102 protein-coding genes and 3 pseudogenes (1 of these 105 running past the window's edge) are annotated in these 115,343 nt (G+C 63.8%); 52 read left to right on the plus strand and 53 right to left on the minus strand.

What is annotated here, in order from left to right; translation table 11 throughout:
- A partial coding sequence (locus tag ACFWAY_RS17555; protein ID WP_378511419.1) for a TetR family transcriptional regulator occupies positions 1-224 on the minus strand: 224 nt, incomplete at its 3' end.
- Between the two features lie 247 nt (positions 225-471).
- Between ACFWAY_RS17555 and ACFWAY_RS17560 the strand changes: the two genes are divergently transcribed.
- Positions 472-1,296 (plus strand): MBL fold metallo-hydrolase, encoded by an 825-nt coding sequence (locus ACFWAY_RS17560; protein ID WP_378511420.1) that lies wholly within the window; start codon positions 472-474, stop codon positions 1,294-1,296.
- A 75-nt stretch (positions 1,297-1,371) separates the two neighbouring features.
- Positions 1,372-2,469 (plus strand): GAF domain-containing protein, encoded by a 1,098-nt coding sequence (locus ACFWAY_RS17565; protein WP_378511421.1) that lies wholly within the window; start codon positions 1,372-1,374, stop codon positions 2,467-2,469.
- Positions 2,470-2,643: 174 nt separating this feature from the next.
- On the opposite strand, the gene ACFWAY_RS17570 is transcribed toward ACFWAY_RS17565, so the two are convergent.
- Both ACFWAY_RS17570 and ACFWAY_RS17575 read right to left on the minus strand, forming a co-directional pair.
- Complete coding sequence (locus ACFWAY_RS17570) at positions 2,644-3,048, minus strand: hypothetical protein (protein ID WP_378511422.1); 405 nt, start codon at positions 3,046-3,048, stop codon at positions 2,644-2,646.
- Between the two features lie 2,045 nt (positions 3,049-5,093).
- Complete coding sequence (locus tag ACFWAY_RS17575) at positions 5,094-5,546, minus strand: helix-turn-helix domain-containing protein (protein ID WP_378511423.1); 453 nt, start codon at positions 5,544-5,546, stop codon at positions 5,094-5,096.
- A 1,167-nt stretch (positions 5,547-6,713) separates the two neighbouring features.
- Between ACFWAY_RS17575 and ACFWAY_RS17580 the strand changes: the two genes are divergently transcribed.
- From ACFWAY_RS17580 to ACFWAY_RS17680, 21 genes are all read left to right on the plus strand, one after another.
- Complete coding sequence (locus tag ACFWAY_RS17580; RefSeq protein WP_378511424.1) at positions 6,714-8,378, plus strand: cutinase family protein; 1,665 nt, start codon at positions 6,714-6,716, stop codon at positions 8,376-8,378.
- Positions 8,371-9,564: an insoluble domain protein gene (locus tag ACFWAY_RS17585; protein WP_378511425.1), complete on the plus strand. Its 1,194-nt coding sequence runs from the start codon at positions 8,371-8,373 to the stop codon at positions 9,562-9,564. The genes ACFWAY_RS17580 and ACFWAY_RS17585 overlap by 8 nt, the downstream gene beginning before the upstream one ends.
- A 55-nt stretch (positions 9,565-9,619) precedes the next feature.
- Positions 9,620-10,732, plus strand: coding sequence for a hypothetical protein (locus ACFWAY_RS17590; protein WP_378511426.1), 1,113 nt, complete (start codon positions 9,620-9,622; stop codon positions 10,730-10,732).
- Positions 10,729-11,508 (plus strand): hypothetical protein, encoded by a 780-nt coding sequence (locus ACFWAY_RS17595; protein WP_378511427.1) that lies wholly within the window; start codon positions 10,729-10,731, stop codon positions 11,506-11,508. Before ACFWAY_RS17590 ends, ACFWAY_RS17595 begins: the two co-directional genes overlap by 4 nt.
- A complete protein-coding gene (locus ACFWAY_RS17600) occupies positions 11,505-12,056 on the plus strand; it encodes a hypothetical protein (RefSeq protein WP_378511428.1) in 552 nt (183 codons plus the stop codon). The genes ACFWAY_RS17595 and ACFWAY_RS17600 overlap by 4 nt, the downstream gene beginning before the upstream one ends.
- A gap of 23 nt (positions 12,057-12,079) precedes the next feature.
- Positions 12,080-12,364 (plus strand): hypothetical protein, encoded by a 285-nt coding sequence (locus tag ACFWAY_RS17605; RefSeq protein ID WP_016885090.1) that lies wholly within the window; start codon positions 12,080-12,082, stop codon positions 12,362-12,364.
- Between the two features lie 8 nt (positions 12,365-12,372).
- Positions 12,373-12,642 (plus strand): hypothetical protein, encoded by a 270-nt coding sequence (locus ACFWAY_RS17610; RefSeq protein WP_378511429.1) that lies wholly within the window; start codon positions 12,373-12,375, stop codon positions 12,640-12,642.
- 14 nt (positions 12,643-12,656) lie between these two features.
- Entirely contained in the window at positions 12,657-12,800 is a 144-nt protein-coding gene (locus tag ACFWAY_RS17615; RefSeq protein WP_378511430.1) for a hypothetical protein, read from the plus strand.
- Positions 12,801-12,808: 8 nt separating this feature from the next.
- Positions 12,809-13,180, plus strand: coding sequence for a hypothetical protein (locus tag ACFWAY_RS17620; RefSeq protein WP_378511520.1), 372 nt, complete (start codon positions 12,809-12,811; stop codon positions 13,178-13,180).
- Positions 13,180-13,797: a hypothetical protein gene (locus ACFWAY_RS17625; protein ID WP_378511431.1), complete on the plus strand. Its 618-nt coding sequence runs from the start codon at positions 13,180-13,182 to the stop codon at positions 13,795-13,797. The genes ACFWAY_RS17620 and ACFWAY_RS17625 overlap by 1 nt, the downstream gene beginning before the upstream one ends.
- Positions 13,794-14,675 (plus strand): hypothetical protein, encoded by an 882-nt coding sequence (locus tag ACFWAY_RS17630; protein WP_378511432.1) that lies wholly within the window; start codon positions 13,794-13,796, stop codon positions 14,673-14,675. The genes ACFWAY_RS17625 and ACFWAY_RS17630 overlap by 4 nt, the downstream gene beginning before the upstream one ends.
- Positions 14,676-14,716: 41 nt before the next feature.
- Positions 14,717-16,165, plus strand: a complete 1,449-nt coding sequence (locus ACFWAY_RS17635; RefSeq protein WP_378511521.1) for a hypothetical protein — start codon at positions 14,717-14,719, stop codon at positions 16,163-16,165.
- Positions 16,162-17,658 carry an SCO6880 family protein gene (locus ACFWAY_RS17640; RefSeq protein ID WP_378511433.1) on the plus strand — a complete coding sequence of 499 codons (1,497 nt, stop codon included), beginning with the start codon at positions 16,162-16,164 and terminating at the stop codon, positions 17,656-17,658. Before ACFWAY_RS17635 ends, ACFWAY_RS17640 begins: the two co-directional genes overlap by 4 nt.
- 10 nt (positions 17,659-17,668) lie before the next feature.
- Positions 17,669-19,528 (plus strand): ATP-binding protein, encoded by a 1,860-nt coding sequence (locus ACFWAY_RS17645; protein WP_378511434.1) that lies wholly within the window; start codon positions 17,669-17,671, stop codon positions 19,526-19,528.
- Complete coding sequence (locus ACFWAY_RS17650; protein ID WP_072951463.1) at positions 19,525-19,830, plus strand: hypothetical protein; 306 nt, start codon at positions 19,525-19,527, stop codon at positions 19,828-19,830. Before ACFWAY_RS17645 ends, ACFWAY_RS17650 begins: the two co-directional genes overlap by 4 nt.
- The gene (locus tag ACFWAY_RS17655) at positions 19,830-21,482 is read left to right on the plus strand and encodes a peptidoglycan DD-metalloendopeptidase family protein (protein WP_378511435.1); all 1,653 of its coding nucleotides are present in this window, start codon (positions 19,830-19,832) and stop codon (positions 21,480-21,482) included. Before ACFWAY_RS17650 ends, ACFWAY_RS17655 begins: the two co-directional genes overlap by 1 nt.
- 116 nt (positions 21,483-21,598) lie before the next feature.
- A complete protein-coding gene (locus tag ACFWAY_RS17660; RefSeq protein ID WP_378511436.1) occupies positions 21,599-21,892 on the plus strand; it encodes a hypothetical protein in 294 nt (97 codons plus the stop codon).
- On the plus strand, positions 21,889-22,440 hold the full coding sequence (locus ACFWAY_RS17665) for a hypothetical protein (RefSeq protein ID WP_378511437.1): 552 nt from the start codon (positions 21,889-21,891) through the stop codon (positions 22,438-22,440). Before ACFWAY_RS17660 ends, ACFWAY_RS17665 begins: the two co-directional genes overlap by 4 nt.
- A 79-nt stretch (positions 22,441-22,519) precedes the next feature.
- The gene (locus tag ACFWAY_RS17670) at positions 22,520-23,746 is read left to right on the plus strand and encodes a hypothetical protein (protein WP_378511438.1); all 1,227 of its coding nucleotides are present in this window, start codon (positions 22,520-22,522) and stop codon (positions 23,744-23,746) included.
- 61 nt (positions 23,747-23,807) lie between these two features.
- Positions 23,808-25,817, plus strand: coding sequence for a type IV secretory system conjugative DNA transfer family protein (locus tag ACFWAY_RS17675; RefSeq protein ID WP_378511439.1), 2,010 nt, complete (start codon positions 23,808-23,810; stop codon positions 25,815-25,817).
- Positions 25,817-26,413 carry a DUF4913 domain-containing protein gene (locus tag ACFWAY_RS17680; RefSeq protein ID WP_378511440.1) on the plus strand — a complete coding sequence of 199 codons (597 nt, stop codon included), beginning with the start codon at positions 25,817-25,819 and terminating at the stop codon, positions 26,411-26,413. The genes ACFWAY_RS17675 and ACFWAY_RS17680 overlap by 1 nt, the downstream gene beginning before the upstream one ends.
- A gap of 262 nt (positions 26,414-26,675) precedes the next feature.
- Here ACFWAY_RS17680 and ACFWAY_RS17685 read toward each other — a convergent pair whose 3' ends face one another.
- The 7 genes and pseudogenes from ACFWAY_RS17685 to mobF form a co-directional block, all read right to left on the minus strand.
- Positions 26,676-27,242: a DUF4352 domain-containing protein gene (locus ACFWAY_RS17685; RefSeq protein WP_378511522.1), complete on the minus strand. Its 567-nt coding sequence runs from the start codon at positions 27,240-27,242 to the stop codon at positions 26,676-26,678.
- 81 nt (positions 27,243-27,323) lie between these two features.
- A pseudogene (locus tag ACFWAY_RS17690) lies at positions 27,324-27,422 on the minus strand (DUF2510 domain-containing protein); the annotation flags it as partial.
- 80 nt (positions 27,423-27,502) lie between these two features.
- Positions 27,503-28,057 (minus strand): hypothetical protein, encoded by a 555-nt coding sequence (locus tag ACFWAY_RS17695; RefSeq protein ID WP_378511441.1) that lies wholly within the window; start codon positions 28,055-28,057, stop codon positions 27,503-27,505.
- Between the two features lie 101 nt (positions 28,058-28,158).
- Positions 28,159-31,290, minus strand: a complete 3,132-nt coding sequence (locus tag ACFWAY_RS17700) for a P-loop NTPase fold protein (protein ID WP_378511442.1) — start codon at positions 31,288-31,290, stop codon at positions 28,159-28,161.
- Positions 31,291-31,705: 415 nt separating this feature from the next.
- A complete protein-coding gene (locus ACFWAY_RS17705) occupies positions 31,706-33,058 on the minus strand; it encodes a hypothetical protein (RefSeq protein WP_378511443.1) in 1,353 nt (450 codons plus the stop codon).
- A 57-nt stretch (positions 33,059-33,115) separates the two neighbouring features.
- Positions 33,116-33,835 (minus strand): hypothetical protein, encoded by a 720-nt coding sequence (locus ACFWAY_RS17710; protein ID WP_378511444.1) that lies wholly within the window; start codon positions 33,833-33,835, stop codon positions 33,116-33,118.
- Between the two features lie 85 nt (positions 33,836-33,920).
- A complete protein-coding gene (mobF, locus tag ACFWAY_RS17715; RefSeq protein WP_378511445.1) occupies positions 33,921-37,448 on the minus strand; it encodes a MobF family relaxase in 3,528 nt (1,175 codons plus the stop codon).
- Between the two features lie 243 nt (positions 37,449-37,691).
- Between mobF and ACFWAY_RS17720 the strand changes: the two genes are divergently transcribed.
- Positions 37,692-38,324: a hypothetical protein gene (locus tag ACFWAY_RS17720; RefSeq protein WP_378511446.1), complete on the plus strand. Its 633-nt coding sequence runs from the start codon at positions 37,692-37,694 to the stop codon at positions 38,322-38,324.
- 433 nt (positions 38,325-38,757) lie between these two features.
- Complete coding sequence (locus ACFWAY_RS17725) at positions 38,758-39,168, plus strand: HNH endonuclease (RefSeq protein ID WP_378511447.1); 411 nt, start codon at positions 38,758-38,760, stop codon at positions 39,166-39,168.
- Between the two features lie 106 nt (positions 39,169-39,274).
- On the opposite strand, the gene ACFWAY_RS17730 is transcribed toward ACFWAY_RS17725, so the two are convergent.
- The 9 genes from ACFWAY_RS17730 to ACFWAY_RS17770 form a co-directional block, all read right to left on the minus strand.
- The gene (locus tag ACFWAY_RS17730; protein WP_378511448.1) at positions 39,275-39,910 is read right to left on the minus strand and encodes a hypothetical protein; all 636 of its coding nucleotides are present in this window, start codon (positions 39,908-39,910) and stop codon (positions 39,275-39,277) included.
- A gap of 365 nt (positions 39,911-40,275) precedes the next feature.
- Entirely contained in the window at positions 40,276-41,397 is a 1,122-nt protein-coding gene (locus ACFWAY_RS17735) for a pentapeptide repeat-containing protein (RefSeq protein ID WP_378511449.1), read from the minus strand.
- A gap of 90 nt (positions 41,398-41,487) precedes the next feature.
- Positions 41,488-42,453: a Fic/DOC family protein gene (locus ACFWAY_RS17740; protein WP_378511450.1), complete on the minus strand. Its 966-nt coding sequence runs from the start codon at positions 42,451-42,453 to the stop codon at positions 41,488-41,490.
- Positions 42,450-42,653, minus strand: coding sequence for a hypothetical protein (locus ACFWAY_RS17745; protein WP_378511451.1), 204 nt, complete (start codon positions 42,651-42,653; stop codon positions 42,450-42,452). The genes ACFWAY_RS17740 and ACFWAY_RS17745 overlap by 4 nt, the downstream gene beginning before the upstream one ends.
- Positions 42,650-51,703, minus strand: a complete 9,054-nt coding sequence (locus ACFWAY_RS17750) for a helicase-related protein (RefSeq protein WP_378511452.1) — start codon at positions 51,701-51,703, stop codon at positions 42,650-42,652. The genes ACFWAY_RS17745 and ACFWAY_RS17750 overlap by 4 nt, the downstream gene beginning before the upstream one ends.
- A 77-nt stretch (positions 51,704-51,780) precedes the next feature.
- A complete protein-coding gene (locus tag ACFWAY_RS17755; RefSeq protein WP_378511453.1) occupies positions 51,781-52,440 on the minus strand; it encodes a hypothetical protein in 660 nt (219 codons plus the stop codon).
- A 190-nt stretch (positions 52,441-52,630) separates the two neighbouring features.
- On the minus strand, positions 52,631-52,843 hold the full coding sequence (locus ACFWAY_RS17760; protein WP_378511523.1) for a hypothetical protein: 213 nt from the start codon (positions 52,841-52,843) through the stop codon (positions 52,631-52,633).
- Positions 52,844-52,901: 58 nt separating this feature from the next.
- Entirely contained in the window at positions 52,902-53,354 is a 453-nt protein-coding gene (locus tag ACFWAY_RS17765) for a hypothetical protein (protein ID WP_378511454.1), read from the minus strand.
- 26 nt (positions 53,355-53,380) lie between these two features.
- The gene (locus tag ACFWAY_RS17770; RefSeq protein WP_378511455.1) at positions 53,381-53,755 is read right to left on the minus strand and encodes a hypothetical protein; all 375 of its coding nucleotides are present in this window, start codon (positions 53,753-53,755) and stop codon (positions 53,381-53,383) included.
- A 597-nt stretch (positions 53,756-54,352) separates the two neighbouring features.
- Between ACFWAY_RS17770 and ACFWAY_RS17775 the strand changes: the two genes are divergently transcribed.
- Positions 54,353-54,493: a hypothetical protein gene (locus tag ACFWAY_RS17775; RefSeq protein ID WP_378511456.1), complete on the plus strand. Its 141-nt coding sequence runs from the start codon at positions 54,353-54,355 to the stop codon at positions 54,491-54,493.
- A 195-nt stretch (positions 54,494-54,688) separates the two neighbouring features.
- On the opposite strand, the gene ACFWAY_RS17780 is transcribed toward ACFWAY_RS17775, so the two are convergent.
- The 12 genes and pseudogenes from ACFWAY_RS17780 to ACFWAY_RS17835 all read right to left on the minus strand — a co-directional run bounded on the left by ACFWAY_RS17780 (position 54,689) and on the right by ACFWAY_RS17835 (position 63,320).
- Entirely contained in the window at positions 54,689-55,441 is a 753-nt protein-coding gene (locus ACFWAY_RS17780) for a DnaB-like helicase N-terminal domain-containing protein (protein ID WP_378511457.1), read from the minus strand.
- A gap of 177 nt (positions 55,442-55,618) precedes the next feature.
- Positions 55,619-56,089: a hypothetical protein gene (locus ACFWAY_RS17785; protein ID WP_378511458.1), complete on the minus strand. Its 471-nt coding sequence runs from the start codon at positions 56,087-56,089 to the stop codon at positions 55,619-55,621.
- A gap of 206 nt (positions 56,090-56,295) precedes the next feature.
- Positions 56,296-56,586: a MerR family transcriptional regulator gene (locus ACFWAY_RS17790; RefSeq protein ID WP_378511459.1), complete on the minus strand. Its 291-nt coding sequence runs from the start codon at positions 56,584-56,586 to the stop codon at positions 56,296-56,298.
- A 524-nt stretch (positions 56,587-57,110) separates the two neighbouring features.
- Positions 57,111-57,443 carry a hypothetical protein gene (locus ACFWAY_RS17795; RefSeq protein ID WP_378511460.1) on the minus strand — a complete coding sequence of 111 codons (333 nt, stop codon included), beginning with the start codon at positions 57,441-57,443 and terminating at the stop codon, positions 57,111-57,113.
- Positions 57,443-58,241: pseudogene (locus ACFWAY_RS17800) on the minus strand (hypothetical protein). Before ACFWAY_RS17800 ends, ACFWAY_RS17795 begins: the two are co-directional and overlap by 1 nt.
- A gap of 148 nt (positions 58,242-58,389) precedes the next feature.
- Positions 58,390-58,890, minus strand: coding sequence for an N-formylglutamate amidohydrolase (locus ACFWAY_RS17805; protein WP_378511461.1), 501 nt, complete (start codon positions 58,888-58,890; stop codon positions 58,390-58,392).
- Positions 58,891-59,016: 126 nt separating this feature from the next.
- Positions 59,017-59,190 (minus strand): hypothetical protein, encoded by a 174-nt coding sequence (locus ACFWAY_RS17810; RefSeq protein WP_378511462.1) that lies wholly within the window; start codon positions 59,188-59,190, stop codon positions 59,017-59,019.
- Positions 59,191-59,204: 14 nt separating this feature from the next.
- A complete protein-coding gene (locus ACFWAY_RS17815) occupies positions 59,205-59,747 on the minus strand; it encodes a DnaB-like helicase N-terminal domain-containing protein (RefSeq protein ID WP_378511463.1) in 543 nt (180 codons plus the stop codon).
- Positions 59,748-60,296: 549 nt separating this feature from the next.
- Positions 60,297-60,773: a hypothetical protein gene (locus tag ACFWAY_RS17820; protein WP_378511464.1), complete on the minus strand. Its 477-nt coding sequence runs from the start codon at positions 60,771-60,773 to the stop codon at positions 60,297-60,299.
- Positions 60,774-61,212: 439 nt separating this feature from the next.
- On the minus strand, positions 61,213-61,602 hold the full coding sequence (locus tag ACFWAY_RS17825) for a hypothetical protein (protein ID WP_378511465.1): 390 nt from the start codon (positions 61,600-61,602) through the stop codon (positions 61,213-61,215).
- Between the two features lie 297 nt (positions 61,603-61,899).
- A complete protein-coding gene (locus ACFWAY_RS17830) occupies positions 61,900-62,154 on the minus strand; it encodes a hypothetical protein (RefSeq protein WP_378511466.1) in 255 nt (84 codons plus the stop codon).
- A 206-nt stretch (positions 62,155-62,360) separates the two neighbouring features.
- On the minus strand, positions 62,361-63,320 hold the full coding sequence (locus ACFWAY_RS17835; protein WP_378511467.1) for a hypothetical protein: 960 nt from the start codon (positions 63,318-63,320) through the stop codon (positions 62,361-62,363).
- A gap of 1,627 nt (positions 63,321-64,947) precedes the next feature.
- On the opposite strand from ACFWAY_RS17835, the gene ACFWAY_RS17840 reads away from it, so the two are divergent.
- The 5 genes from ACFWAY_RS17840 (at position 64,948) to ACFWAY_RS17860 (ending at position 70,139) form a co-directional block, all read left to right on the plus strand.
- A complete protein-coding gene (locus tag ACFWAY_RS17840) occupies positions 64,948-65,952 on the plus strand; it encodes a hypothetical protein (protein ID WP_378511468.1) in 1,005 nt (334 codons plus the stop codon).
- Positions 65,952-67,118: a hypothetical protein gene (locus tag ACFWAY_RS17845; protein ID WP_378511469.1), complete on the plus strand. Its 1,167-nt coding sequence runs from the start codon at positions 65,952-65,954 to the stop codon at positions 67,116-67,118. Before ACFWAY_RS17840 ends, ACFWAY_RS17845 begins: the two co-directional genes overlap by 1 nt.
- Positions 67,119-67,405: 287 nt before the next feature.
- Entirely contained in the window at positions 67,406-67,654 is a 249-nt protein-coding gene (locus ACFWAY_RS17850) for a hypothetical protein (RefSeq protein ID WP_378511470.1), read from the plus strand.
- A 1,614-nt stretch (positions 67,655-69,268) separates the two neighbouring features.
- Positions 69,269-69,721 carry a hypothetical protein gene (locus tag ACFWAY_RS17855; protein ID WP_378511471.1) on the plus strand — a complete coding sequence of 151 codons (453 nt, stop codon included), beginning with the start codon at positions 69,269-69,271 and terminating at the stop codon, positions 69,719-69,721.
- Positions 69,693-70,139, plus strand: a complete 447-nt coding sequence (locus ACFWAY_RS17860; RefSeq protein ID WP_378511472.1) for a hypothetical protein — start codon at positions 69,693-69,695, stop codon at positions 70,137-70,139. The genes ACFWAY_RS17855 and ACFWAY_RS17860 overlap by 29 nt, the downstream gene beginning before the upstream one ends.
- Positions 70,140-70,194: 55 nt before the next feature.
- On the opposite strand, the gene ACFWAY_RS17865 is transcribed toward ACFWAY_RS17860, so the two are convergent.
- The 5 genes and pseudogenes from ACFWAY_RS17865 to ACFWAY_RS17885 all read right to left on the minus strand — a co-directional run bounded on the left by ACFWAY_RS17865 (position 70,195) and on the right by ACFWAY_RS17885 (position 75,258).
- Positions 70,195-70,686 carry a hypothetical protein gene (locus ACFWAY_RS17865; RefSeq protein WP_378511473.1) on the minus strand — a complete coding sequence of 164 codons (492 nt, stop codon included), beginning with the start codon at positions 70,684-70,686 and terminating at the stop codon, positions 70,195-70,197.
- A 123-nt stretch (positions 70,687-70,809) separates the two neighbouring features.
- Positions 70,810-72,654, minus strand: a complete 1,845-nt coding sequence (locus ACFWAY_RS17870; RefSeq protein WP_378511474.1) for a DUF262 domain-containing protein — start codon at positions 72,652-72,654, stop codon at positions 70,810-70,812.
- 700 nt (positions 72,655-73,354) lie between these two features.
- Positions 73,355-73,810 (minus strand): hypothetical protein, encoded by a 456-nt coding sequence (locus tag ACFWAY_RS17875; RefSeq protein ID WP_378511475.1) that lies wholly within the window; start codon positions 73,808-73,810, stop codon positions 73,355-73,357.
- A 391-nt stretch (positions 73,811-74,201) separates the two neighbouring features.
- Positions 74,202-74,838: pseudogene (locus ACFWAY_RS17880) on the minus strand (TetR/AcrR family transcriptional regulator).
- A 144-nt stretch (positions 74,839-74,982) separates the two neighbouring features.
- A complete protein-coding gene (locus ACFWAY_RS17885) occupies positions 74,983-75,258 on the minus strand; it encodes a hypothetical protein (protein ID WP_378511476.1) in 276 nt (91 codons plus the stop codon).
- A gap of 606 nt (positions 75,259-75,864) precedes the next feature.
- On the opposite strand from ACFWAY_RS17885, the gene ACFWAY_RS17890 reads away from it, so the two are divergent.
- The 3 genes from ACFWAY_RS17890 (at position 75,865) to ACFWAY_RS17900 (ending at position 77,704) form a co-directional block, all read left to right on the plus strand.
- A complete protein-coding gene (locus ACFWAY_RS17890) occupies positions 75,865-76,671 on the plus strand; it encodes a TetR family transcriptional regulator (protein ID WP_378511477.1) in 807 nt (268 codons plus the stop codon).
- 112 nt (positions 76,672-76,783) lie between these two features.
- The gene (locus tag ACFWAY_RS17895; RefSeq protein WP_378511478.1) at positions 76,784-77,173 is read left to right on the plus strand and encodes a hypothetical protein; all 390 of its coding nucleotides are present in this window, start codon (positions 76,784-76,786) and stop codon (positions 77,171-77,173) included.
- Between the two features lie 213 nt (positions 77,174-77,386).
- Positions 77,387-77,704: a hypothetical protein gene (locus ACFWAY_RS17900; RefSeq protein ID WP_378511479.1), complete on the plus strand. Its 318-nt coding sequence runs from the start codon at positions 77,387-77,389 to the stop codon at positions 77,702-77,704.
- Positions 77,705-77,793: 89 nt separating this feature from the next.
- Here the strand turns inward: ACFWAY_RS17900 and ACFWAY_RS17905 are convergent, their stop codons facing one another.
- The gene (locus tag ACFWAY_RS17905) at positions 77,794-78,069 is read right to left on the minus strand and encodes a hypothetical protein (RefSeq protein ID WP_378511480.1); all 276 of its coding nucleotides are present in this window, start codon (positions 78,067-78,069) and stop codon (positions 77,794-77,796) included.
- 207 nt (positions 78,070-78,276) lie between these two features.
- Here ACFWAY_RS17905 and ACFWAY_RS17910 point away from each other — a divergent pair, with 207 nt between their 5' ends.
- Entirely contained in the window at positions 78,277-78,432 is a 156-nt protein-coding gene (locus ACFWAY_RS17910) for a DUF6131 family protein (RefSeq protein WP_378511524.1), read from the plus strand.
- Between the two features lie 201 nt (positions 78,433-78,633).
- Here the strand turns inward: ACFWAY_RS17910 and ACFWAY_RS17915 are convergent, their stop codons facing one another.
- Positions 78,634-79,365: a TetR/AcrR family transcriptional regulator C-terminal domain-containing protein gene (locus ACFWAY_RS17915; protein WP_378511481.1), complete on the minus strand. Its 732-nt coding sequence runs from the start codon at positions 79,363-79,365 to the stop codon at positions 78,634-78,636.
- Between the two features lie 233 nt (positions 79,366-79,598).
- On the opposite strand from ACFWAY_RS17915, the gene ACFWAY_RS17920 reads away from it, so the two are divergent.
- The 7 genes from ACFWAY_RS17920 to ACFWAY_RS17950 all read left to right on the plus strand — a co-directional run bounded on the left by ACFWAY_RS17920 (position 79,599) and on the right by ACFWAY_RS17950 (position 83,566).
- Positions 79,599-79,928: a hypothetical protein gene (locus tag ACFWAY_RS17920; protein WP_378511482.1), complete on the plus strand. Its 330-nt coding sequence runs from the start codon at positions 79,599-79,601 to the stop codon at positions 79,926-79,928.
- Positions 79,929-80,120: 192 nt separating this feature from the next.
- Positions 80,121-80,351 carry a hypothetical protein gene (locus ACFWAY_RS17925; RefSeq protein WP_378511483.1) on the plus strand — a complete coding sequence of 77 codons (231 nt, stop codon included), beginning with the start codon at positions 80,121-80,123 and terminating at the stop codon, positions 80,349-80,351.
- Between the two features lie 14 nt (positions 80,352-80,365).
- Entirely contained in the window at positions 80,366-80,617 is a 252-nt protein-coding gene (locus tag ACFWAY_RS17930; RefSeq protein ID WP_378473426.1) for a hypothetical protein, read from the plus strand.
- The gene (locus ACFWAY_RS17935; protein WP_378511484.1) at positions 80,614-81,573 is read left to right on the plus strand and encodes a ferritin-like domain-containing protein; all 960 of its coding nucleotides are present in this window, start codon (positions 80,614-80,616) and stop codon (positions 81,571-81,573) included. Before ACFWAY_RS17930 ends, ACFWAY_RS17935 begins: the two co-directional genes overlap by 4 nt.
- A gap of 115 nt (positions 81,574-81,688) precedes the next feature.
- The gene (locus ACFWAY_RS17940; protein ID WP_378511485.1) at positions 81,689-82,246 is read left to right on the plus strand and encodes a CsbD family protein; all 558 of its coding nucleotides are present in this window, start codon (positions 81,689-81,691) and stop codon (positions 82,244-82,246) included.
- 30 nt (positions 82,247-82,276) lie between these two features.
- Entirely contained in the window at positions 82,277-82,960 is a 684-nt protein-coding gene (locus tag ACFWAY_RS17945; RefSeq protein ID WP_378511486.1) for an IF2 family translation initiation factor, read from the plus strand.
- Between the two features lie 291 nt (positions 82,961-83,251).
- Positions 83,252-83,566, plus strand: coding sequence for an ANTAR domain-containing protein (locus ACFWAY_RS17950; RefSeq protein WP_378511487.1), 315 nt, complete (start codon positions 83,252-83,254; stop codon positions 83,564-83,566).
- 1,046 nt (positions 83,567-84,612) lie between these two features.
- Here the strand turns inward: ACFWAY_RS17950 and ACFWAY_RS17955 are convergent.
- The 4 genes from ACFWAY_RS17955 to ACFWAY_RS17970 form a co-directional block, all read right to left on the minus strand.
- Positions 84,613-85,683: a hypothetical protein gene (locus ACFWAY_RS17955; RefSeq protein WP_378511488.1), complete on the minus strand. Its 1,071-nt coding sequence runs from the start codon at positions 85,681-85,683 to the stop codon at positions 84,613-84,615.
- Complete coding sequence (locus tag ACFWAY_RS17960; protein WP_378511489.1) at positions 85,628-86,797, minus strand: site-specific integrase; 1,170 nt, start codon at positions 86,795-86,797, stop codon at positions 85,628-85,630. Before ACFWAY_RS17960 ends, ACFWAY_RS17955 begins: the two co-directional genes overlap by 56 nt.
- A 686-nt stretch (positions 86,798-87,483) precedes the next feature.
- Complete coding sequence (locus tag ACFWAY_RS17965; protein ID WP_378511490.1) at positions 87,484-89,088, minus strand: SIR2 family protein; 1,605 nt, start codon at positions 89,086-89,088, stop codon at positions 87,484-87,486.
- A 212-nt stretch (positions 89,089-89,300) separates the two neighbouring features.
- Positions 89,301-90,182, minus strand: coding sequence for a hypothetical protein (locus ACFWAY_RS17970; RefSeq protein ID WP_378511491.1), 882 nt, complete (start codon positions 90,180-90,182; stop codon positions 89,301-89,303).
- A gap of 240 nt (positions 90,183-90,422) precedes the next feature.
- On the opposite strand from ACFWAY_RS17970, the gene ACFWAY_RS17975 reads away from it, so the two are divergent.
- Positions 90,423-91,358, plus strand: a complete 936-nt coding sequence (locus tag ACFWAY_RS17975) for a hypothetical protein (protein ID WP_378511492.1) — start codon at positions 90,423-90,425, stop codon at positions 91,356-91,358.
- Positions 91,359-91,710: 352 nt separating this feature from the next.
- On the opposite strand, the gene ACFWAY_RS17980 is transcribed toward ACFWAY_RS17975, so the two are convergent.
- Positions 91,711-92,808, minus strand: a complete 1,098-nt coding sequence (locus ACFWAY_RS17980; RefSeq protein WP_378511493.1) for a hypothetical protein — start codon at positions 92,806-92,808, stop codon at positions 91,711-91,713.
- 396 nt (positions 92,809-93,204) lie between these two features.
- Here ACFWAY_RS17980 and ACFWAY_RS17985 point away from each other — a divergent pair, with 396 nt between their 5' ends.
- From ACFWAY_RS17985 to ACFWAY_RS17995, 3 genes are all read left to right on the plus strand, one after another.
- Complete coding sequence (locus tag ACFWAY_RS17985; protein ID WP_378511494.1) at positions 93,205-93,663, plus strand: hypothetical protein; 459 nt, start codon at positions 93,205-93,207, stop codon at positions 93,661-93,663.
- Between the two features lie 194 nt (positions 93,664-93,857).
- Positions 93,858-94,364 (plus strand): hypothetical protein, encoded by a 507-nt coding sequence (locus tag ACFWAY_RS17990; RefSeq protein ID WP_378511495.1) that lies wholly within the window; start codon positions 93,858-93,860, stop codon positions 94,362-94,364.
- A 224-nt stretch (positions 94,365-94,588) separates the two neighbouring features.
- Positions 94,589-95,524, plus strand: a complete 936-nt coding sequence (locus ACFWAY_RS17995) for a hypothetical protein (RefSeq protein ID WP_378511496.1) — start codon at positions 94,589-94,591, stop codon at positions 95,522-95,524.
- 68 nt (positions 95,525-95,592) lie between these two features.
- On the opposite strand, the gene ACFWAY_RS18000 is transcribed toward ACFWAY_RS17995, so the two are convergent.
- Positions 95,593-96,156 (minus strand): hypothetical protein, encoded by a 564-nt coding sequence (locus ACFWAY_RS18000; RefSeq protein ID WP_378511497.1) that lies wholly within the window; start codon positions 96,154-96,156, stop codon positions 95,593-95,595.
- Between the two features lie 152 nt (positions 96,157-96,308).
- Here ACFWAY_RS18000 and ACFWAY_RS18005 point away from each other — a divergent pair, with 152 nt between their 5' ends.
- Positions 96,309-96,566, plus strand: coding sequence for a hypothetical protein (locus ACFWAY_RS18005; RefSeq protein WP_378454209.1), 258 nt, complete (start codon positions 96,309-96,311; stop codon positions 96,564-96,566).
- A gap of 173 nt (positions 96,567-96,739) precedes the next feature.
- Here the strand turns inward: ACFWAY_RS18005 and ACFWAY_RS18010 are convergent, their stop codons facing one another.
- Positions 96,740-97,015, minus strand: coding sequence for a LuxR C-terminal-related transcriptional regulator (locus tag ACFWAY_RS18010; RefSeq protein ID WP_378511498.1), 276 nt, complete (start codon positions 97,013-97,015; stop codon positions 96,740-96,742).
- Between the two features lie 264 nt (positions 97,016-97,279).
- On the opposite strand from ACFWAY_RS18010, the gene ACFWAY_RS18015 reads away from it, so the two are divergent.
- The 4 genes from ACFWAY_RS18015 (at position 97,280) to ACFWAY_RS18030 (ending at position 101,853) form a co-directional block, all read left to right on the plus strand.
- On the plus strand, positions 97,280-99,154 hold the full coding sequence (locus ACFWAY_RS18015) for an RNB domain-containing ribonuclease (protein WP_378511499.1): 1,875 nt from the start codon (positions 97,280-97,282) through the stop codon (positions 99,152-99,154).
- 198 nt (positions 99,155-99,352) lie between these two features.
- Positions 99,353-100,066 (plus strand): ParA family protein, encoded by a 714-nt coding sequence (locus tag ACFWAY_RS18020; protein ID WP_005566945.1) that lies wholly within the window; start codon positions 99,353-99,355, stop codon positions 100,064-100,066.
- Positions 100,066-100,929 (plus strand): ParB/RepB/Spo0J family partition protein, encoded by an 864-nt coding sequence (locus tag ACFWAY_RS18025; protein WP_378511500.1) that lies wholly within the window; start codon positions 100,066-100,068, stop codon positions 100,927-100,929. Before ACFWAY_RS18020 ends, ACFWAY_RS18025 begins: the two co-directional genes overlap by 1 nt.
- Positions 100,930-101,241: 312 nt before the next feature.
- The gene (locus ACFWAY_RS18030) at positions 101,242-101,853 is read left to right on the plus strand and encodes a recombinase family protein (RefSeq protein WP_378511501.1); all 612 of its coding nucleotides are present in this window, start codon (positions 101,242-101,244) and stop codon (positions 101,851-101,853) included.
- A 514-nt stretch (positions 101,854-102,367) separates the two neighbouring features.
- Here ACFWAY_RS18030 and ACFWAY_RS18035 read toward each other — a convergent pair.
- Positions 102,368-103,063: a hypothetical protein gene (locus ACFWAY_RS18035; protein WP_378511502.1), complete on the minus strand. Its 696-nt coding sequence runs from the start codon at positions 103,061-103,063 to the stop codon at positions 102,368-102,370.
- Positions 103,064-104,374: 1,311 nt separating this feature from the next.
- Positions 104,375-105,805, minus strand: a complete 1,431-nt coding sequence (locus ACFWAY_RS18040; RefSeq protein ID WP_378511503.1) for a PASTA domain-containing protein — start codon at positions 105,803-105,805, stop codon at positions 104,375-104,377.
- Between the two features lie 473 nt (positions 105,806-106,278).
- Here ACFWAY_RS18040 and ACFWAY_RS18045 point away from each other — a divergent pair, with 473 nt between their 5' ends.
- On the plus strand, positions 106,279-106,458 hold the full coding sequence (locus ACFWAY_RS18045) for a hypothetical protein (RefSeq protein WP_378511504.1): 180 nt from the start codon (positions 106,279-106,281) through the stop codon (positions 106,456-106,458).
- Between the two features lie 367 nt (positions 106,459-106,825).
- On the opposite strand, the gene ACFWAY_RS18050 is transcribed toward ACFWAY_RS18045, so the two are convergent.
- The 6 genes from ACFWAY_RS18050 to ACFWAY_RS18075 all read right to left on the minus strand — a co-directional run.
- Positions 106,826-107,548: a M48 family metallopeptidase gene (locus tag ACFWAY_RS18050; RefSeq protein ID WP_378511505.1), complete on the minus strand. Its 723-nt coding sequence runs from the start codon at positions 107,546-107,548 to the stop codon at positions 106,826-106,828.
- Positions 107,535-110,624, minus strand: a complete 3,090-nt coding sequence (locus ACFWAY_RS18055; RefSeq protein WP_378511506.1) for a type I restriction endonuclease subunit R — start codon at positions 110,622-110,624, stop codon at positions 107,535-107,537. Before ACFWAY_RS18055 ends, ACFWAY_RS18050 begins: the two co-directional genes overlap by 14 nt.
- Positions 110,621-111,346, minus strand: a complete 726-nt coding sequence (locus ACFWAY_RS18060) for a TIGR02391 family protein (RefSeq protein ID WP_378511507.1) — start codon at positions 111,344-111,346, stop codon at positions 110,621-110,623. The genes ACFWAY_RS18055 and ACFWAY_RS18060 overlap by 4 nt, the downstream gene beginning before the upstream one ends.
- Positions 111,343-112,506: a restriction endonuclease subunit S gene (locus ACFWAY_RS18065; RefSeq protein ID WP_378511508.1), complete on the minus strand. Its 1,164-nt coding sequence runs from the start codon at positions 112,504-112,506 to the stop codon at positions 111,343-111,345. The genes ACFWAY_RS18060 and ACFWAY_RS18065 overlap by 4 nt, the downstream gene beginning before the upstream one ends.
- Entirely contained in the window at positions 112,503-114,935 is a 2,433-nt protein-coding gene (locus ACFWAY_RS18070; RefSeq protein WP_378511509.1) for a type I restriction-modification system subunit M, read from the minus strand. Before ACFWAY_RS18070 ends, ACFWAY_RS18065 begins: the two co-directional genes overlap by 4 nt.
- Positions 114,936-115,010: 75 nt before the next feature.
- A protein-coding gene (locus tag ACFWAY_RS18075) for a recombinase family protein (RefSeq protein ID WP_378511510.1) crosses the window boundary here: on the minus strand, positions 115,011-115,343 show its 3' portion. 150 nt of this gene lie beyond the right edge of the window; 333 of the gene's 483 nt are visible here — the last part of the coding sequence; its start codon lies off the right edge, out of view — the gene reads right to left on this strand; it ends in the stop codon at positions 115,011-115,013.

Consider the following 115,343-nt stretch of genomic DNA (forward strand, 5'->3'; position numbering starts at 1 on the left):
GCCTCGACCGCAGCTATGGAGATCGCGTGTTGCTCGGCGATGATGGCCCGCGCAAGCTCTTCCTTGGAGCCGAAGTGAAAGTACAACGCACCCTTCGAAAGCCCAATGCTCTCGACGATCGCCTCCAAGCTGGTCCCGACGTAGCCGTTCTGCTCGAATGCCTCGGCCGCGCCCGAGATGATCTGAGCTTTGGTGGCTAAGCCCCTAGCCTGCTGCCGACTCACTAGCACCTCCGCCCACCCAGCGACAAAAACCAACCCGCGGAACGGTACCAGCGCGGTTTGCTAGAACAAGTTCCGGATTCAAACCCCAACGGCCGCCCGCTATCTATGCACCCATGGTCCCATGTACTATGGCTCCGCTTCCCTCGAATGGGGGACTCTTCCCGGGACCCACAACTCTTGTTCCGGTCGTAGCAGCTGCAGGGTGCGATCTCTGCGGTCACTCCTACTTCCGGGGCGGTGTCGAGCTTTGTCCATTAGCAGAGTCCATCATCTGAATTGCGGAACGTTCCTCACGCCATTTGTCGGCCCCCTGGTCTCACATGTTCTGCTCTGCGAGACATCCGACGGCCTGGTCCTCGTCGACAGCGGCCTCGGCCTTCGTGACATCGAGTCACCACGGCGACGGCTCGGCGCGCCCGCGATGATGTTGGGACCCGCGCTGCGCGCAGAGGAAACCGCCGTCAATCAAGTTGAGGGATTGGGATATAGCAGATCCGACGTCCGGCATATCGTCGTGACCCACCTGGACTACGACCATATCGGCGGCGCAACGGACTTCCCCGACGCCGTCGTGCATACCACGTGCACAGAACTACAAACGGCACGTGCTCAGCGCACGTTGTCCGAGCGATTCAGGTACCGGCAACCGCATCTCACGGCCCTCGCGAATGTGCAGACGTACGACGAGATGACTGAGCAACTGCTGGGTTTCGAGCTTGCCTATCCGATCGATGGTGTCGAGAACATGTGGCTGGTGCCTCTACCTGGTCATTCGGAAGGGCATTCCGGTGTTGCCTTGCAGGTCGACGGGCGTGGATGGTTGTTCCATGCCGGGGATGCGTTCTTTCATCACACCACCATTCACCAGTCGGCGCCCTGGAGCTTGCGACGCGGGGCCGTGCGAGTAGTGGAAACGATCCTTGCGGACGACGTCGCCGCGGTACGCGAAAATCATTCGCGCTTAAGGGAACTGGCACACGAAACCGACTTCATGTCGGTTTTCTGTTCGCATGATGCCGCGATGTTCGAGGAGATGAGGTCTGCCGCAGAGTCAATGCGCCGACGTTGCTAGGGTTCTAGCCCATGCAAGGGGGTAGAGCATTTGACTGACACGGTGGAACCGCGTGTAGCACAGCGGCCGGCGAGCATGAAGAGCGCCAAGCTGGCGAATTGGCTGATTGTCGAGACGCTCGGGCGTTGGTCCGATGAGGAGCCGACGCTGGTCGCGGAGGATGGAGCACCGAAGGAGTTCACCAGTCTCCGCAATCGAAAGTGGAGCATCGCCAGGAGCCCCGGCGAGGGCGCACAGATCAGCAAGTTGGCGAAACTGCTCGTCGAGGCGGTGGCGGTCACCGGCGAAGAGCAGATGGAGCTGATCACTATCGCCAGCAAAGCGCAGGGCGACATTCGGGCTCGGATGGCCGGCCATCCGATCTTGTCCGCGCGCGGCGAGGTCTTCGGTGTGGAGCTGTGGGTCGGCGACGCACGCCAACCTGTACCTACTCGACGCTCTGTGGGGGCGTTCGAATGGGATTACCGGACCCAGGTCACCGAACATGGTCCAGGTGCCGAAGAGAGCATCCTCGGTGCCGACGCGGCCGCCGTCGAGCGCGGTGTGCAGGATGTATGGAAGTTCTTTGGTGGTTTCGAGCGGCTGAACGAATACGAAGACTACGTAAAGGATTTCGCGATCGGAGCGAAGCCAGCTGGTGCGCCCTTTGCATCGAAGGTGACGGTCCGGGGGTCGCAGCCGCGTTTGACCTATATGACAACACGCACGCGGGAATCTGCGGAGGGGAAGAAGATCAGCGGGGTCGTTCACGACATCACCTCGGCCGAGAATCGCCCGCAGCAGGATTTCAGCCTTGACGCGTTGCGGACTGCTGCGCGACTGATTGCGGAATCCTCACCTGATCCTGTCGGTGTCTGCCAGCTCACCCTGGCGACGGGGATCTTCCTGGAGTGGTATCACAATCCGCCCGGATCGCTGTCCAGGTGGGCGACTGAGGTTCCAGAGATCCACGAGAAGAGCATCCCGGAACTTGAGCAGGCTCGAAACGACCTGCGCAAGGGAGAGGTCACCCGCGTCGACCTGGCGCTTTTTCTCCGGTTTGCCGGCGACGAGGGGTGGACTCCTGCCGACCTGACCATCATCGCTGCGGAAGAAGCAGATCCGGCCAGGGGAGTGGAGGCCCGTCAGGGCATCGTTCAGGCACGACCGGGTACGGGTCCTCTCTGCTGGTAGGGCTTGCCGCCTGACATCCGGCACCCGGTATGGGGTGCGAACCGATGGCGCGTCGTACTACGTGCACTGCACGTTCAACGCGACGGCTGGCAGGTTCGCACCCCACTATGGTTCTTCAGCAACTGCCATCGGCGACAGCCTGACGAACCTGGAGGAGAACGGATGAGTACGAGTTCAACTGAGAGCGAAGCACTTCGCGAGGGCCCGGACCGGGTAATGAGTGTCGGCCCCGGCACCGTCCAGATACCAGTACTGGCGCTTACCGAACTGCTCGAGGCCACCACCGAGTTGAACGATGCTGCTGGTCCACGACCTAGCGACGCGCTCGAGGCCGCGTTGCTGCGGGTGGGTGCAGCTACCTCCAGTGTCGTCTTGCCACACATAATCGACACTGTCGAACGCAATGCCGGCCCGGGCCGCGAGCTTCCGAAGTTCCTCGAGTACATGCTGGCGGAGCACCTGGACCAGCCTGCGGACCGACCGGGCGCGCATCCCCGGGATCTTGACGACCGGCTCTACCTTCGGTGGCTTGCGCATCGACCGATCGATGTCGACGCCGCCACCCTTGAGAAGTTCCACCGTCGATGGGCTGCGCGGGACAACGGCCGCCCCTAACCTCGCCCAGTCCTGATCGCCCGGTCATCCCCTCCGATCCTTCCGGCGTCGAGCGACCAGCTCGGCTCGGGCGACCCAGTCTTGCTGAGCTTCACTTCGGCGCCGATCCTTCCGACGCTGGTCGATGATGGCGGTGTGTTCGGCGATCACAGCGCGAGCAGCACAACGTCCGGGGGAGTCGGGGCCAGCGGCATCCGCGTAACGAGCGCGCTCGGCAGCAAACTCGACCGCCTGCCGTTCTCGTTCGGCTTTCTCCTGGTCGAACGCGATTTCTGCGAGGATGTGCGGGGGGAAGGCAAGATCTTGTTCCCGCAGGAGCCAGCGGACGAATGCAATCGGGGAATTCGGGGTCGGGGTCACTCGATGGGCCGCCGCCCAGGAATCGATCGTGTCGTTGAGGTCGTCCGCTGTCCAACCATGAGCGGCTGATTCGGCCAGAGCCGGTCCCCACCCGCGTGAGGTATGTCCACGCGCCCATGCCGCCGTTCGTGGACTGCTGAGCCACCTGGCGGCCAGCAACACGCCCTTCCGGTTGGCGGCCGCCTTCTCGAGTTGACCCCTCGTCTCAGGGCGCCGCGGAGCGGCTCGTTTTTGCACAGATTGGTTTGTATTAGAAACCTCTCTACGAGAGGAAAGATCTAAAGAGTGACCCCTACGGGGGTGGGGTGCCATTTGTAGGGATCCGCCCATTGAGATGCGCGTTCTATCCACAGGCCTGCGCGGATGCAGCGCCCACACAGACGCCCAGCCGCGCGACTTGTCTCCGACTCGATACGACCCCATCCGTTCGGAACCTCTGCCGTCGCCACGGTCCCGCCATCGGCGGAGTCGGCCGCGAAGGACTTCGGTGGCCACGCCGAGCATCTTGAGGGCGAGCTTCGCGCGCTGCACGGTGCTCTTGCAGTACCCGGTCCGTTCCATCAGGGTGTCGTTTTTGAGCCGGGAGTTCTGGCCGGTGTCGTGGTCTGCGGCCGCGGCCATCTCGGCGGCCACCTTGATCAGCGTTTTGAGAGAGACCCCGCCTCCGCCTCGAACCCGGCAGAGGGCTGGGCGAATGATGAGGTAGAGGTGCTTGTAGGCCTCACGAACCGAGATTTCAACCCAGTGTTGGGCGCCGATCCAGTGAGCGATGCCGCCGTACGCGCCGTCGCCGAGGTCGAGCGTCACCCTGCAGAATCGCCGGCACGCCTCTTCGCGGCCGCCGATCGCGTTGACGAACGCTGGGGTCAACGATTGGCACTGATGTCCGCAGATATGCCCCGGGATGGCGCGCGGTGTCCGGGCTGTGCCGTATCGCGGGCGGGCAGGACTGCTGCCGCGGTATCGGGTGGTCGCGTACTCGTGAGTCGAGACACGCGCATGGATTGTTGAACCGGCATCAGGGTACGCAGTGCTACCCTGGGCTCTGTCACGCAAGACAGTCCCTTCGGGGAATAGCAGTACCGCTGAGAGGGAGTTGCTAGCTCACTCTCGCCAACCTCGAGGACCCCTGTTCCGCGCCCACGGAGCGGGGGTTTTTCGTATCTCGGGTCTGGCTGCGTAACTGCTAAACGAATATGGCGGCAATCAGTAGGAGTCGCCCAACCCCAAACCGTTGCTTATTTTGTCGTTCAGGCCGTCAACGGCAGCACCTCCTGGCCAAGTTCGCGAACGAGATCGGGCCGGCCAACGTAGAGACTGAGAACATCAGCTATGAGCTGACTCTCCGTGAGACCGAGTTCCGCCCTCTTCTGATCGAGGAGATGCTTCACCGCTACAGGCACTCGCCCGGAGACCCCAATACGAGGGCCTTTGTACGGCTGAGCCATTTGATGCGCCCCTCTCTCTTCGACCGGCTCTCGTTGCCGGTTGACCATCGCGGGTGATTCTGCCGCAGATTCAGGCCCCCGGACCGCCGACACGCCGAAGCTGCGGCAGTTTGGGAGTCAGGCACCAACGCTGGGGGTACTCCAATGCCCAACAACCGCGACGTCGCGGTCAACAAACGCGAACATCAATTGCGGACAAGTCTACAGATTGTCCACGCGTGTCGTGCGGTCCGCGATAGTGCGCTCCCAAGCGGCGGCGACATCCTCCAGCTTGACCGCGTAGAGCTCCGCAAAGGCGGTTGCCAGTACCGGATCGTAAGGTTTGCGCCCGCGCTCGATCTCGGACAGAGACGTCGGCGAGATCGAGAGTTCCTTCGCTGCGGCACGGCCGTTGAACCCGGCATGGAACCGCAGGTCGGCCAGCCGGAGTTTGCCGGACGGTATCGGAGTGAGGTCGGCTGGAGAGATACCGAGGGCTTCCGCCATCTTCTTGAGCGCGGCCGGAGTCGGTGCAGCTTTCCCACGCCGCCAAGTGGATACGGCCTGGTGGCTCATCCCGATCTTGTCTGCGAGGTCTTCGGCGGTGATCTTCTTACGTGCGAGCGCACGGTCGAGCGCGGCACCACTGAAGCCGCGTACGCCGATGCGCGGCATCGAGTCTCCCTGCTGCAGATCTGGACTTTGCTCACTCATTGTTGCGCCCTCCTGGTCAATCGTCGAACAAGACTCCGCACATCAATTGCGTACATTAATGGCGTCGACTAGTATTGACAGTAGTAGAAATCGAATGGGCAGCTTCGGGGAGGAGGTGGCCGGCATGACACTCCCGCATCCGTTGCGCAAACAATGTGCGCGCACCTATACTTTCCCGGCCACCCCTTATGGGGTCTTCCTTGAGCCCGGCTCCGGCCACTTAGGTTCGAGACGTAGCGCGGTGTTGTGCGTTCACGCACGCACCGTTTCCCAGTCATATCCAAGATGGGTTGAATCGTTGCGCTCGACGTGGTCTGCGGTATCTGTCACGGGGTCATCCCGTGACTTCCGCATGCGCTCAGCATGTTTCGGCATCATCGAGAACGCGAACCTCGGGCTGCGTTTCGCCTCGCCCATTACGGCGACTCGCGCAGCCGTCGGATTCGTCCCCGGTCAACGCCCATACGACCGGAACTCTGACCATGTGCGCCATCGAGCGCCCCGGCTTCCGGAATCGCGTGCCGGCCCCGTAGACGAGAAAGCCCCAGGTGCGGAGATGATTGGCGTCCTCGCCCGCACCTGGGGTTCTACTCCCCACAGCGTTTCAGCACGTAAACGTCCGCGCCGCAGGATCTCGGATCCTCGCGGGCCATTTCTGTACCCAGTTGGAGGCTCCGATGTCTATGGGTGCCCAGATCCACCCGCGTACTAATCCTACTTCCGCCCTGTTTGCGTTACAGGCGAGTTCCAGCGAGTCCGTTCCTCACGTTCTGATCTCGATGAACGAGGGTGGACGACCGCTCTGCGTCGTCGCGCATTGCGCTGGCCGGGCCCCTGGTTACACCTGCTACAGCATCGACCTTCCTGGGTTTTCGACCTGCCCTGCGGGCCACTCGCTGGTGCCGTACTCGTCGCCCTGGGTCGGCATTCAGCCAGTCGTCTAAATTCCCGGACGCATCCCAGTTTGATTCTCACGTAAGGGTTTTCGGCATGTTCCTCGTTCTTCTCATCACATTGCTTGCCGCTCTCGGTGGGGGCTTCCTTGGCTGGCCTGCCTGACCGTTCGTCCCGGCCGATGGAGGGGCCACCAGCCCCGTCCCGGCTCCCAACGAGATTGAAGGGTTCCGAATGGAGATGGTTCAGAGTTCAGGACTAGCGGGTGCGCGCCGCAGGCTCGTCGCCTCGGCGGTCGTCGGTGTTGTCGCGGTAGCGGTGAGCGTCGGTGCGAATACGGTTCCCGCACACGCATCAACGAACTGGGTCGATCAGTTGGTGCAGGACTGCCCCGCGTTGTTCGTGCTCGGAGGGCAGGGCACAGGCGAGTCTTCACCGGATGCGCCGGTGAAGGCCGACACGGGCATGCTCTCGAACATCATGTCGCCGCTGCTCGACCACGCGCGACAGCTCGGTGTGGACGTCGACCGCGCTTACGTGCCGTATCCCGCGGCGTTCGGTGGTGCGGTTCCCGGCGGTAAGGAGTCCTACGCCGTGTCGGTCACCGCGGCAAAGGATAATCTCCAGACCGCCGCGGAGAAGGTCCTGGATTCGTGCCCGTCGACGAAGCTCGCGATTGCGGCGTACAGCCAGTTCGCCCACGCTGCCTCGGAGTGGCTCACTGAGGTGGGTGCCGGCAAGGTCAGCGGCGTTCCGGCATCGTCCATCGCATCGGCCGCGCTGTTCGGGTCCCCGACCCGCGCGGAGGGCGCCGGCATCTTCCCCGGCACCTCCCAGACCACACCGTCCCCTGCCCCCGGGACCTCGGGTTCTGCGGTGAAGGCCCTTCCCGCCGTGACGGTCACGACGGGGACCGGGGCGGGGATCGGTCCGGTTGCCGACACCGCCACCAGCTTCGGCTCACTGACCGGTCGGGTGTCGATGTGGTGCCAGACCGGTGACCTGGCCTGCGATGCTCCGCCGAAGGCTCCGATTGCACGGGCTGTGGCGAACGTTGCTGGTCAGGCTGAGGTCGGCGGCGACCCGTTCGTCGCGGTGCAGACGATCGGACTTGCTCTCGCGTCGACGGCGTTCAACGTCGGGGTCGACGTGATCAACGAAGACATTCAGGTCCCGAAGAACTCACTCGAGAACCTCTCGATCACGCCGAAGAAGACCTTGTCGCAGCGTTTGGCTGAGGGTTCGGATCCTCGGGCGACCCCGCCGACCGGCCAAGAGGCGCTGTCAGCGCTGATGAAGGTGGGCCTCGTGGCGGTGAACTCGGTCGTCACGGTCGCGAAGAAGGTGATCACGCCGGAGACGATCGCCGCTGTCGCGGCTGTGGGTCTGGCCAATCCCGTTGCCGCTTTCGGCATCATCGCCGCGAAGACGGTCAACGCGGTGATCAATCTGGTTCCGCCGGCAACAACGCAGCGTTTGGTCAAGCAGACGTTCGACCTGGTCAAGGGCGAGGTCAAGGCGAACAAGGACCTCTTCGACCTGGCGGCGCTGACGAAGTACTCGAACATTCAGGCAGCCCACGGCTCGTACGGCTCGTCGGCGGCGACTGCCACCGGGCTGGCCCCGACCGCGTACGTGGCGAAGATGTTCGCCGCGGTGGCCTCCGACCTCTCGACCAGCAACAAAACGTCCTCGTCGTCAAGCTCTTCCACGAGCACGACCCGGCCGAGTGCCACGTCGTTGGCGCCCGCAACGTCTCGGCCCGCCAGCTCCTCGTCTGCGACTTCGCCGGCTACGCCGACGTCCTCTACTTCCGTCGCCACGTCGGCGGATTCGACGTTCTCACAGAACGGCCTGACCACTGATTCATCCATCGAAGGGAACAGCACATATGGGTAAGCACCGTAAGCAGGCCAGGATTGTGAGGGCTGCTGGCACAACGGCAGTCACGGCCGCGGTCATTGTCACTGTGTGCGGCGGTATCGCGCACGCGGAACCGTCGCAGGGCGGCGTGACGACGGCGCCGTCGACGCAGTCCGGCGTCACCACGCCCGCTCCGTCCACACAGGGCGGGGTCACCACCGCTCCCGCCCCCGAACCCGAGCCGGTGCAGACCTGGGTTCCGGTGCCGGTCGAGTACCAGCAGCCCGCAAAGCCCTTGGACAACTGGGACTACGACTCGAACGAGTACATCGCACCCACCTACGACCAGGGCAACTACGTGGCGCCGATCGACTACTCGCAGCTGCACTTGCCCACGCAGCTCGAAGAGTTCACCGCGCCGATCCAGGCACCGGAGGACAAGGTTCGTTGGGGTCGTTACCTCGGGGATCGCCCGAACTGGATGAGCAAGGACACCGCTGACCGCACAAATGGTCAGACGTCCGTCATTGAAGCCCAGGTCACCGACTTCTGGCGCTCCACCGGCCTCAAGACCGAGGAGGCCGAGCGCCTGGCGGCCGCGCAGGTCGCGGGCGGTGCAGCTGGAGCAGTGGGCGGTGCCCTCGCCGCCGGAGTGCCTGTCGCAGCCGTCGGCGCCGTGACCGGCGGACTTGTCGGCGGCACAATCGGCGGCACCAGCGCGGTCGTCCTGGCCGCCCCGGTTCTGACGCCGCTCGGTGTCATCCCCGCCGGTGTCGTCGGGACGGCGGCCGGTGCCGGTATCGGCGCAGGCGTCGGCGCACTCGCCGGAGTTCCCGCAGCTGCGGTCGGTGCGGCAATCGGCGGCGCAGCAGGCGTGGCGGCGGCTACGGCCTACGGCGCCGGTGAGGTCGGTGCGCCGACCGAGGTCGAGATTCCCGATATCGACCAGGCGGCGATCACGGCGCAGACCGAGACCACCCTCGATCAGTGGGAAGCCAACGCTCCGGTCGGCTCCGCGGCCGCCGACGCTGTCCGCGACGTGGTTGAGGCTGCCCCGATCGTCGACCAGCAGGCCCGCGACGCGGTGTCGTCGCTTCCCGGTGGCGAGCAGGCTGTCGCCGCGTTCGACCAGGCAGTGACCGATTTCCAGGCGAACACCGCAGTCCCCGGATTGCCGATGGGAATGATCACCGACGCGATCGGCGCGGGCATCCCGGCGTGAGCCCCTGGCGAGGGCAGGAAAGCATCCTGTCCTCGCCGATCAACTTGGAGGAAAAATGGCGACGGACAATCGCACGGATCAGCTGTTCCCGGACGTCCCAGAGCATTACGGGGACGCCATCATCGACTTGAGCGGTGACGTGGACTTCCCTGTGCCGCAGGAAAACTACGACACCGGCTATCCCGCCGCCGACGAGGCTCCATACGAGGACGTCGTGCTTCCGGTGGTGCAGATGGAACCGGAGATCCCGGACGCGCCTTCGTCCGTCGCCGAACACGACGACGATCCGACCACGGTCCTGCCTGTCTACGGCTGGAGCGAGGCCGACGAACACGACACGGCAGTCGAGAACCCGCAGACAGACGCCGCCGACCCGGGCGGCGAGCCTGCAATCGAGTTCCCCGAGGTGGACGCCGATCCGTATGCGGACGCACCGGATTGGGTCCGTGCTCATATCCCGCGCGGTCCACTCGTCGCCCAGGAGCAGGCACGGCGTGGATTGTCCGTCCGCCTCCCTCGTCGCCCCGCCCGAGCTTCCGTCGTGCCCGACGACGTGCCCGACGACGTGGTGGCGCCCGCACCGAAAGAGCCGAAGAAATCGAAGGTCAAGCCTGCCCGCGAGTCCGCCGCCGGCGGCAAGAAGAACCCTTGGGTCATCGTCGGCGCAGGTGCGGCGGCACTGGCGGTAGTCGCCGGCACCGTCGTGGTGCTCGGTTCCTCCGACAACAGCACGGACGTCGCGGTGCCCCCGCTGCCGTCTTCGGTCCAGGCCGCCGGCCCTTCCGTGGCGGCAGACGAGCCTGCCTGGTGCGAGAGCTCGACTGGGGGAGGGAAGATCGTCGGCCGCGGCCCTGGTGACCGCACCAACGGTCCCGGTCTGATCCAGGAATTCGACTACGCGTACTACGTCGAGCGCGACGGCGCGAAGGTCGCCTCGATGATGCTCACTCCGAACCCGGTCGGCACCATCCAGGCCTCGATCGATGCGGCCGCCGCTACCGGTGCCGCGCACTGCCTGACCATCGCGGCCACCCCCAACCCGAACGCCTTCGACGTCCAGTTGCTCCTGCGTACCGACTCCGGTTCCGAGAGCACCATCCCGCAGCGCATCACAGTCGCCGATTCCGGTGCAGGTCTGAAAATCGCCACCCTCGAGGAGATCCGATGAGCAACGTCGTCCCCATCCGCCGAACCCCGAAGGTCGCCGAACCGGAGAAGGTGTCCGCCATGGTCGTCGCCGGTTCCGGCGGGGCCTCCACCACCACCACGACCTTCGGCCTGGCCACGGCACTGCGGCTCGGTACCGGCAAGGACATCACCGCGATCGACTCGACCAGCGACGGAGGCAACCTGCTCTCCCGCACCCGGTTCCGTGCCGTCGATCCCGCCCGGTCCATCGACAGTCTCAGCGCCCGGATGGCAGAGACCACCTCGGGGACGGTCGTCGTCGGCAGCTCCCACCACGGCCACAGCGCCGATCCGATGATGGTCGATCTGCTGCTCAAGGGCCGGGCGAGTGCCCGCGTCCACGACGTCGGCACCGCCCTTCGATCGCCCCGCCTGGCCCCGCTGATCCAGTCCGGGGCCGCCCTGGTCGTCGTGGCCCCCGCGCGGTCCGAGCCGCTGAGCCGGATGCGAGAGGCAATGGTCTGGCTCAAGTCGACATTCGGCCCGGACACCCTGGGTGAGACGATCGTGGTGGTCTCCCATCAGATGCCCACCTCCCCGGTCGAACTGGCCCCGATCCGGGCGGCACTCGCACCGCAGATCGCCGGTTTCGTCGAGGTCCCGTTCGATCCCGTCTTGGCCCGCCCGGGAGTCATCGACCACCGCCGGTTGTCCACCGCCACGATCGACGCCTGGACCGACGCCCTCGATGTCCTCGGCACTCTCTCGGCCCAATCCGATACCCGCCGCGACGGCAAGACCGGGGAACTGGCATGACCACAGCAATCCACTCCGCACCGATTCCAGCGGACCGTCCGGGACCTGCTGTGTGGCTGTTGGGCGCTCACGGCGGCGCAGGGGTCTCCACCCTGGCGCACTACCTCAGTTTCACCGGGGACTGCGACGGGCAATGGCCGTGCGGCAATGACGTCGAGACCGAGTCCCCGTACGTGGTGATGGTCGCCCGCGAAACCGATTACGGGTTGAAGAGGGCGCACGCGCGGCTCATCCAGCACCGCGAGGAGAACCTCGCTTGTGAGCTTCTCGGGCTGATCACCGTCGCGAACTCGCCGACCCTCGACAAGAGCGTGCGCCAGTACCGCGACGTCGTGAAGACGGCAACGGCCGCACATTGGCGGATCGACTGGCACAGATTCCTCCCCGCAGCGTCCCTGCCAGCGCTTCCCCGGTGGCATCCGCTCGACGGTGTGCCCGAACAGACCAAGGGAGTCCGTGCAGCGGTTCCCAAGGACGTGATCGATGCCGGCGTCGGCATCGTCACAGCAATCCAGCGTTCACTGCCGCATCTGCGCTCCGGGCACTGAACTCACTCACCGAAAGGACAGCCATGATTCACACCATCCACGACACCGCGATCCTCGCGATCGACTTCAACGTCACACCCGAGTTGCCGCCGGGAGCCAATGGCCTTCTGCGTCTCGTGAACTGGCTCCTGTGGGGCATCCTCCTCGCCTGCGTCGCCGCTCTCGTCTTCTCGGGTGGCAAGTTCGCGTGGGAGAAGTGGAGCCAGGGCCAGACCGGCGGTGTGACGATGCTCGTCGGTTCACTCGTAGGCGCGATCGTCGCCGGTTCTGCGAACACGATCCTCAACGCAGTCACCGCCGGCGCCTGATGTTCGCCATGATTCCCACCGATGGCGGCACTCTCCCTGCGTCCGGCCCGATGCCATTGGAGCTGCAGATCTGGATGCTCTGGTTTGTCGCTGGCGCGTGCGCAGTAGCGATGGTCTATTCCGTGACCGTTCTGGCGGTGATACGGGTGCGAAACATCCTGGCAAAACAGGCCGTAGCGCTAGCAAGCGGCCCGGTCACACTCGCGATCGGAAGCACGACCGGGGTGGTGATCGCGACTAGCGCCGCCCTGATCCTGACGAACCTGGCCGGGCAATGAGAGGGGTACGCGCGATGACGAAGATCGACAAGCAGCACGTTGCTCGAATCGGTAGCGGCACCACCAGGTTCTTGTCCTATTCCGCAGCAGGAGGGCCGCTGGTCGCAACCTCGGGGGCGTTGTTCGTGCACGCGGTCGCCATCGGCTCGATCCTGTGAGTACAGCCGTGACGGGCACCGATCGCGGCATGTTGCTCGCGGCGGTGGAGTTGCCCGACTACATCACCCAAGACATCAATACCGCGCTGAGCTGGATCGCCGGCATCGCTGCGGTGGTGTGCATCGCGAAGATCATCTTCGTCGGCGGCCGGATGGCGTGGGACCACAAGCACACACCGGGCTTGGAATCACCCACCGCCGCAGAGTTCCTCGCGGCGGTGTTCGGTTGGATCCTCGCGAGCGGTGCGGCCGTCACGATGGCCGTCATTCTCATCGAGGCCGGCCGGATTCCCGAGAACTCTGCTCCGGCGCCGGACAAGCCGCCGAGCCTCGTCACCGACATCCAACAGAAGTTTCCCCCGCTCGAAGAGGAGAAGTAATGCGTGTACTTGCTTGTGCGACAGTCGCGGTCGCAGCGCTGGCGCTAGCGGGGTGCGGTGGCTCGTCCGAGGACAGCAGCGAGAGCCCCACGGTGTCGCTCACTGACGCCCCCGCCATCGCGAGCTGGTCGAGTATGAACGGCGTGATGGTGCCGCTCGGGAAGACCGACGGCCCCAAAAGCGCGGTCTGGGAGCCGCTGACCGGGTTCTCGCACACCCCACAGGGCGCAGCGCTCGCCGCGATCGGTCAATCCGTCCAGCTCTCCACAGCAGCAGATCAGTCCTGGTCGAAGGTGCTGTCCGTTGTCGCGGCGAGCGGAGAGGGACGGGATGCCTTCGCCGTCAACCGTTCCCTGATTTCCTCGACCGGCACGGTCGACCCCGCGGTCGTCCCGTCCATCGTCGGCTACGTGTTCGCGGACTACACCGACACCGCCGCCTCCGTCGACATCGTTCAACGCTTCCCGGACGAGTCCCTGGCCTCGACACGCACCGACGTGATCTGGGCGGACGCCGACTGGAAGCTCAACCTCTCCACCCCGGAAAACGCTGTGGCGGCGACCGCACTGACGGAACTTCCGCAGAACATGGTCGACCTGGAAGGAACGCGCAAGTGAGCGAGCAACCTACCGATACCCAGACCCAGACCCAGACCCCGACACCGGCCCCGCGCCCGGAACAGCCCGAATCGGGATCCGGACGCGACAACGCCACCCGCCTGCTGATGGGTGGATCGATCTTCGGTGTCATCGTCGTGGCCGCGATCATCACCAGCATCGTCATCTTCGTACGCGGCGGGGACGAGCCGCTGGTTCCCGCCGGTGACCAGGGATCAGGTGCGACCGCGGCGGCCCAGCCCGACCAATTCGAACCCGACCCGTTCTTCGACGAGCAGGGCCGCGTCGTCTACACCCCACTCAACGACAACGGAGTCCTGCTGGCGCAGTCCTCGCCGGCCACCGGGCGTTCCGCGACGACCGCGCCGTCCGGGATCATGCTCCAACGCGTCCACGGAAACATGTACCTGCCGTTCTCCACCTCTGACGGACCGACGGCGGTCAGTGACACCGGGGTCGCAACCGGCTTCGCCCGCACTGCCCAAGGTGCGGGCCTGGCGGCAGTCCACTACCTGAACTACCTCGCCACCGGCAACAACCGAATCCAGATGCTCCAGGATGCGGGCCTGGTCGCCGATTCGCAGGACCAGCTCGCCGAGCAGAAGGCCTTCAACGCCTCGAATCAGCCGGGAGCCGCTCCGGACAACTTCCCCGGTCGCGTCATGCAGATGATCAAGGTGAACTTCACCGAAGATCTGGCGCGAGTCCATATCGGCGCGACGACAAATCTCAAGGACGGCCGCACCCAGAACGCCGACATTTCGCTGGACCTGGTCTGGCGTGAGGGAACCGGTTGGGTCGTGCAGGTCCAAGGCGCCAACCCGTTCGGCGCGCGAGCGGTTGCCGACTTCTCCGACGGCTGGACGTCGTGGTGGTGACGGCGCAGACCGCGTGGAAGCGGTTCCTCCTGGTCTGCCTCATGGCATGCGCCGCACTGGTCGGCACCGCCTCGCCGTCACTCGCACAAGAAGATCCCGGGCCGTCCGCCGCCGACACTGCCGGGGACCTGGCGATGTGCGCCGCAGTTCCGCTCGGTGGCGGCGGCTTACAGATGGCGACCGACCTGCTCGGAGCCGTGACCGGCGTCGAAATGCCCAGCTGCGCCGATGGTGCGCAAACCGTCGCCGAAGCTCCCCAGACCTACGTCAAGAAGGTTGCGACCGGCGCGTTCGAGACGATGGGGCTGAGTTTCGGTGACGCAGGCGCCGCCGTATTGAAGTTTGCGCTCGGCTGGTGGATCACCATTCCCGGCCAGGACGAGAACTCCTTCATGGCCACGCTCGGCCAGGTCACCCAGTACACGTACTGGATTCAGGTCGCATTCCTGGTGGTCTCACTGATGTTCCTCGGAATCCGGCTGATGATGGCCCGATCCGGTGCCATCCGTGATGTCTCCACCGAAGGCGTTCAGCAACTCGCTCGGGCGACGGTGCTCGCGGGCTCGCTCGGGTTCATCGTCGTACTGGGCACCCGGCTCTCGGACAACATCTCCCGCTGGTTCATCGACGGCACTGTCGGCTCGGATCCGGACGCACTCGTGGACGCGATGATTCAGATCGGAATCTACGCCTCACCTGGTGGAACGTCCTTGCTGTATGTCATCGGGATCATCGGCATTCTCGGCGGCCTGGTGATGGCGTTCCTGCTGCTGATGAGGATGGGACTGCTCGTCGTCATCACCGCAGCGCTTCCGATTGCCGGCGCGGCCGGCGGCACGAAGATCGGCTCACAGGCCTACGAGAAGATGATCGCCTGGACACTCGCGTTCTTGCTGTTCAAGCCGGTCGGATCGTTCGTGATCGGCGTAGCGGCAATGCTTTTCATGCAGTCTGCGCCCTCCCGCGATGAGAACGGCGGCGCGATGACGGCATTGATCGGCGCACTCCTGTTGTGCTCGGCCGCCCTGGTCCTTCCGTCCCTGATGCGGTTGATCGTCCCGGCAGTCGGATCCCTCGGCGGCGGCGGCAGCGGTCTTGCCGCAGCCGCGGGCCTGGCCGCCGTCGGCGCCAAGGTCGGCGGCGCGATCGCGACCGGAGGCGCGTCGGCTGGAGCGTCCGGCGGGGCAGCCGCGGGAGGTATGACCTCGGCGAGTTCGACCATGACCAGCCCTTCCGGACCTTCCGGTGCGCCCCCCAGCTTCGGCACTTCCGGAATCGACGGCGGCACACCGGGCGGAAACGCCACGGGTGGCGTGGACGGCACACCGTCCAACCAGTCAGCGCCGTCCGGCGGGAACGCCGAAGGCGGGGTGGACGGCACACCCACCAACCACAACGGCGCACCGGGCGCGCCCGATGGTCCAGGCACATCCGGAGACGGCCCGACCGGAGCAATGCCACCCAGTCGCAACGGAGGTTTCGAGGGATGACGAGGACCGAGACGACGACCGAGTACCGGATGTACGGCAACTGGCGAAAGCCCAGGTCGACCGGCATGGCAGGGGCAACGTTCGGGACCACGATGCTCGGCATCGGCGCGGTCATCGCCCTGGTGTTTCTGAGCCTGGCGATCGGCTTCGTGCCCGCACTGGTTCTGGGGCTGTTCACGGCGCTTGCATTCGTGCCGTTGGTGATCGAGAAGGACGGACGTAGCGGATATGAGAGGGCACTTTTGATGATGCAGTGGCGGCGGGCGTTCAAGCGCGGAGAACACATCTACAGCTCGGGCACCTTCTCCCGCATCCCCGGCGGCCGGTACCGGCCCCCGGGTGTGCTGGCGGACACCGAGATCTACGAAGGCATTGACGGAAACAACCGGCCCTTCGGGATGATCCACATGCCGCAGGTGAACAACTACACGATCGTTCTCGACGCATACCCGCAGGGCAGTGAGAACTTCGACCAATCCGTACTCGATGCGGCGGTGGGCAATTGGTCGCAGATGTTGACCGCGATGGGCGAGACCTCGGACATTGTCGCCCTGGTCGCGGTGATCGAGTCATTGCCCAACACCGGGATCGAGCTGTACGAGACCGTGTCCCAGCGGGTGCGTCATGACGCACCGAAGTTGGCCCGCGACTCGATGTACCAGTTGGCGACCGGCCTGGTCACCGGCGGCGTCCGCTTGGGCGCCCGGATTTCGATCACGTTCCAGGCTCAGACCGCGGACCGCAAGAAGGACCCCTCGGAGCAGGCGGTGGAAATCGCCCGCCGGCTGCCGGGGATCACCGAAGCCGCGGCCCGCGCCGGGGTACCTGCCACCCCGATGAGCGCCGACGAAATCATGGGAACCGTACGCCGATCCGTCGACCCGGCGTCCCTGAGCAACATCGAACGGGCGCTGTTCTCCGGTGAAGGCACCGGCCTGGAGTGGGCAGACTGTGGCCCACGCACCCAGATCGAGGAGAAGGACCGCCTGATCCACGACGGAGCGATCTCGGTGACGTGGGAGATGCGAGAAGCTCCGAAGAGCGCGGTCCACGAGACCGTCCTCAAACGACTGCTCGACCCGAACCCGGCATTGCCGATCAAGCGCGTTGCGATCATCTACCGGCCGCACTCGGCCGCGGACGCAACGGACATCGTCAACCGTGACCACCGCGACGCGATGGCTGCGGTGACATCGGGGCGAGGGATCGCGTCGGCGAAGGCGAAGCTCGAAGTGGCGGCGACGGAACAGAGCCGCATGGAGGTCGCGCGCGGCCACGGCCTGACCCGTTTCGGGATCCTCATCACCGTCACCCAGCCGGTCGGCAGCGCAGACGTTCCCCGAGTGGACGCACTGGTGCGCGATTTGTCCATCCAGAGTCAGCTGCAGGTACGCCGGTCATTTTGCTGGCAGTCGGCTGCGTTCTGGTCATCGCTCGGCGTCGGCGTGATTCCACCCGAGCACACGACCATTCCCTCGTTCCTGAGCAACTAAGGCGGACACAGTGGCCAAGACCAAGACCCCCAAAGCGGTGAACATCAAGGTTCTCTCCGACGAGGACCTCGCACGCCTGGAAGCCCGTGAAGCAGCGGCGACCAGCCTCTTCCGCAAGAAGGTGCTGGCCAGACTGGTCAAACGTCAGTACGACCGGCGGGCGAACATCGCGGCGAACGAGCGGGCCCGCTCCGACTCGTCCGACCGTGACGTTCATGCCCTGGACGAGCGCGGCTTCTCCGGTGCCGGCGGTGGCCGGATGGGCGCGATCCTGCCCCCAGTCGAGTTTCGTGGCACCAATATTCAGGTGGCGGGAATCAACCCCTGGGTCGTGGGAGCGAATGCCCCTCTGCTGGGAACCCCGCTGGGCCACCACCTGGCACCGCCGCATGCACCGGTGTGCTTCGACCCGCTGTCGGCGAAGGAAGCGAAGGCGATCACCGCTCCTGCCTGCATGATCATCGCTCTCAACGGCTTCGGTAAGTCGACGTTGCTGCGCCGGATCGCTCTGGGCGACATCGCCGCTGGTGTGCGCGTGGTGTGGCCGGGCGACGTCAAGCCGGACGGGCGGAAACTGACCGAGGCCGTGGGTGGTCAGTGCACCGAGGTCGGGTACGGCGGGATCGGCCGGATCAACCCGCTCGATCCCGGTCTGATCGGGGTGGCGATCACCCTGCTCTCCGGTCGGATCGCCGAACTCGCCCACCGCATCGAATTCGAGAACGACCCGGCATTGCGGGACGAGCTGACGTTCGAGCGCCAGAAGTTGGAACTGCAACGTCAGCAGACTCAATACGCACTGCATGCGCGCCAGGAGAACATCACCGCCGCGCTGTGTGAGATCGTGCGCGGAAAGCGGCTCGAGGACTTCGAGCAGACGCTGCTCGCGTCGGCAATTCGCCTGCTCTACACCCCGGTAGCGCAGGGAGGTGCGGGGTTCACCTCCGAGAACCCCGCAATCCTCGACGATTTGATCGCACTGCTGACGTCGAACAGTCAGGAACTCAAGGACGACGCGGTAGCCGAGACCGACGAGGAGTATCGGGCCGCGATCCAGGGGTTGCGTCGAACGCTGCGTTCGATGGTGAAGGGCCGCTTCGGGGAGGTCTTCAACGGGCAGTCGACCGTCCGCCTCGATGTCGAGGCACCCTCGATGTGCCTGGACATGTCCAGCGTCCCGCAGGACGACAAGATGATGCGTGCCGCTGTCCTGATCGCAGGGTGGAACGAGGCGTTCGCGACGATCGAAGCCGCTCACGTACGAGCAGATGCCGGCTTGGGACCGAACCTCGCATTCAACGTGCTCATGGACGAGCTTTGGCAGGTCCTCGCGTTGCCGATGATGGCCGAGCGCATCGATGCACTGCTGCGTCTGCAGCGCGTTGTCGGTGTGGGGATCACGTTCGTGACCCACTCGATCGAGGAGCTGGAGAAGGCCGGCGCTCTGGGCCTGATCGAACGGTGCCGCGCCCGCATAATCGGCCCGGTTCCGTCGGCGGAGATCGAGCGCCTCGAGAAGGTCATCCACTTCTCGCAGATCGAGAAGCGCATGCTCACGAACTGGTCGGATGCCGCAGATCTGAATTCCCCGATCGACCAGAAGACGGCGCGGCGGCGCCAGGCGGCGGAGAAGGTCCGTCTCGCGGCCGAGAAGGCCGGAATCGTGGCGGTGGCGAAACAGGCTCCGGTCCCGAATCCTGTTGCCGCCGGTACGGGGCAGTTCCTGCTCAAGCTCGGTGAGGGGGATCGTCCCGGTGTGCCGTTCAAGGTGTGGGTGACCCCGGCCGAACGCGCGTCGGGTATCCACAACACCGACGAGCGTTTGAATGCTGCGGTCAAGGACCGGGAGCATACGGGGTTCGCCGCATGACGCCCGCGCGCCGCCGCTACCGCGTGGTCGATGACCAGACGAAGGCCGATGCGGTGGCCACCGCCATCAAGTGCATCGAGGCCGGCGACTCGTTCACCGCCTCCTGCGCCGCGGTGGCGGCGCAGCTCGACGTGTCCGAGACCGCGGTGCGCAGCTGGGTCAACGCCTCCGGTCAGCGTCCGCAGCCGTCGTGGACCGTGGTGAGTCGGCTGCGCGCCGATCTCGCGGCTGCCACGGAACTCAATCGCCGCCTGGTGAATCGGTACGCCCCAGCCGACTGCGGGATGGGCGCGGCCCAGTAATGGAATCGAAGAACAACTCACTGCTGATCGTGGTGCTGGCCGTGGTGCTCGGCATCCCGATGTCACTGATCGTTCTGCTGGCCATCCTGTTCCAGGACGAGGAAGAGCAGGCCTCGACGGACTGCCTCGGCGGTAGCGGCACATCCGTGATCGGTGGCGACATGATCGCCCCCGCCGGATCGTTCATCAAGCCGGTCGACCCGGCTCTGGTGACGTTCACCTCCGGATTCGGTGAACGCGATGGTGCCCAGCACAAGGGCATCGACCTGGCCGGCCCGATCGGGACCCCGATCTACGCGGCTGCCGACGGCACCGTCGCCGACGCAGGCGAAGCGAGCGGCTTCGGGCAGTGGGTTGTTCTCGACCACGTGATCAACGGGCAGCTGTTCTCCACCGTCTACGGGCACGTCGACACCTACCTCGTCGAAGCTGGCCAGCAGGTTCGCGCGGGCCAGCAGATCGCCACCATCGGCAACCGGGGTGAATCGACTGGCCCGCACCTGCATTTCGAGACGTGGCCGGGTGGCCGTACCGGTGGCGCGGCCGTTGATCCGAAGCCGCAGTATGACGCCGCACCGGCACCGGGCGAAAAGTCCGATGCACCAACACCGAGCCCCTCCGGACCGCCCATACCGGCCCCCTCGGCGCCCGGTGGCGCCGACCTGGCGCAGGCACTGCCGGCCTCGGCCGGGTCCGAACAGAACATGCAGGTCAACACCAAACGCCTGATCCGGGCCCTGCACCTGAGATTCGGGGACCGCCTCGACACCCTCGGTGGATGGCGCGCCGATGGCGGCGGCTTCAACGACCACCCGAGCGGTCAGGCCGTCGACGCGATGATCCCGGACTACAACTCCGGGACCGGTGTCGCGACCGGCGACGCGGTTTTGGACTACGTGATGGCGAACGCCGATTTCTTCCACGTCGATTACGCGATCTGGCGGCAGACGTACTACCCGGCCGGTGGCACGCCGAACAAGATGGAGGACCGGGGCAGCGACAACGAGAACCACTTCAACCACGTTCACATCACCGTCAAGGGCGGCGGATTCGACGAAGCCACCGTGCAGTGGGGCTCTCTGCCCGGCGGGAGCGGTCAGGCCACCAAGTCGGCCACCGACTGCACCATCTCCGGTGACGGCCTGGGCGATACCCTCGCCGCCGGTTCGGTGCCCACCGAGTTCGCACCGTGGATCGAACGAGCCGGGGCGCTGTGCCCACAGATCAAACCTTCCCTGCTGGCGGCACAGCTCGCTGCGGAGAACGGCTTCCAGTACGGAGCCAATGCACCGATCTCGAACACTGGTGCCGGTGGTCCCGCACAGTTCATGCCGGGGACGTGGGCGACCTACGGCAAGGACTACGACGGTGACGGCCGCGTCGACATCAACAGCATCGGTGACGCGGTCATGGCGCAGGGCACCTACATGTGCACCATCGCGAAGACGATCGACGGCTGGATCGCCGACGGATCGGTCAAGGCAACCAACGGCCGAACCGAGCTGTACCTCACCGGCTACAACGCCGGTGAAGGCGCAGTACAGAGCTCCGGCGGCTTCCCGACCGGGTCCACCGACTACATCGTCCAGACCCGCCCGTACGCCGACAAGATCATCGCCAACGAAGCGCAGTACCGCGCCATCAACAAATAGCCGACAGCCGAAACTCTACTTAGAGACCTCTTAATGTAGAATCGATGTGATGCAGGATGCACGCCCCGTATTCGTTCGAACACCCCAATCCTCGCCCACGAGAACGGAAGTCCCCGATGAAGCGCTCGGCACTGCTCGCGGTGATGATGTGCGTCGCCGGTCTGCCAGCCATCCGCTACGGCTGGGGCGTGCGGTCATCGGATCCGTACCGCGGGACTTGGTGCGTTCCCTTCCCGAAGGGCTCCGGACACCTCTACTGCGACGGAATCCCAACCTGGCAATTCTTTGTCGGCGCAGGCGTCGGCTTGGTCGTCATGGCACTTGTCCTTCTGGCGCTCGTGGTCCTGGAACAAATTGGCCGGCCGCTCGACTCCGCGCCGGCAGCCCGGAACAGGGGAAAGGACGTATGACCATGCGTTTCTCGACGAAACTGCTGCTCGCGGGAGTGTTGTCCACAACGATGGTGTTGGCCGGTTGCGGCTCGTCTGGCACCGAGGACGAGCCCTCGGGCAGTGACGATCACGTGCACATCGACCCCCTGGACCCGGCGCACCTCGACGCGGACGGCACGGCCGTGACGGCGATGCAGGCAATCCTGTCGTGGCAGCCCGCAGTCGACGAGAGCAAGTCCGATGCGTTGCACCGCGCTCGCCCCTGGCTGGGTGGGGAACTGGCGACCACCGTCGACAACGACAACGGTGCAGCGACTGGTCTTCGACCTGATCGGGAGTGGCTGGCGTGGCAGCAGGCCGGTGACGCACTGACCGCCTCCTGTACCAAAGCCGACAGCACCCCAGCGGCTCCGAAGGGAATGCGGACCGTCGTCATCGACGTCAGCTGCCGACAGACCGTGCTGCACACCGCCGGATCGAGCACCCCTCTCGCCGAACAGACCTGGCGCACCACCGTCACCCGCACCGACGACGGTTGGCGTCTGACCGACTTCCGCTACCAGTGAGGACAAAGGGATGAATCATGTGATCGCTCCGGAAGATCCAGCTACCCGGCGCCAGTGGGTCCTTGACCATGACCCGTTTGTGACCCGAAGCGAGCTCCTTGACACCCTGAATCAGATCGCGGACTGGCCATTGAGAGTCGGTCCGGCCACGGTATTGGCTGCGCACGGGCTGACCGACCTGGCCGACACGTTACGGGCGCTCCCGCCCGCCGGCAGATTCCTGGAGGAAATACTCGACAACCCTGCAGCGGGAGAAGAACTCGAGACCACCCTGGTTTCCGGGCGGGATGCGATGCGGGAGCTAGTCGACCAGTCGGGATTCCCCGCATGGATGCGCGAGCGCGACCAGCGATCGGTCTCGGCGGGTATCTCCCGCCTTGTCGCGAGTGTCGCCGCCGATGTGGGAGGGACGCATTGGGTGCGCACTGCTGGGCGGGCTGCAGAAACCATCATCCTGCTCGGCTGCAACAAGAGGCTCTTCGACAGCGCAGAACAGCGGGAAAGATTCGTCGCAGACCTCGACCTCGGGCTCCGTGTCGAGATCGCGTCGAACGCCAGTCTGGTCGATTGGGTCCCCACCGGCACCCGACCCGCCACTGCAGAATCTTCCGCGCCATCACTGCCCGCTGAGGGAACCGACGATTCTGCACCCGAATCGCACCCTGACCAGCAAAGAATCCGTCGGTGGCTCGTCGCCGACGAGATCTTCAGCGCCATCGAGCCGGTCGTCGCGCAGTCCAACCTCAACGGTGTACTGGCAGAAGCAACCGCCGACTGGGCGCTCCGCTTCGGCCCCGCAGAGGCATTGAGAGCGTGCCGATTCTGGGACGACCACGACATGGTGGCAACGCTGCCCACGGTGACCGCCGAAATGTTCCGGCAGACCAGCCGACTCCGGCCGCACGTGCGCGCCCTCAAGCGCGCCGCCCTCGCACTCGAGGAACGCGTAATTGACCTGGGCCATGCGGGGATCGACCACGAGGTGTACCAACGACTCGGCCCGACGGGGCAGGCCTCAAGCTTGGCTGTCAAAGCCGATCTGCTCGCCCGTACACCGAGTTCGAAGGCGGGGTACTGGGCGTACCGGCTGCTGTGCACCGCCCTGACCGTCGCCGAACTCGACCCCACCACCAGCAATGACCGTCTTCGGCAAAGCCTCGAACAGGCAGTGAAGAGGATCTGGTTCACCGGCATCCCCGATATGGAGTGGATCGTCAAGCTGGACGTGCTCCGTGACATCGACCCGGACACCGATGCACAGACCTGGCGTATCTCCGAACCCGCCCCAATGCCGCTCGGCGGCTGACCAACTTCCGCTACCAGTAAGGACAACGACCATGACGGAAATGCGTCGCGATCGGCCAAAGGTGAGCAGGAACAAAGAGATGGTGGTGCTCAAAGCCATCGCTGTCGCGGTCCCCGCCTCCTTCCTGCCGGTATTCGCCTACAACCTCGGTGGAGGTGAGGAGATCCTGTGGCACCCGATCGGCCTGTTCCTCGATCTGGGAATGGGAAACCGGGCGTGGCCGGGTGGCGCGACCGCTGTACTGATCGGAGAAGTGGTCGCCATCGCGGCGCTCGTAGTGGGCGGGTTCTGGCTGCTCAAGAAGACGGGGCGGCTCGAGAAGATCCAGGAGAAGCGCGCGCAGAAGCGGATCGACAAGTACGCCGACTCCATGACTGATCCGCGGGACGTCGAGCAGACCAGCCCGGTCGCGGCCGCCGACGAGACGAGGCGGCTTGCACCGACGATCAGCGAGACTCATCCCGGTCATGGCGGCATCGTCATGGGCAACACGGTCAAATCGAACCGTGAACTTCGGATGCCGTGGGAGTGGGTATGCATCGCGATCGCCGGCTCCCGAATGGGAAAGTCAGCGACCCTGGCGATTCCGGCTATCTGCTACGCCCCTGGATTCTGCCTTGGCACGTCCAACAAGCCCGACATCTACACCCACACCCTCTACCTGCGTAAACAGATGGGTAAGGTCTGGCTCTTCGACCTGGAAGGTGTGACCACCGGCAATCGGCGTGAGAAGGCGGGCTTCTGGTTCAACCCGTTGCGCCGTGTCGACGACCTGCCGTCGGCGCGAGTGGTGTGCGACTACTTCATCTCCGCCGCCACCGACGACAATGCTCGGGTCGACGCCTACTTCGACGGTGCCGCCCGGGACCTGTTCGGCTCCTACCTCCTCGCCGCCGCGCTCGCCGGCGGCGATCTTCGGCACGTCGTGGATTGGCTCCGCGAAACACAGTCGCAGATTCCGGTGAAGGTGCTCGCTCAGAACGGGTACGCCGATCTCGCGAACACCATGCAGAGCAAGCAGAGCGTCAACGCCAAACAGCGGGACGGCTTCTACGACATGGCGCGCCGGTTCCTCGCACCTCTTGACGAGCCTCGCTATGAAGAAGCGATCCTGCCGAACACCCGGATCACGATCGGGACGGACAGTGATGGGCGAATCCTCATCACCCCCGGCCGTGAAGTCCACGACCTGCCCGAACTCGATATCGACCAGGTCATTCGCAGCACCGACACTGTTTACGCCATGAGCAAGAAGGGAGCCGGATCCGCATCCGCGCTCACCACAGCCTTGGTCGGCGCCATCGGGGACGCATTGCAGGATTACGGCGCCCAACAGAGCGACGGGCGGGTCCCGATCCCGGCGGTCATGGTTCTCGACGAAGCCGCGAACATCTGCAAGCTGCAGCAACTCCCCGAGTGGTACTCGCACTTCGGATCGCGCGGATGCATCCTCATCACCATCCTGCAGTCACCGTCGCAGGCGAAGAAGGTGTGGGGTGAGACCAACTACGACGCCATGGTCGATGCCGCCAACATGATCTGGTACGGCGGCAATGTCAACGACAAAGGGTTCCTGGCCTCGCTGTCCGACGAGATCGGCGACCATTTCGTCGAGGTCGAGAACCGCAGCCGAAGCGGCGGAATTCTGGGCAGTGGGCAAACAACAATCAGCACGTCGCACCAACGGGAGAAGATCCTCACCGTCGACGACCTCAAGGCCCTGCCGCAAACTCGGGCCATCGTCACGATGGGCGGCAGCAAGCCGCTGCTGGTCCGCAAGAACTTCTGGGGCAACACACCATTCGCCGACGACATCAAGCGGTCCCTCGCCGAGTGCAAGGCCAGCACCGACCGCATCGAGCAGAAGGCGCTTCCGGTCGGATTCTCCGATCGAGAGGCATCGGAGGAACCTACCGGCCCGATCCCACACGTCGCTGTAGCAGCCGACAAGGACCTGATCGAGCTACCCGTTCAGCACAATGTCGTCACGCCGACCACGGGCGTCGGCGTAGCACCTGATGCGGTCGACGACATCTTCGAGTCCGAATTCTTTGCGGAAGGAAGGCAGTGATGGTCAATCTCTCAGCAACCGAGGACGAGTGGCAGACCGACGACGAGACCGGGTACGAGAACCCGTACGACTACGACCCGAACGCCGTCGACGAGAACGACCCCACCGTGGAGGCGGACGATCCCAGTCTCGACCCCGCCGAAGACACGGAAGAGATCGCCGAAGATGAAGACAACGAGATCGAGGACGTCGAGGCCGGCGAAGAGGATGGCGAGCTCGCCGAGATCGAGCCGATGTATCCCAGCTACGAGGCGTGGGTCGAAGGATGGTTCACCCAGGTCATCCGCCGGAAGATGGGTCCCGGTGGCGGCGAGAGCGGGCTGGCCTGGGACGCGAGATGGTGGCTGTATCCCGAGGTCGCCGGCCGGTTCAAAGCCCTCTGGTACGCGTGGGAAGAAGCCCGAGCCTCCGACAAAGCGTCGGCAATGTCGAACTGGTGGATCCACCACCTGGAACCACATGTACGGGTGATCTTCGACAGTGACTCGGGCCCCATGTCTCATGCGAAGCGCGACGGATCGTTCTCGGGCTGGCCCGCCCTCCCGTACGAGCCCATGCCCGCTGGTCTACGTGCCGAGCACACCGAAGACGACTGAGCACACGATAGTCGCCTGCCCCTGTGTGAGACCTTCCCCCAACCGCAATGTCCAGTTCGGAGGCGTACAGGTACGAGGTCGGAAATGCCCTGCTCATTGCCAGCATCGTAGACGGCGGCACCGAAGTCCCGTGCCGCTCAGGTCGGCGCACCTATTCCGGGCTCGACTATGTGTATCTCTCGCCGTAAAGCGCATCAAACCAGATGAATCGGACATGCGGTATAGGTCCAGTGAATGGATCGATGAGTAGCGCAGACGCAGCTCACCCGAAGCTCACTCTTGCTCCGTTAGAGAACATCGAGTCGTGCACTTCCAGGGCGACTGGCACGGTCCCGATCGGGATGTCGAAGACCACCCGTGTCGAGCGTGTGATGCCGGGATTGATGTCGCCGTCTCCTTCATCGTCGCCTTCGAGACTGAACTCGGCTCCGCTGTCATTGGTGAACTCGCGGCCCTGTTCGTCAACGAGGACTTGGTTCAGGCTGGAGTAGTACTGGGGCTGCTTCGAGATGTTCGTGACGTCCACGTGCACGACCACGAACTGGCCCTCGGCCTTCTCGCTGAACATCGATGATTCACGTCCAATGGTGGACAGCCCGGATTCCATATCAGTCACCACAAATGCGAACTTGCCATCGCGGACTTCTGTTCCGAACCCGTGCGCGGCTGAAGCTGTCGCCGTCGGTGTCCCTATAGCCGGCTGGATGGCATCGGTACCAGCTGGCCGGACTTGAGTGGTCGTTGATGTGCGCGCCGTGTTGGTCGACGGTTCATCCCCACCTGTGAGGGCTGTGCCGATAATGACAACACCGACCAGCGCTCCCGACACACCAAGCACTGCGTTTCTAAATGAATGGGGATTCTTGGGAGGCGTAGTAGGGAAAGGCTGCGCTTGCATGCGCGGTGAAGCAGGCTGCGTAGCCCCCGTCCAACGGAACCCATCCCAGTACCGAAGGGTCGCTGGATTCGCAGGATCCGGGTACCAGCCTGGGGGAGTCGGAGTCGTCACCCGCGCATCATTCCAGGTGAACTGGATACTCGGTATCGATCGTTTGAATGTATCGCTACGTACAACCTATCCGCGCACTATCACTCCGTAACCACGGTCCAATTCTTCAGCTCTGCGGAAGGCGACGGATTGCCGTTCCAGAGGTGAAGCTGGAAGTCGGAGTCTTTCACCTTTACCTCGCCTGCGATCTTTCCGTTGTCCATGTAGTAGCTCGCTACGTAGACCGCGAACAGTGATTCGGCGATCGGTGATGCCTTGAGCGCCTTTGCGTATTGGGTCGCGATCTGACGTATTCCATCTGCAGACTTGATCGAGGGGTCGCAGATGTCGATAGCGGCCGCCTGCATTCCCGGGTGACCACTGTCTTTGCTCAACCGTCCGGTCGTGACACGCACACCCTCTGGAAGCTGAACCGACGCAACCGCGGCGGCAAAGACTGGGTCGGTGATGGCAAGCGGTTTGGGGCATTTGTCGACTGGCGCTGCCTGCAAAGTCGTGGTCGACACAGTCGTGGTCGACGTTGACGGAGCCTGAGCGGTGGCAGACGAGCTTTGCGTCGAGGTGCCGGTGCTTGAGCTGCATCCAGTCAGAGCTATGGCACTCAGGGCAGCGCCGACCGCGATCATCTTCTTCACTCGCGCATCAAACCAGACGAACTGGACGAACGGAATATATCGTTTGAACGTATCTGCGAGTACCGCGCAGCAGAGTGAACCTTCACCGCTTGCCCGTGAGGTCAGGTCAGTCCCGCTGGGACACCCGCCGAGTCCTTGGTGATTTCAACCATTGCGTATGGGACAACGACAGGTCCCCACTGCAAGATACTTGCCATCCGAAGCTCCGCGAGTGGACCTGCGGAGAGAAGAAAAGACTGGAGACGACTCGATTCGTCTCCTTCCTGAGGCACGTGCTCATCGGACCAATCCCGCAGGTTGAGGGAACCCTCGACCGTGGTCATACCGTCTCGTGCCAATAGCGGCCCAAATGCCTTCGGAACGCCAAATAGCAGAGCAATAAGCACGACGAGGCCCAGCGATCCGGCCTCGGGGGTCGTCGCTTCGAACTGAGGGCGCAGCTGCTCGTCGGATAGTATTCGGGCGCGGACAACGAGATAGACGTTCAGAAATCGTTTCGCTCGACGTGGTGTGCTCGCCACCAATACGGCGACCCGCTCGAGCGCCTCGATATCCGCGTCGGACAGTGTTAGCGCCTCGATGACATGGGCAATCTCATCGGCGGAAACCGCGTCCACGGCAGGCACCATGACGCTGTCCCCGTTTACGTCAGTACTGCGCTCATCTGTGTCCACGTCGGTTGGGATGCTGTCGGCTTGTACTGGCTCGTTCGCCGCCGACCTCCGCTGCAGAGTGTTGTCCAGTTGCGTGAGGCCCGCAGCTGCCCTGAGTATCGCAGCGCATCCTGCCTCACTCATTGGCGGAAGAGTGTAGGTGAGCTGAAAGATCTTCTCCAAGTAGTCACCGGTGGTTGTGGCCGATTCCTCCTTCTCCAGCAGTTCCGGATGCCGGTGGCGGAGAGACTTCTTCAACCAGCGCGGATCGACACCCACGATCACTACAAACAGTGGCAAGGCGAGCAGAAGATGGACAGCGTCTAGGACGTCCGCCACGGTGTCGGGCTCACATCGGTCTAGGTCATCAATGTAGAGGACAATCCGGTTCAGATGTGGCTGGTCGGAAGCGCTAACTCCAGCGGCGGCAAACCGTAAATGATCACTCAGATCCCGAAGATCACGATGCGCGAGCGCGACTACGCCCATGAACTCCTCATAGTCTCCGCTGCCTGCGCGCTCCGCCAGGTACCGCCGGAGCAGGCGGTCGCCCGTCAGTCCCTTTTTTTCTTTACGCGCATCGTTGAGTTCGGTTTCTGCGTCCAATTTCTGCTCTACCGCGGCAATTAGCTCGGCCTGGGCACTGGCCGCTTCCTGTCGCAGACTTTCCAATTCCACCTGCTGTTTAGATCGTTCGGCGGCAACCGCATCATCGATGCGCTTCTGCATTTGCTCAGCGGGGGCGAGGATTTTCTTGGCGAGCTCGGCTTGACGAGCGATCCAGGCGGCCGCCCCGGACCCGGCAGTCACCAACGGAGCCAGGGAGGACGCAATTGGGCTCGAAACATCGAAGATATGAGCGGCTACCAGCGTAATGGCACCGACAAGAACCGCCGCAACGATCGACAACGCTAGAGGCGACTTCCACCACGACTTTCCCGCAGTGGCGAGTACCCGCACACGCGAGCCAAGCTCGATTATCTGGCGAGTAGCGGCTGCCATTTCCTGTGCCGTACTCATGGCTGGATCAAGACCCAGCTCGGCGGCAGCTTTCTTAACCTGGTCCTTGAGGAGGTCCTGGTCGAAGGTCTGTGTCACCTTCGCCCATAGATCGATGTCTCTCTGTGCTCGAATCGCTTTTAGGGCCTTTCCGTGTCGCTCCTCTGCCTGCTTGATCGCGGCATCAACGCTGTCGGATCGGCGTTGAGCGGTCTTCACACGGGCGTTCGCGGTGTCGACTACCTGTTTGACTCCTTCGATCTTGGTGATCGCTTCAGCGAGAGCCGCTTCGGGTTTGGACAGGCGTGGATGGAGTTCGGCGAAGATGTGCTCCAAGAGGCTTGCCCATAGATTTCCCCGTGCATAGTGCCAAGCGCTGAACCTGACGTGCGCGACACTCGGTTGAAATTCGTCGCCGGCATGAGTCGCAAGGTCCGTGATTGCAGCCTCGATGCGGTTCATGAAAAAGGTCTTGCCTGACCCCCACTCGCCGTACAAGGCGATCGCCAGTGGCGGCTCTAGCTTTCGCGATGACACCAACGCTGCAAGTGCTCGGGCATCCTTTTCGATCCCAAGGCGGTCGGGAGCCCTCAGCCGATCTGGACCAGCAACCAACTCCTCCGCCACTGCAGGTACGACGATTCGATCTAACGATGGACCTCCCAACGTCTCTTCCGAATCCAAATTCTCGAAGTCGACGTCGTCGGTCGGCATCCCAGTGCCGTCCGCCCTCCGGAGCACGTACTCGGCTTCCTCGAGCCGGTTCTGCCGCTGCAGCAGCTCACTCAAGGGTTTCGCGGCCGACTTAAGTCCTTGATCCATCGCCCTCTCGAGCACCTGTTCGGCTTCCTCGAGCCGGTTCTGCTGCTCCAGCAGCTCACTCAAGGGTTTCGCGGCCGACCTAAGTCCCTGATCCATCACCCTCTCGAGCACCTGTTCGGCTTCCCCGAGCCGGTTCTGCCGCTCCAGCAGCTCACTCAAGGGGATCGCGGCCGACCTGTCCCCCCAATTCATCGCCCTCTCGAGCACCTCTTCGGCTTCCCCGAGCCGGTTCTGCCGCTCCAGCAGCTCGGCAAATGGGATCGCGGCCGCCCTGTCCCCCCAATCCATCGACCTCTCGAGCACCTGTTCGGCTTCCCCGAGCCGGTTCTGCCGCTCCAGCAGCTTGGCCAATGGGATCGCGGCCGCCCTGTCCCCCCAATCCATCGACCTCATGAGCACGTCCTCGGCTTCCTCGAGCCGGTTCTGCCGCAGCAGGGCCTCACTCAAGGGGATCGCGGCCGCCCTGTCCCCCGAGTCCAACGCCATCCGAAGCACCTGCTCGGCTTCGGCGAGTCCGCCCTTCCGCCGCAGCAGGGCCTCGCCCAACGGCACCGCGCCCGACATGTCCCCCAACTTCACTGCCTCCCGGAGCATCGCCACAGCTTCGCCGCGATTTCGCTTCCGTCGTAGCAGCAGCATGCCTAATGGTGCCTTCACCGACGTTTCCCCCAAGGACAAAGCCCTCCGAAGTATTTGTTCGGCTTCGTTGAACCCGGCCTGCTGCTCCAGCAGCTTGGCCAATGGGATCGCGGCCGACATGTCCCCTGACTCGAAAGCTATTCGAAGCCCCTGCTCATTCTCGCGGGAGTCGGACTCGGAACCGTCTGTCTGCATAGCTCATTGTTTACCAACACGTCCACGACGCCGACTGCCGTGACACCTAAACAACTCAAACCACCAACCATCACCGCCAAACGCGATCCAGTTGCAGCTGTTATCGGAAGATCGCTACAAGACAGCAGTTACCGTCCGGGAAGCGCAGCCGGATCGGTCCCTCCCTCTCGCTCCCACCCATCCCGAGGATGTGTCGGACGTCCGTTCTACACTGGCCGAGCGACGAGAAGGAGGTCGCCACCCACTGCCATGGTCGACGGGGAAGTTTCCCTGTCGCCCTGATCCGAGATGTGTTCTCGGATCGGCGGGGTGGCGACCTCTTTCTCTGTTCGGGGCCGCTCTAGACCGAGTGCGCGGTGTCTCGGCGGTGTTCGCGGTCGAGTTCCGGTTCCTGCTCGAAGGCGAGTTCGCTCTCTTCGTCGGGGCGCTGTTCGACGTTGAGGAGTTCCTTGATGGATCGGGGGTGGCTGGACATGGCTGCCTTCATCGCGGGGGCAATGCTGGCGGCCAGGTTCGCGAGTTCTTCGTTGAGCTGGGTGAGGTTGATCGGCGATAGATTGGCGGCGACGTCGTCGTCGCCGGCCACTGGTCCGGCTGCTTGGGCGAGTCCTCGTCCCACGGAGTCGAGCACGCTCTTGGTCTTGTCGACCTTGGATGGTCCGCCGGTGGCTGGTGCATTCTCCGCCGGTTCTTCCGCTGCAGTTTCGGGCATGGGACCGAGCTGGGCTTCGGAAAGCTGGGAGAGCTGGTCGTAGGCGGGAAGCCCTCGCGCGGCGACATATCCCAGTGCGACGGCAGATGCTGCGTCGAAGACGCGGCGATCGTTGGTCGTCTCTCGCTCGATGCGCTCTTGGTCGGCGGTGGCGAGTTCTTCCTTCGGTGTCTTGTTGCCGGCGTGGAAGAGGACCGCGTTTCGGCGTTCGTGCTCGCGCAGGGAGCGCAGCCGTGCGTCGTTGTCCTGGACGAGCTTGTTCAAGCGTTGGGCGTTGGCCGACTCCGCGCCTTCGAGGTGGCGTGCCGCGGCGGCGGCGGCCAGGACCTGGATTCGGGTCTGGTCGATCGGTGCGCCGCGGTAGACGCCCAGCACCTCGCGGATCGGTTTGGGGCGGGCGACTTTTTGGCCGGTTCGATGGCGTTCCTCGACGTCGGTCAGGAATGCTGCGATGTCGTGCACGCGCTGATTGGGCGGAGGTGCGGTGCGCTGGTTCGACCGTTTCGTCTGGTTGTCGCGGGGTCTCGCAGCGACGGGGTCGACGCGTACTCCGTCGTCGACCGCTCGTGTAGGGGTGCGGGTGGGTGCGGGTTCTTTGGTGAGTGCCGGCGAGTGTGCGTAGTCGTCTGCCTGGTCGGGATCGTCGGCGGCTACCTGTTCACCGTCTTCGCCTGTTGGCCAGGATGGATCGAGGTCGAGTTGCTCTTGCGGTTCGAGCGAGCCCGCGTCGGCCGACGCGGATTCGTTGGATCGGCCGGGGATCGGTTGGATGCTGGCTTCGCGGTCGTCGGGCTCCTGCTCGTGGTACTCCCACTCTCCCGAGGGAGTTCGTCTCGGTACGAGTAGTCGTCGCGGTGCGTCGAGGTCGAGTTCCTCCTCGTATCCGGTGACCTGTTCCTCGTCGTAGTTCCGTTCGGCCCAATCGGCTTCCTCGTCCATGCGTTGCTGGTACTCGTCGGTGGTTCGGTCGATGCCGGCCATGTCTTCTCCTCCTCGTTTCCCCCCTCGCTGGTAACGGCGAGGATGTTCAGTGCTCGGCTACAGCTCCGGGCCTCGATCGTGTTCCTCGTCGTACGGCGGTTCCTCGTCGTAGGGCGGCGGTGGTTCCTGCTCGTAGGTGGGCGGTGCTTCTTGCTCGTAGATGGGCGGTTCCGGGTCATTCTGCTGCTCGGTGACCTGTGCGTTCCGGCGCTGGGGTGGGCGAGCGCTGCTTTCGGTCCGGTGACGTTGTTCTGCCTCGATGAGCGCGAGCCGCTTCCGGTCGGTGGCGAGCAACTTTTCGAGCCGCGCGATTCGCGTCTGGAGCTGCCCGAGCACCCGCTCGTCCGTCTGCTCGGCCCGCTGGCGGCGTCCGTGGTTGGCACGGTTCGTGGCCGCTGATGCTTCGATCGCACCCCATCGTCGTTCGGACGGCGCATCCGCTTCGGCGGCCTGCCGTGCGGCGCGGGCCTGTTCGATCTGTGCGGCGGTGGCGGCGGGATCGCGCTGGATCCGGTCATGGATCTCACGGGCGCGGCGCACCGCGAGGATCTTCTGCTCTTCGGCCTCGATCTCGGCGATGACCGAATTGACCGCGCCTGCGTTCGATTCCTTGGTCGCACGATCGAGTTCGTGCTTCGCCGATCCGAGCATCTGCCGTGTGTCGGAGATACGTCGGCGCGCGGCCGCGGCGGCGGTGTTCAGCTCGTCGGTGGCGTACGCCGAGTAGGCACTGGCCGCCTGGCGTGGCGCGGTGATCTGCTCGATCTGCTTCTTCACTGCCTCGGTGCGGACCTCATTCAATGACGCGAACGGGTCGGCAACGTCGTCGCCGACGTTCCACAGAATCCGTGAGACGGCGACCTCACTGGCGGCGCTGTGGAACAGGGCTTGCTTCCGCGGATCGGGGCCGGGGTCGCCGAGTGCTGCGACCCATTCCGCGCCGCCCGTCGATCGCCTTCTCGATGTAGGTGTCGACGTAGGCGTGCATCTGTTCCTGGTGCTGGCGGGCGTAGGCGGCGAGAATCTTGTCCTCACCGGCCGCGGCTTCGGAGAGGAGCGGAACGCGGTATCGGGCAACCGTGTCGGTGCGGCGACGCGGCAGCTTTCCCGGTGCGGTTGCCTTCTCGAGCGCGTCGGCCATGACCTTGCCGGGGGTGTTCTTCTCGTCGTCGAGCTTCCCCTTCTTGCCGACCGCCCGCATCACATTGGCGGCGTCGGTGAGGAGCTTGCGGGTGTCCCAGCCGAATGTCTCTGACTGTGCGACGGTCTCGACGATCTTGTCCCAACCGCCGAATGTGTGAACCCAGGTGAACTGTTTGTCGGTGAGGATTTCGTCGAGCAGGGTGGCGGTGTGTTCCTCGTACAGGGCACTGACGGCGGCGATGTAGCCGCCCTTGATCGCGTCGAAGGACTCGGCGTGGGCGCGGGCCTCTTCGATCATCTGGTGCGCGGTCCGCTGCGATCCGTCGCGGGCCAAGATCCCTGTGATGACCCCCAGAGCGCCGGGATGCTCCTCGGGCAGGTGCTCGAAGTCCCAGTCGGGGAGCTCGTCTTCGGCCGCGTAGGCGATGTTCTTGCTCTTGCCTCGTGTCATCGCGACGTAGAAGCCCTGTCGGTCCATCCCCGCGGAGGTGAGGACGTGGCAGGACCCGACCGTCATTCCCTGCGACCGGTGGACCGTGGCGGCATAGCCGAGTTGGACGTTCTCGGCGATGTAGTCGGAGGCGACGACAACGCGGCCGCCGCTGGCGTGGTTCTCCAGGCGCAGGGAGCCGTCGGCGCCGATCTCGACGATGGTCCACAGATCACCGTTGTTGACGCGTCCGGTGCGCTTGCCCCTGTCGTCCTTCACGACGTACTTGCTGTTGTTCTTGCGGGTGACCACGACGTCACCGACCGCACCTTCGAGCCCATCGGCGAGCACGATCCCGGGCCCGGTGACGGTGCCGTTGTCCCGGTAGTACGCGGTGGCTTTCAGGTTCAGCTCGCGCACCAGGTCGTTGGTCGGGGCGACCATGAGGGTGACCTCGTCGTCTTCGACGTCGGCGACGTACGCGTTGAAAACCTTGTCGGCGAGCTCGTGGGTCATGGCCGATTTGATGCGCCTGTTCTCCTTGTACCACTCGATCGCGCTCTCGTCGCCGTCGCGGAGCCTCAGGCTCGCGGCGGCTTCGCCCTCGGTGCGGAATCGGTGGATCTTCGACAGGAACGGGGCAAAGGTGCGCTCGGCGAGATCACGCAGAACACCGCCGGACTCCACTGAGGCCAACTGCTGGTGATCGCCGAGGAGCCGCACCACGGCCCCGGTATCCGCCGCGATTCGAGTGAGGTCGGCAAGGTTTCGCGCCGATGCCATGCCGGCCTCGTCCACCAGAAGAAGGTCGCCGGCCTCGATCCCAGTCGGGACGCCGTGCTTGTCGCGGGTCAGGATGTCCGCGATGGTGCGGCCTTCGACCTCGATCTCCGATCCGAGAACTTCCGCGGCGCGGGCGGACGGGCCGAGTGCGATGACCTTGCCGTTGGTCTGCTCCCATGCGCGGGCGACCACTTTGGCGGCGGTGGTCTTTCCGGCGCCGGCGGCGCCGACGGCCACAGCGACCGTCTTCTTGGCGGTGAGGAAGTGCTCGATCATCGCGATCTGATCGGTTCCGAGATGGAACCCGTCGATCTTCGATTCCTTCGCGACTGCCTTCTCGATCTTCCGGATCTGGCGCCGGATGACACGATCCGCGACGGTCAGTTCGCTCTCGGCGTCGGCGTTGCTGCGCATGAATGACTCAGCGGCGAGGACCGACTCGGAGGTGTAGCGCATGGTGGTGCGGTCGACGGTGTGCAGCCGAACCAGGCCGCCCTCGATCGTCTCGGACAGCTTGTCCGGGGCGACGTAGATCTCGGTGAAAACGGGGATGCAATGGTTCTTCACGAGGGTGTCGACGGCCGCGCGGACATAGACGTCCAGGTCGAGGTCGTCGGCGAAGCTGAATGCTCGGGCTTGCCGCTGAACCTCGGCGGTGAGGCTGTAGACGGTCCAGGTTCCGACCTTGCGGGACAAGTCTTCTTCGACGTTGCGGATCAGTTCCGGGAGGTCGGCGGGGCCGAACGGAGGCCGGTTGTCGTGACCGGTCTGCGCATCTTCCACCAGCTGCTGGGGTGAGGTATCGACGATGATTGCGCGTGCTCGCTCGTCCCACTCGGCCCGAAGTTCTGCCATCGAGCGGGGCGGGTTCTTCGCGTTGCGGGTGTCCAGCGTTGCCTGCTGCGCTTGCGCGAACTGGACCTTCTTCGGCGGGTTCTTACCGTGGCGGGCAGTGTATTCGCGGGCCAGTTCTGCCTGCCGATCCACGATGGCCTGGCGGCGCGAGAACTCTTCGATCAGCGAGAGTGGGATGCCTTCGACTTCGTAGACCGGCTGCTTTCCGGTGGGGGTGTCGGCGCGTGGCGCGAAGCTCACCCCGAGACTGCGAGCTACCAGATCCGCGACTCGGGTGTTGTACCGCTCGGACGCCGAGACGGCCGCACGGTAGAACATGCGTCCGTCGATGGTGGTCCACTTACCCTCCGCGTAGACACGGTTCAGGACCGCGCAGTGGGTGTGCAGGTTCGGGTCGCCGACTCGGTTGTCCCAGTGGTCGAATCGGGCGATGAGCAGACCCTCGGCCTTGACCATCCGAGTTCCTCCGGCGCCGCGCCGGGTGTAGGTCAGATCTTCCTCGACGTACCCCAAGGTCTCGTCGACGGCCTGGCGGTGCGCCGATTCGATGATCTCTTTCACGCGCGGATCGCCCAGTCCCCACAGAAGCGAGACCGACTTCATTGGGGTGAAGACGAGGTCGTAGCCTGCGACCGGCTGTCGCATCTTCCGGTAGTTGTCGGCGATGAACTTGGTTACTTCTGCGTCGCTGAGCAGAGCAGCCTTGTCGCCCTTCGCCTTGTTCAGATGGCGGATGGCGACATCCCGCTTGATGGCGTCCTTCGCCGCGGATTCGGGGAACTTTCCCGTTGCTCGCTTGTAGTCGTTGCAGCGGTCCACGACCTCGTGGACGTATTCCTGGGAGGCGGTGAACCAGCTGAACGGCCGCCCGAGCGCTGTTGCGGCGGACCAGTCGTAGCGTTCCTGCTGCGAGGCCGTGACCGGCGGCATCGTGGCGAAAGCGTTCGGAGTTCGCGCCGCACCGAACGACGAGCGCATCGCGCTTTCGGTGACTTCGTCGCCGACGGCGACTCCGGCTCGCGCCGTTGCTTTCCCGTACCAACGCCCGGGCGGGGTGCCCTTGGCGTTGTAGTAATCGATGACGTCACCCTTCTTCGACTCGGTCGCGTCGCCGGCAGCGACGTGATTCGTCAGGTACGTGTATCCATCCCCAGCTGAGAGCTTGTGGATGGTCATCATGGCGACCATTGTGCCAGGTGGCACCTTTAGTGCAAGAGGTGTGTAGAAGATTTTGGCCCTGCCGCAGGCAGGGCCTGTTTACACGGTGCAGTGAGGCACCAATTCTTCTCGCCGGAGGCGAGGGTGTTAGGTAGTTGCTCGGTCGAACGTTGGTTGTCTCGGGTCGGTTCGGTTCGATTTCACAGACTTTCGCCTCCGCGTTGCGCCCGCCCCCGCGCTTCCCGAGCCGATACACTTCGCGCCATGGCCACCTCATCTGAAGCGGCGGCGATCCGCTCCCGCCGACTGCACACCGTCAAGAACGTCGAAGAGAACGTCAAGGCAGCACGGCAGCGCGCGCTCGAACATCAGAAGCTCATCGAGAAGTTGGCGAAGCCGCTGAACTCGGTGTCGGAGAAGCTCGCCCGCCTGGACCGCGACAGGGACTCGGTCGCGGTCCAGCGTGACCGTCGGATCGAGTCGTTGCAGAGCGGTCTGGAGAAGAAGATTGAGAAGCTCAAGGCCGATACCGCCGCGAAGATCGAGCGGGCGAAGAAGGACACGGAGACCAAACTCGCGGAGCTTCACAACTCGCAGCGCGAATCCGAGGATGCACTGCTGCTCGAGTACGCCCAGGCGATCGTGCAGTTCTCCTTCGACGGATCGAACGCCGACCTCGCCACCGTTCTCGGTGTCTCCCAGAAAGAGGCAAAGGAACTGATCGCGTCGTCCGTGGCCGAACTGGAGAAGGCCGGCATCACCGACTCTCGTCCCACCGATACAACGACCGCCGCGAACTCGTCGGCGCCGGCCGCAGAGCAGCCTGCACCCGCAACGGAAGACAAAGACGTGGCTCCGCCCGCCACGGTCGACGCGCCCGCCCTCGCCTCGGCGTGACGGCCCGGGGCCGGGGCGAAAACTTTCGGAAGGCTAGACCATGACCCTCTACGACGTCTTCCCGTGGTTGCAGCCCGTGTGGCAGGGCGCGATCGACCTATGGCTCGAATTCTGGTGGCCGGGGCCGTTGTGAACGACATGAACCGGCTACAAGAGGCGACGCAGGACGGGTGGGTGTTAACCGTCTGCCTCACGCCGCGCACGAAGCGGCCGGTTGATCGAGATGAGTCGTCCTATCGGGTCGTATGGCACGCACGCGGGTTCCGGGTGCTCGGTGACTGAAAAGGTCGAGCCGGGGTTGTGGCCCGCAGAAGAATCTGACGGCATCGACCCCGGATCCGTTGACGTTCCGGCCGGCTCGCGCCGACGGCGTTGCGTAGATACGACACTGGTTCCGAATTCCCGCGCGACTGCACTGTTCTGGTCGAAGGTCGTGAAGTCTCCGACCTGTTGGTACTGGACTGGTGCGATCAGCGCACCGGATGGATACGGCCGCTTCAACTACCAACGCGACAACCGTCAGCGGACAGTCCTCGCACACCGCTTCTCGGTGGAACTGGTGCACGGCCAGATGGACGACGGCGTCGTGTGCGAGCACAAGTGCAACGAACCGCTCTGCGTCCGTGTCGCCGCGGATCACTTGGTGCAATCGACGTACTCGGAGAATGTTCGGTTCGCGATCGCGCTCGGCCGGCTGTCCGGGCACACCCTCCTCGACGGGAACGGGCGATCGCGCGTTGACCGCTCACTCGCAATTCGAGAAGCACTGCGATACGGCTACAACGAAGAAGCGGTACTTCTCGCCAAAACTGATCCCGGACCTGATCAAGCCACGTTGTTCTGAATCGAGCTCACATGTGTCGACCCACAAACCGCGGACGTGCCACGCCCCGATTGTCCTGCATTCATGCCGTGCGTTTCGCCACCGGATCGATGGTCAGTCATGTTCCTTAAGGCCGATCCACCGACGAATCCGAGTCATGACCGGCGGGCCCGGTTAGCGATCCATCGCGCGTCGGACTATCGACATCCGCGCGTAGGGAATTGTCGACCTTCTCTCGATGCCGCGAACGTCGATAACTAAGGAAACGACTGACGAGGAGCGTCAAGCCGGTGGCGGTAACCAGGGCGGCGGCCATGAAACATACGACGGCACCGAAGAGGAAAAACGTTATTAGGCTGTCGTTACGGTTCGGCCCCACATAGACGTCGAGGTAAAAGAATGCCGCAAGCGAGGCGAGGCCGAGGATCAGAAATATGGCAGTTGATCCTACAAACACGAGTGCCCAACGTTGAGCCGCCGATTCGCGGAGGTATGCGATTGTTCCCTTCTCGCGGGCGACGTTCAGCTTCTCGAGATTGTCAATTTCGAGGCGTATTGCCTTGTCAAGCGCACTGCGAGGGTCGACTGCCGCCATCTCTTTTTCCAGGGCGCCGCGGATCTCAGAAAGGACTTTGAGGTTTTCGTGGGGCGTCTTCCGGGCAGTGCGAACCGTCACCCACGCTGCGATAAGCGCCGCCACAACGACGCCGAGTGGCACACTCTGCCACCACGGCGTCGATCCTGTCCCCTGGGCGAGAATCACTCATGCATCATCCCAGGAAGATCCATTCCTGTCGGCAGGATTGAAGGCTCGCCGCCGTATCGAAGATCAACGTGTAGTTACCGCTCGTACCCAGCGTCGTGTGTCGGCTGCCGCGCCGGCTCTGCCGTCTCGGCATAGTCCACGTGTGCGTCGGCGACTTGTCGCTGAGCATCCGTGATCGCACTCGGCCGACTCTCCGGACACACACTCCTCGACGGAAGCGGGCGATCACGAGTCGACCGGTCCCTCACCATCCGCGAAGCCCTCAGATTTGGCTACAACGAAGAAGCACTGATTCGAGCGAAGACCGATCTCTGGGCCAGACCAAGGCACCTGTTCTGAGCATTGCTTCCATCCCAGATTGGTCAGAACTGTTCCGCTTGATCCTCATCCTTGGTCCGCGGCGGCGTGAACCCTTCTGGCCACAGCGTCTTTGAGCTCCAGACCATGTATCGGATGGTTTGCTCTGGAAGTGCGCCAAGGTTCCAATCCGCCTTGCTCACATCTGCTCCAGATATGTTCATTCCAAAGGTGAGCGAGCCGGTGAGTTTGGTCCGCTCCAATCTCGCGCCAGTCAGGTCGGTATGTACCAACGCCGCCTCGGATAGATCCGCTCGGTGCAGGTTTGCACGCCCAGTCAGGTCCGCGGACTGGAGATTGGCGCCACTCAGCTTGGCACCAAAAAGATCTGCACCCGACAGATTTACACGACTGAGATTCTGGCGGGACAGATCGATTCCCGCCAAGTGCATGGTCGCGAGGTTTGCACCTTCAAGATCAATCATCAAGTGTTTGGTGTCTGGCGGCAGTCTTCCCGCCTCAACCCACACGTCTACCAGTGCGCGCCACTGTGCATTTCGGTCTCCGAGTACTCTGATGATCGAGCGCCGAACTGAAAATTCGTCGCGATTGAACGCCTGCACGCCTGTTGGCGTCTCCTCAATCATTTGGCGATTTGCACGGAGATACGAACTCAGCAAGTTCAAGCAGACTTGAATCTCGGCGAATGCAAGATCGGTTCTTCCGGTGCTGTCACCGAACCGCAGCCAGTCATCGCCGAGTGCGGCAAGTGCATAAGTGCCGGCCTCGCGTATCGCTGGGCTGTCATCGGCGAGCTGCCCTGCAGCGGTCGTGTAGCGGTCTCGTAGACCGGATTCTCGTCCTCCTTCAGTTGTTTCCTTGTGGTGCTGTGTGTCCAGAGCTCGGCTCTTCTCGCCGTTGCGGAAGGCGAGGTATCCGGCTCCGATCGCGCCGACACCAGCAAGGAAGGTTGCGATGGGCTGCGCGGCGATGTCCCACCATTGGGTGTCGCCTGGTATCTCAACCCAGCGGCCCGCCAGATAGCCGAGGACGAGTCCAACGATTCCTATCGCCGCGGGAACTACGATCCGCCGCCGCGGCACCGCCTGTGACCACTTGGACTTCTCCTTGCCATCCCCACCGCCCATCGACCGAATGCCCTCCTGCTGTTGCGGATGGATCGGCAAGCGACGCGACTGCCTTCCGCTCCGTGGTGTCGATCGATCCTATGGCGTGACTGGGCACGTCCCCAGTGGAGCAAAAAGTGCCGGTCGCCGCTACCGCTCGTATCCGGCATCACGCGTGGGCAATCGCTCCGGTCCGCGCGCCTCCACTGGCTCCGCCCCTTCTGTCCTGCCCGAGAGCATCCGGCCAATGGGATGGGGATGACCCGCGGTCGCCGTTCGCACCGCACTCAGGTCGTAGCTGGCACCCGGAGTCGATTCCGCCCGGTCGTGCGACGATGCGACGAGGACCACGGCGGCGTCGATCGTTTTGCGTAGCAGCGTGGTCTCGCCCGTCTGCATGTACTCGAATCGTCCCCACACGAACTGTTCCCGCAGATCGCCCACCAACGAACTCTCGTGGGGAAGGTTCGCTTCTACGGGCTGGAATCGTGCGGTGTCGAAGGAGTAGCCGGCGTCCGCGCTGAGTTGTGTGAAGAACGCGAACTGCGCCCGGGTGTTTCCCTCCCGGAACGGGTGGACGTAGTTGATCCGCGCCCACACCTTCGTCAGCTCGTCGACGAAGGTCTCGCGGTCGAGTCCGCGCAAGTGGTTCTTGGCGGCCATTCGATCGAGCACCGCGGTGCCGTATCCGCGGACCTCTTTGGCTGCGAAGTAGCGGTGTGGGATCTCCGGGGGATTTCGGATGCCGTTCCGGTAGGCCTGCACGTGCGGGCCGAGCTTGACCATCGGCCAATCGCGTGGGGCGGTGCGCAGTTCGCCGGCCCATGGGTAGACGTCCTGGAACAGGTGGTGGTGGATCCGCCGTAGGTGCTGCAGGTCGTAGTTGCCGGGGATCGGCTCTCGTCTCAGCTCGGACATGCGCTTGTACGTGGCCAGCCCCTCGTACACGTCGAGGACCTCCGGGTCTGTGATCCCGTACGGCCGCTCGGCGGACACCCGAACGAGGTTGCGCATGACGGCGCCGGAGATGTCCGGGAATCCGGTGGCATCCCATTGCACCGTCGACGGGATGAAGTAGTCGATCCACTCCTGTGAGAACGGGCGCGGCCGGGTCACTGCTCGGTCTGGGCTCGTCGGCGAAGGATCGAGTCGAGAGCATCGTCGATCGTGATGTTCTCCTGCAGCAATTGGACGAGGAGTTCCTTGGTGGGCTCGTCCATCGTTCGGCCCTCGATCGCCATGATCGGCGCGAGCCGCTCGTATTCGGCTCGCGCCTGCGCCTCGGTCAGACCACGCTGCGCTTTGTCGTCGTTCATACGGCGCGCTCGCCTTCTTCGTCGATGCTGTAGCCGTGGTCGATCTCGGCCTCGGGGTGGATCGGGGTGACGTTCCCATTGTCCGCGGCAGTGGTGGTGCCGAGGACATCTCGGATCGGGCGGGCGTGTCCGCTGCCGGCGGCCTTGATGCCGTCGATGACGGACTGCTCCACGACCGTGGCGACCGGTTGGGTCGGCTCGATGATGGCGTCGGTCGACTGATCGGGTGCTGTGGCTTGTTCGGCGCGGAGTTCGATGCCGCGTTTGAGGCTGGCTTCGTACAGCTTCTCCCGGGGCACCTCGCGTTCCTTGGCGAGCTTGTCGGCGCTCCGTTCGCCGGTGGCGAAGGCGTCGCCGCGGCGGTTGGCGGCTCCGCGATCAGTCTGCCCGGCGCCGTCCCAGGACTCCCAGTTCCACTGCCGGCCGTGCCAGTACGTGCGGGCGCCCGGCATTCCAGAGTTGGGATCGAAGCCGTACCGCCACTCGTATTCGCTGGCGTCGACGGTTTGCCAGGGCCGCCGTGCGAGGTCTTCGGCGCGGGCTTGGGCGTTTTCTTCCCACTCCTTGCGGGCGGCGGCCATGCGCCCAGGCACGCTCGCGATCACCGCTTCTCGGGTCATCCCTTGCTCCTCCGCCCATCCTTCGGTCGGGTTGAGGTCGAGCGACCATCCTCGGTACTGGCCGTCGGCCCGGCGGCGTTCGGTGTCGAGCCGCTCGCGGCGTAGCGCCTCGGGTGAGTTCTCCCGGGAGTTCACCTCGAGGCTCAGTTCGTGGGCCTCGAGCTTCGCCTGTTCGAGTTCGTCTTCCTGGGTGAACACCAGCTCGGGCTCGGCGGTGGCGACGTCGAGTTTGGCCTTGTCGCGTTCGAGCTGAGCTGCGAGTGCGTCGCCCCGGTTGCTGACGGCGGAGAGGTGATTTCGGGTGGACTGAATGAACCCGGTGGTGGCGCTGTCGAGTGCGACGATGTCGATCATTTTGTCGCGCTCGATGTACCGCTCCTCCCCCGCGATGTCGACGATGTAGTTGGCGAGGGTGTGCGAGTAGCCGAGAGCGATCGGTACCCCGTTGATCGACCCGATCGGAAGGAACTTGCGTGCCTTCGTGACCTCTTCGCGGGCCTGTGCCAGCGCTTCGGTGATCGCATCGCGGAGTTCGGGTGCCTCGCTGTCGGGCACCGCGTGGCCGGCGACGTGCCAGATGCGTTTGCTGCGGTCCGGGGTGGCGAGCCAGTCCTGGAGTTTCGCGCTCTGTTCCCTCAGCTCGGGCAGCCGTTCCGTCGCGGCCGCGATCTGCCGTTCGAGGGAGCGGATCGTGGCCTGTCGGGCGGCGTTGTTGTTGGTGACGGCGTTGCGTTGGGCTTCGAGCATGGTGACGTTCTGCTCGGCCTCGACCTGCTGGACGAACACCGGGTCGCCGGTTGCGGCGGCCTTGGTCTGCGCCCACGACAACGACAGGTCGCCTCCGACGTCCTCCATCGTCTGGGGGACGTCCTCGCGGCGCAGCTGTGCGACGAACCCGGACTTGCGGGCGACGTACTGGTACATCATCGCGTCGTAGGAGCGCCGGGCCACGACGTTGATAACGCTGACCTTCTCGAAGGTGTTGCCCTGGCGGATGATGCGCCCGATCCGCTGTTCCATGTCCGCGGCCGTCCAGGCCGGATCGAGGTTGACCAGCTGCTTGAGTGCGCGCTGGACGTTGAGTCCGGTGCCGCCCTTCTTCGTCGAGGTCAGCAGGACCCGGATCCGCCCGTCACGGCACGCCTCGGTGAGTGTGGCTTTCGCCTTGGGCGAGTTGTGGTCGTGCATGAAGGCGATTTCCTCGGGCTTCATCCCGCGTGCGATCAGGGCGTCGCGCAGTTCGGTGTAGACGTTGCGGGCGCGGCGGCTGTCGCCGACCTTCGGTGTCCCGCGGTCGCAGAACACGAGCTGGAAGGCGCCGGTCATGTCCGGGCCGTATTTGTCGGCCGGAATGACCACGTCGGCGTTGTCGACGTAGGCGTTCCAGATGGCGTCGGCGGCGACCTCGACCCGGGAGTTCTCCGGGGGCGGGGACGGCAGGTTCGCCAGTCTCGGGTGCATGGCGACATTGCGCCCGTCGGTGGAGATCTTGAGCGTGTTGTCGATGTGCATCTCATCGCCCTTGACGTTGCCCAGCCGTTCGTCCAGGTCGGCGACGAAATCGAGGACGTCATGGCCCTGGTCGAATTCGAGGATCGTGGGCGTTCCTCCCTCGATAACGGGCAGCCGAACCGGGATCTGGTCGGCGGTCACGACGTCCCGGAACTGGTCGAGCATCGCGACGAGCTGGCGCACGTTCGCGTACTCGGCCATGCGGGTGACCATCCGCAGTTTGGTGCCGGTGATGTTCATTTCGACCGCGGTGACGGGCTTGGCGAAGGTGCCGGCCCAGTTGTCGATCCGGCTCATTCCCGTCCGCACCAGCAGGTCCGGCCGCAGCATCTTGGTCATCACCCAGATCTCCGACATGGCGTTGGTGATCGGGGTGCCGGTGGCGAAGGCCATCGCCTTGGCGGGCGCGTTGGGTTTGCCGGCCCGGGCGTTGCGGTCCTGAGCTTGCTTGCGCAGGAACCGCGCCTTCATTTCCAGGTCGGTGGCCCGCTGCGACCCTTCCGCTACCGACAGGTCCGCGGAGTTCGAGGGCCTCGCGAGGTTCTTGTAGTCGTGAGCCTCGTCGATGAACATGAAGTCGCACCCGGACTGCTCGAAGCTCAGACCGTCGTCGGAGGACTTCTGCCCGACGATCGTCTCGATGCGCTTCTTCATCGCCTTGATCGCGTTCTCGATCTGCTTGACCGAGAACTCCGATCCGGACTTGGTGGCGGCCGCGAGGGCGCCCCGCAGTTCGGCTTCCTCGTTCTCGAGGTACTCGATCTGCGCCTCGCGTTTCATCCCGATTAGCCCGAACACGGACTGCGGGACGATCACCATGTCCCAGTCACCGACGGCGGTCTGCCCGATGAACCGTTGCCGGTCCTCGATCCCGTCGAGCTCGGAGGCGACGAGGATCTTCGCGTTCGGGTAGGCGTCGCGGGCCTCGTTGCCCCACTGCGAGAGCAGGTGGTTGGGGACGACGACCCACGGCTGGCGGACCTGCCCGAGTCGTTTGGCCTCCATGCAGGACACCGTCATGGTCAACGTCTTGCCGGCGCCGACGACGTGATCGAGCAGGATCGTCTCGTCGTGCAGGAACCGTTGGACGGCAGCGGCCTGGTAGTCGTACAGCTCGTACTTGGGGTTCAGCCCGGGGAACTGCTTGAACTCGGTGCCGTACTTCGGTTTGACGAACGAGTTGCACAGCTCGTTGTAGGTGGCGGCGAGTGTGACGTAGCGGTCGCCGTCCGACCACAACCATTCGGCGAACCGCTCCTGCAGCGCTGCCGCGTTCGACCGGGCCGCGGCCGTCAATTCGGGATGGAACCGCGGCTTCGGTGACCGCTCCAGTTCCTCGGCGGTCTTGAGGACCTGCACAGCCTTGTTGTTGGCGATCAGGTTGAACATCTCGACGCCTGAGAGCTGGGCGCTGCCGTACTTGTCGGTGTAACCGCTGGTGGGGTTCTTGTGGCGGCTGTTCTGCTCGGTCTCGAAATTCCAGTTGCCGCTGACCTTGTCGAACTCGGTCGTGAGCCGGTTCGGGTTGAGGCCGAACTCCTTGATGAGGAATTCCCGGTAGTACTCCATCGGTACCCAGATCGCTCCGGGGCGGACACCGATGGCGGCCGGATCGACGTCAGGCGGGATGACCCGTTCGAGGGCTTCGACAGCCCCGCCGTACAGCTCGGGGTCCTCGGCCGCGAGCCTCTGGGCCTTGGCGTGCTTGTCGCGGACGTGCCCGGAGAGGAACGTCTCGGCAATCTCCCATTCGCCGGAGTGATCGAGGGACGGGAACATGCGCCCGCGAGCCTGGTCGATGACATCGCCGACCTCGAGGTCGAGCAACTCCCCCATCCGCTCGGGTGAGAGGTAACCGAGTTCGTCGAAGCTGATCGCCATTGCCTCGTCGACATGGTCGGCCATCTCGGCTCGACTCTTGAACGGGGTGGTGTCCTCGGTGAAGATCGGTGACTTGCTGGCCTCGGCGTCGGTGCCGTCGAACCGCGACGTGAAGTTCTCGATCGAGAGCACCATGCCGATTCGGGGATCACGCAGGATCGCACCCTTGAGGTGGTTCTGGTTCTTCTGCGGGATCGGCTCCGTAGCGGCCTTGTCCTGCATGTCCTCGAGGACATCGTCGGGGATCGGCCCCGTGTAGGGACCGGCCTCGTCGGCGCTGAGCCCTTCCTCCCGGGCCTCGGCCTTGCCGGTCTTGATGCGCCACCGGGTGATGGCCTTGTCGAGGCGTTCGGCGATCTTCTTCTCGGTCAACGGCGCAGGTTCGGTGAGGGTGAACCTGTTGAGCGGTCCCCACCGGTTGGTGTAGCGGTCGTAGAGGGTGCCCAACTGAACTCGCAGGGCCTCGCGTTCGGCCCGGGTGGAGTCGGTCGACCGGCTCGCCTCGGTCAGATTCATGACGGTCTCACCGAGTGCGATGAGTACCTTCCACTGCTCGGCCTTGTCCTTGCCGATGCAGTTGACGTACGTCCACCCCTGACCGATCTTGAACTGCTCGAACTGGCCTTTGACCTCGTCGAACCGCATCGTTCCGGGTTCGACCGTCGTTGCTTCGATTCCGGTGCCGGTCAACAAGCCAGCGGCGGTGAACGGTGCGGCGGCCGTCGGCGACGGTCGGGGTGCGGTGAATCCGAGTCCGCGCTCGACGGCCCGGTCGATGATCGGGTCGAGCTGACGGCGGATCTGCTCGGCCAACGGTGTCTGGGTGCGGGGTTCGACGATCAGATTCAGTTTGCCGTTCGGACCGTTCCCGACCGCCAGGGTGCCCAGCACCCGCTCGGGGTGCTGCTCGAAGTAGCGGTTGATCCAGTACGGCGCTGTCGGTGCGCCGCCCTGGTCCGCGCCGTGGCGATGGTCGAGCGGAATGCTCTTGACGTCGCCGGCCCACTGCACGGTCTCGGGAGATGGTTCCTGCCCGTCTGGGCGGCGCCGGAACACCAGGACGTCGGTGACGACCGCGGTCTTCGCCTGCCGGTCGAAAGCCCCGGTCGGCAGCCGCACCGCACCGATCAGGTCCGCGGTCTCGGTGATCTTCTGACGTGCGCCCGGCCGTCTCGCGTCGGAGGTGTACGCGGAGGTCACGACCGCGACGTAGCCGCCGGGGGCAGTGAGGGCAAGAGATTTGACGATGAACTGGTTGTGCAGTGAATGGCCGTCGGCGTTGTGGATCGGGTCGTAGACGCCGTCCTTGCCGAAGGGCACGTTCCCGATCGCGCCGGTGAAAGTGTCGTTTCCGGCGAAGTTCCGCTCGAATCCGTGGTTGCGGATCTGCTGCGACGGATACAGGTGATGCGCGATCTGGGCGCTGATCGGCTCGATTTCGACGCCGACCATGTTCACCCCGGCCGGGGCGGTGCCGACGAAGTACCCGGCTCCGCAGCCGGGTTCGAGCATCAGGGCGTTCTTCGGCATCCCTGCGCGTTCGACGGCACGCCAGAGTTCGTGGACCACGGCCGGATCGGTGTAGTGCGCGTTTAGGGTGGTCTCGCGGGCCTGCGCGAACCCTCGCTCGCCGAGGAGCTCGTACAACTCGTCGCGTTCGGTGCGCCAGGTATCGCGGAACCGTGCCCGGTTGTCGAATACCTCGGGGACCGCGCCCCAGCCGGACCACTGGGCGAGGACTGTCTGCTCTTCCGCCGTCGCCAGCCGCTGCTCGCGGCCGAGCTCGGTGACCAGCCGGACAGCGGCGATGTTGGCGCGGACACGGGCTTTCGCGCCGGACGGGACCAGGATGCCGGTGCCCAGCTCGAAGTCCGCGGGTGCCGCGATGGACTCTGCCGGCCGCGGGATCTCCGCGATCTCCTCGGCCTCGGCATCCTCGGCGTCCCCGAGCGTCGACTCCAGCAGCGCCTGCCGTTGCGCCAGCTCGCCGGTGGTGGCGGTCAGCGGGGCCAGGGCGGCCAGCTCGTCCGGTGTGAGCGGTGCGGCGGCCTCGGGTGCCTGCGTGATCCCCGGCTCGGGCTCGGTGGCCGGTGCGGAGTCGGCGGGCGCGTACTGGGCGGCGGTCTCGGGGGAAACCCAGACGTGACCGCCGCTTTCCTTGCGGACCTCGATCAGGCCGCCGTTGCGCCACAGCGGACTGGTGATCGGTTCGCCGTGAACGTGATCGGGGACTACCAGCAGCTCCGCGTCGGCGGTGCGAGGGGTCTGCTCAGTGGGGGCCGCCTGGTCGGCGACCCCGGGTTGTTCCCACGACGGGTCGGTTCCTTCCTCCTGGGCGGTGGTCTCCTGGTGTTCGTCGAGGACAGGCGGGCCGGCCGGCTCCGCCGCGATCTCGATCTCATCAGCGGTGGCCTGTTCGGACTGCGTCTGAGCGTCCCGCTCGGCCTCGACCGTCTGAGTGGCCTCGGCCCTTTCGGACAAGGCAGCGGCGCGTTTGCGCGGCAGGAGCACGCGGGCCTCGTCGATGGCCTCGCGCCAGGAATGAACCTCGCTGTAGACCTGCCCGTCCAGTTCGGCGGCCTCGGTATCTCGGTTCTGCCTCGGCAGTCTCAGCGCGATGTGGGTGCCCTCGGGGTCACCGACGTACACGCTGTCGTTTTGGTAGATCGTCAGATCGCTGACGTCGAAGGTGGCGTACGGGTCCTTCGCGTTCTTCTTCCGCATCTCGACCAGGAGCTGCCGGTCGTTCTCCGTCTCCAGCACCCAGTCCAGATCGAACCCCCGCGCTTCGAGCAGGGACACCTCGCTCGGCAACGTGCGGCGCAGGTCGTCGATGATCGTGCGGCGCGCTTCCCGCACGGGCCCGTTGTCGGCGGCAGCGGACCCGTTCTTCGAGTACTTCCAGAGCGGGTCGCTGTGCGCTGCTGCGTGATAGAACTCGTGCCCACGGGCGAGCACGGCGGCGGTGGACATGATCCGATCGCGCGCCTCGCGCACGGGCCGGTAGGTGCGCTCGACCCACGCAGGCATCGGGTGGCCGGCGGCTTCGAGAAGGCCACCGACCGCAATCCGGTAGTCCTCACCGCAGTTAATCTCGTTGTCGCCTCCGGTGAGGGTGTACTGCCATCCACGTGAGGTGTGGCGGATCCCGGACCGTGGCTTCGATTTCAGTCGCAGCCCATGGATTCCGCCTTGTTCGAAGTACTCGTGGCCGTTGTGTGCGTAGACGACCTCCATGTCCTCGTGGAGGTTGGGCACGGTGGTGCGGCGCAGTTCGGCGGCGAGCCGCTCCTGGCCGATGCTCGCGGTGGCGTCGACGAGGTCGGGGCGCTCGTAGGCGAGGACGTCGAAGGCGACTGCGATTGCCGCTTCCAGCTCCGGGACACGTGTCCGCGAGGGCAGACCTGCCCAGGGCGCGACCAGCGGATCGCTGCGCAGGTGCGCGCGCATCCACTGCGTCCAGTCGTTGCGTACGGACTCGTCCCACGTCAGGTCGTCGCGGTGCGCGTCGGTCCAGGACTGGGCCACCGTGTCGTAGAACCCGGCGGCCTCGAGTTGGCGGCGGTCGCGGACGATGAGTTGGGCGGCTGCTTGTCGGGTCGTGGAGCCGGTTCGGGCGAGCTCGACGAACGTCTCGCGGACGACCGTGTCGAACCGGGTGGACGCCGCAAGGTCGCCGGCCGCGCGGCCGCCGACCGCCTCGATGAGGCGAGAATCCGCGGCGGCCGTCGCGTACAGGAATGCTTGGTCGGCGGCCGTGACGTCGCGTTGTGCGTCGATGCAGCCCTTCCACCACTGGTTCGTCATTGAGACCCGGGCTTTTTCGCCCTTGAGCTTGCGCAGGGCGGTGACGAAGGCCGGATCGCAGTCGGGATGCGGCAGGTCCAGCGGGGTGGCGGGGTCGAACTTCGCGCGGGCGCGCCCGTACCAGTCGTTCTCGGGGATGACGCCCAGGTCCAGGGCTTCCTGAACGGCCTCGAGGGTCTCGACGCGGTCGTTGAGTTCGAGGAGTTCCGCCTCGGCCTGTTCGAGGCTCATCTCGTCGTCGAGGTCGAGATCGGTGTCGATCTCGGCGTTCTCGTCGGCCGCCAGCACGGACTCTGCGGCCTGCTGCGCGGTTTCGAGGTACGCCTCGCCGACCTCGCGTTCGTCGGCGTCTCGTGCGGCCACGACGGCGTCGGTGATCGCCGTGGTGATCGGGTGCCCGATCCTCTCGGGGCGGCGGGCTTCCCAGTACGCCTCGGCGGCCTTGCGGCCCAGTTCGTGCCACCGGTCGGTGTGGAGCAGAATCGTCCGGCACGCGGTGAACATCTCGTCCGAGATGCTGCGCCGGTCGCTCATCAGGTCGGCCAGAGCCACCTGGGCTTTCGTCTTGAAATGCCCCTCTGCCCAGGCGAGGAACCCGGTGGCGGTGTTCGCCGAGGATGTGGCGGAGGTATCTGCTTCGGGGTCCGGCTCGGCGAGTGCCTGCAGGATTCTGGCTTCGACCTCGGTGGTCGCGTCGACGGTCGTCGTGGCGGCCGCTGCGACCGGGTCGATGTCGGTAGAAGCGTCGGCAGTTGCGGTGTCGAGCTGCGCATTGTCGGTGGGCGCGGCCTCTGGGAACAGGGGTCCGGCGGGACGATCGCGGAACTGGACCTCTCTGAGGTTGCCGCTGAGGATGGCCGAGATGAGGTCGTGCGCTTCGCCCTTGGTGATCGTCGTGTCGACCGTGAACGGCTTCTCGACCTCGCCGGCCAGCTGTTCGAGCTTGCGGATCTGCGCCCGGCTGATCGTCTCGTTACGCCAACCGGCCTTCGGAGTGCGCTCGGCCGTGGACATTTCCTGCACGAGGGCACGCGGTACCTCATGCGGATCGACGCCCAGCGCCTGAATCTGATTGCGCAGCTCACCCTCTCGGGCCGACTGGACCCGCCACTGCGTACGGAGCCGCTCGAGCTTGCCGGTGATGCTGTGGATGTTCTCGGTGTTCGCGACGATCCCGGCCTGCAGCCCTCGTTCCTGCGCGGTCGCGAGCGCCCGCTGAGCGGCCGCCAACTGCCGGGTGAGCTTGGCCCCGTGCCGTTCGAGTTCTGCGACCTGCTCGCTGGCGGCCGCCCACTGCGCTTGTGCAGCTAGAACGGAAGATTCGGGTCCTCCGGCGGATTGCGCCGGATCTCCTCGTCGATCATCTCCGCCAACTCGTCCGCGATCGGGTCGTACGCGGTCATCGGCACCGGCTGGTTGTCCTCGATCCGCTGCGCCACCAGTGCCCGCCCCAGCTGCTGGAACCACGCCAGGCGATCGAGCCACACCCGGTGCACGATCTGTTCCGCCACCGGCATCGGCCGCACGTTCAGGCTCTTCCACCGGTCCGGATCGTGTTCCCGACGGGCCCGATCCTGCTCCGCCTCGATCTGGTTGTCCGCCCAGGCCTCGAATTCCGTCCTGCGGGCGGCGATTTCCGGTGTCACCTGCGGATACAGTTCCTCGGCGAGGATCATCTCCCGCGCCGCCCGCCACGCCGATTCCTTCGCCTGGACCACGTTCCAGTAGGTCGCGGTCATGCCCCGGTTCGCCTCGGCCCACTGCTCGTGCGCCTGTGTCTCCAACGGCCCGCTCGCGGACTCGGTCAGCTGCTGCAGGCGCAGAGCCTCCCGGTCGATCCGCTCCAGGCCCTCCGGGGAGGTCGGGTCCAGGCCGAGCCACTCGACCAGAATCCGCCGCGTCTCGTCCGCGATCGTCACGTCGATTCCCTCGACCTGCTCGATCGTTTCCTCGCTCTGCGCTTCCATCCCCTGCTCCTTGATCCTCGAAATCGAACGCGCCCTGGTTGACGTTTCCGCGTGCCACTCGACCTCCTCGTCAGCGCCCATCCAGGGCGACACCCCACCCGAAAACGGGGAGTTTCTGAGGTCGATTTTACTACAGAACAACGACACAAATGGTGCCTGACCTGCACTAATGCCGAATTGGTCGCCGGATTCAAATGCTCCGGGAAGTGCTCTGAGGGCGCGCCAGAGCGACGAAGATCATCAGCACCAATGGGGCGATGAACAGCCCGGCGATACCCGCTCCGAATGCCCGTGCGGGGCGGCGATGGCGGTTGTACGAGCGGCGAGCACAGACCACCGCGCCTGTGATGGACAACACGTTGAACGCGACAAACACGGTGGTGGCGAACGCGTTTCCGTCCATCACGGGCCAACCTCTCTAGCGGGTGTTAGGTGCCTTCATCGAACCGCATGGGCTCGAATCACTGACCGGAGAGGGTCGCCACCGCCAGACCCGACAGGGAGCTGCCACCTTCCGATCCGGCGGCAGGGACGTCGACCCTCTCGGTGATCGCCTTGATCCTGGACCACGGAACCTCCACCCGCAGAGTTCGCGGCTGCTGGAGGACACGGTCCGAGTTGTTCGGCAGAATGCCGGCCTCTTTGACTTCGTGCAGGAGCGTGACGAGAGGGTTCGCGAGTTCGAAGAGGACAGAAGTGGAATCGGACGTGTAGCTCTCGACGTGCACGGACCGGTATCTGCTCGCCTCGACCAGCACGGAATCTACATCCACCTTTGCGTGGAGGGCCGCGTTCGGCGATTCGGCGGCTTTGGCCTTGACGATCAGTGCTCTCAGTTCAGCGAGGATCTTGGGACCGGCGTAGTGAGTCAACGGCGGAACCGGCATCCCTTCCGCGAAGTGGATTTCTTTCATCCCGAGTTCTCCTTGTCGGTTGGTGTTCAGGCCATCAGTCGTGAGATGAGGTGCCAGATCGCGCTCGCGGCGCCGGTGGTATCGCGAGGGTCGACGGGTCGGTCTGCGACGGTAACCCAGCCCTCCGACCGCTTCTCCAACGCTCGGACGAGGAGTGTTCCGGACACGTCGACAACGGTGAGCAGGATGTCGTGGCCGTCGCCGGTGTGCCAGATGAGGTCGCCGTCGTCGAGCGTGATGCTGGAAGCCAGGGACTCGGTCTCGGCGTGCGGGTCGGCGCGCTCGTAGGACTCGCGCGCCAGCTGCGCCAGTGCCTGTTCGTGGCCGGCGCCCATCGGTTGATGCACCGCCAACCCTCCCGCGCCGCGCAACGACGCCTGGTCGATCAACAGAACCGTCATAAAACTGCCCTTCCGTTCACGCTTAATCCGCGTTTCAGCTCGACAACTCACCACCTACTCTACATAGAGACCTCTCTAAGTAGAGTAGCTACGTGCCGGCCGTTGCTGCAGAGGCGCTCGACGCGGCGCTGCTTGCGCCTGGGCGGCGCTGCTTGCGCCTGGGCGGCGTCGATCGCGCCCTGGATGCGGCGGACGACGTATTCAGGACGCACTCGCCTACGCGTCACGGCTCAGCGTCAACGACTGACGGCAAGATGAGCGGAGGCGGCTCTCGGCTGCCTTCTCCGACAGGACGTCGGCGGCGAGTACGCAGGTGATGCGTCCTGGGCCGTCCTTCGATGAGGGCGGCGTGCGGCCCTGTCTGGGTAACGGGCCTTGCCAGGTCAGCGATACGTCAGGCAGGTCGGGAGGACCAGGAGATAGTCATGATCGGCATCGTGTTTGACATCCCAGTGTTCGGCGACCCGATCTGGCCACCGGGTGTTTGGTATGTCAACTTCGCCAACTGGTGGAATCAGTTCTAGCCATGTCGCCCGGAATGTATGGCCCGATCGGTGACTTCTACGTGTGGTTCGGAACCGTGACCATGCCGGTCTGGTGGCCGATCGTCGAGTGGTGGCAGGCGATGAACTGATGATTGGATTTCTGCCCGATCTGCCCGTCGACATCTTCTCGGCGCCCTATCTGTTTCCGGGCTCTGCGTGGATCGCCTTCGCGACCTGGTGGAATCAGTTCTGAGGAGTCGAGATGATCGGCAATCTGCCTGACCTCCCAGGCTGGTTTTCGGAAGGGGAATCGGCCTTCTTGTTCCCGATCCTTACCCAAATCGCCAACTGGTGGAATCCGTTCTAAGGAGCGTGATGATCGGCCTACTGCCTGACCTTGGCTACATGCTGTGGCTGTCAGAACCATGGAACAACTTCGTCGCTTGGTTCAATCAGCTCTGATCGTCTCGTCACGGCCGCATGGTGACAGGCCGCTCGTTCGACGTGTTCGGGCCAATTCACAGCTGCCCCCCGGGATCTTCGTGAGTCGTTCTGTCGCTTCTCGCAGTCGGCGGCCGTGGCCGCACATGTGCTCGAAGAGGTCCCGTTCAGGGAGGCGTTCCGCCACTTCCGCCAGCGACTGCGCGGCGAGGTGGAATCCGCGGCGGTATGCCTGGGTGATCACGGCGTCGGCGTAGTGTTCGGCTCCGCCGGTTGCCCCGAGTGTCGTGACGTCGGCGAGGGCGGTAGTGAGCTGCTTCCCCTTGTGTCCGGCAGTGCGGCCTTCACGGCTCAGCATGAGTGCAACGTGCGCCGAATCGTGGGGTTTGCCGGCCGCGACGAGTGCGGCGATCTGGCCGTACAGCTCCCCGTAAGTCGGGCGGTCGAAGTCCGCGGCCGTGATCAGCGCGGTCACGCGCCGGGCCTCGGCGGGCTGCGCCCACAACAGCGCGCACAACAGCTGCGCCTCAACGTCCAGGCGAGGGTCGTAGTCCATGTCATCGGCCGAAATGGCCTCGCGGTGTCCACCACTCGTCGCACCCATCGCCTCCTCGACCGCGACGAGCACCTGCTCGCGGACGTCACCGACGACGTGGTGCACGCCACCGTCGCCGGGGACGCCGCGCTGGTCAGCGAATGGCGGGAGGTCGACGTCGACCTCGGTGACGGCGTGGGGTCGCGTTCGGGCTGCTGTACGCACTCGAACTACAGGCCGCCCACCGGGCCCGTGCGGACGCCGCGCGTCTGGCCCGGTGACTAACCCTCCGGGCGGGTTGCGATCTCGAGTTTCCCGCCGCTGCATGCCTGGTCGGCATGCTGATCAGCCAAGTCGAGGCCCCGGTGGGCGGGGTCGGCGGCCAGCAGATGCGGGTAATGGTCACCGACCTCGCGTGTCGCCTGTCGGTACCTGACCCGGATCAGTGCCCCCATAGGTGCGACGCACCGGACCGTCGTTCACGGCCGGGTTCCAGGTCGAGACTGCCCAGATGACGACGACGTCGAGTGCGATGATCACCAGCGACCACACCGGGTAGTACGGCAGCCACAGGAAGTTCGCCAGGATCGAGACCGCGGCAACGATGATTGCCGACACCCGGGCCCATTCGGCGCCGGTGAACAGGGCGAGGCCGACGATCGCGACGAGGGCGCCCAGCACGATGTGGATCCAGCCCCAGGTGGTGAGGTCGAACTTGTAGACATAGTTCAGCCCGGTCACGAACACTTCGTTCTTGGCGACGGCGGCGATGCCCTGGCAGAACTGGATGATGCCGACGGTGACCATGATGATCGCGGCCGCCATCGAGGTGCCTGCCGCGAAGCCTTGTTTGGCCGAGGGATGCTCCGACATGGCTGTCCTCTTCCCGCGCAGATCCGATTCGTTCGGTACCACGATCGTCCGCCGCACCGGACAGTCTTCGCCGGGAAACCCGAATCTCGGCCGGGATGCCGGTAAGGGCCGCAGTTCCTGCAGCTGACCGGCCAGCAGCGAGGTCACCGGTAGGGCAGCATCCGAGGACTAGGCCTCGACTGGTGTTCCGAAGTGGTGGCGGTGTGTCAGCTGACTGCGGGGCCGGGTCCGTCCGCCGAGGGGCGAAGGGTGTGCTGGAGTTCGGTATTGATGCGACGGGCCTCGGCGAGTTGGTCCTCGAGGATGATGATGCGGCACGCGGAATCGAGTGCGGTGCCCTGGTCGATCAGTTCGCGGGCGCGGGCAGCGAGACGGAGCTGGTATCGGGAGTAGCGGCGGTGGCCGCCCTCCGAGCGTCCGGGGGTCAGCAACTTCGCGGCGTCGAGGCTGCGGAGGAATGCCTGTGTCACGCCGAGGATCTCGGCGGCGTGGCCCATGCTGTAAGCGGGGTAGTCCTCGTCGTCGAACTTCCCGGCCGGGCTGTGGTCCGGCGAGTCTTGCTGAATGGGGTGACCTTTCAGACGGACAGGGCCCCCGGCGCCGTGAGGCACCGGGGGCCGGAGCGGGTTTCACTTCCTTATTCACTGACTTTTTCCAACTGTCGGGCTCGTCGTGCTACCCGGCCGCCGGGTCGGAAAGTGCCGGGGCCTTACACACTCACAACCCTTTCATCCCGGCACATCCGTCTCTTGCGGTACTTCTCTGCGGGCAGTTCATCCCTCCCGCACCTCGTGAACTCTTTCCTTGCGACGAGAGAAACTCTACAACAACGAAACCTCAATGTCTACAGTCACTACTACAGAAATTATGGAGTGAGTTGACCAGGGATTTTGTCCGCGCCAGGAGGCACGTTGGTTCCGCGACGTGGCCGGACCGCCGGGCAGGCGGATCCCAGCAGATGGGTGACAGCTCGGTCGCGCCACTGGTTCCCCCCGGTACTGCGGGACACCCAGGTCGGCGGCTAGGTGGAGGGTGGTTCGCTGATGGCGTCGGCGGTGACGACCATGTCGAGCTCGATGCTGTTCGTGCCCGCAGCGTCGGTGACGTACACGGTGATCGCGGCCAACCACTGTCCGTCGTGGATTTGGAACCAATGCGTTTGCAGCGCCGGCCGCAGACCCGACAGATAGACCGACGAGCTTTTCACCCTCATGCTGACGAAATCGGCACGAGTTGCTCCCCCACGCCCGAGCGGCAACGCCTTGCCGATGTCGACCAGGACTGCCCGCGGCGGGTCGAACGTCCTGATGACCGGGTGTTCTGGCCAGCGCTCGGTCCAGGCGTCGGTGTTCATCACAGCGCAGCTCGCAGTGGGGCGTGGCCGGTGGTCTGGATCTCGGGGACCGTGCGCCAGACCACCGACCCGGAGTCGCTGCGAATCTCCATGCGGAGCGTGCGACGTTGGAATCCTTTGCCGGCGGCCGCGACGTCGAGGTGCACCCCGGTGACGCGGCCGTGTCCCTCGCCCAGACCGGAGTATCCGGTGACGCGGGACTCGATCCGCAGATCCACCCCGTCCCAGCGCCCGTCGGTGACCAGTAAGACGGCGCCCTTCGACCGGGCCCGCGCCACCACCGCCCTCGCCCTCGACGGCGTCACGGCCGCGCCCGAAAGCCCGAGAATGACCAGGTCAACTCCGTCGAGAAGGATCGCCGCGACCTCGACAGCGGTGTCCTTCGGCTCGGGCACAAGCGCAATCCGGGAGAGGTCCGCGCCTTGCTCGACCGCCGCGAGAAGACTCAGATCCGGCATTCCCACCACGGCCGCGTGTGAACCGGCCGCCGTGACCGAGGCGAGCAGGCCGACCAACACCGACGCCGCTCCGGCGACGCTGGCAACGGTGCCGCGGGCGAGTCCGGCCACGCGGAAGAAGTTTTGCGATCGGAGGGGGCACCGGCAGCGTCCGCAACGCGGTCTGAGCGGTGGCCACTATCGGCGCCGGTTCGTCGACGGACCGCAGCACCACGGTGGGCATGGCCGGCTCAGTCCCGTCGGAGCGGGCGGGAATCGCCGCCATCCTCCGGCGCAGCTGTTCGAGCTTCTCCGCCTTGGTGAGCGCGTCCGATACGCACGCCCGGGGCAGTTCGCTCATGCTTGCCCTCCGTCAAACCGATCCGTCTACATCACCAGTGTAGCCACGCTATCGAACACACGTTCGACCGATGGTTGATCGGTGGAGCCCTGACCTTTCATCGCAGGTCAGGGGCCAGCCGGGCCTCATCCCTCCCGGGAATTCCCGGTCAAGCGGTAGTGGGGATGGTGATGTCCGGGCGGGCCTCGATGGAGGGCAGGAGGTACTGGGGGCAGGTGACCAACTGGCGGGGCGCGAGAATCGCACGGCGGTCGGTGTCGAGGTACAAGCGATAGGCGAGCTGCCCGCGGCGATGGGTGCCGGTGTCCGGGTCGACGGCGCCGAGAAAGTATCCGCGCGTGGTATCGGCGGTGGAGAAGATCGCCCGCGCCCACTCGTCGGGCTCCGCGGGCGGCAGGTACCGCACCTCGCCCGTGACCGCATCGACGGTGCGCACGATGACCGTGACGATGACCCCGGCCGCCGCCGGAAACCACTGCTCGGCCGGAACGTCGTACGGCGCGATTAAGGTGTGGATCCGCAACTCGATGTTCGCTGCGGTGCGGGCCACCGCCGTGATGAGGTGCGGGTCCGCCGGGACGTCACCGCTGGCCAGATTCGGTAGCGTCTGGTCGGAGTCGGCGCGGAGGTCATCGGGGTCGGCGGACATGGGGTCTGGGTACGGGCGGCCTTGATACCCCGGTCGGCAAAGCGACGGCGATGCCGCCGGACCGTTCCCGGCACCCCTTGATGCGGGCGCTGCCATGGCCTGACCTGGGTTCGGTGGCGCTCCGGTTCAGAACAGGGCCGTCTGATGTTCCGCGGCCGCGGCGTCGGTGTGGCGCCGATAGGCGTGGGCGAAGGATTCGGCCGCGGCCGCGGTGCAGCCGAGTTCGCGGGCCACTTCGATCCAGCTCTTTCCCTGGGCGTGGAGTGTGTAGGCGTCCTTGTGGTCGTCGTCGATCAACATTGCGTTCTCTCCCCTCAATTGATGGTGGCGCAGATGGCTGCGTAGCGGGTGTGGGCGTCGCGTTGGCGGCGGCCGAGCTGGCACATGTACTCATAGAGGTCGTCGGTGGCCACGGTCTCGACAGCTTCGCTCAGTGCGTGGGCCGCGGTCTCGAAGGAGCGTCTGTAGGACTGGGCGACAACGGCTTTGGCGTAATAGGGGGCGCGTTCGGGAAAGGGTGCTGAGCCGATGATGCGCACGAGCTGCTGACGCAGCGGCACTCGATGGTGCTCGATGCCGGCGGGCTTGCTGTCGATCTCGTGGGCGACCATGACGTAGTCGTGTGGCTGTCCCCGGCGGATCAGGCCGTGAATCAGTCCATAGAGGGCGGCGTATGCGGGGTCGTCGAAGTCATCGCGACCCAGGACGTCGACTATCGGACGGGCTTGATCTGCTGGGATCTGCATCAGTGCGGCCAGGCAACACGCTTCGGGTCCCAGATGCGGCGCGGCGGCGGACAGCTCCACCTCGCCGACCATATCCTCGGTTACCGGTGCAATTCGCAGTGGCGCGGCCATTTTTCCTCCCCCTATTTGGACAATTCTTATTGTAGTCGATAAAGCGGCTTTTCTCCCGATTCCAAGCGAAGTTATTTCCTTTAAATAGCGTTGCCCCCGGACGCCTCATGCGACTGCGTCATCTCGGTCCTCGAAGCCTTTATACCAGCGGCGATGCGGCTCGAACCGAGAGATCTAGGCATTTCTTGGTTTCAGACTAGAGACCGGGTTTTGCCATATAAAGCGATATTCGAATCCAATACATTTAAGCGTTCCACTGCGGCATGGAAAGATTTTCGCATCCGAATTATTGCATGCACTCAAATCGTGAGGGAATAACTTTCCCGAAAGCGCGAGAGGCACCCATCGCCAGTTCCGTTCGGGAAATCCCGTAGTTCCGTCCGTTGCGGTGCCGGGGGTCGGCGACTATGCGCGCACGGCGCGGCGCCCGTCAGAAGGTCTGCCCCGCCGGAGCTGCGTGTACGGTTTTCGGCGAGCACACCGGGGCAGATAGTTGCTGCCCGGTGTGCTCATTCCGGAGACCTGGTTGTCCGCCTGTCGCGGGATTGGTTACGCGGGAATCCAGGTCAGGCCCTGGTCCCCGATCAGTGCGGTTCCCCCGTCCGGCGCACTGCCGGCGTACTGGTGCAGCGCCGTGCAGGCGCGGGTGATCGCGCGGCCGAGTGCATCGGGAGAGTCGCCGAGTGCGTCGACGCTGGCCTCGCCCATGGCCAGGGCGACCGAGTCGCCCTGGTCCTCGTACAGGCCGACGACCCAGTGGGTGATCGGCGTATCGGTGGTCAGGGCGGGGTCGCCGTTGGTGGTGGCGAGGAGGTAGATCGACCGGCCGTCGGCGGTGCGGCCTGGATCGCCGGTGAGGGCGTAGCAGTTCCCTCCGGTCGAGATCACCTCGGGATCAGCGATCCCGGCCGCGGCCAGTCGGTCCAGCTCGTGTGCGTAGGTCTCCTCGAGGGTGCCGTAGTGCCGGTAGTCGAGCTGCTCGGACGCCCCCATACCGGGAGCCACGGATGCTGTTGCTGTGCACATGGGTCGGTGACCTTTCGTACGGGATCGGACCCACTCGTGTGCCCCGATCGTTCGTTTTGCCGTGCTGGCAAGGGAGAGTCGGATCGGCGGTATCAGGGCCTGGCGCAACCCCTGGGCCGGGAAGTTTCTCTGCGAGCGCCAGCGAGTGCGGGTGGAGAAAGTTCTCGGAGCCTTGTGCCAGCGCTTGCGCCGCCAGGGGTTTTGCCGGGACCGCCGTCGATCAGGATCGGAAGGCCAGCACGTCAAACGAACGATGTTCTTCGACAGGGCGGAGCGCAGCGGAGTTCGAATCAGGGGACGCCGCAGGCGGTCCGGTAGCCGCCGGAGGCGGGTACATCACGAACCGAATCACCCGATGCGGTCAGTCGTGCTGGGTGTCGCGCCGCGCCTGACGACGATCTCGCGGTTCATGGCCTGCTCGATCGAGGCACCAGGCACGCTAGAGAGCGCGCTCTCCCCTGCCTGTTTCTCGCAGGGTTACGCGAGCGAGCATCTGTTCCATCTGCGGCCACCCGAACCGTAGATCGGCGGCGATCATCCCTGCACGGGTGTCGAGATCCGGCTCGAACGCGGCGAAGACCACCCGAGCGGCTGGGGCGGGCACCGTGTGCTCCACAGCCTCAACGGTTTCGCGCGACCAGCGGTCCTCGTCGACCGTGGTGTCGGGCTTGCCGAACAGCTCGGTCACCCGGTGCCGGGCGTAACCGGCCTGTTCGAGGTCAGTTGCGGTGTAGAACTCGGTCATAGCTCTCCCCTGTGCGTTTGAACTTGGCAATTTCTGGACCGGGCGATGCGTGACGGGCACGAAGATCGTGTCGACGCCGGACATTATGAGTGGTCCGGCCTTCTGCCAGCCGTGCTCTGTCAGAACGCGGGTGGCCTCTGTGACGCGGACCGTACCCGGCTCGAGCGGCAAGGTAGTGATTACGTCGCCGTCCTGGGTACGGACCTCGATAGGACCCTGATGGAAATCGAAGGGACGTATGGCCCGCCGTCGGCGAGGTGGTCCAGGCCCTGTTCGAAGACTTTGTGCCAACTGCGACGCTCCCAGACTCCGCACCACCCACCCGAGCAAGACTCCCAGTGCGGCAACGTTCAGGCTCAGAGAATCCATTCGCCCATCAGCTCAGCTCCTTGCGTTCAGGCGGTCCCAGCGACGGTGATCGTCACCAGCAGCAGCGGTCACCACGATCGCGACAACGACGGCGAGCACCAGCGGCACCGAGATCACGGTGACTGTCACCACTCCCACGAACGCGGCCGCGAAGGCGAGCGCCGCGAGCGGCCAGACCATGCGGGCAGCCACGGTCTGGCGTTTGACCAGGGCAACCGAGCCGCCGACGACCCGCGCTGCGCCGATACACAGAATCCAGGTGGTCATCGTTTCGTACGCCCCTTCAGATGTCGGGTGGCTAAGGTTCCAGCGTCGTCATGCCCTGGCAATCACGGCCGCGACGGTCGGTCGCGCGACTGCGCTGGATGTCAGCATCGCCCGCCGGAGTGGCTCTTGTGTCGCTCAGGGACGGTTCCTTGACCCTCTCTCGGCGTCGTCGCGTGACGGTTAATGAGCAGCGGTGCGGCGTTGGTTCAGGTGTCGGTGCCTCGGCCCCCTGGCTGCCGTCGTAGTTCCTCGATCGTCTGCTCGGCGGCGCGCAGCGCGGTGGCCAGCGCGTCGACGCGGTCGGCGGCCGATTGCCGGACCTCGGCCAGTTGGGCGGCGTGATCGGCGCGCACCTGGTCGCGGTCCGCGCGGACCTCGGTGCGCAGGTCAGCGAGTTCGCCGCGCAGACGGTCCACATCCTCGCGGCCTTCCTGCGCCGCGGCTTGCGCTGCAGCGGTCTGCGTCTCGGCGCGGGCCTGCGCGAGCTGAGCCTCGGTCTCGGCGGCCGTGATCCTCTCCGTGGCCTCCGCCTGGATGCGCTCGAGTTCCGCACGTGCCTCACGTTCACGGTTCGCCGCGTCCTCCACGGCGGCGGCGGCCTCGGTCTGGATCCGCGCCAGCTCCGCGTACGCGTCCTCCGCGGCAGCGTCAGCCTCCTCCCGCGCCTGCTGATGTTCACTCGCGCGGGCCTCCGCCTCACGGCGGCGGCGTTCCTCCTCGCCCCGCAGCCGTTCCGCTTCAGCCACTTTCGCGAGCGCCTCGGCGTGGGCCTGGTCGACCTCGGCGGCGGCCGCCTCGACATCGGTCACCGAAGCGATCGTCTCGGTCACGGCCTCGAGGAAGCCACGGAGCTCCGCGAGACGGCGAGGCAGCTCCTCGAGCTGCACACCGAGGGTGGCCCGTGCCATCGACACCGGCGCCGTCACCCCACCCTCATCTCCTGCGACCGCCGGCGGCTCGGCCTGCCCCGCACCGACGGTCGCGAGACGTCGGCGCTCCTTCCACGCGTTGCCCTTGTTGTGCACCGGGCCACCGGGATCGGCCTGTCCGCAGTACTTCGACGGCCGTCCCGTCTTCGGATCGTCCAGGCTGGGCCGGCTACACCCACCGGGGAACTCGCACATCCCCCGGCGGCCGCCTTGTGCTTCGCTGTCGTTGGTCGTCACCGTTCCGAGCCTACCGGTTAAGTCGCTTTAGTGTCTATAGTTCCGTTTCGTTTCGTATCTTGCGATTAGATACGTAACTAACGATACTTAACTCGTGACGAGATGGTGGGCGAGCGAACTGGACCGTGAATGCGTCGGTGTCGGGTTCTCATCCCCCGCCACCCTCGACGCCCCGCCTCTCAGGCCGATGGGGCCCGGCAGGTCAGGGCACAATCACAGGTATGAGTCGGCTGATCGCGTCGATGCTCGCGACGGCCGGCCCTCCCCCGGGAGAATGACCGTCCGTGGAGCTTCGAAATGAAGTACGACGGGTGTCGGATGCTGGCCTCCGTCGGCTGCGGCCGTGAGCCTGAGCTGTGGACCCGCAACCTCAACATCGTGACGGCCTCCTACCCGGGAGGTCGCCGAGGCCCTGTCGACGGGGCGTTCGGGGGGCGGCGGGCGCATCGTCCTCGACGGGGAGATCGTGGCCATGGACCGTCGCCGCCTTCGGGCTGCTCCAGCGCAGACTCGGTGTTGCACGTGCGACGAAACCGCTGCAACGGCGGATACCTGTGACGTACTTGCCTTTTGACGTGCTCGTACGAAGCGGTGAGGAACTCGTGCGAGCGGCCTTACCTGGATCGGCGGGCGGAGCTGGCCGAACTGGCGGGAGGAATTCCGTACGCTCGAACGCCCCACCAGCCCCCTCACAGATGACCGGTCAGCGGCCTTTGACGGCTACTCCGAGGTGTGGTGGCTCACCCCGGTCACGGTGATCGAGGTCGACTTCAGATCACACCCAAGGTGGGCTCAGACATCCGTCGTACAAGGGAAAACGCCTGGATATCGACCCCGAATCGGTCAGGGTCGAAGACCTGTAGAGAAGTCAGAGGAAAGCCGCCGACACCTTCCCCTGCGTCAGCGGCTCCTCATCCTTTCCGGGGAACGCTGCGCAATGCAGGTCTTACCCCGGTCAGGGTGACAGTGACGCCATATCGCCTCTCGGCAAGTGGTCGCTCGCAGCGACGATTATTTATGTGGTACCCGGGGTATGCCCGCCACCGTCAGCTTCATCAACAGCGGATCCTGCACTAGTATTCCAGCCCGCCGACTATGGGATCCGTGAGATAGCAGCGTGGCGAGGCTGCGGGTGCGGGGGGTGAAGCGTTCGAACTGCGCCAGAGACCCCAGCATGTCGAGGACTAGGCTCGCGCCCACCACGTTCGAACTCCCCATCGATAACGCCCCATAAGCAAGGGGATTCGGTGTATGCAGCGGGTCCGGCCTACCGATGAAATGGTGATCGGCAAGCGGCGTGGTCAAGGTTTCTCCAAACAGGACTGACCAGTCTTGACCTTTCGTCGTCTTACGGCGGACGATTACTAGGTACATCTGGCCTGCTATGGGCGACATAGCGCTGAGAGTCGGTCGCATGAGGAGTAGAAGTGTGGGCAGCCACACGATGTCGGTGGGCAAATGTCTACCGCCCTGACCTGGGAAACCGACGGTGAACAGAAGGTCGAGAGTTCGGTCCTGCCGGACGACAAGAGCCGCCGAGGGCGGCGGGTGTAGGCGTAGCGCCAGCCTCCGAGAGGTTGGGCGCATAGATGATTGTGATGGTATATCGCAGAATCCGACCCGCAGGATGGCCGAGCGCATCCTTTGGATGCTTGTCGGGGGATATCTGTTCGTCGCATCGATCATTCTCCTTCTCGCGCTGGTGAGATTCCTCCGCGCGTGCATCGGTCAGAGAACCGAAAGGTCGCCGACCGGCAAGCGGAGGGATGGATCCGTCACGGGTTCGGCGCCGGCGGCCATCATTCCCGAATTTGCCTTCCGAGAGGCCGACCCGCTTATCTACAGCCAGTTCTGGTTACGAAAGCAGGGCTTGGCGGTCACCTGGCACAACCCCGATATTCACCTGGAGCTGGCCTCGGCCCCCGGCGTCGCGGTCGATGCATCGGCGTTGTCACCGGATACCGAGTACAGAGTGTTCGCGCGGATCTGGAACCGCTCAACCGACGGGCCCGCAGCTGACGTCGAGGTTCGGCTGTCCTATATCGACTTCGGAATCGGCGGGGTGTCCGTTCCGATCGATTTCGACAAGGTCGATGTCCCGGTGAAAGGGGCGGCCGGCTCGCCGGGCGTGGCGAAGGTCGACTGGCGCACCCCGCCGAGGCCCGGGCACTACTGCCTGCAGGTGCTGATTGTGTGGCCCTACGACGCGAACCCCGACAACAACCTCGGCCAGCACAACGTCGATGTGAAGCCACTCAACAGCCCTACGGCCCGATTCATTGTGCCGGTTCGCAATACACTGCGACGAGATGCGAGCATTCGGCTGGTCGCCGACGGCTACGATCTGCCACCCCGGCGCCTGTGCCCGCCCGAGACGCCGGATGCCGAGGAACGGGCGCGTCGTGCACGAGCTGAGCACGATCCACTCGCGCACCCAGTCCCCGCCGGTTGGCGGGTGGACTTCGACATTGACGACCAGCAGATCCGTTTGGTGGCCGGCGAAACCGTCGACGTCCAGGTCACGGTGACCGCTCCGGACGGTTTCGTCGGTCGCCAGGCGATCAACGTCAATGGGTTCGAGGGCGGCCACCTGATTGGTGGGGTCACCCTGATTGCGGAAGGGGTCGCTTGATGAGCAGTCCTATTGGCGTGAGCAGCCGCGGGCGCTACACCCGCTGCGTCGAGAAGAGTGCGTATGCCAATCCAAAGTCTGTCGACCTCGGTAGCGTGTTCAGCACCGGTTTCGCCACCTTTGCCGAGGACGGCTGCGACTATCTGCTCGGCCGCAAGCTCGTCTGCCTCGGTGGCGTGCGCTGCGCCATCGGGACCATCGTGCAGATCGAACCGGTCGGACACCACAAGGCTGGTTTCGACGCCATCGACAACGATTTCTGTGTGAACCTGCTTCTGTTCCCGCATCAAGCCAACGAGCGCGAGTTCGGCGGGGACCCATACCCCACACAAAACAGAGTGGCGAACTGGCAGAAAGTCACCTCCGACGGTATCCAGGGGACCCTGATCCTGCACGATTCGAATAACATGCCCCAACCGGCCGGTCCCCGCCCCGATCGATCCGACAAGCCGTACAGCACGACCTACATTTTCAGAGGTGGACAACCAAGCCCCTACGTGCTGGAGGAAGACCCACAGGCGCCAAACGACCCCCTCAACACCTTCGGCGAAGTTCCCGTGCTGCACTGCGAGTGTGAGGGTTCACGCATATACATGGTGTGTAAGGCGCTCGAGCCGTATCTCGACATAGCTCGACTCGGAGGCGGATGTCGTGCAGCAATCGACTGGATCCCCTTCGCCGGTGACGCTATCTGCGCCCTTATCGAGGACGTGATCTTGCTCGCGCTGTCCCCGCTGATTTGGATGGCCTTCCTCAACGCCTGGCTCGAGGCGCAAGCGTTCGATGAAGACTTCACGACCGGGCCGGTGAAGCGCTGGGCCGAGCTGAACGAGTCGGTGCTCGTCACCGGCGAGTGGGTCTGGGATGGCGGACACCAAGGCTGGAACGAAATCCACCCAGTTCACGTGATGATGAAGGTTGTGCTGCCCACCCGCACTGCTGGACTTACGACCGACATGGCGCGCAGCTTCGTCCAGCGCTGGTGCGGCCTGGTTGCGCAGGTTCCACCACCTATTCGGCCGAACGGGCAGCCGGTGACCGTGATAACGCCCAAGCAGCAGGACACGTACAACCGCCAGCAGCGCCCGGAGAACCGGTGGACCTACCACCCGGATGTCGATGGTTGCCTGCCCCGCGATACCAAACCCGAGGTGCCGATCGTATGAACGGAAACCGCTTGAGGGAATGCCCGCCCTGCCTGCTCACCTTGGCCGGACTGACGCTGCTCTGGTCATTGTGTCTCTGGGTGGTAGTCGGGCGATGGCGTGACCGGCGACGGCGGTGAGAGATTCGGGCCGAACCTACTTGACGATCCATGGCGCCAACAAATGGCACGCGGGACATGCGGCAGCGATGACTGCCACCACAGCGCAACTTGCACGGCCGCTGCGACAGAACTGATAACGGTTCTGGAATCCGACACCTTCTTCCACAGGACACATGGAGGACACGAATGTTCCAACTCGTGCGAACGCTCCGAACACTGGACGTGGTCGTCCGTCAGGTACCGGTGTTCGTCATCTCGTTCCTAATTGCAAGCTTCTTCTACAAGTTCGGGAGCTTTGCCCTCGAGGCACTCGCCTTCCTCGCGACCTGGTTCGTCCTTGATGCCCTCGTCGAGGCTGGTGGCGTCGTCAGGACAAAGTTGACACAGTCCCATCCAGGGAGGGAGAAATCTGAAGACGGCACCCCTCGCAGATAAATCGCAAATAGATATTGCGCTGTCCGAGAAGCGATCGAATGATGGATGCAGCCATCTCGATAGGATCAACCGATCAATCTCTGAAACCCCGACCGTCGACCGCCCGATGTCTTTGCATGAATCACGGCGATGTCGGGTAACGCCTTAGCGATGATCTGGTGGGTGGCTAGCGGGGCAGTTGCGGTGATCGTGTCGCTGATCACGCCACGCGTTCGCGGACTCCTTTAACAGCAGTGGCGGAGGGTCAGGCGGCGGCGGTGCTGGCTGAGCTGTTTGCCTGGGACGGCTGGCCGAAGGTCGCCTCTCTGGCCACGGCAGCTGCAGCTATTGCGGCAAGGCATGGGGGCGGTCGAACGCCCAAGTTGTGCTGTAGCCGGGTCGTCTTTGTTTCCCTGACGCGCCGCCGGTTAGCTAGTCTTGAGTTGCGAGCTAGGAGGTCAGGATGCCGACCCGAGCGCGTCAGCTAAACAAATATTTGGGCGCCTACGACAAGCCGATTCTGCGGGACCCGATGTTCTGGGTCTTGGTTGGACTAGTCATTCTGGGATTTGTGGCTCTGATGTCGCCTGGCGATGAAGCGCAGCGGCCAACGGGAATGCCTTTGTGGCTGGATTCATCACTCGGCGCACTTGTGGTGGGCGCGCTAATTGGCTATCCGATTGCGATCGCTCGACGAGTAATACGGTCGCTCACGTCCAGGGGGTCCGAAACGCCGCCAAAAGATCCCTATCTTTTGGTCCAATACCCGTCGCCGCCTGATACTCCCAGTTGAGTCTCCGAGACACTTTCGCGGAGGGGATTCCGAACACATTTCCCCACCATCAGCACTACCAACTATCCCTGCCGATAGCGAGGATTCGCGAGCAGGAAACCTCATTTCTGACTGGAGCATTCTCAGTCAGTCTCGAGAAAGGCTCCCATTTCCGATTGCACGCACGGCGCGATCGCTACAGATAAGTCACGATCCGATTGAGCAATACACTCTACTGCTGGAGTTGGCCGAATCGATATCGATTTCTGTGGCGGCAGTCGCGGCCGCATGGTTAAACCAGAATGAGCCAGACAACCCTCAACTTCAGGCGCTATACCAGGCGTTGTCGCGAGGAATTAGCCAGGGCACATGGCATTCCGCCATAGCGGCCGCTGCGAAATCCATGGCCGACTCCGAATACGCGATCCCGGGTTACTGCCAAGGCGTCAGCAAATCGAAGAAGACCGCTGATCTAGTGAGCATCCTTCGCACCGTAGTCGAGGAACGCAATCGATGGGCGCATGGAGCGCGCCCGACCACCAAGGGCGACGCTGCAGTGCGTGTTGATGAGCTGATCGTATACCTTGACGACGCCCTAAGAAAGGTCAGTTTTCTTCAACAGAGTCCATGGATATTAGTTCGGGACACTTCATTTGACAGACGCCGCAAACTATTCGTCGCCAACGTTGGCCTCGCGATGAGTGATCACCCAGAATTCGCGCCTTCAACGATTAGCACTTCAACTCCGCTGGCCGAGGATACACTCTATGTAGATAACAAAGGTATGTTCATCGACCTAACACCGTTGATTGTCTACAGGTACTGTGCTCATTGCCGCCAACCTGAGATGTTCTACGCGGACAGTGGACGCATTCTCCCCGTACTACGAGGTGACGACGCTCGCGGACGTCACCGACCCGAACATCGTCCACGACACCGAACGCAAGATTTCTGTAGTTGGGATCTATGAGGCCTCCGAGGTCGACGCCTTGGTCGACGACTACCTGGCGAAGAAGGGCAACAATGCCCTCGAACGGTGGATCAAGCCCGCGGTCGATCGGCACGACGTCCGGCAACGCGAGGCTCTCGAAGTCGGCGACGCCGTGGCCGTCGAGGAGTTGGCGATGTTCCGCAAGGACGTGGGCACCTATCTCAAGCAGTACGACTTCCTCTCCCAGCTCTTCGACTACGAAGACCCGTGGCTGGAAAAACTGGCCATCTACCTCAAGCATCTTGCACCGCAGCTCACCGATCGGCCCTCAGTCCGACCCGATCGACCTGTCGACAGTGCAGCTGGACTACATCGCACAGCATGAGAAGGCCACCACCGCCGGCAAGCTCACCGCTGGCGTGGTCCTGCAACCGGCGAAGGATGCGGGAACGGGGGTTGTGCGGGACCCGGAGATGGTCGCGATCACGGAGATCATCGAGAAGATCAACGATCTGTTCTCCGGTGAGCACTCCGAGGCCAGTGTCCGAAACGTCATTACCCATGTACGGGACAAGCTCGAAGAGAGCGAGACCTTGAAGGAGCAGGCACAGGCGAACTCCCTTTCACAATTCGCGGCATCCCCCGACTTGCAGAACGAATTCGTCAGCGCCGTCATCGGGGCCATGGAATCATCGGCGGACCTGTCAGCCCAGATCCTCAACAATCCCAGCCTCGCCCAGAAACTCCTCGGCGAGCTGCTCCCCGTCGTGTACCGCAGTCACAACCCCACCAGCGCCGGTTGATGCGCTGCGCCGGTTACTTCATGGAAGGGTTTCGACGGCATCCAGGCGTTGATGACTACGGTTGGCCACCCTGCCATGCTTGCTCATATTCGTTCTTCGCTGTGAGCCCTAGTCCGCCTGAAATGCGAAGTAGCGAGGCCTTTGCGAGGAAATGCCACTCGGTTCCGAAGGCAGGCCCGAGGTCACTGAGCGTGTCTTGGATGTATCTGGAGCGGTTGGCTGCATCTGACTCGGACGCGAACACCTCAACCACTGCACCTCCATCGATCCCATCCGACTGCGCGTCTCCGCGGCTGTCTGCGAGTCGGGCTGCCGAGGTGTACTGACCTGGACGACCGATCAATTCGTTTGGGTCACTGTTCTCGTCGTAAACGACTACGCCAGTGACCTCTGGAATCTTCGCCTGAATCGCTTTTGCTACGTCGCCTGCATCGACGGCCGCTGAGTCATTTGAGCTTCGGGCGTCGTCATCATCTCGGCTTGAGCAAGCGATCAGGCCCATGAGAAGTGCCCCGATCACCGCGGTTCGAAGAAGGCGCATATACATGTTGTATCCGTCCCCAAGTGGGTCGGCGGCGCTGCCCCGAGGTCGTTAGCGGTGCTCGGAGACTCGCCGCCGCGCTCCAAATCTTCGTTCATCCTACGAGAATGAGCCAGCCCGGCCTTCCGGTTACCGATCTTCTGGGATTGAGTCCTCGATGAGATTTGCGGGTTCAAACTGGGTCGAGTCCTCCTCTGCGTGCCCTTCATCGGTGTCGCGTTGCACCGGCTTGCCGATCGCTTTCTCCACCAACTGGCACAACGATTCACGTCGTTCTCGGAAGTATCCGTCGAAGTCATCCGTTCGGAGTCGCTCAGCATTAACGAGATGGGTTTCGAGTAGTTGGTCCAGCCGATCGGCATCGATCTGCGCGCGGTTCTTGATCACGGTCAGGTACGCCGACGGTGCAGAACCCCCGATAACTCTGTTAGTCCGGGCGCTGATCGCAGTCTTATTGACGATACTTTCCCGGTGCTCGTCATCTATCCCGTTGTCGTTGCACCACTTTTGTGGGAACACGTGATGGATATCGACGGCTAGATCAACGTATTGCACCTTGTCAAGCGCTCTATCTTCCATCCAGTCACGGGCGCCGCCAGCGAGGATCAGCGCAGCGATTCCCTTGTAGGCTGCGGCGTTCCGAGTACGCAGCGAATGGAGACGGGACTCGACGAAGGAGGCATCCTGGAGCGTGCGGGGGGTCGCCACCTCCGTCTCGCCCTTCGCCCATGCCGGGACTGATTCGATGTCACGGGTGAATCGAGTCTCGATCGTGGATCCGTAAAGTTCGCCAAGAACCCCACACCAGAACCATCTGACGAGTCGTTCACTGACGCTGATCAGGTCGGCATCAGGGCCGAGGACAACTTTGATTGCGGCCAACGGAACCAGTTGCTTGGGATATGGCACATCGCGTGGGGCGAAGATGTGTCGATCGGCCAGGAAGGTGGCCGCCCAGATGAACGCTTCACGGAGAGGATCTCGCAATTCCAGGTAGTCGCCCAGGGTCAGTTTTAGGACGTCCTCGCGCTTGGCCGAGATTGCAGGCGGCCGTTCCGAAGTATCTGCCAGTTGCCGTTTCCGCGTGGCCAGCATGGTGACTGCCTGGAGGAAATCCGTGTTCTCCACGGCAGTTAGCACCGGATAAGCGGCCCACTTGAGCTGGGTTTCCTTCCAGTCGTCGTTGAGACGAAAGTCGGCCCCTGTGCTTTCATAAAAGTCGGCATCACCGGCGAACATCGCGGTGAGTAGTTCGAATACGTTGAGCGGGAGCCCGCCGGTGTTCACCTTCTCGAAGACCGTGGCGACCGCGGCCTTGTCGGTATTCTCGTCCAGTACGATCGCCGGGATGTCGTACGTGGCGGCCGGCTTTATGAAGCGTTCATGGAATCGTTTGCCGAGTTCGCGGTCGGAGAGTTCGAGGATCCAGCTCATGTAGTCGCCGTACAGCAGGTGCAACGGAAAGTACCCTTGTTCCCGCTGTTTGTCGTGGTCGGCGAGGTCGAGCACGATCTCCTTACCGAAGTTTGTGCGGACCACCCCTTCACCGGGGATCGAGATGACCGAATCGTCGACGCGGTTGGGATCGTTCAGCGCAGTCTCCATGTGCACCAAGTAGCGGCGGTCCAGCAGTTTTCCTCGACTGTCCTTGGTCGCGACGGCACCGTCCCCACTCAACGCCTGTGTGAGCGAGGTAAGGCGCTGCTGACCGTCCAACAGGAGGTACTTCGCTGCCGTTTCTGACGGAAGATCGACTCCCTCGATGAGGCGCGGCTTGAAGCGCACCTGCGTGTTCCCGGTCTTGAGCAGCATCACGGCACCGAGTGGGTGACCGCGTAACACCGTCACCAACAGTTGACGAATCCGCTCATCCTCCCACTTGTATCCGCGTTGGAAATCGGGGAGTTGGATCACGCCAGACCGCGTCCAAGCAAGATATTCCCCCAACTCATACATCGGCGTCAGGAAGCCCATCACTCATCCCTCTCGAGAAGGCGACTCGTCACGCAACCAGCAGGATCAATTCAGACGACATTACAGCCGAGATTCCAGGATGGGCGGTGATCGTTGTTTCGAATCGGTGGAGCTTCCAGCAAGTTGCCAGTCTCCATCGACGTGAGCGTCAGGGAGCTTCGTGACCGACCCACCCTGCTCACAGTTCGTCGAGGACGCCGCCGAAGTCGATAGTCGTCACGGCCAGCAGCGTGATCTCCACGTATGCGGGGCCATGGAGACTGCCCGGCGGTCGTTGCCGCCCACCGGAGCTACTTCTCGTCCCGACCCGGGAGGTCCTTGGGGTAGCAGCGACGTCGTTTCGTGAATGCGCTGGTCGTCATCAGCGCGGTTGTGCTGGCAATCGTCCTTTCGCCCATAGGGGTGAGGACGAAACAACTAACACGCAGCTCGAGCGCCAGTCTGTCGGCCGTTTCCACCATCTGCACCGGCAGAGCCGGTGGCGCCTCCTGCGCCAGCTAATGACATCGGAAGGCCGGTACGAGATGGTCAGATTCGTGGTAGTCGCGTTCGACGGCAGCACGGCGCAGCTCAGGTCACCACATCGCTCATGCGGACGTCCGGGTGAGGGATACCTCTGCGGTGTCACAAAGGGTCTGTGCCCCAATAGCCGTCGAATGAAGACGACTCGAAGTGGCTCAACTATACAAAGTGCGCTTCATCAGATGCCGTAGAAGAGGCCGAGATCGTCACAGATGCTGAAGTCGACCGGCGTGAAGATGTATCCACCGCCAGTTCCGCCATTTGGCGTCAGCAAGTTGCAGCTAAAGCGGGTCCAGTCGTCGCCGAGATGCGATGAGTTTTCCGTCGTGGTGGTGACCTCACCGGCACCCTTCTGCGACTGCGTAGTTGTCGTCACGCGAAAGAGGGTGACCAACGAGGTTCCTTGATAGAAGCTCCCGTCCGGGGCGACGGGCCCGTCGAGGGATCTGCCCGTGCGGTCCTCGGCTGTGCTCACCGTTACACAGTGCTTGGTGCCCTGCTCCACCGAGAAGGTGCCGCCCTGCGCCTCGCAGGTCGGCTTCAGGATCTCGGGCGGTGCCGCGAACGCGACCGTCGGCGCGGCGAGCAGTAGGGCGGCGGTGAACAGGGTGCTCAACCCTGCGGTGTTGCGCATGACGTACCTTTCTTGTCGAGCGCTAGCTCGAATAAGACGAACTCACAAGGGCCCGCGCGGAAGACGTGATCGCTGTCACCTTTATCGGTCGCCGTATCCGGCCCGTTACGCGCCGCCTCCGCCTCGCAACGAGCGTGGAGGCAGATCATGCGCAGGCCCGTGGCCGCGCGGTCACGGGCCTCTATTGGATGTGCCGGTCAGCGCCCCCTCATAGCGCACACACATTGAGCGCACCGCCGGGTTGCGTCCATGAGGATGGTATCGAGCCGGTTGGGACTTCACCGGCGTGTCGTAACAGGAAAGTAGGCGGTCATCGCGTGATTCTTCGAGAGACCTACCAACTCGGAGCCGGGGTTTGCGCCGACAGAGGCTCGAAGCCGGCAGCGCCGGTTCAGCGCGCCCTGGTGGTGATGATCGCCGCGAGATCATCGAGGGCGGTCAGGGCGGCGTCGGCGTCCCGGTCGACCAGCCAGCGCAGCACCAGCCCGTTCATGCACGTGAGCACGAACCGGGCGACCTGATCGACCGGGGTGGTCCAGCTGACTTCGGCTCGGGTCGCGCACAGGTCGAGGAACGCGACGGCTTCGGCGTCCATTGTGCGATATTGCTGCTGCGCGATCGCACCGGCCGAGAGGTTGCCAGCGCTGCGTTGGCGTAGCGCCGGGGCGGTGATCTCGTAGGTCAGCAGCTGGTGATGGGGGGGTGGATTCGATGATCGGCCAGAGTCCGCGGATTCCGGCGCGCAGCAGGTCCTCGAGCGCCGGAATTCCGGTCAGGCCGCCGGGTTCGGTGTACTGCTCGAACGCCGCCCGCATCGCGTCGTTGACCTGCAGGATCTGGGTTTGCCCGAGGTGGGTGAGGAGGGTGTCCTTGTCGTGGAAGTGGTAGTGCACCACCCCGAGGGAGACCCCGGCGGCGGTGGCGAGCGGGCGCATGGTCAGCGCGGCGACGCCCTGCTCGGCTGCGATCGTCAACGCGGCCTCGAGGATCTGGGCGCGGCGCTCGTCCGCGGGGAGCTTCTTCGCCATCGATTGAGCGTAAGTGCTCGACCGTGGGCCGGTGGGTGCCAGACCGCATTCCGAGCAAGGATGTGTGGAACTCGGGTGCGAGGGGGTGTTCCTTCCGATCCGCCGATCTCGACGCTGCGGAACGTTGGGGCCGCGAGTCGATCCTCATCCCACGATGATCAGCATCCCGATGAACGCGACCGCGCTGAGAGAGGCGGCGACGCAGATCGTCCACGCCCGTATCGCGACCCGGTGCCAATCCCGCCCTACGTGCACTGACGCGGCGGTGAGCACCCGTGACTGCGGGTCGGATGCAGCCTGATCGGCCCGTTCCGGCATCTGCTTGCGAGACGCCGCGTCGGCGGTGACCGCCGCGGCGAAAGACGCGGCGACCACGATCAGCGTGGCAGCTAGCACCGCGACCATCCAGAACATGTTCATACCGGCACTCGATCTTTCCTTGTTTGCTGGGCGTCCGCCGCTGACGCGATCGGTCGCCTACCGTCCCCCGCCCCGCGGTGTATCGCCGCGAGGGCGCTCTATGTTGCGCGGCGTCGAAGGCCTGACCGATCGCGGGAGCGGATCAGGCACCCACGGTGTGATGCTCGGGCGCCTGCGGCACGGCCCGGGCGCGGTGCGCCGGTGCGCCGACACCACGCCACGCCGGATCGACCCCTTCGCCAGATGAATCACCCCGAGATTTTCATACATTTTGATCACTCGTCCATTTCCTATTCTGATCACTCGTCGAAATTGAATTGGTCTTTCGTTCAGTTTGAGAAAGTGTCTGATTTCAGTTTTTGTGAAACACCTAGGGTACCTCGTGCGATATGCAGGTAAGCGGGATCGGCGATCTCGTTATACGACAACCAGGTAAAAGGAGTGAAGGTTCATGGGTTCTGCAGGTATAGACTTTTCGGTCGCCTTCGACGCGTTCCTGAAGTGGCTCAGCGTGACATTCGGCGGCGGCATCGGCATCGGCTGATCGCCGGATACGCCCTGGAACGGCGGTGGCTCGACTCACCAGGTGGGGGCCGAGCCACCACCATGAGAGGCGACTTCACCACCGAAATCAAGAATTATTCCGCTGCCGCGGCACGGTTTGCGCGGGGCACTCGGCATTATGCGAGGCGAGGCACATTGCCGTCGAAGGTAACCCCTGACAGAAGAGCGGTGATTGTCATTCAACAACGGTCTCGTGTGACCCGGAATAGCGTATTGCAGCGTGCGGCCGAGGAATTCGACCGACACGGGTATGTGCGCACGACTTTGGAGATGATTACCGGGCCCTCGGGCGTCGGCAAAGGCGCCGTGTATCACCATTTCACGTCGAAGCCGGCTCTCGCTGGCGCGGTCATTTCCGAGGGCATGAACCGAATGGACTATCTCCGTGCGCAGCAGATGCGCCGCCATTCTCGTGCCGTCGAAGCGCTCATCGAGCTCTCCTACACCCTGGCCGATACGGGGCGGGGTGAGGCGATGGTGCGGGCCGCGTTCCAACTGGTTCGCGAGATGGGCGATAGCAGCGGCCGCCTTCACACCTCGACCTCGACCATCCACACCTGGACCGAAACGTACCGAGGCTTGGTGGAGCGGGCCATCGCCGAAGGAGACATCCGGGCGGACCTCGATCCGGGTGAGGTCGCCGAGGTACTCGTCGCAGTCGCCTACGGCGCCCAACTGCACGCCACGGCGACCGGCATCCTCGACGCCGGGGCTCGCCAGGTGGATGAGAGTTGGCGGGTGCTGCTGCCCGCGCTCACCACACCACGGGACAAAACATACTTCCTGCGCTTCGCGCACCGCCGCACACCCGTCACCTCGCCCACTGGGGACACGCCGGGTCGCTCCTGACACCGGCAACCCGGTCCCACCAGCCGCTTCCCATGTCGGTCCGTCGTGCGTGGGAGTATCCGGCAGTGCGAGCCTTGAGTGCGCACCAACTTCCCACCGATAAGGCCAACCCATGCAGGACCCACCCCCTACCGAACGCCCGGAGCAGGTGACGGATCCCGGGAGCGGATCCGACGACACCGGTCTCGCCCCGCCGGGCGAGCAGACCGACGAATTCCTCGCCCGCGCCGTGACCGCTGCTCTCGCCGAGGGCATGTCGTGGGAACAGATCGCTACCCGACTCGGTGTGCCGCCGCCTCCGACCTCCGGCGGGGCACCGACCGACCAGGACTGGCAGAACGCAATCGCGGCCCACGAGAACGCTCGAGCGCAGCGCATCCACGCCGACGACGAGGGCGCAGCACCAGAATCGGACCACCCGGTCATCGACTCGGCGGCCACACGGCACCTCACCGCACCTCAACCGCACACCACACGACACCCACCGGATACGTCTTCCTGAGCCGGGGCGAAGCCCAGGGAAGGGTGTCGGCACCGGGTGGCGTCATCGGCTTTCGCATCCCTGTCCGATGGTTCGACCTGCGATTTTCGGGGAATTCTGAGGTGTTCACAGAACGGGTTCGTGAGCTTCGACGGTGGTCCCGACGTGACGCGCCGCCTGTTCACCCACCCGTTCGCTGCAGGAGTCGGGGACTCTCAGGACGAGGTGAGCAAAATGAAAAAGAAGAGCACGGTGCGCACGGCCATCGCGGCGGCCGTCATCGCTCCCGCGATCGCGCTCGGGACAGGGACCGCGACGGCGGTGCCGGCACTGAGCGTCGCGGCAACCGGTACAGGGGAAGTGACTGTCACCGTGCCGGCCGGGGAAAGCTGGACCTGCTTCGGATTCGACTCCGGGTTCAATTTCAAGACCGGTGCCTTCGCCACCGGTGTCGGCAAGCTGAGCGGCTTCGCGAAGGGGTCCAACGTGACCGTCTTCTGCTTCGGCGGCACGGCGCCGTTCTTCTTCAACGGGAGCGTGACCGTGAAGTGACCCGGCCGGTGCAGCCTGACTTGTCCTCGTAGACAACTTATTTCACCCCCACCACGACACCTGGGGGGCACCCGTCCGCTGGCGGCCGCTCAGCCGGTTGTGTCCGCCTCCGGGCCGGATCTCGCGGTGCCGGGCTCGATGGTGAGGTCGGCGGTATCGGCGAAGACCAGACGTCCGTCGTCGAGGGCGATCGCCCACCGATGCACGGGCGCCCACTCGTGCCCGCGTTCGGCCGTGTCGGTCAGTTCGGAGTAGTCCTCGACGATGACGCCGGTCGCGGCCTGTCCGAACTGTTGTTGGACCAGTACCCGGGTGCCCACGGTCAGGGTGCGGGGCTCCGGTTTCTTGTCGCCTTTCTCGGGCATGCGTATCGAACCTTCTCCCTCGGCGGTGTTCGCCGAGCATAAGCATGACCCCTGCCTGTCCGTTGCGCGATCGATGCCCGGCAGACCAGGGGCCCGGCATCGGGGCGATCCCGACGACCCTCCAGCACCGTTTCCGACCACACCTACGGGGTAACCGAAGGTCGAGGGCGCAGGTCGATGGCGGACATCGGCGAAACGAGGTTCATCGTGATCATTCTCGGACTGATTCTGCTCGTGATTGGGCTCGTGGCGCACATCTCGATCCTCACGACCATCGGGATCATCCTGTTGGTCATCGGGGTCATCCTCGCGCTGCTCGGGTCCACCGGCCGCGCCGTCGGCGGACGCCGCCACTGGTTCTAAGGTTCGGGCAACCCGGAAAACATGGGCACTTCTCCAAGCACGACCGGATGGTCGGCCACGAGGGGACCGGGTCTCCCCGGTCCCGGGAGCCGCGCTAGCGTGCGGGGTCGTGCTCGTGTTCGCTGTTCATCGATACCGAGATCTCGGTCGAGAAACTCTTCCGCATATCCAGCACACACTGCGGCGTGAGTCGACGGTTGGTCATGCTTCGATGGCGGAGGCAGCGGTGTGGAAGTGGGACTCGAGGCCGCCGATGGTGATGTCGAGGCCCTCGTCGAGAAGTTGCGCACCGTCGTAGTCGGCGAGTTCGGAAGCGAGGGAACGCAACCGGGGGAACTTGCTGCGCGGCAGGCGGTGCAGTCCGAGGCGGAGAACATCCTCCGACTCGTCGGGGTCCTCGATCAGTTCCTGGAGCTCGTCGAGAATGTGCCCTTGCAGGAACCCGAAGAACAGCCGGTAGGAGCGCAACGCATTCGGTGGGGTGAAGCCGGCCCGGATGAGCAGTTCGAGGAAGTCCTCGAGCGGGCGCAGCGTGCCCAGGGGTCGTAGGCCCAGAGGTGTCGAGAGGGGCCGGGTCACCAGCAGCGGGACGACATTGGGGTGCGCGAGTGCGAGGCCTCGGTAGCGGTGCGCGAGTAGTCGCAGTTCCTGTGTCCAGTCCTGCGCGTCGGGGTCGATGACGAGTTCCCGGAGTACCAGTTCGACGACACCGTCGAGGAGCGCCGCCTTGTTCTTCGCGTAGCGGTACAGGCTCATCGCGTCTCGCTCGAGTGCCTGCGCCAACCGGCGCATCGAGAGGGCGTCGACGCCCTCGTGGTCGACGATCTCGAGGGCGGTGGCCAGCACCTGCTCGGTGGTCAGGCGGACCAGACGGGTCCGAACCCGGGGACGGCCCTTGGTATTCGACTCGGCGGAGTCCGTGCGCGCACTCATCGCTGCCTCCCTTGATGTGGGACGGACCATAGGAGCCGCGTCCACGCCGGATCGTGTCTCTTATGCAGCCCTAACTACACCGTACACTTGCACTGTAGTTACTAATGGGTATACTTGTGGGGTATGGGTTCGCTCCAGCAGAGGGTCGCGCTCACCAACGTCCACCTCATTCGAGGAGACGTACATGGTGACCCGAATCTGCAACGCCGGGCACCCCATCGAAGGAGTCATCCATGACCTCCACCAATCCCAATCCCGCCGCTCACGCCAACACCGGAGCCGTCACTGCCGGCCCGCGCGCTCAGCTCGAGCCGCGCCGCAGCACCGAGACGAAGGCCGCGTTCAAGACCACCGAGTTCTTCGTCTACATCGCCGCAGTCATCGCAGTCCTCGTCGCCTCGTATCTGGTGGAGACGACCGACGCACACGAGGACTATTTCCGGGCGGACCGTGCCTGGTTCTACATCGTCATTCTGACGATCGCCTATGTCGTCAGCCGGGGCATCGCGAAGTCCGGCAGCCGCGAGCACTACACGGACACCGATCGGCACACCGGAAACTGACTCTTCCCGTAGCGCGGGGGGGTACCGGCCGCGCGTTTTGGCCGGGGCCCCGCGTGCTGGATCAGGCCTGGGCAGGGTCCGCGCCCTGGTCCTGCCACGCCTTGGCGATCGAATCCGTGATACCCCTCTCGAACGAGGAGTGTCCGTGCACCAGACAGTTGGCTCGAAATCTTGTCAGAATTGCTCTCACCCTTGCTCGTTGACGGTGCAACGCCACCGCATATCGATACCGCTCCCGCCGTCCACGCCGTGCACCCGCCCCTGGTCGAACTACCCGGCGTCCGGCGTGTCCTCGACCTCGCGGCGCTCACCATGTTGTCGGTTGCCGTGGCCGCGACGACGTCGTTCACAGTTGCAACCCTTGGTCTGCTCTCCGTGATCGGCGCCCGGGTTGCGTTGCGCCGCAGCTTGACTGCTCGATAAGAAAGGTTCATCCCATGTGGATTCTCGTCAGCCGTCTGCTACGCCGATGGAAGATGATCGTTCTCGCTCTTCCCCTCGTGGCCGCCGTACTGTCCCGACTCGGTAACCACCTCGAACGCCGCGCCGGCAAACCGACCACCGCATCGCGCGGCCTGCTCGGAATCTCGCGGTTCGCCCGTCGCCGGGCCGGCGCCGATGACGCCGCCACGCGTCCGGCCGGCGCACACCGCACACCCGACTCACTCGACCTCAGGAGTAATGCATGACCGACAACACCGCCACAGTGATCAACCAGCTGCGAATCGTACTGGACCTGACGCACAACGAAATTCAGGTCGCCGAGACCCGGATCGCGCAAGCTCGAACAGAAGCCGTCCGCCGGGAGCTGTCGCAGAATGCCGGCAACGCGCGTGAGCGCGCCGGCGCAGTGGAGGAAGCGATCCGTGACCTCGGTGGGCTTCCCGACGTCGTGGGCCCGTTCCTCGGTCGCGCGACTGCGATGGTGAAGGCGATGGCCGAGCAAGCGCAGCCGTTCGACGAGGCTCTGCTCGGTGACCTGATCCTCGAGCATCAGCTCCTCGACCGGGCGCGTTACCTCCGGGCACTGGCGACCGCGTCGCAGCACAACGGCGTCATCACATTGGCCGGACGATTGATCACCGCCCACACCGCCACAGTCGAATGGTTGACGACGGTGCTGGCTGAGGACGCCCTCGGGGGCCCGGCGGCATTGCGACGCACCCCGATGCAGGCCGCTACCGGGACCGCGATCCGGTTGATCAACGTCCCGGCGACGTGGTCGGCGCGCGGAATCGATCGCGCCATTGACACCGTCCGGGCCACCCCGGACCGGATCGGTGCGCTTCTGAGCCGCGGTGCCCACGCCGGTGACGTGGCCACGAAGACGCTCGTCGCCAGTCGCGACGCGGCACTCGAGTCGGCCGAAGAGGTGACCCGCCGAGAAGGCGCATCCGGTGTCGCGGATGCCATCCGCAATGCCCGAACCGTCAATGGTTCTCTCGAGGACGACGAGCTCCCGATCTCCGACTACACCGAACTCAACGTCTCCGGTGCGGTGGCCGCGGTGAAGGAACTCACCGTACCTGGCGACATTCGCATCATCATCGCCCACGAAGAGGCGAACAAGAACCGCCACGGGGTGGTATCGGCAGCGCAGACCCGCCTCGCCGCCATCGCGCAGGAAGTCGTCAGCATCAACTGATCGGACGTGGGCGCCAGGCAGGCCGAACCGCATCGACGCGATGAAGGCCGTCTGGCGCCACCCCACACGCGGGTGGCGGTACCGTCGCCCGCCCGAATACCAGGAGAACATTCTCATGAATGAGCAGAACACGTCCGGACAAGCGCGCAAGGGCCTCCTCGACTCGGTCAAGGGCAAGGTGAAGGAAGTGGCCGGGGCCGTGACCGGCAACGACTCTCTGGCCACCGAAGGACAGCTGCAACAGGCGCAGGCGCAGCAACGTAGGGAAGCGAACAGCGCCGAGGCCGTGGCCCGCGCGGAAACCTCGCAGGCCGCAGAGGAACTCGGTGAGGTGCGTCGCGAGAGTGCCGAGGAACGCGCCGCGATCGGCGCGGAGACGGCGGCCGCCGAGGAAGCTGCCCGCAGCCGGCAGCACGCCGAGCACCAGGCAGCGGAGCAGAACCAGCACCGCCAGGTCGCGCAGGAGCAGTCTCGCGCGGCGGCCGACGCCCGCGACGAAGCCGCCCGCGCGGAAACCGCCGCACGAGCGAAGACGGCCGCCGCCGCCGAAGAAGCCGTCGACGCCACCGACGAACACCGGCGGGCTGTGCGTGAGGCGAACGCCGCCCGCGACGAGGCGGAACGAGTTCGGCGTGCCGCCGAGGGCCTCACCGGCGACGCCGGCCTGTCCTGATCCACTCCCCACGAATCATCGGAGATTGTCATGAACATCCTCACCGTCCCCGTCACCATCTTGCGGTTGCAGTACACGATCCTGCGGATCCCTCTGCAACTCGTCGAAGACCAGCTGATGTCCCGGCTGGCACCCGAATCACCGGCCCGGCTGATGTACGAACGCACCCTCGGGGTGCTCGACGGCGCCGTCGGCGGTGCACTCGGCGACCGTGACACCGAGCGGCGCGGCGACGCACTCACCGAGCGCAGCGACGCGCTGGCCCGGGCGGCGGAACTCGAGCAGGAGGCGGCACGCACCGAGGCCGAGGCGGACACGGCACTGGAGACCAAGCGCAAACAGGTCCACGACGAGCAGGTGGCAGCCCGCGAGGCGAAGCAGCGCGACGTCGAACAGGCCCGCCGCCGTGAGGACGAGCGCAAACAGGCCTCCGCACGGGACGCCGAGCAACGCACACAGGTCGCGAAGAAGAACGCCGATCAACTCGCCGCCCAACGCACCCAGGCCGCGGAGGCCGAGCACCGCGCCGAGCAGACCAAACTTAGGGAAGCGGAGAAGGCGGCGACAGCGCCGGCCAAGGCCCAGCTGAAGGACGCCGCGGACAAGCAGGACGAGGCGGCGGGCAAACGCGCTCGCGCCGACCGCGTGGAGAAACTGGCCGACGCGGAGAAGGCCAAGCGCCGCACCGAGACGGCAGCCAACGGGAAACGCTGACCAGACACCCGGTTCGGTCCTGCTGCAGTTGCGCAGGACTGTTCCCGGTCGCGGCAGGGTTACCTCGGATACACATCGTCAGGCGCGTCCGGACGCGGTGACGGCCAGTCTCCCCCGTTCAGCCAGACACCTCGACCGACCGTTGCATCGGAAGGCAGAAATTGTGAATGTGAACATCGTCCCGCTCATCCTTCTGCCGAGGCTCGGGGGCGGGATCAATGCGCGTCTTACCTCGAAAGGCTTCGTCAGCAGGTTTTCTGCCGGTCACCACCTGTCGTGGTCTCGGTTCTGATGACGGCCATACCGACAGGTTCCTCCCTGTCCGGGTCGAATTTCCGCGCCCAGCTCGAGGTGGCGCAACACCTCGTGATGGAGGCCCGCCACTGCAACGAGGATCAGGCGTTCGACGAACTCCTCGACGTCGCGACCCGGCACCATCTCGATCTCCTGAACTTCGTCGAAGCGTTCAGCGAAATCCCCGATCACGGGACCTGGTTGTCGCCGACCGACGACCTCGTCGGTGCGCGGGCCGTCGCCATCGAGCACTGGCATCGCCTGGCCTCCCCTCGCCCCGACCCGGAACACAAAGGACGGAACGCCTCATGATCGATTCCGGCAGTGGGATCACCACACCCGAGACGATGAGGCCCCCGGTGAACACCACCGAATGGATCAAGGCACATCTCGAGCGTGCAAACCCTCGTCCCCACGGCCGCGGATGACCCGTATAACACCGCCTACCGGCGCAGATCCGAACGCCCGCTGCTGCATGATCACCAACCTCGGGGTAATCGGCCGGCAGGTGCGCTGAACTGCTTTCATCACCGCGGCGCGGTGGTGGAGTTGTTCGACGAGCAGATCGTCTTAGCGCGAACGGTATCGTGCTCATGCGGGTGACCCGCCAGGATGGTTCGACATATGACCTGGGTTCTGAGCGGGGATAAAGCGGTTGACTCTCAAGTGTTGATCACGCGAATGACGTTGCTGATCGCTCCACCTTGCGACACTTACTACAGAGATCGTCCGTCTCTACCGTGTCGGGGTGACATGAGGGGGCAACCATGGCCCGTTTCCACCGCGTCCCGATTCTCGCGAGCCGCAAGCTGCGAACCATCACGGTCCTTGCAATCGCAGCGGGTGTCGCGCTGTTAGGCCCCGTCGCCGTCCAGGCCACCCCCGCCGATTACCAGTTCCCACTCCCAGTCGCGGGAGCCACCGCTTCACCGCCGTTCATGTTCTGGACGCCGGTTGGCGGATGGGTGGCGGCGCAGACTGACCCTTCGGCACCAGGAATTACTCGATTCGTTGCGAGCGCCCCGGCGCCATGTTTTTGTTCGGTCCAATGGCGAAACCTGTCGACTGGTGCCACTGGCGTCACGGCCGCTTCTCCCTGGGTGCCGGAGCCGAGTATCGACGGACGAGCGGTGACTGGATCTGGTGTAGTTGTCGGAACGGTGGGGGTCGGCGGCTCACCAAGTTTCACCTTGCTTCCGTCCGCTGGGGTATGGATGGTTCCGTAGTGTTGAACGACGACACGGTGAGGACTTCAGGGCGGGACCGCAGGTATTCCCGTACGTCAAGAACGACCAGTTCCCATACATCGCCAGTGGCAGTCCATGAGACGAGGCGTTTAGAGACCCTCCACAAGCGACTCAGGTGTCGTCGTCGAGGATGCCGAGCATCTCGGCCAACAGTTGGTCGGCGCGGTCTTCGATGTCGTCCAGAAGGGCGGTGACGTCGCTCAGGCCTTCGTGGGCGTTGTGGCGTGCCGCGATACCCCGTTCGTAGTAGTGAGGGTCGAGGGCCTGGTCCGATTCGGTCGGTGATGTGGTGGGTGCCGATGCCGACCGTCGCGGCGGAAGAGTGTGTGCGGGAGGCCTGCCGGATAGGTGCGCCTGGGTGATGGCGGTGATTGCGCGTGCGGTCAGCGGCGCCGGGACCAGCGGCGTGTGGCCCCAGCGGTTGATCGAGGTCAGCAGCGGTCGGTCATCGGCGAGGTAGGCGGCGTCGAAGCCGGAGAGGTCGCCGCCAGCCTTCAAGTAGTCGGCGAGAGGGCGAATGGCGCCGTGGTTGCGGTCGAGGAATCCGAGGACCTCCGTCCACCTCCGATAGACCGCCGCCACCGCGATCCCGGACGACACCGGCAGAGCGGGAAGGATGATCCGGTCACCGTCCACGGTGAGCAGGGAGGCATCGTTGTCGCCCGTGACGGTGATGTCCCGTCGGCGCAGCCGGGCGATCTGCTCGAAACCGACCCTGGCCGCAGTCAGGACGAGAATGATGGCGTCGCGTCGGCCGAACAACCCGGCCGGCCACCCGGTGACCGGAATCTGAGTGATCCGCTCGGCAACGAGGCCGGAGATGCGTTCCCGCCGGGCAGCTCTGGTGGTGTTGAGGGCGCGGCGGATCTCTTCGCTGCTGCCGGGGACGGGATGTCCCTGCCGGCGGTGGACGGTGTTGATCACGCTGACCCGGCGGCGTTGCGTCGCCGGGGCGGCGGGGTTGTCGTACAGGAACCGGGCAAGTTGTTGCGGTGTGGCGGGGATTTGGGGTTGGTCGGTCGCGGCGCACCAGTCGGCGAACAGCGCCCAGGCATGCCGATCCCGGGCAGAGAGGTTGTGCGTTGAGGCAACGCTGGCACCGCTGCCGGGTGTGGTGGCGTACAACTCAAAGTCCGAGGACAGTGACGGCGTTCCCGACCAGAGGGGTGCGTTCGCGGGCATACACTTCGACCATTTCCGGTGTGGTGTGCCCGGTCTGACGCATGATGGCGTGCGCGTTCGCGCCGTTGCGGAAGGCCTGGGTGACGAAACCGGCACGCAGCGAGTGTCCGCCGAGCTGGGTCACCAGGGCGGGGTCGTAGCCAGCTTGTTCGGCGCGGCGGCGGATCGCCTTGTGCACCGCCGCCCCCGACAGCGCGGTCTCGGACAGGTTGCCGTTCTTGCGGATCGACCGGAACAGCGGCATCCGCGCGGTGGTGCGCGGGACGCCGCCTCGGCACACGTGCGCGTCGAACGGTGCGGCGGTGGTGAGGAGCCGGATCACCCCGGGGCGCCCGCGGGTGTCGAATGCGGCCACGACCTGCGCCCACCGGATGTACGCGCAGGGCGGGCAGCTGTCGGGGCGGTCGGTGAACGGCAGCGCTCGCACGGTCCCTGCGCCTTCCTGGTCGGTCTTCGATCGGCGTAACCGCACGTGCACGCCGTCGTGCCGGTGCACGCTCACGTCGGCGCCGTCCAACCCGACCAGTTCGCTGCGCCGGAACGCGCCGGCGAACCCCATCAGCATCAGCGCACTGTCGCGGCGTTCGAGCACCGCGCCGGCCCACCCGGTCACCGCAGTCCGGGTGGCGCCGACGATGGTGACGATGTCCGTGGTCAGCAGGGCGGCCCGCGGGGTGCGGGGCCGGTCCCCCACCGCGGCGTAGTCACGACGGATCCCGGACAGGGTGGCGCGCACGACCTCCTGCCCAGTCGGAGACTCGCGGCCGGTGCGGTGGTGGTGATGGGCGATCGCAGCCACCCACTTGGTCAAGGTCGCCGGCGCATACACCCGGATGCCGTCCGGGCCGATGGTGTCGGCCGCGTCGACGAGGTAGGCGGCCACCGTCGCCGGGTGCGCCGGCAGCGGGGTATGCCCGCAGGTGGTGCACCACCGCTCGAACCGCCGCCACGCCGACGCATAGGTGCGGCGGGTGCCCTCGGACCGGGACTCGGCCACCGACCGCCCGATCCGCGCCGCCACGGCCTCCGGCAGGTCCGGAAACACCGCCGAGGTGTCGCCGGTAACAGCAGCCGCGGGGAGGTCGCGCGGACGTAAGCCCTGGTCGATCGTCATGCCGAGCACGCTATCGGCACCCTCCGACACGGTTGAACGCAAAAAACGCGCTGAGGTGGGGTTTCCCGGGGGACGGTGCGGGAAGCGGAATTCTCGTCACCGACCGCGCACAAACCGGAAGTAAGCCGCCATGGTGGCAGTGAGAGTGCTCGTGGACAGCATGGTCGTCGTTTCAGGACGTGTTCGCCTCGGAGCGTTGACCGGCGGGGGAACGTTGATACAGCTGACTGTCCCAGAAAGGTCGCCATCTCTGATCAGGCGATTCAGCGCCTGAGAAAGTTTTCTGACACACGACACGAGGTGGAAACCTTCAACGTCGTTCGACTGGTAGCCCTTCCCCACGTGCCGATCTGCTCGCAGTGCCAACCCATCGTGGAGCCGCCCGCCAGTGTCTCGCGCTTCGTTGTCTCAGAAGTGGTCGATCCCGAGACCATCCCGGATTCGACGGACAGAGAGATAGCCCCCCGCCGCCAGTGGCGCTGGGACGACCACTCCGTTCGGTGAGAATCCGTAGATCCGTAGATCCTCATATCCCTCGATCCGTCGATCCGTCGATCCGTGACGCTCGCCTACTAAAGGCACGTTGTCGCACGAATCAGCGCTCAGAAAGCACCGAATCGACAAAGTCTCGGATCTAACAGATTCCCGGACACCCAGCATTCTCGATGCTACGGCGCGATGCGTTGTTACTCGCTCTTGTCGTAATCCAAGAATCGGCTCACTGCCTCCATGGAGTGCGCGGCCTCGTCCCTTGTAACCTTTCGACCCTCGTGGAGTGCTAGATTACGCAAAGTAATAGCCCCTCGGACGTCGTTCACGGCAGCACGATCAATATTATTCTCTGTCGCGAACTGGTCAATTAGACGAATTACGCTACGCGGACGATTCGAATCATCGAGGTCTTCGAGTTTAGAACGCAATTCTTGTTCCAAGCGAGACGTTGCCATAATCAAGGCCGACCTGTACTCGCCCTGCTGAAACAGGCGCTCGGATTCCTCACCTTCGTCGATCATTGTTATATGCTGAGACGATATCAACCAGGCTCTAATCGCGGAAATCAGTCTTTCCGGATCTTCATACACATCATCTCGCATAATTACGCGATGACGGGCGATATCAAAAGGAAGACCGACGGCCGGGTCCGCGATCAACAATATCGAATCTGGGTCCTTTGTGGAAAGCGCCAGTATTGCCTCCGAAATTACCCCTGGAGACGAGATGTCAAAGATCGCCATCTTGGCACGCGATAATAGTGCATTGAGCTTTACCTGCACCGTTTCACCCGGCGTGAAGACATCCTCGGGAAAAATTGGAGTTACTTCAAGGCCGCGGAAAGCTTCATCGATGATGGGGCGGTAGGTTGAGACCAGGCGATACGGGACGGAGACGAAACAACTATTGCTGTCCTGCCCGGGCAAGCTCAAGTCAATCAACGTTGCTTCGTTGGTGCTCCTGCTAGCGCTAATCGCCTCCCTTCTCCAGTACTCATCAATTTCCGTGAAGAAGCGCTTTAGGACATCGCCGTAGTCGTCGCCATCCACCAGCGGCAAGTTGATTACGCGGACACCGCGTCGCTCAAACCTGCTGACAGCGTGAGTGGAGGCGTTCACCGTAACTACCCATAATGGTCGAACCATACTGCCCAACCTATTTTTGAGCAACGCAAGAATCTGACGGGTATCAGGGTCATCGAGGCTGTAACCAATTAGAATGGCCGTGTGATCAATTAGGCTCGCAGCAAGATAGGTGACAAATAATGGATTCTTTTCGAGGAATCCATCGTAATCCTCCTCGGTCAGCACCATCTTGTGAGGATGATGGACGTCGCCGTGCAGTTTCAAAACCGAAGGACCAATATATGGGTTTACGGTAGTGAGCTGAAACTCTTCCAATATCGGGAGACACGACTTGTGCGCCAAATCATACGCTTTTTCAAGCAGTAGATCGAAGTTCGTAGTTATTACGCGTTCAAAGTTAATTTTTGCAAATGCAAGATGTACGCTGCCCGGCACTGCATCGTGGACTCTCACCAGTTCCGCAACTCGCGCAACCGTCGCAACACGGCCGTAAGCGTGCTCGTAAGCAGAAATAGTGTCGAGCGTGTTTTCGAAATCGAAGTTGGAAATTTCTTCAGCGAGCTTTGTTCCCAACGTTCGCCAATCAACAGGTGGCGCTCCGGACGCTATAGAGGCGTTCTTGGATAAACCGGCGCCGACGATGGGCATCCAACGTCCAGCTACGAGATCTTCAAGAATTGGGGGAGGCACCAAGGACAGAAGCGAGTCAGCCACGGACAGACCTTACATCCTCCCATTCGAATCAGACGTCGCCACTGTTTCGTCTACTACGCCGGAATCGTTCAACCGGGCGCTCGGCGGACTGGAGCATGGAGCATCAGCGACGGCGCCACTGCCGCCGTTGGAAACGCCGCGCCGCATCGCCGGTCAACGGGACCGTGCTGGGGACCACGCCAAGAGCGGTTCCTAGGTGCATGACCGCATTACTACCCGCAGTCCTCGCTGCTCGCACGAGGACTCTTTGACTGAATGTCGCCAGCGACATATTCCAGCACTTCGGACGCGGTGGGAACTCTGTTCAGCTTCTTCTTCAGCAGCTGCGGTCCTTCGACCATGGCAACCATGATCACCTGCATTTCCTGAGTGCGTTCGTAGGCCGCCCCAAAGTCATCCATTGGCATGAGGGGCTTGTAGTCGTCCGGAACCCCAAGACCGAGAATGCGTGTCATCTCGATGGCAGACAGGATCCGGTTTCCATGCTCGAAAATCTCGACAAACCCAAGGTCAGCAAAGAGCGATGGATAATTTGGGGCTTCGGGGCCACGGTCGTTCAGCCGCGTGCCGGGAGGAGTGACATGGAGCGCTTCGCTATGAGCCCTGTAGTCGATGGGCTCAAAGTGTTCGTTCGAGTAGGGAGGTAAACCCGCAGCCTTGAGTCTTTCTCGGACGGCCGCGGGGCCGAATTTCTTCATCCGAGCTTTCCGTTCAGCGTTACGCCACTCGACAGCGTTGCCCGGATGAGTCGCGAAGTCCAGCAGCAGGCCTTCAATCTCCATCACGTCTCGCATCGCGTCTGCGGCGACGCCCTGGTAGCCGGACAAGGTCGCTTCGAGAGCAGTCTCGAAGTCAGCACGAGCACGACACACTAAGAACACTTGATCCGCGAACTCCGGGGATGCCGTAAACGACACGACCGCTGTATCGAGGTAGGCGTACAGCTGCTCAATGCCTTTAAGGCGCATACCGTTCATGTAGTCCGCCAGACGCTGCGCTCGTCGCTCCTCTGCCATCTGAAGTGACTTAGCGATCAGCGGTTTCGTCTCGACCAGGGCGCGCAATGAGTCCTGATAACCAGGAATGCCGGACATAGACGCCAAGGTACCGGCGATCTAGATTCCGTGCCGAGATACCAGCATTCGCAGCTCCAGTCTGCATCACACATACCCAAGGCACACCTGAACATCGTTCCCTTCAGAATTCGCGCGAAGCGCGTCGTTCCGATCCTCACAGCGCGCGCCATGATCACAACACCTTATGGACCTCGGTGACTCTAGGTTCCACGGTCCAGCAGTGTTAAGAGTGACGCAGAGACCTGACTGGGAGGTTCGATGGGAACAGTACTTGAGGGGCTGCGTCATGCTCGGGTGGTAGCGCAGCAACATATGAGGGATCGAATCGACCAGGGAACGATGTGGGATGAGCGCACAGTCACTCATCTGCTTCTTGCGGAGGCGTACAAGGAGGGTGAGATCATCCGCTACGCGGAGTTCACCCAGCCGCAGGAGTACGAAGTCGGCGCCGACTGGATCTGGTGGTTCATCGACCGGGCTGACGAGTGCTTCGGCATGCTCATACAGGCCAAGTCACTCAAGGTAGCCGGTGACGGGCACTTTCGGATCGACTTCAGTTACGGCCAATCACGCCAGATCGTCCAGCTCCAAGACAGCGCCAACATCCTTAATATGCCGGCAGCTTATGCGCTCTACTGCGGAGATCCCACTTACCGTGCACAGCTCGCGTGCCAGAGAGGCTGCGCACAGCCCGCGTGCGCAAGATGTGAACAGAAGTCGGTTTCGGTGGTCGCAGCGCTAATCGCGCACCACAGCATCGAATACGGGCCGGCGATGTCCGCTGTACAGTCCTTCCAAAATGCGGAGGCGCTCGAAACGTTAGGAGAACCTATATCGGCCGCCCCACCGCTCGCGTTCACCAGAAGCCGAGTTTTAGCCCCCGACCTAAAGCGCTTCCTCTCTCAGCCTCAGAGCGGAGCAAGGGCGATCGCGAAGTCGTTGCTCGATCAGATAATGCGAGTGCGCGCAGGTCAGTTTTCTGCCCCGGTCACAAGTTTGGTTGATGCAGGCGAGGACGTGATCTTCCGCGAATGCCCCGATGATCGCGGGCACTTTTCGGTTTCGTACATGCCCCATGTTCTGCGCGGGTTGCGTTTGCGACCACCAAGTTACGTGTCTGACTTTATTCGCTTCGGCATCGTTCCCGACCATATTGTCGCTGCTGCCGGTGGGATCGCGGTAGTTGTCATCTAAAGTCCTACTCAACGCCGCTACGAGCGGCTCGGCAGGGGCGTTCGCAAGTGGCAACGCGTCGGGCGTCCGTTGTTCACCGCGGTAAACAAAGTCAACCTGCAGTCGCTTTTGTCGCAGCCTGTCCTACGCGCGAGCGCCCGAAGCGCTCGATGAGCTCGTATCTTCGACCATGTCTCGTGGTTGGATCGACATAACGCAGCGGCATGCAGCGGCCATACCCCCGCTCAGCTTGAGTAAACGCAAGTTTGACCGGGCGATGTGCGAGGCGTTCACCGCTTCGCGATCGGCAGACGGTACAGCGCAAACCTCGTCCAGAAAGCTCAATTGGGTCGCACGCTTCGCGGCCGATCATTCATTCCGCCTCGTTCGACCGACTCTGGGTCTCCTCGATGCGCTGCCGCTGCCGGACCCCGTACGCCGCCTCCTTGACGGCGGCGTCGTCCTCGAGACCCGACCCGAGCGCCCCACCGATGGTGGCGATGGACGCCAGCAGCCAGGCGAGCGTCAGGTAGTCGGAGAAGTTCACCCCGTGCCCGAGAATGCGGGACAGCAGTTCCGGGGGAAGAGTCAGACACGCGGTGAACAGCAGCAGGCAGAACAGGGCTACGTGCAGCACGACGACGCCGATGACCAGGGTGGCCACGGTCGCGGTGTTGTACAGCACAGATCGATCGCGCTCCTCCGGCGACGTCGGCCGCTCCCACAGTTCGTGGTCGAGGATCAGCCAGAGAATCATCGCCACGATCGACAGGACCGTCGCCGCACTCATACGCCATGGACCCATCGTGTCGGCGAACAACCAGATCGTGTTGGTGGCCAGTGCGATCGCACCCGTGGCGAAGGCGCCGACGAGGACCTTCGACAGTCCGGTGACCAGCCGCCACGGCCGGTTCGCCCGCACCATCCCCGACAGCAGTCGCAGCCGCCGCAGCCCCGAGGGCGCGAAGTACCGGATACCGTCCTCAATCTGCACACACGGGAACCGTCGCGCCGCGCCGGGGGGCATGAGTTCCGGTTCCCCGAGGACGCGGGCGATCGCGAGTTCGGTAACGGTGCGGACGCGGCGCTCGATGTGGACGCCGCCCACCCCGGCGACCGAGATGAGTGCGAAGTGGTGGTCGGCGCTGACGTCGGCCACTACCGGCAGGGTCTCCTCGCGACGCGGCAGATCGGTGAGGTACACGACGATGTCCTCCTCTTCGGAGGACGGATCGACCGCGTCGATCACATCTGGGAAATCCGCTTGCTCGTCGGGCAGGTAGGGCTTGCGGCGCACGCACGTCGTCCACCGACGCTCGAGGCGGTCACGGCTTCGCAGGCGTTCCGGCAGACGCTCCGCGACGCGTTCCGCGAGCGCCGCAGGCTTGCCTGGATCCGCGATCAACAGCACCGAGACGTGCTCACCTGCTGCCTCGGAGTGCCCGCCCTGCAGGTGCTCGTTCGCCGTCACCGCCTTCGCGTACCCGCTCGGTCTGCCCCCAAACTCCCAGGCAGTGGGCGCGAGTCGATCACAGCGCCGCCGGGCTGTCCGTGTCCGGTAGATACGTCCACCCGGTCCGCGGAGGCATCGTCGACAAGAGCGGGAATCGGTGGGATCTTTATGCTGGCCGGTGTGCCGGGGCAGATCGACCGATCCGGCGCGACGGTCCCTCAAAGCCGGTCATCGATCCGCTCGCGGGAACCACCTGTCCGTCGGCGCGTTTCCGGACCGTTCCGCAGGTGGGTTCGGTGACCTGTCATTGAGCATCAGCGGATCCTCCGGCGGTTCTCGAAGATGGATACAGAATCGATCGGACTATGGAAGGTGAGACGAGTGCGATACACAGGCAGCGCAGAGGTCGACCGCATGTTCTGTCTGAAGGACGAGGATGAACGCGCGTGGGAGGAGCTTCCGCCACTTCCGGAAATCGGCTTCGGCCTAGCCGCGAGCGATCCCGGGATGATCTACGTCTATACCGGGATGTACATGGGTCCGCTCGATCTCGAGGTGGAAGTGCTCGGCAACCGTCCAGTCACTGTCGACGACGGTTGGGAAGACATCGAAGAGGTTTCGTTCGAGTCATTTTCCGACTCTGTCACCGTGCTGACCGACTCGGAGACGCCGATCGCTGGTTTTCCGCCTACCGTCCTCTCCGCCGGCGCGGGAACCTACCGCGTCCGAGTCCACTCATTCGGGCGTGACCTTAAGTGGGACCTCGTCGCGGAAGTGCCGGTCGAGCAGTACAAGATTCAGATCTGGCCCGCCAGACTAGCTGGCCCGGTCGTGGTCCAACATCGGAGTGTGCACGCGGTGATGGGCCGCTGAAAGGCCTCCGATTTTGTCCGCTCATCGATCGCTGACCGGGGCTTCGCATTCGTGGCTACCCAGGTACGACCAGTGCAGGCCGATTGACGATCCCTGACCGCCCGATTGAACGATCCCTGACCGCCTGAGTCTTCGCTAGCGGACAGAACTACTTTGTTGCCCGCAGCGAAGATCTGCCCGTTCATACTCGAACGATGTCGCAGTTCAGCTGGATCGACTACCCCGTCTCCCCGGAACTGGGTGCAATCGCGCACGGACCGCTCCTGCTATCCGACTCGAACGGCTACCGCGTGGGACTTCGATACCTCATCGCGTATCGGAATGTCATGGATATGGCGCTGACCGTCTCCGCTTCGGGATTGAAGTCAGCGGAGCTTGCCGCCCAGTTCCGCACCACCTCCGCCCAGTTCCGCACCACCTACGTTGCCGCCGATCTGCCTTCGGTTGGAACGTCCGAGGGCGGGTTCAGTACGTGGGTGGTGTCGCCCGAACTGAACATTTACACGGAGAGGTCGAGCCAGAATCCGCACACGGAGGAAGGGCACTACGTCCGTGAGTTCTCCTACGTCATCAATGGGCGCCCCACCGGCGCCTTCCTCGAAATCGAGTACCGATGGCCCACCATCGGCCTCGACCGGACACGCGTCGTCTTGGAGATTCCACCGGCTCGAGCTCTCGACGAAGCGATTGTGCCGATCTGATCCGCCTCGCCTCCGCCGAGGAGTGCGACACCCACGAGATAGGTCGAAGATCGCTCGCCGGTTGTGGATCCTCAACTGGAACGGTGGGATGCGGCCGAGAAGGGCCCTTCGGCCGCTACCGTGACAGGTGGGGAGGTGGCCACGTGGAGTCGACACCGTGGGTGCAAGTGTTGGTGCAGATGGTGCATGGTCCTGATGTGTCGGTCCGTGGAATTGTGCGCAGCGTGGACCGCGACAACCGTCCACGCAACAAGGTCGGGTGGACCACGATCGGAAACCAGTTGCCGCCGACACTCGCCGGCGGTGGTGTCGACGCGACCGAAATGCAGGTGTGGCGCGATGGGATGCGTGTCCGCATCGAGGAACCGGACGGCACTTTGGTGTTGTTGTGTGACGGCACCACATGCTGGCGGTTCCGGCCGGACCGGGATCTTCCGCTCGCCGCCCCGGTCGAGACGTTGCAATTTCGGGGCAACGGCACCGATCTGCTCGCCCGTCAGCCCGCCGAGCACTGGATCGGCGACGACTTCACCCGCCCCGTCGGCCCGATCGCGACCACGGTCTTCCTCGACCGCCCGGCCTGGACATTCGAGTTGGCGCCACCGCCGCACAAATCCCACCCGATGCAGATGGTCGTCGATCAGGCCACCGGGCTGGTGCTTCAGCAACGCAGCGACGGGGCCGGCCTGGTGGAGGAATGGGTGGAGCTGACCGTGGGCGAGGTGTTCGACGACGCGTTGTTCGTCTGGGACGGTGCCGCAGACTCCGCCGCGGACGAGCACCGCCGCCAACTCGCCGAGCATCACGATCGACGGGCCCAACGTCTCGACTGGTTCCGCACGCATGTCACCGCGGAGCCTTTGCACGTTGCGGTCGTCGCGGACTTGAACGTGGACTACGTCCACACCTTCGACGAGCACACCGGAGCGTTCGAGGCCAGTCTGGGAAGACGGACGATCACCGGATCCCTGGCTCGCCGCCCGCACTCATCCCAGCCGTGGGAGTTGCGGTGGGCGGGACCGGTTCATCGATGGTCCACCGCAGACTTCGACTGGGCAGTTGCTCTGCACGACACCGAACTTCCCGTCAGCAGCCTGACCACGTTACAAACACGACTACACCCAGGTGTGTCCGTCCTCGATCCATCTGGCGGGACCTAGCCCTAGCCGGTACGTCGCCGGTGGCCGATCGGATTCCGGGACAGCAACCTGGGCGGACTTGCGGTCAGCTACGGGAAGGTGGTCAAACCTAACGGGCGAGCCGGACTACCGATACCGGCCTGTCCCCAATCGAAGTCGTCAGGCACCCTCAACGGCTGACCATTTCGGTCGACGAACACCACGAACAGCACCGGCCAGCGGCCGCGCTCATTGCGCTGGGCATGGACGAGATACGCATTGTCGGACCATTCTGGGCCGAGCACTGCCCGCGCCCATCCTTCTGCCTCGCTTTTCGACAAGGGTATCCAGTCGAGGTCGTTGGACGAGCCGGCGCGGGGGCCATGACTGTTGATCCATACCGACAACTGTCGTGCACCGGATGAGACTGGGATGCTCCCCCAAGAGCTCGGGTCGTCGCAGGAGCAGTGCACCGTGACGACGCAGCGAGAGGATTCCACCGAGCTCCCGGACAGGTGCGGTATTTCCGTGGTCAGCTTCCAACGTGCGATATCGAACCCCGGCTCGTTCCATTCCTCCAGCGTTCGCCTGAACCAGCCGCGCAAATGATCAACGTCTTCGACGTATGTCGCGACGACAATGTCCGCGACCTCGATTGGCGTGCGCTCCACCATCCCAGTCTCTCACCGCAACCCCAGGCTGAGTGGCTTCGTGCTCATCACCGTTTGCGGATCGTTGACCGGTCGGTGCCCCGAAGCGCCCGATACAGTCACGGGGATGGATCAAACAATGCGCGTCTATCCAGCGGGCCAGGCCGGACCTTCCGGTGGACTCTGACAACCAGGCTGCCGTCGCCAGCGGCGATCGTACCGACGACCTCCTCGCCAGGGCGGTGACCGGGGCCCTTACGGCGGGCATGTCGTGGGCGCAGATCGCCGCACAGCTCGGCGTCCTACCCCCAGTCGCCCGCGACCACGCCGCTCTGACCGATCATGACTGGCAAGAAGCGATAGTTGCCCATGAGAATGCCCGGGCAGCACGGCTCCACGACCAAGCCCTGCCCCGGCGATCCGGGACGCCCTGAAGGCCCTAGACCGCACGCCGGCCGGTCCACACAGGAAACTAGTCACGACGCAGCGTCAGGGCCCGCCGAGAATTCCCGGCCACGCCCGCAAAGATCCTCCGCACTGAACAAGGCCGACGGGTCAGCCCCTCTGCAACGCTCTGAACCGTTAGAGAATGCAGTGGACCGTCGCGTCAGAGCTCAGCGAGAGACACCAGCCCATCCTGCAGCGCCCGGACCAACAAGCCGGACTTATCTGCAACGGGGCGTCCGACAGCAGCGTACTTCGCTCGGATCCGGATCAGGTGGGTGTTGATCGTGCCCAGGCTGATTCCCAGGCCGGACGCGGCAACCGCCTTCGATTCACGACGCAGCCACAGGCGGAGGATCTCCAGCTCGCGCGGTGTCAGCGTGGGCCGCCGTTGCGGTTCCCAGACAGGGTCGGGCGTGGGGTCAGGGACAGAAGCCATACCGATCTCACCTTCTCGAGCCGCCGCGCTTGCCGCAGGACGGCACTGTGCGATTCGACGCTGGGCGCCATCCGGATGGGGCAGCACACGGGGCTGCGACATCAAGAATGTCCGTTTTGTCCGTTGTTTACCGCGGTAAACAAACCGTACCTGAAGCCGGTTTTCAGGACTCGCGGGTAATGCTCCTATAGGCGCGTCGCTGACGGCACCTGGTGAAATTGGTTATCGTCGGAGACCTGTAGAACCAAAGGGGGTGCGGCGACCATGACATCTTCGACAGTCACCGACGTGTCGACGCTGCTGATGATCGATTCGGCGGCTGCGCGGGACCGGGACGACGCCTTCTCGGTCATCCCGCTCGGCGGCGGCGGGTGGGCGGTCGAGGTCCACATCGCCGGCGTCGCCGACATTGTGGAACTGGGGTCGGTCGCCGACGAGCAGGCGTTCCTGCGGGCGCAGACCCGATACCTGCGCAGTCGCACCATTGCGATGCTCGGCGAGACGGCCGAGCAGGCTGCCACTCTGACCTCCGATTCCCGGCGGACCAGCTTGCGGGTCACCGGCACTCTCACCCCCGACGGGCAGTTGGTCGACGTCACCGTCGGCCGCGGACAGATCCCGTCGGGCCGGTGTGTGGCGGTCGATCACGCCGAGGTGCCCGGCATCCTGACCGACCCGGCACATCCGCTGCACCGCCCACTGGCCGCAGCGGATGCGGCCGCACAGACCTTGCTGACCGCCCGCCGCGACGGCGGCGCCCTCGCGTTCTACGACCTCACCCGCGGCTGGGCAGCCAACGAGGACGGAGCCATCGTCGCGATCGCCGCCGAACTGCGGACCGTCGCCTACGTCATCGTGCAGGAGATGATGATCGCCACCAACGAAGCGGTCGCGCTCTGGTGCGTCGAACAGGGGTTGCCGATCCTGTTTCGCAACCACCGGCCCAACCCGGTCGCCGGCAGCACCGACGAGCTGATGCACGAGATCGCCGCCGCGGCCGGGGACCCGGACCTGTTCGCGAAACTGCGTGGGCGGCTGCTGTCGACGTTGCGGGCCGCGAGCTACGATCCGACGGTCCACGGGCATAACGGTCTTCGGCTGAGCGCTTACACCCATGTCACCTCACCGTTGCGGCGGGTGGCGGACCTGATCAACCAGCGGATCATCTTCGCCCACCTGGACCGCTGCCCCGGCCCTTACACCGGTGAGCAGTTGGCCGCCCTCGGCGCGGATCTGAACCGGCGTACCCGCGCCGCCCGGGAGGCGAAGAAGAATCACTTCAAGCACGCCGACCAACGGGTCGTGGCCGAGCAGGCCACCGCCGATCTCAGTGCACTGGACGGTCGCCGATTCCACAAAGTGGTCAAAGCCGAAGCCGCCGCACCACTTCGGGCCGAACTCGCCGCCGAGCTCGCCCGGCGCGTCGACGCCGACCTGCTGACCGCCCCGGATGTCGCGGTCCTGATCGACGCCGCCGACCCCAGCTGGCTTCCCCTCCAGCTCCGCGTTCTGGACACCCTCACCGATAGTCACCCGGAGATGGGGCCGAGCGTGGTGTCGGTGTGGCGGCAAACCCACCCCGATCAACCCCCCACCGACCTCGAGACCCGACAGAATGGCGCCGACCACAACCCCCTGTTCGCCGCCCGCGCCACCCACCAAGGCATTCGCGGACCGTGGACCATCGCGGCGGCGAAGAAACCTGCCGAACAGGCCACTCTCTGGGCGGCAGTGCGCGCGCAGTTGACCGGCACCGATCACCCCGATCCGGAACCGGAATGGCCCACCACGCCACAACCTCCGGAGCCGTCGACTCCCCCACCGGCGCCGGAGGATTCCGGTTCCACCATCTCCGCGGAACCGCACCGGAGGACCGCCCCGGCCGCGCTGAACCTTGACGGGGCGAAGAAGTCCAAGGCGCTCTCCAACCCCACCGCGTGGCTGATGAGCCTCGCACAGAACAACAATCAGGCCCCACCCGAGTGGGAGTTCCACACCGACGGCCCCGCGCACGCACTCCGCTTCACCGCCACAGTGCATCTCGCCGGCCACACCGCCACCGCCACCGCGACCGCGAAAACCGCAGCGAAGACCGCATCCGCCGCCGCGCTCGTCGAGGCACTCTTCACGCAGCACTAAAGCTAATGATGTCCGTTTTGTCCGTTGTTTACCGCGGTAAACAACGGACAAAACGGACATGCCGAGGTGTGGCGGATGATCTTCACATCATTTGGCAGCCCCGCCGCGTGTCGGATCTGCCGTGACCGCCTGGTGCCGTACCGTGCATCCCGTCCGAAGTAGCCCACACGAGTGGGTGAAGCAAACGGAAAGGGTCCCATGACCATTCATGCCCTCCTCAATCAGAAGGGCGGCGTCGGAAAAAGCACCATCGCCGTCAATCTCGCGGCCGTCACCGCCGATGTCCTCAACCAGGATGACGATCCCGATGCCACCTCTCCCGTCGCCGCGGTGTCGATCGACCCGCAGGGCTCGGCGATCTGGTGGGCGGATCGCCTCGAGAATCTGCCGTTCCACATCGTGCAGGCCCACGACGATCTCAACGGCCTGCGTCAGCTGAATCAGCTGCCCGGCATCCGCCATACCTACGTCGACACCCCCGGATGGATCGACCTCGCCGGCGCCGACGACACCAGCGACCCGCTCGGCCGCGGCCCCGCCGCCGACGCCCTACGAGCGGTGCTCGAGGTCGCCGATCACGTCATCGTGCCGATGGAGACCGAACCGCTGTCGTTCGATCCGACCGCACGCACCATCCGAAAAGTCCTCGAACCCCGCGGCATTCCGTACACGGTGGTGATCAACAACTGGGATCCCCGCGATGGCAAAATCGACCTCGAGGAGACCAAGGACTTCGTCCGCGCGAACAAGTGGCCACTAGCGAAAACCGTAATCCGCCACTACAAACTGCATGCCCGGGCCAGCGCCGACGGCCTGGTGGTCACCGAATACCCCGCCAACAGGGTCGCACTGCAGGCCCGCGAAGACTTCTACCGGCTGGCTCTGGAACTGCGGATCGACGGTGGTCGGTGATGGCACGCGGCACCCGTACCAACCTCGCGGCACTCGCCGGCGTCGTCGGCGACAACTCCCCCGTCGACCGTCCCGCTTCCGGTGCGACTCCGACCAATGTGCCGCTCAGCGAGCTGGCCCCGAATCCGCGCAATCCGCGTGATGACCTCGGCGATCTCAGCGATCTGGTCTCGATCACCGGTACCCAACTTCAACCCGCACTAGTCGTGACCCGGGACGCCTATCTGCGGCTGTATCCGGAGGACGAAGCCGAGATCGGGCTCGCCCGGTGGGTGGTGATCAACGGGTGCCGACGACTGGCCGCCGCCGAAAACTTCGGGCGCCCCAACCTCGACATCGTCGTCAAGGACGAGGTCGCCAAGGACCGGGTCACCCTGCTCGCCGCGGCGGTCATCGAGAACGTCGGCCGCCGCGACTTCGACGTCATCGAAGAGGCCAAGGCCGTCGAACTCCTGATCAGCGAGTGTGGGACGGTCGAGATGGCCGCCATGAAGCTCGCCAAGTCCAAGGGGTGGATCTCTCAACGGCGGGCACTGCTCCGCCTAACGCCGGAACTGCAGACAGCACTCCGCAACGGAGAACTCGCCGTCCGCACCGCCCGCTCCCTCGCCCAGGTCCCGCCCGAGGCCCAGGTCCAGGCTTGGGCCGCGGAGAAGGAGCGGGAACACAAGAAGCCCGAGCCGGATCCCACCCCTGAATCCGAAAACCGCAACCCGACAAGAACTCCTGTCACCGCGGCGAAAGTCACGCGCACCTTCCGACGCCTCGAAGCCGACCCAGCCACTCTCGCCGACGCCCTGGTCGACTACCTCGACGCCGACGGACTGCAAGCCCTCATCCAGGCGCTCACCGATCGACACTGATCCAAGCCACGTCACGTCGATTGCGCCTGCGTCGACCCACTCCAACGTGAGCAGACGCCGCTATTCGCTTCGTCAGCTGTTACCGAGGCCCGACCGACAAGGCAAAACGGGCTGAGCGCCGTTCTGCGGTCACCAGCGTCCGTTTTGGCCAAGGACATACCGGCACACGCGAGAACGGCGCTCCACGACGAACCTGTGGCTGGTGAATCGGCTTCGACCCGTTCGTTTTAGATGTCCGGTTGAAAAATCCGGTAAGACGCGCCGGAAACCGAACGATGTGAGATGTCGGCCCGTTCGGCGATACTGGCGAGCATGAAAATCGGCTACGCACGGTGTTCGACCGCCCGACAAGACGTCGCCGGCCAAGTTGCATGGCTCGGCAAGCTCGGCGTCGACGACGCTCAGGTCTACACCGATCACGGCTACACCGGGCGCAACCGGAAACGGCCGGCACTCGCCCGCGCGCTCGAGGTCTGCCGCAGCGGCGACGAGTTCGTGGTGACCAAGCTCGACCGCCTCGGACGCTCAGCCCGCGACCTCCACGAGATCGTCGACGGACTCGTCGAGTGCAACGTAGCCCTCAACATTGATGGCAAGGTGTATGACCCGACCGACCCGATGGGCAAGATGTTCATCGGGTTTCTGGCGATCATGGCCGAGTTCGAGTCGGACCTGAACAGGCAACGCACCCGGTCCGGCGTCGAGGTCGCGAAAGCCAAGGGCAAGATGCGCGGCAAACAGCACAGACTGTCGCCGCTCCGCCGCAACCTCCTGCTGCGGGATCACGAAACCGACCGATTCACCGTCGACGACCTGTGCGCGGGCTACGACCTCAAGCGGACGGCCCTGTACGAGAACCTCAAGCTCGCTCGTGTGGAACGCACAGCGACGGAGCCGAATTCGCCGGACGAACTGTCAGCTTGAGCCGCTACTGTTCGTCCGCCACGACTATCCTCCGAGCCAGCCAGCATCGAAGTCAGGAATGTCGGCATCGAACTCGGCGAGATGCCCGAGTAGGCACTCGACCAGCCCTCCTTTGAACACAACTCACGCGCCGCTCACCTCGGGTGATCACCTCATTTCGTCCCGTCTGCAGGTCCAATACAGCGCTCAAAAGGCACTACTCCCTCTGTCTCAGAAACGTCTGACAGCAAGGAGCGGTCCAACGCAGATCGTGAGACGGGTTTCTGAGACACATCACGGTTTGATAACTTTCGAGGTTCGATCGACTGGTGGGCCGTTCCGTGGTGCCATTCAGGTCGATGCGGCCGTGGGTCTCCAGAGAGGATGGCCGTGTCTCGCGCAGCGGCGTCTCGGAAACGAACGAATGAGAGACGACCCGAAGTGGCGAATAACTATCCAATGTGGAACAACCGGCGCCCCGTTCGCCGCCCCCCGATCCGGGATTCTTCACCGGCTGGGGACCATAGGTCATTCTTCAGTTCGAGTCAGACGATCTACCTGCGTCTTCGAAGTACGGCGCGAGCACAGACTGATCACGAGGATAGGACTTCCTTCCCGCGTCCTTGACCGACCACCTGCCCACTACTTGGGCAGGAAATTCAGGTTCGGACACGTCGTAGCAAAGCGCGTAACCCGCATCGTCAGTGAATTCGGCGAACGGGACTAAACGATGCGAATTCACTATCTCGCTGCTGTCGCTTACGACTGCCCGTATGCCAAGTCCAGGGTTAATAACTGCAAGCTCCTGATCATCGGGGTAATAGGTGAGGAACGGCGTGTGCGCGGGGGTGGAATGCGCCGATGGACGGACAATTAGGAACTCGAACCACCGAACAAAATAGATAGGGGAATCGCCCATATTTGTCAACGTCACGAGCCAGCCAGCCCCGTGCCATCCCCCGAAGTGAAAGCTCGGCGGGTCTGCTACCGCTACGACCCTGACGACGACCTGTTGCGCTCTACGTCGCGCCCGCTCCGACTTTTCTGCTTCATCCTCGTTTCGCCGACGTAGTGCGACCACGACGTTATAGAGGGTCAAGACAAGAGCTGCGGTCGTTGCAATTCCGCTTACCCACTGCCCGGCTGGGCCCCATTGGATGCCCCATCCGAGCTGGCGGTTAAGCGCGGCGAGACTGACAAGAACACCAAGAACGCCAAGAATCATCGACATGAGTGCCAGCGCTCGGCCTGCCATGCAGGTCACCCCGTTCGACTCGCAGTTCGACGGGCCCACCAGCGCCGCCCTGAACTTGAGTTATCCGGCCGGTGGTTGATCGTCACCCTTCTTACGTATGTCATCTTTTTGGCTGTCCATCATGCCCCAACCCTCTACACGGGCGCGGTTTCGAGGGCTATCCGGTTTGACGCTAAAACACTTAGTCCGTCTGCCTGCTCGTATGAGTAGTCGAGCTGCCTGCGTGTAGTCGGGGTCGATGAGGCTCTCGCTTAGCGTCCTCCAGGATTCGTGTGAGTTTCCTTCCATCCTGTAAGGGAAAGACGGGCCTTCGAGCGTGAGTTCTCGCTCGTACCACCTAGTGTATCCGTGGTACGAGTACATATCGTTAGCTTGAAAACGCAGGCCATACAACGTTATTGACCCCCGCCGATTGTTGAAGCAGTCGAAATAGGTGTACCCGTCGTCCGTGGAGCGATAAGTTTCGACTTTGAGGCCGGGGCCTGCCACGCGGATCGCTGCAATGGAGATCACGATACTGGCTGAAGCTAAGAGGCAGCTCACGATTGCTGCGATGCTTCCGAAAGTAGCTGTATCCCACATATCAGTCATTATCTCGAGGGAAGCGCTCTGGAAGTGGGCTCTTCCGAAATCTCAGCCTGTTGAGCGTCGACCACCATCACCCGGCTGGCACCTGGTCGAAGCATCTGTGACCGAACCGCGGGCAGATCCGGCGACACCGGTGACAGCGACGGGGCAGTCCGCAGCGCAGTTCGTGGCCGATTGGTTCGCCGCTCTGGCGAAGGATGTCGCAGCCGGAACCGATTCGTCGGCGGTGACGTCGGCGCCTCGAGTGACCTCGCCGTCTACGACGACCCCCCGAACCACTGCTATGCATACGGCCGCGACGACACTCGCGACCCTTGGCAGGGATGTGGTGTCTCACTCATCCGCGTCTCGGAAACGGCCATTACTGAGGCACCGCCCCAGTGAGGAAACACCCACATCGACTGAAAGCTTGCTCGAGACATCTGGTCCTGCCACGTCAAGATGATCCGCCCCGCGCAGCCCAAGAGACCGGCCTCTGCAATGCAAGCAATACCAGCATTCATTGCATTCGAATCGCTTCCGCTTGCAGCTCCACCACCGCCTCGATTGGTGTGTACTCACGGAATCAGTGCGCCAGAAACGAACGAATGAGAGACGACCCGAACTAGCGGATAACTATCCTATCCAATGCAGGTCAAACTGCCCCGTTCGTCGCTCCGATTCTTCACTAGTAACACGAAACTAAGCGATATTGGCCTATCACGGAAATTGCACAGTTCCAGGGCACTGAAGCACCCCTCTGTACTCGTACTCCTCGGTTACTTGAGTCGGTTTCCTGGAATCAGGCCCCGCAGGGGGTTGCCCACCGAACGTGATCCAACAGGGCCTGGATCCTCCGAAGGCAGTGGAGTCGAATTCTGGCGTCCAATCCGGTGTCTTTACCTCGAAATCCGCGTCATTTCCATAGCCATAGCAGTAGGCAGCCCGCGTGCTCTTGAGGAAGTAATCGATGCACTGTTCCGTAAGGTCCTTAATCTGATTAATGTCGTCGGTTCCTGCCACGAAGCGCACGTTCGACTGCCCGCCTAGATGTTCCCTTGTCACTCCGCGTGCTCGCACCATCGATCCGGAGAACCGGGGAGCCGGGTCCGTCGTGGTCGGGATCGCCGTCGTCGTGGTCGGGATCGCCGTCGTCGTGGTCGGGATCGCCGTCGTCGTGGTCGGGATCGCCGTCGTCGTGGTCGGGATCGCCGTCGTCGTGGGTGCTATTGCGCTCACTTCAGGTTCTGATTGTTCTGCAGGTGTGGATACTGGTATCTCGTCGTGTTTGAGAACTCCGAGGACTATCTCCTTCCGATCCCCTACTCGATCACCAGCAACAATCGACTGAGTGACGACTTGCCAGTTGCTCTCCACTATGACTGTTCGGTCATTGCCCGAGGCGTCGATCGTTTCCACCTGAAGGCCGGTGCTAGCCAGCAAATCCATTGCTTCCGAAAGGTTTTGACCAGCTACGTTGGGAACAGCCGCCTCTGGGTTGAGGCCTTCCTCGTCGGTTGTTATCGCCGCCAGAAGTCCTACGAGGCAAAGCAGCGCTACGAACACAGCGATACCCAGCAGAACCTTCCCAGCCTTGGTGGACTTTTGACCGTTGGGCGCGGGACCTACAGGCTGGTCGGCCGCGGCGCGTTCCTCGGTTTCGCGTTGGGCGTCTGCGGAGGTGTCGGATTTGGGTTGTATGGCGGCGCCGGGTTCGGCTCCGGATGCCTCCTGCTTCGGCTGGTGTGCTCCGCGCATGCCGGGGGGCAGGTCGGCCCTTCCTACCCTGCCTAGGTGGTGGACGTAGTGACTGACGAAGGCCACATCTGCGTCCTGGAGTATGCCGAAGTACAGCCGCTGGTTGTCCCTCGTCGTGATCACCAGCTGTTTCGCTGCCCCAAATGTTGGCAGGTCGAATCGCGAGATGTTGTCGGCGTCGACTGCTCGCTTAGGCCCCTTGGCCGCTACATCGCGGCCGGAGAACGCAAGCACCCGCGCATTGGTAACTGCCAAGCCATCGCACGGCGGACGCATCACAGTAGTCCTCGCCAGGGCCCATACGAACTCGCCCGGGTAGAGATGGCCTGCCAGTGCAGCCATCCACTTCTCGGCAGCCTTCGCCTTGAGTTTTGGGGCAATTTGGAGCGGCATGCTGATCCTGTTCGCTGCTTCGCAGTTCATACCTACGGCTCGGCGTCGTACCGGCGACTTCGACTGATGCGATCCCTCTATCATGCGGATTCTCATCACTGAACGTTCCATTCCCACCACTGCTCTCCGGACGCAGATGTCGGTCATCGCACCGAAGGACCATCGGGGGTCACCATGTGGTAAACAGAGTTGGGCAGGCGCTCAGCACGTCCTCGGCCGGCCTCCCCTCGTAGCAGTAGCCGAGCCTTCTTCACGAATCTCACCTACGGTCTCGGAGTCGCCATCTAGAACGATGTGATCCAAGTCACATATCGTTGCGCCCGGGAGTGGCGTTACCTGGATCGTCTCCTCGTTGCTCTCGTTAACCGTGGCGGTCATATCAATCATGCTCATGGCGCGACATCGCCAAGCCGAACTGCACGACGCACACTCTGGCTGGAGCGCTTTGAACAACAGGAACTCGGCGCGGGCGCTTGGGGCGCGCACAGCACAGCATTCCGAGCGAAGCGCGAATCGAGGGTCTGGATGCTGACTGGATCGGCAACCTGATACCACTGAGGCGCATATTCGGCGTTTGGGTCTTCGGTCTCGCGATGTTCGGGCTTGCAGCCATCGTGGTGATTGCGAAGACCCTTTTTACTCTCGCCGCCTGACCTGAGGACCATCCCCTTCTGATGTCTCACTGATCGACGTCTCAGTAATGACCGATTGAGAGACAACCCGAAACAGCGCATAACTATCCAGAGCCGATCACCGCTGTCCCGTTCGTCGCCCCGATTCGGGATTCTTCATCGGACGGGTGCTATCGGACCGTGCAGCCCAGTTCGTTTCGGCCCAACGGAGCAGGGTGAGTCCCAATGGCGGATACGGGTCGTTGCTGAGCGTTGGGGCAGCGCGTCAAGCGTGGCCAACTGCCGGGGTGGTATTTGACAGACGCATCCTGATCCTGACCAGACGCAACGAACCCTTGTCGTAAGTGATCTGCGGCTGGGCGCGTGGCAATTTTCGGAGCCCAGTAACTCAGAGCCATGATTCGTGGCCGAGAGGCGCGCCGTTGAGTAGGTCGCGGCGCTGCCGCCAATCCGGTAGATGCCGATCCATCAACGCCGTGAACCGTTCCCCGTGGTGGCGTTCGAAGTAGTGCATCATCTCGTGACCGACGATGTATTCCAGGCAGTCCGGGTGCTTCTTGGCGAGTTCGACGTTGAACCACAGATGCCGGGTTTCGCGGTTGCACGATCCCCATTTGGTTTTCATCCGCCGGATTGTCCACTGAGGCACGCTCACTCCGAGCTCACGCTCCCACTTTGCGATGAGGTCGGGGATCGCCTGCCGTAGCTGTGCCCGGTACCAGCGGTCCAGGTAGTCGCGGCGTTTCTCGGTCGAGGTATCGACAGGGGTATAGAGCACTAGCCGGCTTGCGTCGATCTCGAGGTGGGCTCGGCCGGGACGTTCGACGACGGTGAGCCGGCGCCGGAGCCCCCACACGAAGTGCGATTCGCCAGTCACCATTTCCCGCTCGGACTGCCGCTCGGCCGAGCGCAGCTTGTCGCGCTGCCGTCTGATCCACGACAGCCGCTGGATGATCGCCAGGCGGACCTGGTCGTCGTCGAATCGCTCCGGGGCGGCGACGCGGACGCGACCCATCGGCGGGTAGACGCCGATGTGCAGGTTCTTGATATCCTTGTAGACGACATCGATATCGATGCCGCGGACGGTGAGATACGCCTTAGCGGTACTCATTCCTCGCCTTCACCAGGTCGAACAGCTCGTCGAGTCGGTCGAAGTCATCGGGAAGGACACTCTTGATCGCCCGTCTGACGACCTTCTCCTTCATCGTATTGCCCACCCAGTCGTAAGGCTTGCTCGTCATGACCGCGGTGTCCACCTGGATCGGCGTCACCGGGTCCGGCCAGCCGAAGTCGATCAGCGCCCGACGCGCACCGTTGTCTGCCCAGTCGGGATACTGGGTGTCGGAGTCCTTGCTGCCGAGCTTCTTGGCCGCGTTGAGGAGCTTGGCCAAGTACTCCCGGTAGTCGATGGCCTGCTGGCGACGCTGTTCGATGATCGCGTCGAGCAGTTCACTCATCTTGTCGTAGTACTTCGGGTTCATCGCCCGCTCGTCGACGATCACCTTGCGCATGTTGTTGGCAATTGTCTCGGCGACCGCCTCGGGATCTTTCTTGATCCCGGCAGGCAGCTTGTCGATCGCCCCGGCACCACCAAGCTTGACGATCAGGTCGATCAGCCCCGTATCCGCGAAGTCGGAGACCACTTCTGAGGCGCCGGCCTGAATGTAGGTGTCGAGCAGGAACCGCATGCCGGCCTCGTACTGCTTGAAGTCGACGTCCTCACCGGCCCCGAGCTTCACCTCGGCGCGCACGTCAACGTAATGCGCGATCTCCTTCTTGATCGCTTCCGTCTCAGTCGGGCTGTAGCCGGCGGCGGTCATCTCGTTGACGATGTTGCTGTAGGCGCGGGTGACCGCAGCGACCGCTTTGTACAGCGCGACCCGCTTTGGCTCGTTGGCCTTGAGCTGCTCTATGTTGCCCTGCTCCGCCGCGCAGAAGTATTGCTGGTACTGCAACGTGTTCTTCGGTGGCGCAACGGCTTCGACGAGAGCTCGGATGTGTTCAAGGGCGTCGTCGAGACTCTCCCGTGCCTTCTCGACACGGTCGATGAGGAGCCCCTCGATGTCCTCCTTCTCGTAGCCGTCGAGGACGCCGGAGGTGTAGTCGGTGATCGCGGATTCGAGCGAGTTGAACAGATCCTGGTAGTCGACGATGTAGCCGTGGTCCTTGTCGTCGCCGTCGAGGCGGTTGACCCGGCACACAGCCTGGAACAGGCCGTGGTTCTGCATCTTCTTGTCGATGTATAGGTAGGTGGCGCTCGGTGCGTCGAAGCCGGTCAGCAGCTTGTCGACCACGATCAGCAGGCGCATCTGGCCGGGGTTCTCGATGAACTGCTTCTTGACCGCCTTCTCGAACTCCTCGACCTTCTTCATGGCCGTATCTTCGGGTTCGTCGAAGTAGTCTGCCAGCATCTTGCGATAGATCTCGTACTGGCGGATCTTTTCCGTCTTTCCGGCGCCGGCGTCCTCCTTGGAGATGTCGCCGGCGTTCGGGACGTAGCTGGTCACGATCGCGCACTTGCCTTTGAAGCCGGCGTCGCAGAGCAGCTCGTAGAATTTGCATGCCTGGTAGATGCTCGACCCGACCAGTATGGCGTTGCCGCGACCGTCCAGCAGGCGCGGCTTGGTCTCCATGTCGAGCAAGATGTCGTTGACGATTTCCCCGGCGCGGGACTTGCTGGTGAGGACCTTCTGCATGGTGCCCCAACGCTTTTTAAGCTCGGCCTTGCTGAGGTCGGTCATCCCCTTAGTTTTGGCCTCGAACCAGTCGTCGACCTTGGACGACGACTTCAGATTTTGGTCGATGTTGCGGGCCTCGTAGCGCAGCTCGAGCACGACACCGTCCTCGACCGCCTCGTCGAGCTTGTAGGTGTGGATGAACGAGCCGAACGTCTCGATGCTGGTGGCCTTGTCGGCCTTCAGCAGCGGGGTGCCGGTGAAGCCAATGAACATCGCCTCCGGCACGAGCGCCTTCATGGCCTCGTGCATCTTGCCGGACTGGGTCCGGTGGGCTTCGTCGACGAAGACGAAGATGTTGCCTTTAGCCTTGAAGTCCTTCGGGATACGAGCGCGCAGTTCCTTGATGAACTCGGCGGTCGCCTCATCACGCTCAACTTCGCTGCCGTCGGCGCGGAACTTGTGGACGAGCGAACCGATCAGCCACTCCTCGCTCGCGTTGAGTGAGCCGATGAGGTCGGCGCCGCTCTTGGTGCGATAGATCTTCTCGCTGACACCGTTGAACACCTTCTCGATCTGTTCGTCGAGTTCGGTGCGGTCCGTGATGAGCAACACCCGTGCGTCGGGCTGGTTTTCGCGAATCCACTTCGCCAGCCACACCATCGTCAGGGATTTGCCGGAGCCCTGGGTATGCCAGATGATGCCGCCTTCCCGCTTGGCGATGCGGTCCTGGGCAGCTTTGACACCGAAGTACTGGTTGTGGCGCGGCCCCTTCTTGACGCCCGCATCGAAGACGATGAAGTTGTGGATGAGCTCGAGGAACCGCTGCTTGTCGCACATCTGCAGCAGTGCCCGGTCAAGCGGTTCGTCGATGTCCGACGGCTCTTTCCACTCCAGCCAGTACTTCTCCGGGGTATCGATGACGCCGTAACGCAGCCCTTCAACGTCGTTGCCGGCGAAGACGAACTGCACGGTGGAGAAGAACGGTCGAATGAATTCGGGTCGCTGGTTACCAATGGTCTGCCGAATTCCTTCGGAGACTGCAACTTTGGATCGCTTTAGTTCCATCGTGGCCAGCGCGATGCCATTGACGTACAGCACGACGTCGGGGCGCTTGTTGTTCGCGCCGAGGACAGTGACTTCCTCTACGACGACGAAATGGTTGACCGCAGGGTTCTCCCAGTCGATCAGCCAAACAGTCTCAGTCTGTTCACCGATACCAGGCTTGACCTTCACGCCGTAGCGCAGCAGCCCGTAGACGTCCCTGTTCGCCTCGTACAGGTCGTGGCCGGCACCGACCGAGGCCGCTTTGCCGAGCTGGTCGAGGGCGCGGTTGATCAAGTTATCGTCGTAGCCGCGGGCCTTGAGGTTCTGGACGAGAAGGTCGGTCTCGACGTTCGAGTTGTGCTCGCGATACTCCCAGTTTCCGAGGCACTCGTAGCCGAGCCGGTCGCGGAACAGTGCGACGACGCGGTTCTGGGCTTTGCGTTCAATCTGTCCGACGTCGCTCATGAGACTGACTCCACGTCAGACTGATCTACCCAGCGAGCCAGCACGCTGAGGGCGGCGAGGTACTCCAGTGCCTCCTGCTCGCTCAGTTCCTGGTCGACCTCATGGCTCAGCGGGTTGCGGATCCCTGCAAAGACACCCTCCGCGAAGGTCATAACGCCACGCTGCACCGATCTGTAGGTGTCGCCGCCATCATCCCTCATGCGGCGCAGTCGCGACTTGCCTGGCTTTGGCTCGTCCATTGAGAAGGCCTGCTTGAAGAGGTCGGTCTCACTCACATCACGACGACCCACCTTGTTTTGAGTCTCGGCATTTAGCTTTCGAATCGCACCACCAACAGCCTCGCGATAGTGACCAGACCGCCAGAGTGATGACGCTCCGCCCCAGATCCATGGGTGCAACTCGGCCGCAGACAGGTCAGGCGCGTCCTCACCCAGGTTCTTGCGCACCTCGTCCGCGCGAAGAAGCGCCTCCCGCGCTCGGATCGACGCCTCGTAATGGACCGACCACTTCTGTCGATCCTTCTTCGTGATCTCGCTTCGCCAACCCGGAACTACTCGGTCAAGTATCTGCTCAATAACCTGGGCACGTTTGACAACCTCGTCCTCCGAGGACGCCGTCTTATAGCTGTGAAAACCGATCGAGCTAGGGGGCGAGGGAATATAGGTCACCGTGGTGGCCTTTATGAAGTCGTCGAGCTGCTCGATCGCCCACTCGGTATTCATGACGCGGCCTCCACTCGCAGGCGCACGCAGCCAGTGAGAAGCTGCTGCATCATGCCGGTCTTGATGGCACGGACCTTAGTGAGCCGAGCATCGAGCGCCGTGATCTCTGCAGTTGCGTCATCGAGCGCCTCACGAATTGTCACCTGCTCGGCTAGGTCAGGGAGCCGTACCTCCACGCCCTCAATGCGCGTGGAACTGAGGCTTGGAACGCCAGACGCTTCGTTCATGGATCGCCAGTCGATGGTCTGGAATACGTAGTAGAGGAACCGTGGATCCGCCTCAGCCGCAATCTCGGTGTAGAAGAGCGTGTCGACAGTCCAGAACGGACGGCTCTGATACTGCGGTCGATCGATCGTTCCCTTGCGACCGATGAGAACCGATGGCTTCGAATACAGTGGGCGATCAGCCCAACCGATCTGTCCGCCCGTAGCCAAGATCGGGACTGTGCCCGCCCGACTCTCTACGCTCCTTTGGTTACGACCGTGTCGTACGGTCAGCACGTCACCGAGGCGCATGTCCGTCCACTCGCCAGTGAACCCTGGCAGGCGGGTGCGGCCGGCCAGGAGCTGCTGCATCATGCCATGCTTGATCGCCTGCTTCTTGGCGATGAGGCGCTCAAGGGTGGCGATCAGATCGTCGACGTCAACGAGCGCCTCTGCAATTTTCGTCTGCTCACCCAAAGTCGGCACTGCCGTTTCCAATCTCGCGACAGTTGCGAGATTCATTCCAGCTTTGGCGCCTGTGTCTGTCGACCCGACGAAGGCTCGTTGCGGACCCCAGCTGGACAGGTAGTAAGCCACAAATCGACTATCCGCTAGATGCGGATCGAGGCGCACTCGCGCGATGTGCTGGTTGATGTAGGCGGGCGACGGAACGCCCTCATCGACGTAGCCGATGATACCGATATCTGCGGTGATAGAGACGAGCAAGTCACCGGGCGCGAGCCGCGTTCGTATCGCTTCAGCGTCCCGTTGGTCAACCTCGACAAAACGAGGATTGGCGAGATCTAGACGGATCCGATCTCGCGTGAGGTTTGTGATGCGGACGAAAAGGCTTCCATGTTCTGAGTAGTGTGCGGCCCATCCGCGTGAGCCGCTGGTGACCTTGCCTCCAAGTTCAGCGAGTGTCTTCGTTGGCCACGCAACGACTGATGTCGTCATTTCCTGACCTCCATCGCTGCAAGGTGGCCAACAACCCGTGCCTCAAGGTTTTGCAACTCGCCGTCGAGATCACTGACTGTCTCGGCGTATCGCTCACCGACTTCTTGAATGCGCGCAACAAGGTCGAGTGTGAGTGCCTCGACTTCTCCGACAATGCGATGAAGGACGACGGCTCGCCACTTGTCGTCGAGCACAAGCGCCTTGACATCCTGCTCGGTCAGGTCGCCGTACTTCTTGAGTGCGGCAAGGTCAAGATCGGACCGGGCATCCTTGACTGCCTTCTTCACGGCCACCTCCACGTTGTACAGCTTGGTGGCGTGCTGGAGTGCCCTGATCTCGTCAGGATCGCCGCCAGTCTTGATCTTCTTCAGTCGTGCCGCGACAAGCGCCTTGGAGATCTTGTCGTCCTCCATGGCGTCAGCAAGGAGTCCGTCTTCCACAGCATGCTCTTCGATGTACTCCTCTGCGGCGCGGGCGGCTTCCTCTGCGGCAGCAGTGAGTTCATCGATCCTGGTCTGCTCGTCGGCGAAGTATCGCGCAACGATCAGTGCTGGTGGGATGAGGTCCATCTTGTATTTTGTGGCGCTACGACCCGAGCCGACCACCAGGTCGGGCGTCTCGGAGAGCTTGCGCACCATGTCTTCGATGGTTTTGCGTGGTTTGGCAGCATTCAGCCAGCCGTCGGCCATGACCAGGTAGACGTCGTCGTGCATGGTGTCGTGCCAGTATGTCATGAGCTGCTCGTAGACGTCGTACTCGTCGAGCAGTGGCATATGCTTGAAACGAGCCAGCAGGTCGTCGCCGATGGTTGCGATGAGGTTGTTCGGCTTCGTTTCAGCAGTGATCCCGGCGAGTGCGTCGCGGTGCGTGACGAACCAGTCCTCGATGATGCCAGCGGCTTCATCGCGAAGCTTATGGAAGCCGGGTGCGTCGAAGATGGCCTGCTGCACTGCGCTGATGTCGATGGCGAGGTCGCTGTAGCCGGGCCGGTTCGGAGTAAAGATCTGCCCGCGCAACTGCGGGAAGGCATCCCAGTAGCTCTGGAGTGCATCAAGGTCGCGATCGGGGATGCCGCCGTGCAGGTGGGCGCTGAGATCCTGCAGGTCCTCGGGTTCGGATGAGTCGATGTAGCGCGGGATATTGAGGTTGTAGTCGTTTTTGATGTCGGTGATCTCGCTCATCGACACCATTCGTGAGTAGCGGTCGATCTCGATCTGCTTGTTGAAGGTGTCGACGACCTTGTGGATGTCCTGGCTGCGTAGACGATTCTTATTGCCGTCCTTCATGAAGCCCTTGGAGGCGTCGATCATAAAGACTCCGGTACGCGCCTGCGCGTTCTCCTTGTCGAGGATGACCACGCAGGCGGGAATGCCGGTGCCGTAGAACAGGTTGGCCGGCAGGCCGATAACACCCTTGATGAAACCTCGTTTGAGCAGGTTGCGGCGGATGGTGGCTTCGGCGTGGCCGCGGAACAGCACGCCGTGCGGCAGGATGATCGCTGCCTTGCCGGTGCTCTTGAGCGATGTGAGCGCGTGCAGCAGGAAGGCGTAGTCCCCGTTCTTCTCCGGAGGTCGGCCGTATTCGAAACGGCCGTAGTCCTTTTCGAGGCCGTTGTTCCAGGATTTCACCGAGAAGGGCGGGTTCATAACGATGAAGTCGAAGGTCCGCAGGTGATCGCCTTTGGTGAACTGCGGGCTGGTGATGGTGTCGCCCTTTTCGATCTCGGCGATCTCGTTGCCGTGCAGGATCATGTTCATCTTGGACAGTGCCCAGGTGGCGTTGTCTTTCTCCTGGCCGTAGATCGACATGCCGCGGGGTGCCTCGGCCGCCGCTTTGAGGAGCAGTGAGCCGGAACCACAGGCGGGGTCGTAGACGGTCTGGTCCTGACGGGTGTTCGACCCGATGCCGACCACCTTGGCGAGGATGCGGGAGACCTCGGCCGGAGTGTAGAACTGGCCCTTGCTCTTGCCGGACTCGGTGGCGAAATGGCGCATCAAGTACTCGTAGGCGTCACCGAGCAGGTCGTCACCCTCCGCGCGGGAGCCCCGGAAGTCGAGGTCATTGAAAATAGTGACCAGCTTGGAGAGGCGGTCCTGCATCTCCTTGCCCTTGCCGAGCTTCTCCTCGTCGTTGAAGTCGGCCTGGTCGATGACATTGCGCAGATCGTTGGCATCGGCGAGCTTCGCGATGATCTTGTTGAAGCGGTCGCCGATCTCCTTGTCGCCCTTTGCGACGAGCATGTCGTCGAAGGAGCCGCCCTCGGGTACCTCGATGATGCTGTTCGAATCGGTCTTGGCCTTGTCGGACACGTACTTCACGAACAGCAGAGTCAGGATGTAGTCCTTGTACTGGCTGGCATCCATACCGCCACGAAGCTGATCGCAACTTGCCCACAGTGACGAGTACAGATCCGACTTCTTGAGCGCCACGATTCGCCTTCCGCTACTTCTGAGTCTCGCCGACAGCCGCCGATGACTCGATACTCCCGCACCTTCGCATGAAATCTACCCACCTCGACCGGTGCGGCACGCAAGCACTGGAGTGACCTCGACAGCGCGGTGAAACGGCGCCGCAGCCTCTCGCCACCCAAAGTGGGACACCGGTGGTTTCTCGGCAACAAAAAACGCAAGGTCACGACCTCTTTCGAGTTCGTGACCTCGTCCGTCGCAGTTCGTGGAACTGCTCGTACAGTCCGTGAACACGATCGTGGTGCGCGGCACCTTCAACATGCCCGCGATCTGGGCGACGGTGTGCTCGCCTGCGTCGTAGAGGCGTTGAGCGAGTTCGCTCTGGTCCGGGCTGAGCTTCGACGGCCGGCCGCCCTTGCGGCCGCGGGC

Origin of the sequence: Rhodococcus sp. NPDC059968, assembly GCF_042738615.1 — a bacterium.
GTDB lineage: Bacteria > Actinomycetota > Actinomycetes > Mycobacteriales > Mycobacteriaceae > Rhodococcus_F.

Bases quoted from the DNA above. Each gene is read 5' to 3' on its own strand.
- ACFWAY_RS17565 (WP_378511421.1), top strand. From the start codon at position 1,372: ATGAAGAGCGCCAAGCTGGCGAATTGGCTGATTGTCGAGACGCTCGGG.
- ACFWAY_RS17575 (WP_378511423.1), bottom strand. From the start codon at position 5,546: ATGCCGCGCATCGGCGTACGCGGCTTCAGTGGTGCCGCGCTCGACCGT.
- ACFWAY_RS17580 (WP_378511424.1), top strand. From the start codon at position 6,714: ATGGAGATGGTTCAGAGTTCAGGACTAGCGGGTGCGCGCCGCAGGCTC.
- ACFWAY_RS17585 (WP_378511425.1), top strand. From the start codon at position 8,371: ATGGGTAAGCACCGTAAGCAGGCCAGGATTGTGAGGGCTGCTGGCACA.
- ACFWAY_RS17590 (WP_378511426.1), top strand. From the start codon at position 9,620: ATGGCGACGGACAATCGCACGGATCAGCTGTTCCCGGACGTCCCAGAG.
- ACFWAY_RS17595 (WP_378511427.1), top strand. From the start codon at position 10,729: ATGAGCAACGTCGTCCCCATCCGCCGAACCCCGAAGGTCGCCGAACCG.
- ACFWAY_RS17600 (WP_378511428.1), top strand. From the start codon at position 11,505: ATGACCACAGCAATCCACTCCGCACCGATTCCAGCGGACCGTCCGGGA.
- ACFWAY_RS17605 (WP_016885090.1), top strand. From the start codon at position 12,080: ATGATTCACACCATCCACGACACCGCGATCCTCGCGATCGACTTCAAC.
- ACFWAY_RS17610 (WP_378511429.1), top strand. From the start codon at position 12,373: ATGATTCCCACCGATGGCGGCACTCTCCCTGCGTCCGGCCCGATGCCA.
- ACFWAY_RS17615 (WP_378511430.1), top strand. From the start codon at position 12,657: ATGACGAAGATCGACAAGCAGCACGTTGCTCGAATCGGTAGCGGCACC.
- ACFWAY_RS17625 (WP_378511431.1), top strand. From the start codon at position 13,180: ATGCGTGTACTTGCTTGTGCGACAGTCGCGGTCGCAGCGCTGGCGCTA.
- ACFWAY_RS17635 (WP_378511521.1), top strand. From the start codon at position 14,717: ATGGCATGCGCCGCACTGGTCGGCACCGCCTCGCCGTCACTCGCACAA.
- ACFWAY_RS17640 (WP_378511433.1), top strand. From the start codon at position 16,162: ATGACGAGGACCGAGACGACGACCGAGTACCGGATGTACGGCAACTGG.
- ACFWAY_RS17650 (WP_072951463.1), top strand. From the start codon at position 19,525: ATGACGCCCGCGCGCCGCCGCTACCGCGTGGTCGATGACCAGACGAAG.
- ACFWAY_RS17655 (WP_378511435.1), top strand. From the start codon at position 19,830: ATGGAATCGAAGAACAACTCACTGCTGATCGTGGTGCTGGCCGTGGTG.
- ACFWAY_RS17660 (WP_378511436.1), top strand. From the start codon at position 21,599: ATGAAGCGCTCGGCACTGCTCGCGGTGATGATGTGCGTCGCCGGTCTG.
- ACFWAY_RS17665 (WP_378511437.1), top strand. From the start codon at position 21,889: ATGACCATGCGTTTCTCGACGAAACTGCTGCTCGCGGGAGTGTTGTCC.
- ACFWAY_RS17680 (WP_378511440.1), top strand. From the start codon at position 25,817: ATGGTCAATCTCTCAGCAACCGAGGACGAGTGGCAGACCGACGACGAG.
- ACFWAY_RS17700 (WP_378511442.1), bottom strand. From the start codon at position 31,290: ATGTCGGCCGCGATCCCATTGGCCAAGCTGCTGGAGCAGCAGGCCGGG.
- ACFWAY_RS17705 (WP_378511443.1), bottom strand. From the start codon at position 33,058: ATGGCCGGCATCGACCGAACCACCGACGAGTACCAGCAACGCATGGAC.
- mobF (WP_378511445.1), bottom strand. From the start codon at position 37,448: ATGATGACCATCCACAAGCTCTCAGCTGGGGATGGATACACGTACCTG.
- ACFWAY_RS17720 (WP_378511446.1), top strand. From the start codon at position 37,692: ATGGCCACCTCATCTGAAGCGGCGGCGATCCGCTCCCGCCGACTGCAC.
- ACFWAY_RS17745 (WP_378511451.1), bottom strand. From the start codon at position 42,653: ATGAACGACGACAAAGCGCAGCGTGGTCTGACCGAGGCGCAGGCGCGA.
- ACFWAY_RS17755 (WP_378511453.1), bottom strand. From the start codon at position 52,440: ATGGAAGCGCAGAGCGAGGAAACGATCGAGCAGGTCGAGGGAATCGAC.
- ACFWAY_RS17760 (WP_378511523.1), bottom strand. From the start codon at position 52,843: ATGGACGGAAACGCGTTCGCCACCACCGTGTTTGTCGCGTTCAACGTG.
- ACFWAY_RS17765 (WP_378511454.1), bottom strand. From the start codon at position 53,354: ATGAAAGAAATCCACTTCGCGGAAGGGATGCCGGTTCCGCCGTTGACT.
- ACFWAY_RS17770 (WP_378511455.1), bottom strand. From the start codon at position 53,755: ATGACGGTTCTGTTGATCGACCAGGCGTCGTTGCGCGGCGCGGGAGGG.
- ACFWAY_RS17785 (WP_378511458.1), bottom strand. From the start codon at position 56,089: ATGTCGGAGCATCCCTCGGCCAAACAAGGCTTCGCGGCAGGCACCTCG.
- ACFWAY_RS17790 (WP_378511459.1), bottom strand. From the start codon at position 56,586: ATGGGCCACGCCGCCGAGATCCTCGGCGTGACACAGGCATTCCTCCGC.
- ACFWAY_RS17795 (WP_378511460.1), bottom strand. From the start codon at position 57,443: ATGAACACCGACGCCTGGACCGAGCGCTGGCCAGAACACCCGGTCATC.
- ACFWAY_RS17805 (WP_378511461.1), bottom strand. From the start codon at position 58,890: ATGTCCGCCGACCCCGATGACCTCCGCGCCGACTCCGACCAGACGCTA.
- ACFWAY_RS17810 (WP_378511462.1), bottom strand. From the start codon at position 59,190: ATGTTGATCGACGACGACCACAAGGACGCCTACACACTCCACGCCCAG.
- ACFWAY_RS17815 (WP_378511463.1), bottom strand. From the start codon at position 59,747: ATGGCCGCGCCACTGCGAATTGCACCGGTAACCGAGGATATGGTCGGC.
- ACFWAY_RS17820 (WP_378511464.1), bottom strand. From the start codon at position 60,773: ATGTGCACAGCAACAGCATCCGTGGCTCCCGGTATGGGGGCGTCCGAG.
- ACFWAY_RS17825 (WP_378511465.1), bottom strand. From the start codon at position 61,602: ATGTCCGGCGTCGACACGATCTTCGTGCCCGTCACGCATCGCCCGGTC.
- ACFWAY_RS17830 (WP_378511466.1), bottom strand. From the start codon at position 62,154: ATGACCACCTGGATTCTGTGTATCGGCGCAGCGCGGGTCGTCGGCGGC.
- ACFWAY_RS17840 (WP_378511468.1), top strand. From the start codon at position 64,948: ATGGCCGAGCGCATCCTTTGGATGCTTGTCGGGGGATATCTGTTCGTC.
- ACFWAY_RS17845 (WP_378511469.1), top strand. From the start codon at position 65,952: ATGAGCAGTCCTATTGGCGTGAGCAGCCGCGGGCGCTACACCCGCTGC.
- ACFWAY_RS17850 (WP_378511470.1), top strand. From the start codon at position 67,406: ATGTTCCAACTCGTGCGAACGCTCCGAACACTGGACGTGGTCGTCCGT.
- ACFWAY_RS17865 (WP_378511473.1), bottom strand. From the start codon at position 70,686: ATGTATATGCGCCTTCTTCGAACCGCGGTGATCGGGGCACTTCTCATG.
- ACFWAY_RS17870 (WP_378511474.1), bottom strand. From the start codon at position 72,654: ATGGGCTTCCTGACGCCGATGTATGAGTTGGGGGAATATCTTGCTTGG.
- ACFWAY_RS17875 (WP_378511475.1), bottom strand. From the start codon at position 73,810: ATGCGCAACACCGCAGGGTTGAGCACCCTGTTCACCGCCGCCCTACTG.
- ACFWAY_RS17885 (WP_378511476.1), bottom strand. From the start codon at position 75,258: ATGAACATGTTCTGGATGGTCGCGGTGCTAGCTGCCACGCTGATCGTG.
- ACFWAY_RS17890 (WP_378511477.1), top strand. From the start codon at position 75,865: ATGAGAGGCGACTTCACCACCGAAATCAAGAATTATTCCGCTGCCGCG.
- ACFWAY_RS17895 (WP_378511478.1), top strand. From the start codon at position 76,784: ATGCAGGACCCACCCCCTACCGAACGCCCGGAGCAGGTGACGGATCCC.
- ACFWAY_RS17900 (WP_378511479.1), top strand. From the start codon at position 77,387: ATGAAAAAGAAGAGCACGGTGCGCACGGCCATCGCGGCGGCCGTCATC.
- ACFWAY_RS17905 (WP_378511480.1), bottom strand. From the start codon at position 78,069: ATGCCCGAGAAAGGCGACAAGAAACCGGAGCCCCGCACCCTGACCGTG.
- ACFWAY_RS17915 (WP_378511481.1), bottom strand. From the start codon at position 79,365: ATGAGTGCGCGCACGGACTCCGCCGAGTCGAATACCAAGGGCCGTCCC.
- ACFWAY_RS17920 (WP_378511482.1), top strand. From the start codon at position 79,599: ATGACCTCCACCAATCCCAATCCCGCCGCTCACGCCAACACCGGAGCC.
- ACFWAY_RS17930 (WP_378473426.1), top strand. From the start codon at position 80,366: ATGTGGATTCTCGTCAGCCGTCTGCTACGCCGATGGAAGATGATCGTT.
- ACFWAY_RS17935 (WP_378511484.1), top strand. From the start codon at position 80,614: ATGACCGACAACACCGCCACAGTGATCAACCAGCTGCGAATCGTACTG.
- ACFWAY_RS17940 (WP_378511485.1), top strand. From the start codon at position 81,689: ATGAATGAGCAGAACACGTCCGGACAAGCGCGCAAGGGCCTCCTCGAC.
- ACFWAY_RS17945 (WP_378511486.1), top strand. From the start codon at position 82,277: ATGAACATCCTCACCGTCCCCGTCACCATCTTGCGGTTGCAGTACACG.
- ACFWAY_RS17950 (WP_378511487.1), top strand. From the start codon at position 83,252: ATGACGGCCATACCGACAGGTTCCTCCCTGTCCGGGTCGAATTTCCGC.
- ACFWAY_RS17955 (WP_378511488.1), bottom strand. From the start codon at position 85,683: ATGCCCGCGAACGCACCCCTCTGGTCGGGAACGCCGTCACTGTCCTCG.
- ACFWAY_RS17960 (WP_378511489.1), bottom strand. From the start codon at position 86,797: ATGACGATCGACCAGGGCTTACGTCCGCGCGACCTCCCCGCGGCTGCT.
- ACFWAY_RS17970 (WP_378511491.1), bottom strand. From the start codon at position 90,182: ATGTCCGGCATTCCTGGTTATCAGGACTCATTGCGCGCCCTGGTCGAG.
- ACFWAY_RS17975 (WP_378511492.1), top strand. From the start codon at position 90,423: ATGGGAACAGTACTTGAGGGGCTGCGTCATGCTCGGGTGGTAGCGCAG.
- ACFWAY_RS17985 (WP_378511494.1), top strand. From the start codon at position 93,205: ATGTTCTGTCTGAAGGACGAGGATGAACGCGCGTGGGAGGAGCTTCCG.
- ACFWAY_RS17990 (WP_378511495.1), top strand. From the start codon at position 93,858: ATGTCGCAGTTCAGCTGGATCGACTACCCCGTCTCCCCGGAACTGGGT.
- ACFWAY_RS18000 (WP_378511497.1), bottom strand. From the start codon at position 96,156: ATGGTGGAGCGCACGCCAATCGAGGTCGCGGACATTGTCGTCGCGACA.
- ACFWAY_RS18010 (WP_378511498.1), bottom strand. From the start codon at position 97,015: ATGGCTTCTGTCCCTGACCCCACGCCCGACCCTGTCTGGGAACCGCAA.
- ACFWAY_RS18015 (WP_378511499.1), top strand. From the start codon at position 97,280: ATGACATCTTCGACAGTCACCGACGTGTCGACGCTGCTGATGATCGAT.
- ACFWAY_RS18020 (WP_005566945.1), top strand. From the start codon at position 99,353: ATGACCATTCATGCCCTCCTCAATCAGAAGGGCGGCGTCGGAAAAAGC.
- ACFWAY_RS18025 (WP_378511500.1), top strand. From the start codon at position 100,066: ATGGCACGCGGCACCCGTACCAACCTCGCGGCACTCGCCGGCGTCGTC.
- ACFWAY_RS18030 (WP_378511501.1), top strand. From the start codon at position 101,242: ATGAAAATCGGCTACGCACGGTGTTCGACCGCCCGACAAGACGTCGCC.
- ACFWAY_RS18035 (WP_378511502.1), bottom strand. From the start codon at position 103,063: ATGTCGATGATTCTTGGCGTTCTTGGTGTTCTTGTCAGTCTCGCCGCG.
- ACFWAY_RS18040 (WP_378511503.1), bottom strand. From the start codon at position 105,805: ATGCCGCTCCAAATTGCCCCAAAACTCAAGGCGAAGGCTGCCGAGAAG.
- ACFWAY_RS18050 (WP_378511505.1), bottom strand. From the start codon at position 107,548: ATGAGTACCGCTAAGGCGTATCTCACCGTCCGCGGCATCGATATCGAT.
- ACFWAY_RS18055 (WP_378511506.1), bottom strand. From the start codon at position 110,624: ATGAGCGACGTCGGACAGATTGAACGCAAAGCCCAGAACCGCGTCGTC.
- ACFWAY_RS18060 (WP_378511507.1), bottom strand. From the start codon at position 111,346: ATGAATACCGAGTGGGCGATCGAGCAGCTCGACGACTTCATAAAGGCC.
- ACFWAY_RS18065 (WP_378511508.1), bottom strand. From the start codon at position 112,506: ATGACGACATCAGTCGTTGCGTGGCCAACGAAGACACTCGCTGAACTT.